Genomic DNA, 110,910 nt, shown 5'->3' on the forward strand with positions numbered 1-110,910 from the left:
CGAAGACCGACTGATGCCCGGCAGTGGGATATCATCATTGGCGCTAACAACCGCTCTGCCGTTGGTACGCTGGTAGAGCGCACGACGCGTTTAGTGATCCTGGCGAAAGTGGATGGCACTCCGGCCACAGCGACGGCTGTCGGTTTCAGCGACAAGCTTAATGAGGTGCCGCGCCCCCTACGCCTTTCCATGACCTATCACCAGGGCTAAGAAATGGTGAAGCATGCCTAGATCACTCAAAAGACGGGGACAGTGAACTACTTTGCCAACCATCATAGCCCATGGCAGCGGGGTTCCAATGAGAATACCAACGGGCTGTTGAGACAGCACCTGCCGAAGGGCACGGGTCTATCGGTTTACAGCCAAGAGGAACTCGACGAGACCGCTGACTCACTCAATACACGCCCGCGCAAGAAACTGGACTGGCGCACGCTGCTGGAAGTCTACTCCGAGGTGCTCAAGCAAGACATCGCCGATCCGAGGACTCACCTACAGTTTTGCACTTAGAACTTGAGATCACCCTGCCTATTGATCCAATAATTTGGGAAAAAAGGCTTGAGTGAGTGGCTTTTTTTCTGCGTAGCGCTTGAACCAGTCCTGAAGAGCAGGGGGGATTGGTAAGTTAAACAGCTCGCTTTTCGTCCAAGCATAACCAACTGCAACTGCAACAGCTACTTCCCCACTTGTTGATCCCAAGTTACTACTGATTTTAATTCTAGGGGTTTGTAATGTCAGCCACTCTAGGCCCCTTGTAACTTTAATTTTCTGGTGATTGCACCAATCGGAATTGGGTCGATTACTATCGTGGCGGAACTTTTCTTCATAGACAAGAAGAAGTATGGCATCGATTATGCCTTCACTTACAGACTCTAAACAAGAGTCGCGCATTAAATTCTCTGGAGTTTCAGGGATGAGTGCCGAACCTGACGTACTCAAGTGTAGGTACCTTACGATATGTGTGCTACCTGCAAGGCTTTCTTTGGTTTCTGGATTATAAAGTACAGGAATCTTACCAAGTGGGTTGTACTCAAAAACACTGTTAGAGTTTGGTTCTGTTGAGTAAACATCTAGAGAAACCTCGATCTCATTAGCACAGAGAAGAACCCTTTTTCCATAAGGAGAGCGATTATTAGTTAGTAATTGGAGCATGATCTTGACTCAGGTTTTGAAGAGAGAAGTAGCTTGAACGTGATGAGCGCCATGAGGCAGTTTTGAAGGGAGACCGTGTCCCGGGATGATGGTTTCGCCTTCTGATTCTAGCAGCCGTAGGGTATTGATTGATTCCACCCCCTTCCTGATGTCAAAACTTTTAGGGAAGGGCCTTCTTGTTTCGAGATTTTTTAGTAGATGAGCTGCATCACTAGCCAGTACTGCCGTGCTGTGTGGTAAGTTTATCCTTACTCCTTGTAATCCCGGCGAGTGCCCGGACAATAGGATTACTGACACGTCATCACTGAGCTGAGCGGATCCATTGAGTAAATTTAAGCGTTTAGTATCGGCCAGTTGGTTTAGGTTACGTCGAGTAGACTCAACGTAAAATTCATCACCGTTGTAAGCGCCAAGAGTGGGAGAGTTGAGGTATGACCACTCAACTTCTTGAACATAGAAATGTGCGCGTTTGAACGGATTGATATTACCAGCATGATCATAATGTAAATGGGTCAGTATAACATGGTCAATTTCTGCTGCATGAAGGTCAAAATTAATTGCGAGCAGTTCTGGGATCGCTGTATCTACTACTTTGCCGAAAGCACGGGCAATTGAAGCAGTGCATCCTGTGTCGATGAGCCAGGATTGTCCATAACGGTCAAAGTAGAGCCAAGCAAAGAAATGAAATGGTAGTGAGGAAATCTTTCGTGCACAAAGACGCGTCTGATATTTAACTACGCATTCATTTTCCGAGCGCCGAATTGGTATTCCATATTCAATAAGGTAAAGTGTCTGATACATAATGCCTACCCCGCTTGTGCTCTGTCCTGTGGTACTGGTATTCCAAGAATTTGTTGGGCCATGGCTTCACAATTAAGGTATTGACTAGATTTGATTCCGAATCTTGGAAGCGCATGCATGTAAAAGCGAGGCCCCTCGCATGGTAGGCCGACCAACCAAAGTCCCCGAACCGGTTCACCCTTGGCGCCTATAGCCTGCCCAGTTCGGGTTACGTCAAAACCTCCCGCCAAAAAATCACCATTCCGATAATAACGGATCAGACCTTGTTCTCGAAGCGACCTGATAAGGGGTTGTTCATAATGGTCTTCATGATATGAGAGAAGTCTTGCCTGAAAGTGATAATCTCCATAAGTTATATGAGTCCCGTTATCGAAAACGCTCTCAAATGCGAATCGCTCTTTATGATTAACCAGCCTCCCCCCAGGGCCACCTGCAAGATCCACAATGTCGGCTTGCAGCAGTGCCAAAAGCTGTTGATTCCGAAACAGGGGGGGGCCAAAAGAAATTCGGTTCATCAATGGGACAAAAGTTTTTAAAAACCAACGGTGCGAATGGGGTGTTAAGCCGGAAAATTCAACAGCTTCTTGGATTGCGCCACGGCAGTCACGAATGACATCAGTTGCAGCTTTGATACCGGAAGTTAAGTTGCCTCTTAGGGCCTCTGATAGATCTCTTTGAATAAATTTGACGAATTCATTTTTTAATTGTTTAGGTGATTGTCTGGCTTCAACTCCAAAGCGAGGGTTGAGAGCCATTACGATTACGGTATTTCGAATTTCTTCCCAAAGACTATGAGGTATATTGCTGGTTCCGAACTCGGCAATACAGTAAGCCCGTGTCATTTCATTCTTAAGAATTGGTAATACGTCTTCGACGAAATCTAACTGTTTACTTCCATATTTATGTTCGTGCTGAGTCCTTAAAGCCTGAATATTTTCACGTGTCATCCAGCAAGGAGCATACGAACCGGTCAATCCTTTCTGATTCAACGCCCTTGCATGGGCCGGTATGCAGCTACGGGAAAATAAGTGTAGACGGGGTTCTTGGCCTGATGGGCAATAGATGAGCTCGTTTGAATTATCTCCTTGGCGGTACTCACCACCTCTGCCTTCTGTAAGTTGGGCAATAACATCCCATGCTGTTAGACCAATCCCCTCTACAAGTACATCTTCTCCTGGCTTTATTTGGTTCATCGTACGGCTTGTTGGGTAAACATCAAGCTGGAGAGGGGTATTGGTTTCGGGGGTGGGCTGGTCTTGAAATGGTCGTAGGTCGTATATAGATTCGATATGACCGGTCGAAATTATTATATCGTCAAAATAAGATGGCGTCTCTGACGACTCTGTCCAGATAATAAAGCCGTCATTATAGGTTTTGATTGTCTTAGCTATATCCGGAATATGTTCAAGCGTAGCGTATTTTCGAATCTTATCTAGGATTATTTCAGAGGATGCGTTTAGGTACTCACCGAGCATTGACCGTGGAAGGTAATCCCAACTCTGTCTCAGGAAGTAGTTATCCTCCAAAGAAGATTTTGTTTTTTTGGGTGGCTGTTGCCGAGCCCAGTCTCGGAAGCTTAGTTCGCCATTTTTTTGGTCCTTTCCATCGAAGATGTCAAATATTGAAACTTGACCAGCAAGTGTATTTGTGAATAAAAAATCTCCTTGGTCTAAGTTGTGAATACCAGTGCCAATTAAATGGGGTTCAAAAATACTGATGGCAATCTTTGGAGCTGTAAGGTGTTGAGCCGCAATGTTTGAAAGCGCATTCAAAGTAATTAATCCCCAAGGCCCACAACCAACAAGTGCTATTTTTTTCGTGTCCATGATAGTCCTCATTTAAAGGGAAATTCAGTACCTTGGAATGGCTCAAGATCGTCTAGCCAGGTTGCAGTTGTGCTGTGCTTTGCCAGGAAGGGAGTGTGGACCCAGTTAGAATTTCGTCCCTGCAGCATTGTCAAAGCTATTGCCATTTCATGTCCGATTTTTACTTGACCCAAGATTTGTACCTTCCCAGGCGAAGCACTCATTACAGGTCCACGTGCAGTACGCGCCAGACCAGATACACTTTTTATAGCCTCTTTATAAATGTGATGGGTGTGTAGTAATGGCAGTGAAAAATAGTGTTGTGCTCCGGTATCACGTTCGACGAACATATAGTAAGGTACAATGCCAAGGGAGACTTGATCTTCCCATAGCCGCTTCCATATTTTAGGGTCATCATTAACATGCCTGAGTACAGGAGCTTGTGAACGGATAGTTGCTCCAGTGTTAAGAATGAGTCTAACTGCTTCTTTAAAGGGCTTGGGTTGCATCTCACGCCAGTGGTTTACGTGAGACATGATTGCCACATGTTTTCCCTGAATGGAGAGATCTTCAAAAAGAGTTAGTAGATCTCTAGAGTCCTCTTCTGAAATGAAGCGATATGGCCAGTATGTAAGAGATTTTGTGCCGAGACGGATATTACGGATATGGCCCAGGGATGGACTGAGGAAGGTGGTGAGGATATTTCTCAAGCGACGAGTATTCATAACTAGTGGATCGCCACCAGTGATGAGAATATCAGAAATCTGAGGATTAGCCTCTAGATATCGTCCGAGCATATTTGTCTCGCGAGCTTCGAAACGATGGGCACTGGTCTCGACAAATTGGGGCCAGCGAAAACAGAACGTACAATACGAATGGCACGTCTGCCCTTGTTTTGGGAAAAATAGTACTGTCTCAGAATATTTGTGCTGGATACCATCAAGAAGGTCTTGGGCATGGTTGGGCCGATTCATTTGTTGGCCATCTGGATGCGGATTCATACCGTCACGAATAGCGATAATCTCATCGCGATAAGTTTGTGTATCTTTTATAGAGTCAAGCGATTTGACTCGCTGCATAGCATCTTCAGTCAACATTTCGGGATGGGGGAAAAGTAGTCGATATATTTCGTCATCAGGCGCAGTCGACCAGTCAATCAAGTTTTCTAAAACATAGTTGTTAACCTTGAACGGGAAAACTTTGGCTGCCTGAAGTAGGCCGTTAACAGTACTTCTGTTTAGGTGCTTTAATTGCGGGATGCGCTCTATAGACTTGTTTGTGTAGGTTACTATTTTGGTTTTTTTAGTAGAGGTCTTAAATATGAGGTTCTCCATTGTTGAAGCTCCTTTAAGTAAATTTCTGGGTCTTGCATCGCTATACCTAGTTTTAAAAGATTTTCAATGGCTAACTTTTTAGACTTAATTTTTAATTCGATTACGTCACTTGCTAGTGAGCATAGCAGGGCCTTTCTCAACCTCAATCGTCAAAATTCCATAATATTGAAAGGTTCTTTTTTTGTATTTTTATTTAGAATCAGAATGTTGCGTAACTTAGTTGGTTTTGATGGTTCTGGCGTGTGCGTTATGTAGTAGTGTTTAATGTTAGCTGCTGTTTCTGAAAAGCTAGTCGTAGCGTGGTTTTACACTACCTGAGGAAAATCAGAGGATATCAAACGTACTTTTCTAAAATTTGGATAAATTATTATTGCTAGAAGTAGTGGCTTTGCTAGGGTTTGATTTGTAGTATGCCTATCTACAAAGGAGTGAATATAATGAGCCATGAAATGATGAAAGCTGAGGAAAGTGCCTCTATCAATGCATCTGTAGGTACGACTTATATTCAAGGTGGTATCAAACGTACTGTATTGCAGAAGACAGAGTATCCTGAAGGGTATGTTGTTAATTGCAATATTATTGAGGTTCCAAATGGCGAGAGTGCTTCTCCACACTTCCATCCTGGATTAGAAATGACCTATGTCCTTGAAGGGGAGTTCGATTTAGTAACGAGAGGAAAGCCGGATAAACGGTTTGAGCCAGGTATGTCGTATATGGTTAAAGACTGTGATGTCCACTTTGCTAGGGTTGTTGGCAATAAACCCATTAAACTTATTTGCATATTTATTAATAGAGAAATAGATCCGGTCGCCAAAGTTGTCGGGCAGCCAGAGGCGAGATAGTGCCATATATGCCGGTACGATTTAATTTTAACTCGTGCCGGTTTTTTCTGATTTCTCCTTTGGTTTAAAGATTGCTTTATCTCAGAACAAAAATAATTATGTAAAAGCTAAGGCCGTTATAATGTTTTCCGTTTTATTGTGTAAGGCTGTATGTGGACGGTAAAATATCCGAATTTTACTGCATTTAGCGTATAGCAATGTCGAGCCCACCTACTTGAAACATTCTAAAAATTGTATTGCTGTCCCCTGTGATGACTTGAAATACAACATTTTCTTTTCTCTCTTCGAAGGCATTCTGAATGACAGTGAGGCACATTCGGCTTAAAAGATGATCTGAAATGCCGACAGTTACTAGATCTGGTTCAGAGGCGGGTTGATCTCTTGAGAAAAATGAGTCATTAGAGGCAAGAAGTGCCTTTGCAAAATCCGCAAATTCTTTTCCTTTTTCAGTTAGTTCTAGGTCGCGCCCATTTTTCTTAACCAAATCAATGTTTAAATTTTTCTCTAATTTTTTGAGCTTGTAGCTAGCTGTGGAGACTGCTATATTTAGCTTAAATGACGCATAACTAAGGTTGCCTCCTTCAAGCAAAAATACAATAAGTCTTAATGATACTAAGTCAAGGTGATGGTATTTTTCCATGATGCTTAAGTCTATCTTAATTTATGTGTGAGGCAAGAATGTTTTTGTTATGGTTCTATTCCGTAAAAATTTTATTGATCTGATTTCCGATAGATGAAAAGCGCCTCAAGTAGGTTCTTTTAATTAGCTAGGATTTAAATCTGATTGTAGCAATCCTAACAAAGAAGCGGCAATTAAAAGAAAAACCGAAGCCAACAACCCTGCTGATAAATTTCCGGTTAGATCACTCAGCCAACCTGTGAAGGTGGGGCCAAAGGTCTGGCCAATACTGAACGCCAATGTCATTGCGCCGATACCCGATGCCCAAGAGGATGGAGGACAGTTACGTCGCACGTAAGCAGTTGTCGACGCGACAACTGCAAAAAAGGAACTCCCAAAAACTGCTGCTGAAATAAGCAAGATAGGCCAAGTGCTAAAGGCTAGAGGCAGAGCAGCTCCCGCCATCGTTAGTCCATTTAAAATAGCGAAGGCTCGGCCACGGTGTTGGGACTTTAATACTCCGGACCATAGCCAAGGAAATATTGCTACACCAAGGCCAAGAATGATCCAAAATAGAGCCTGAAAAATTGGACCTTCATCATGTGATTGGATCCACGCAATCATGAAAGTCATGTAAGTAATATAACCTGCACCGAATAGACAGTAGCCTGCAATAATCCACTTCATAGCTAGTATTGGAGACTTAGTGTGTTGGAATGTCCGATTTTCTGGCAGATTTCGAGCGCCATAGAACATCCCCAACATCAATACGCTCGATATGGTTGCCAAAACTATCCAAGCGCCCGGCCAAGCCGACTCACCCCATTGGGATAAAATCCAGGGTACAGAGATACCGGAAAGAGCAATGCCTAGCCCTGAACCTGCATAGAACAGTCCTAGCAGGAATGCTGAGTGTTTAGGGTGACGCTGAGAAACATGGGTCGCAAGAACCCCGCCAGCTACGAATGCGAAAGCACCGCCTATCCCAGCCAGTAGCCACGCACAGTTTAGTAATACCGAATCATTTATGACGCCAAGTAAAATCAAAGCGGTAACGCATGCAATGACACCACCAGCCATGACGCGATAAGCGCCTGCATAAGCGATGACACGTGCGGCTAATAAGGCTGCGACCATGTAGCCAGCCGCATTAACTGAGGTCATCCAACCGGCATCAGCATAGCTCCAGCCCAAACTAGACTGCATTGCAGGAAGCAGTAGCGCGTAGGCGAATCGTGCAATGCCCAGACCAATCGCCGGGACCAGAGCCAATGCGATCACTGTCCGAAGGTCCGACAGAAAGCGAGGGTGGTTATTTGCGGTAGGAAGATCAATTTGTGACATCTGATGTACCCCCTGAGTTTCTTTATGAAACTCAGTATATGCCACCCTGGGTTTTTTTTGCAAACCCTGCTATCATGATGGTATGAGAGATAAACAAGAGGTTCCGGTTTCACACACACCTGTTCCAGTGTCCGAGTGCGCTCTTGCCAAAGCGATCGGGAAAATCGGTGATACCTGGTCGCTACTAATCTTGCGAGAGGTTGTCTGTGGAGTAGGACGCTTCGATCATATTAGAGAAGACTTAGGTATAACGCGTTCGGTTCTATCCGTTAGATTGGCGAGGCTGGTTGAAGAAGGTCTCCTGGAACATTATTACTACCGCGAACCAGGACAGCGTTCACGAAAAGGATATGCGCTTACCGAGAAAGGGCGCGCCTTGCTACCGGTTTTGATTGCGCTGCGTGAGTGGGGGGGCAATTATCTTGAGCAAGGTTCATCCCGTTTACGCCTGCAGCTGCAAACTAAAGATGGGAAGCGGGTCAGAACGCAGTTAGTCCGAGAGGATGGAACGGTAGTGGATGATGTGTCGAGTTTGGTGGCAACAGTGCAGGCTGATTAAGGCTGTACCCACAAATACATCCACCGTTCCCTGAGATGGCTCTTATCCCGCATGGTACGGAGCCAAGCTGAATCACTGACGTTCTCTTGCGCATTGCCTTTGAGGCGGGTGCGGTTCGAAAGCTTTATTCAGCAAGGTGTCACTCACATATCCGCACTATGCCGGTTCGGCTGATGCACTACGCCGCTTGCTTCTACAGTGAGTTGCTCAAGCAGAAGGTCATCACACCCGGCCAGGGTTTACCGCCGGTGTTTCCGGTAGTGCTTTATAACGGCTCAGAGCGCTGGTCGGCATCGTTAGACCTCTATGACATGATCATGCCGGAACCACCGGGTCTGCTACAGGTCTACCAGCCACGGATGCGTTATTACCTGGTCGATGAAGGGCGCTATACTGATGAGCAGTTAGGCTTGGTGCAGTCGCCGTTAAGCGGGGTGTTCAGTATCGAGAAGGCCTCCACGAATCGCCAGGGGCTTCAGCAAGCCGTGGATCGAATTGTGGCGATTATTCAGGCCGATCCTCACAAAGAACGTATCGACAAGATTATTACCCGCTGGCTTAAACGCCACTTGCAGCGGCTCGGGGCTGAGGTCGACCTCAATCAGCTCAACAGTTTGGTGGAGGATAAAGACATGTTGGCAGAAAATTTGGAAAACTGGGCACAGCAAGAACGCCAAGTAGGTCTTCAGGAAGGCGAAAAGCTGGGCATCGAGAAAGGTGAAAAGCTAGGCATAGAGAAAACCGCCCGTAATCTGCTCAAGCTGGGAGTGCTGAGTGATGAGCAGATTGCTGAAGCGACAGGCTTGGCGTTAGATGAAGTGGCAAAGCTGCGCACTGAAGATGAGCGCTAACCCTGCATTCATTTCCGTATTCCCGCTTCACACATAAAACGAAAGGGCAGTCCAAGTGACTGCCCTTTCTGTATTTGGCTTCTGAGGATGACAGGTATCCCCATGCCATGAAAGAACATGATGCAATGGTTCATATTCAGTAGTGAATGGCTGTTTAACGTGAATCAGCAGTGCGCGCTTAGCAAAACAAGCTAGTGGCAACCTAATTTCCTTTTGGTCTAAACAGCAGCCGCTTAACCCCGTGGGTAAGCAACGCTTGAGGGCGAGTTCAGGATAGATCCAGAAGGCTCACCCATAGTGATTAAAAAACCTTTTCGGTAAACCTCGCATTCACTGGACAGAGTTTTTCTAAGCCGTATTATGTTCACTATGAGTGAACAAAAATCGTCAAAATTAAACCAGTTGCTAGCCAGCCTCGGAGACACGGATTTAGTCTCCAGCCGTTGGCTGCAGGCACATGGCTACTCGAGAAGCCTTGTGGCGCGCTATGTCGCCAGCGGTTGGCTGGTGTCTCCGGCACGTGGTGTCTATCTGAGAAAGGGAGGGCGGCTGCAGTGGCAGGGCGTATTGCAAAGCCTGCAAGAGCGCGAGGGCCTGGCATTATACGCCGGTGGGCGTTTTGCGTTGGCAATGCAAGGGTATGAGCACTACCTGCGCCTGGGCGAAGCAGCCACGGTAACGCTTTATGGGGATTCCCGTCCGCCCGGCTGGCTCACTCAATTGGCACTGCCTGAACGATTTGAGTTCTGCGGCAAGCCTCCCTTTGACTGGCCGTTGTCTGATTTCACTGCGGATACGCAGAAGGATCAGCTACCTGAGCAGGGCCTTAAGCGGCAAGAGGTGCTTTCTGGTGCGGGAACCATCGTTTGTTCTACACCAGAGCGCGCGATACTGGAGCTTTGCGATGGCCCCGCTGGGGCGGCGCTGGTCTACGAAGCTGATACGCTTATGCAGAGTTTGACAACACTGAGCCCAAGGCGAGTGACGGAGTTGCTGCGCCATTGCAGCAGCATCAAGGCAGCACGACTGTTTCTCGCCTTGGCGGATCGGTACCAGCATGCATGGCTAAAACGAATCTCATTAGAGGGGGTGGATCTCGGCAGCGGTAAACGCGTTCTGGTGCCCGGTGGTCGTTTACACCCGACTTATCAGATTACGTTACCGAGGGACTTGAATGAGCACTTGGGATAAACGCACACCGACCGCGTACAGCTACTTGTAGATATTCTCCATCAGCTTTCATTTCCGTATTCCCGCTTCACACATAAAGCGAAAGGGCAGTCCAAGTGACTGCCCTTGCTGTATTTGGTGGCTGAGGATGTCAGATATTCCCCATGCTGTGAAAGAGCCTAATGCATTGGTTCATACTCAGTAATGAATAGCCGTTTGGCGTAGATCAGGTTTTGCTACAGCTTAAGATAGGCGCCTAAACCAATCTCATCGCGAAGAATGGTAAAGTTGTTCAGCACGGTCTTTGCAGCATGCACGCACATAGTTAAGAAACTCGGTCACGGTTTGAGAGGTTCTTAAATCGGTATGCATCAGTCCCCACATGGTCGTGCTCAATTCAGGGATGATCGGGCTGATTCGTTTGATGCCTGCGCCTTCTTTTTCCAGATAAGTTGGTAACACCGCTGCATAGTCGTAATTGGCGACCATGAAGTAATCCATAAGAATGGAGTTGCTTTTTAATAGTCTGTTGTTAAGCAGGTTGTTTTTTGAGAACCACTCGCTGAGCTGTGGGTATTGCATTTCCGTATTGGGCGCAATCCACGAAATATCGCTTTCCAGCCAGTCAGTATGTTTGCTCTTATGTGAAACATAGACAGCCTGGTAAATAGGCAGGATTTTCTTGCCGATAAGCGTTTCGTTCGGATTGACCACAGGGCGAAACGCGATATCTGCGTCACGCGCCTCCAGGCTCATGAGTTTGTTGCTGACGATGACGCTTATGTTCAGTTCTTTGTATTGGCAATTGAAGTCGTGAATGATATTGCCCAAAAGGCCATACATTAATGTATCTGTGGTAGTGATCGTCAGGTTGCCGGATAATGTTTCTTTGGCAGAGTAAAGTTTTCGCTGGGCATAGAGCACTTGTTTTTCGATTTCCTTTGCACTTCTCACCAGCTCTAATCCGGCAAGTGTTGGCACATATGCATTGTCTTCACGATTAAAGAGCTTTACGCCACATTTTCCTTCAATGTCAGCCAGTCGCCTGTAGATGGTGGCTTGGCTGACATGGAGCTTGCTCGCGGCTTGTTTAAGTGCTTTCTCCTCAGCGATCGCGAGCACAACGTTAAAGTCATCCCACTTTAGATTCTCAATCATGAAAAACTCGTTCTCATTAATGATGGTTTACATGCTGGTAAAGGGTGGATAGCGTTTCAATAAAAGCTTTAATAGAAGTTAATATTGCCATGAGTGAAACGCAACAAGCTTTTCCACTGATTTCTTCACAGCAGAAATTCAATGCCATTCTGGTTGCCGCTCTGTGTGTTGTGACGGCCGGTAGTTATGTCACCTTGTCGGGGTTGTTGACGTCACAGCTAATTGAGGAGCTTGGCTGGTCGTCCCTGAATACAACCTTTGGCATCACCGTCAATATGATCCTTTATGGTGCGACGGCACCCTTCGCCATTCATTTGATGGAAAAGCATGGGATCAAGAAAATTGTCATCGCAAGCCTTGTGATACTGTTGGCTGGCGCTTTGGTCTGTACGCTGAACTCAAAGATAATATTCAACCTTGCATGGGGTGTTTTGGTTGGGCTGGGTTGTGGCGCGTTAACGATGTCGTTTGGCGCTCTCTTTGCTCGTTCCTGGTTTGAGAAAACGGGCTTGCCGACAGGTATATTGACGGCTTCCTCGGTGACGGGGCAATTTGTGTTGCTCCCCATTTGGGCCAAGCTGGCTGATGAATTTGGCTGGCGAGCGCCATTAATAGGCTGTTTTGTCTTGACCCTGATCACATTGTTAATCGTGGGTTTGCTGCTGAATGAGAAGTTCTCGGCGGCGAGGACGGTGACGGCTCATCATATTAAGCCGAATAGTACATTTAGCGATGTGTTTATCAGCCTGAAAGGATTTGTGAAGTGCAAGAAGTTTTGGGTAATCGCATTAGCTTTTGGCATGTGTGGCGCTACCACGAATGGCCTGATGTGGAGCAGCTTTACCCCCGCGGCATCGTTAGAGGGGATATCGGTAGCGGAATCGTCTTATCTGCTCCTGATAATCGGTCTTTTGAATATACCGGGCACCATTGGAGCAGGGTGGCTTTCAGATAAAATCAATAAGCAGGCGCTGCTATCCGTTATCTTCTTTTTGCGGGGCGCGAGTTTGATTTGTCTGCCTTTTATTTTGTCGCAACCGGTTGGATGGGAGCTGATAGCCTTTGCCGTCGTGTTTGGTGTTTTTGATGTTGCAACGGTGCCTCCGGTGATTACTTTGTGCAATCACATCTTTGGTGATCAAGGGCCTTCGGCCTTTAGCTGGATTAACGTGGCTCATCAGTTAGGCGCCGGGTTGGTTGCTTTCTTAGGCGGGTTAATTGCCTTTATGACGGGATCTTATTTCGTATTGTGGTTTATCGCAGGCGGGATTTGTTTCATTGCCGCTGCGATTGTGCTCAGCCCTCATCATGGCGAGAATTAATGCCCTTTTACGAATCTCGCGCGCGTGGCCAATAGCATTACGAAGGCTGATAACGCCGCTGTTGGTGCCCTTTCTGCATGTCGCCTACTCTCGGCGAGGATTGATGTCGGCTAGATAGAGCTGACTTTGATCTCGCGTCGCCCCTCCTGACTCTATTTCTGGCACCTATCCGCGACGGCAGCGAGGCGCTTCTGGGCTGCTATGCTAAGTAGGCATTGCCGCATTCCTGAACTGTTGCGTGGCATTTTGTTAGCGTAGCGCTTGGGTCAGTGGCCGATATCCTATGCGTTGAGCAGAGAGGTTATCGTTGCTGTTTTTTTACCTCTACGTGGTTACCCGAAATACTGCAGTTTTCTATGAATTCAGGAAAGCCATATCAACATGGAGCCAAGATGATGAGAAAACGCTATCCCCTAAAACCGATGATGCTGGCCGTGCCGCTACTCGCGCTTAGCCCAGTAGCCTCGGCAAGCTATGCCTACTATGTAGGCAAAAACCTGACCGACGAGGGCGCCGTCATGATCGGTGGCACCGGTGAGGAAGTCTCCAGCCACTGGTTGGAGATCATGCCTGCCGAAGATCACTCAGCTGACGATACAGTGAGTGTTGGTGTCACCGCTGATGCTGGCATCCCCGGTGAGCTAATCGATATTCCGCAAGCCGAACACACCTTCCGCTATCTCTCGATGTCGTATTCCGACTATGAGGGGTTCCCTGCACCGCTCACCAACGGCGGTATCAATGAGCACGGTGTGGCTGTTCGTGACGTCTGGGCGACCAATCGTCAGGAACTGATCGACATGACGGAAACGCCGCAGCAGGGCCCACAATACAGCGACTTGGCCAGGCTGGTGCTCGAGCGCGCCGAGACAGCCCGGGAAGGCGTCGAGTTGATCGGAGAGCTAATTGATCAATACGGCTACTCCACCTATGGCGGCAATACGCACCTCATCGCCGACGAAAATGAAGGCTGGGTTGTTTGGGAATTTGCTGGCAGTCAGGGGCTGTGGGCCGCCGAACGGCTTGGCGATGATGACGTGCGTGTGCTCTATCCCGGCTATATTGAAGATTTCCCCGTCGACTTCGAGAACGACCCCGATTACATGGGCGCCGACAACCTGATTTCCTTCGCCGAGGAACAGGGCTGGTACGCAGGCGAGGGTGACTTCAATGTGTTTGACGTCTATGGCCGCCAGGATACCCAGGCGCGTACCGGTGGCTACAAATACATGTCCCAAGCGGACATAGAAGAGGCCCTGCGCGACTTGGCGCCGATCACTGAGCGCGAAATGATGGCGCAGGTTCGTGATCATCGTATCGCTGACGATGAGGCGGGTTATGGGCAGGTCGCCACCTTGAAGGCCGATACGGACGCCGATATGCAGCAAATCTGGGTGGCGCCCACCGGCTCGTTAGCGGCTCCCTTTATTCCCTGGTGGCTCGGTGTCCAGGAGGTCCCCATGGAATATGGGCAGCACCGTTATCTTTCCAAGGGCGCCGCGTCTACCTTCCTCAACCCCGATTTCCAGGTGCAGGAAGCCAGTGATTTTGCGGGCCGTCGCTTCAAGCAGGTCATGTACCTGATGTGCGAACAGCCAGATCGTTTTCACGGCTCTGTTACCGAACTCCTGGAAGGCTTTGAGCAAGATAGCTTCGATGATCTGAGCTGGGTGGAAACATCCGCCAAGACATTGATTGATCAGGGTAAGCGTGACGAAGCCAGGCAGTTGCTCACCTTCTACAGCCAGCAGCGTGCCGATGAGGCCCTCGATCTGGGGGATACGCTAGTCAATTGGCTGAACGCTTCGCTTGAGCTTCGCGATCAGCGCCGCCGTCCAGAGGGCGTTTTGCCTAATGACCAGGGCGGCGAGACCGTCAATTGCCTGGTTGACGCCGACCCGGATAAACCCAGCGATGCTCAGTAACTAAAGCCCGCTTACATCCGTGAAGAGAAAGCCTCCTCGGCTTGGCGCCGGGGAGGCGTCTATAGGGTTTGTACTCAGAAATTCGGTTAGTGACCATTCATTTATTAAGACAACGCTCGACATTAGCTGAGCTGTCAACGATGAAAAGGGAGAATGCGAATGCCTGGACATGACGAAATTGAACTTGGCGGTAAGCGTTTCAAGCATGCCATGGTAGATGCAGGAGATGTCCGTTTGCATACGGTATCAGGTGGCAAAGGCTTTCCCGTGTTGCTAATGGCGGGTTTCCCGCAGAGCTGGTATGCGTGGCGTCGTATCATGCCCATACTTGCCGACCATTTTTATGTCGTCGCCATAGACTTACCTGGACAAGGTGATTCCGACAAACCGGTAGGTGGCTACGATACACAAACGGCTGGCGATCGTGTCCATGCGCTAGTTAAGGAGCTTGGTTTCGAGCGCTATCAAATTGGTGCGCATGATATTGGTTCGTGGGTCGCTTACCCCTTTGTGGCTAGATTCTCCGATGAAGTAGGTCGACTGGTCTTGCTAGACGCTAATATCCCGGGCGTGACGCTAAAGCCAACGGTTGAGGTGGGGCCAAACATCTGGAAGTCATGGCACTTCTTTTTTCACCAAGTACCGGATGTCCCTGAGTTTTTAATCACTGGTCGGGAGAGAAGTTATATCGAGTGGTTCTTCCAGCGGAAAACTTTTAATCCCGCCGGTACTTTCTCAACTGCTGATATAGATGAATATGAGCGCGTCTATAAGCAACCCGGAAACCTACGTGGGGCGCTGGCTTATTATCGTGCAGTGCTTGATGACGCCGAGCAGAACGCGTCATTGGCGGCCAAAAAAATTGAGACGCCAATCTTGGCTTTGGGCGGTGATTTCGGCATGTCGCCTGATATTTATGACGCTATAAAACCATTAGCGACCCATGTGGAAGGTGGTGTCATTCAGAATTGCGGTCATTACATGCCCGAAGAACAGCCGGACGAAATCGCCGCTAAAATGATCAAGTTTTTTAGGGGCTGAATAGTTTGTCTACTGGGCTCCTATCGAGCTCTGTGTGGATGCAATGGCCGATTGACGATGCAATTCTTTGTGCAGCTTTAAATACGCTGTTGCCGTAACACCATCACCCCCGCGATTAAAATCATGCCCATACCGAACCAGGTCGTGGCATCGGGCACTTCGCTGAATAGCAGATAGCCCCAAAGGCTGGCAAAGATGAGGTAGGCGTAATCAAAGGTGCCGATCAACGCCGAAGGGGCGATTTGATAAGCCCTTGCCACCCCTGTATACACAATGATCATTCAGCACTAGGGCGTAGACGCCTACGATCAACAACGCTTTGGCATCTAGCGGTTGCCAACCGGTGAACAGGAATGGCGCGCGTTAGGCGGACGTTGCTTAAGAGCCAACTTTTCGTACAAACACCTAGGGAGATCGATGATGCATAATCTCGGGGCATTCGCAGTCATTTTTGACGATGCATCAAGGGTTTTGCTTTGTCATCGAACAGATTTTGATGCATGGAATTTGCCTGGCGGAAAGGTTGAGCGCCTGGAAGCGCCGTGGAAAGCCGCACAGCGTGAAGTTCTGGAAGAAGTTGGCCTTGTCGTGAGAGTTGACCACCTTGTCGGTGTATATTCTGTGCCCGAGCAGGAAACCGTAGCGTTTGCTTTTCTATGCACTCGAATGGGTGGCGCTATTTGTCTTAGCGATGAAGCCGACGATATTCAGTATTTCCACAGAGGCGATCTGCCCCCAAACACATTGCCTCGTCATGTTGAGCGCATCGAAGACGCGTTCAACGTAAGTGGCGGTGCTTCGTTGCGTGTACAAGTCCAATAAGCGCTTGCTGCGGATGGCCCGTGCGCTACGCGCTCGCGCCACCGCTGAAGCCAATCGACATCTAGACTTCCTAGGTTAATAGCTTGGCTATCCGCTACTTCTCCCGTTGCGGTTGTTTAGCCACTGCCCGCCACAATCAGTACCGTAGCCACGATAGAAAGTGCTATACCCACCATGCCGGTGTCACTTAGGGAGTGCAAGGCGTAACAGGCTCTTCATTATATCTTGTGAATGTATTACGGGGAGATGGACATGGTAATCTGTCTCGTAACGATTGGCAGAGGTCTCCATGGTCAATAATCACCACGATACCGGCTACAAAGAGCTGTTCAGCTATCCGGAGTTTGTTCAGCAACTTATCGAAGGCTTTGCGCCCGCCGAGATTGCCCAATTAATGGACTTTTCTACTCTGAAAAGCCATAGCGGCAACTACATTACGCCTCTGTTCGAAGAAAAAATTGAGGACGTGGTGTGGTCAGTCAACGTTAACTGGCAGGGGATGGCCCAAGAGGTCTACCTGTACATCTTGTTGGAGTTTCAGTCCTCGGTGGATCGCACTATGCCGGTTCGGCTGATGCACTACGCCGCTTGCTTCTACAGTGAGTTGCTCAAGCAGAAGGTCATCACGCCAGGCCAAGGCTTGCCGCCAGTGTTTCCGGTGGTGCTCTATAACGGCTCAGAGCGCTGGTCGGCATCGTTAGACCTGTATGAAATGATCAGCCCGGAACCGCCGGGTCTGCTACAGGTCTACCAGCCACGGATGCGTTATTACCTAGTCGATGAAGGGCGCTATACTGATGAACAGTTAGGTTTGGTACAGTCGCCGCTAAGCGGGGTGTTCGGTATCGAGAAGGCCTCTACAAATCGCCAGGGGCTTCAGCAAGCCGTGGATCGAATTGTGGCGATTATTCAGGCTGATCCTCACAAAGAACGTATCGACAAGATTATTACCCGCTGGCTTAAACGCCACTTGCAGCGGCTCGGGGCTGAGGTCGACCTCAATCAGCTCAACAGTTTGGTGGAGGATAAAGACATGTTGGCAGAAAATTTGGAAAACTGGGCTCAGCAAGAGCGTCAGGAAGGCGAAAAGCTGGGCATCGAGAAGGGCGAAAAGCTGGGTATTGAGAAAACGGCCCGTAATCTGCTCAAGCTGGGAGTGCTCAGCGATGAGCAGATCGCTGAAGCGACTGGTCTGGCGCTAGATGAAGTGGTTGAACTGCGCATCGAAGGTAAGCGCTGACCTGCTCCCATTTTCGTATTTCCGTTTCACGCATAAAACGAAAGGGCAGTTCACGTGACTGCCCTTTATGTATTTGGGGCTGAGGATGGTAGACAGTCGAGCTACGGGCATGATGACGATCAGAAGTATTCCTGAGGAAGCGAGTGCGATTCTGAAAGAAGCCACACGTCCATCAAACCGCCTCAAAATGGGCGATGCCCTGGCGAATTTGACCTGTAACGTCGGGTTGACCAATGAAGATGTTGCAGCCATTGAACAGGTTCGCGACAAGACGCCTGCTGAGCTGATTAGGTTTGAATGATCGTTCTCGATACCAATGTCATTTCCGAGGCGATGAAACCCGAACCTGACCCGGCCGTCAGAGCTTGGCTTAATGAGCAGTCAGCCGAAACACTGTATCTGACGACTGTCACACTGGCTGAGTTGATGTTTGGCATTGCAGCGATTGCCGTATCGCAGGGCTACCAGGTTGCATCTCGCGACATGGCGACATTTGAGGCGGCTAATGTGGGCGTGGTTAACCCTTGGGAGGGCTAGCGGTTCTTGAGGGAGTATTGATGATCAATCGGGCAGAAAATAAGAGACGATATCCGTTTCTTTGTGAGGAAGGCCGATGATCTCAATGCCCCCTTGGCCAATCAGGTAAAAGATAACATGCTGGCCTTGGGGGTAGCTGTAATAGCCCTCGCTGATGTCTGCGCGATGTTTTCCTGATAGTGGATTTTCTGCGAGCCAGTGAAATCGTTTTTCAAAATCTTTTAGATAGATATTACGTTGGCTCCTGCCCCATTGCCGCTCCGTATAGCGGCCAATATTCTTTAAATCGTCTCTCGCTCTCGGTGTGATATGAAACGAGGGCATTACGTTTCTCTATCCAATTCGTTGATTAGTGAATCCATCGAGAAATCATCCACGAATTCACCAGACCTTGCTTGCTCGGCACCTTGGGCTAGATGAGTACGTAGCGCTTCCATTTTGCTTTTACGCTCCTCCATGGCACGCAACGCGTCACGCACAACCTCACTTGCGGAGCCGTAGCGACCGCTGGAGACCTCGTTTCTGATAAAGACTTCCCAGTGCTCTCCGAGGCTAAGGCTTGTCGTCGCCATGAGTGCTTCCTGTATTCAAAAGTAACAAATTTGAATATAGGTGAGGCTGGCAAGAAAGGCAAGAGAGCCCGCTAGCGAGGGCCGATGCGTATGTATACGGCTGAAACTAATCCTAATCATGAGCCGAATATTAACCATAATTGGCTCACGATATGATCTGAATAATTGACGCAGCATTGGGGCATTTGAACAGGGCATCAATGCGCGTAAATACCAATCGCTGGCCAAGGTAAGTAAAGCCACCGCAACACGTGATTTGGCTGAACGGGTAGAGAAGGGCTGCCTCTACGAGCTACCCGGCGGGGGGCCGCAGCACGCGTTATTGGGTGATGCTTGGTTAAGCAACTACCGAGGATGTCTCGGAAGTTCATCATGAAAATAGGCGTCAGCCCCGCTGTTGCCGTAATACCATCACCCCCGCCATTAAGATCATGCCCATTCCCAGCCAAGTCATGCCATCGGGCACTTCGCTGAATAGCAGATAGCCCCAAAGGCTGGCAAAGACGAGGTAGGCGTAATCAAAGGTGCCGATCAACGCCGAAGGGGCGATTTGATAAGCCCTTGCCACCCCGGTATTCACAATGACCAGCAATAGGGCGTAGGCGCCCACGATCAATAACGTAGTGGCGTCTAGCGGTTGCCAACCGGCAAACAGAAAGGGGGCGCGTTCAGCAAGCGATGCGGTGATGTTGATTGCGACCAGCACGCTGAAGAGAGTGCCTGCTACCAGGAAGGCTAGATTTAATCCCAGGGTGAGAAGTAAGGGATGCTCTCTTTGGCAGTGGTGGCGAGTGACCAGCATGGCTAGCGCATAAAAGAGGGCGGCAAGTACGGGTAGCAGTGTCGCAGGTGTGAAGGTGTCGCCGCCAGGGCGCAATACCACCACCACGCCAAGGAAGCCGCAGAGGATGCCCAGCCAAGCCTGGCGTGAAAGATGCTCGCCCGCCCCAAAAGCAGCCAGCACGGCAATAAACAGCGGTGTGGTGTAAATAGCGACCGCCGCCACCGAAAGCGGAATCAGCGGTAGTGCTGCGTAGTAGGCTATCCACATCAGTAACAGAAGCAGGCTTCTTATCGCCACCCAGCGGCATGATTTTACCTTGGGACGGGGGCCTGAATGGCCAATGATCAATCCAAAGAGTAACGACAGCGATAGTGCTGAGGCGATGACATAGAGCTGCCATAGCGACATACTGGCACTTAGATACTTAACCAGGGCGTCGGTCAATGCCAGCAGAAAGACAGCCCCCACGATAAGGCTTATGCCCTGTAGGATATTATCTTGTGGTTCAGCGGTGACCTTCATTGCAGCGTTCCAGGTATGAATTTCGCTCTAGAATGCCGCTGCCTCTAGCAGTGCTTCAAACGACTTCTGCGTCACAATGCATGAGCTCAGATTATGGATAACGTCATCAAGTCTCTTCCGCCGCTGGCGACGCTGCGTCCCTTTGAGGCTGCCGCCAGGCTTGAAAGCTTTTCGCGCGCGGCCGATGAGCTACACCTTACTCAGGCGGCTATCAGCCGACAGATCCGTGCGCTGGAGGAAGACCTTGGCGTGATGCTTTTCGAGCGCCGTCATCGCCGTGTGGTTCTTACCCGGGAGGGGCGTGAGTTTGGCCGTACGGTCTCCCAGGCGCTGGAAAGTATTGCCAAGGGGGCTCAGGCGCTGCGTGGCGACCCGGATGATAAGCGCGTCGTATTGTTCTGCCAGTTATGCGAAGCGTTCTATTGGCTGATGCCACAGCTCGCGGACTTCAATCGACGCTATCCTGACATTGAGATACAGCTGGCGACGTCGACACGGCCGATTACCGAATTTAGTGGTCGCTTCGACATTGCGCTGCAAACCAACGGACGACCCAGCGGGAGCCATCGTGTGGTGTTTACCGCCGAGGACGAGATATTTCCGGTCTGCAGCCCTGCTTACCTTAAAGGTGCCACCACGCCGTTGAGTCTCAATGCGTTGCTGAACCAGCGGCTACTGCACCACCACGCTGAACCGCCGGATTGGCTGGAATGGGATGATTGGTTTCGTGCCATGGGGCACTTTGAGTTTTCATCAGCTGAGAGCGCTGTGTTCGATAGCTATCCACTGTTACTGCAAGCGGCTGTCGCGGGGCACGGTATCGCCCTAGGGTGGCGGCGTACCACCCAGCGCTTGATTGAGAGTGGAGAATTGATCCGCCCGGTGGCAGAGAGCTTGCCCCAGCACGATGCCATCGCCTTATACACACGCCAGGGCGCGCCTCAACGCCCAGGAAACGAAGCATTACTTGGTTGGCTGCGAGAGGTGTTGAGTCATGAGTGATAGTAGGGCTTGTTCGACGCAATAGCTGTTCAAAAACTGCCGTCCGGCAAAGAGCCTCCGTCTCGATCCCGGCTGATCTCAGAATCAGCTTCGCCGTTTTCGATATTGCGGAGGATGCTGCGAGTGATGCCTGCACGTTTCGATAGTTCGATAGCCGTCAATTTGAGTAATTTAAGGCCCATGAGAGTTTTTGTGGGCCTTTAAATGCTCACTGTGGGTCAGGCTGGGCAAGATCGTGAGTATTTAATACCTGAGACAACGGCTTTTTACTCTTCATTCGGGCGACTAGCCGCCCGAATGAAGGTCGTTGGAGACTGACCAAGCACCTTGCGAAACATGCTGGAGAAAGCGGCTGGGCTGTCGTAGCCGAGCTCCAGTGCGGTTCGTGTAACGGAGCTGCCGGAGAGCAGTCTGGGAATTGCCGCCATCAGGCAGGCCTGTTGGCGCCATACGCCAAAGGAGAGTCCAGTCTGCTGACGGAACAGGCGATTGAAGGTGCGCTGACTGCAATGTAAATGCCGCGCCCACTCCTCCGGAAGGGTGTGAATGCTCGGCTGGCCGAGAAACTCTCTGCACAGACTGGCGAGTGGAAGGTCATGGGGCAGGGGCGCAAACAGTGGCAGGGCCTGAGCCTGTTCCAGTTCGTATAGGAGTAGTTGCGCCAGGGCACCGTCGCGGCCGTTTTCCTTATAGAGCGCGGGGATTTGGGCGGAAGCCAGCAGCAGGTGATGCAGTAGAGGTGTCACAACTAGCACCTCGCAGTTGGGCGACGTACGTGGTGCGACGTGAGGCTCGATGTACAAGCTTCGGGTGCTCACCTCGTTCATGCGCACTTGGTGCCGCTTGCCCGCTGGCAGTCAGACGCCGCTGAACGGTGGCACCATCCAGGTGCCGTCATCCGTGTTGACTTCCATCACGCCGGTCATGCCATAGAGAAACTGGGCACGGCGATGGGTATGAAAGTCGAGGAGGGTGCCGGGGCGGTAGTCAGTACCGATGGCCACCACCGGCCGTGCTACATGATCCACATCTGAAAGAGGCGTATTGAGCATTAGCGTTAACCTGGCTGAAACGCGTTGATGATTGTCCGAATCACGAATGTCGGCCAACTTCCTCCAGCAAATAGTGCCTGTTGTTTCGTTTCATCAGGAGAGTGCCGGTGTATAGCATATTGCTAATTTGTGGCGGGTTGGCTGGAGTCACGACCGTGTTGTTCGGTTTCGGTGGTGGGTTTGTGGTAGTTCCTTTGCTGTATACCTTACTGATTTCTGTTCATGGGCCGGATAGTGGTATCGGTCAGGCGGCCATGCATATCGCGGTGGCCACTTCGACCGCGCTGATGGTGTTTGCTGCCTCATTAGCGACATGGCGTCACCATCGGCGAGGGACTGTGCAATGGTATCTGGTGCGTTCACTGGTCGGCTATATCGCCATGGGGGCCGTGCTCGGCGCAGCAGCCGCCGTGTCGTTAAGTGGGGATTGGGTGCGCTGGGCCTTTATCGGCTATCTGGGCATCACGATTATGGATGCTGTGCTTCGGCCCGGTTTTCTGCATCAGGCGGAGAGTGATGTGCGTCCTATGGGGCGTGGAGTAACGGCGATGACGGGGACATTGATTGGTGCGGTGGCCGCCTTGCTGGGCGTGGGTGGAAGCGTAATGACAGTACCGCTCATGCGCCGTAGAGGCGCAAGTATGACGGCAGCTACTGCCATGGCCAATCCATTATCGTTGCCCATGGCGGTAAGTGGCACCGCGACGTATGTGCTGCTGTCGGCAAATCACCCAGCGTTGGGGGACTGGTATGCCGGTTATGTGGATCTGCGCGCGTTGCTGGTGCTCGCGATAGGCTCATGGGTCGGTATTCGACTGGCGTCGATATGGATCGGGCGCATTCCTGATCATATCCATGCCGGGGTGTACCTGCTATTGCTAACGATGGTGCTGGCAGTGATGGTTTTTGTGCGTTGAAGTGTCCACTTTTATTTGGCAGGATCATGATAATATTAAGCTGTATAAATAATCAGTAATTTGGTAAGGTTTAATTAATCTCTGATAACAGGCGTGCTTGGGTAGGCAAAGGTGAATATTGCTGCATTAAGTGATGCTTGCTTTGAAGATGCATGGAGCTTGATGTAACCCCGGGAGGCAACACTGATGACTGACCAGCAAATACAGATATTCACCAGCGAAGACGGGCAAGCACACCTAGAGGTGACCCTGGAGCACGAGACCGTTTGGTTGAGCCAGGCGCAGATGGGGAGCTTGTTCGCTACTACATCCGAAAACGTTCTCATGCACTTGCAAAATATTTTTAAAGATAAGGAGCTGAGTGAGCAGGCAACTACTAAGGATTTCTTAGTAGTTCGCCAAGAGGGCAAGCGACAGGTTCGGCGCCGTATCAAGCATTACAATCTGGATGCGATTATTTCGGTGGGGTATCGGGTCAGCTCCAAGCGTGCCACCCAGTTCCGCAAGTGGGCCACGCAAGTATTAAAAGACCATTTAGTTCAAGGCTATACCTTGAATCAGCGTCGCCTGACCGAACGTGGTATCGAGTTTGAGCAGGCGGTGAATTTGCTCAGCCGTACCTTGACCAATCAAGGTTTGGTTTCAACAGAAGGCGAGGCCGTAGCGCGTGTGATTAGCGATTACGCGCGTTCCTGGAGCTTGCTACAAGGTTATGATGAACAGCAATTAACTGAGCTAAACATCAAGCAGCCCGGTATGCACTCGCTGGAGTTGGACGAAGCCTTGAGAGCCATTGGGGAGTTGAAGCAAACCTTGATCGCCAAAGGCGAGGCAACCGAACTGTTTGGGCAGGTGCGGGGTGATGGTTTGACGTCGGCTTTGGCCACCATCGAGCAAGGTTTTGGCGACGAACTGTTTTACCCCAACGTGGCCATCCGAGCGGCGCATCTGCTTTACTTTGTGGTTAAAAATCATCCATTGGCCGATGGAAATAAGCGCTGTGGCTCGTTTCTGTTTCTATGGTACCTGCGCCGCAATGCATCGTTACTGGCTCGACCCGTTGAGCAACTGATCAACGACAACACCTTGGTGGCGCTAGCGTTGTTAGTGGCTGAAAGCCTGCCCGATCAGAAAACGCTGATGATACGGTTGATAGAGCATTTTATACTGCTGAAAGAAAGCTGATCACCGAGCTATTACGGCTGAGGGGAGTTCTTTACCGGTCCTGGCTCTGATTCTGGCTCCGGCTCGATCACGATTTCATGCGCAAGCCGCTCTTCTTCCAGCGCTGCCAGGGCAATCTGATAGCAGTCTTCGATATGCCGGTTGCCCATCACCTTCATGGCGGTGAAGCTGATGCTGCCTGCCACGGCGCTACCGATTAGCGGGACGAACTTCGTCACGCCTTTTGCGGCGACCTTGATGCCCATCTTGTTGAGCACCGTCACGATGAGTTTTTTGGTGATGTATTTCCCGGCCAGCTTGCTGCCGGTATTGGAAATGGCGGTCATCACAAAGAGCTTGGATTCGGTATCCAGGCTTTCGATTTGTTCAGGCGATAAGCCAAATTTTTCATTAATTTGGGGGATCAACCGCATCAAGATGGCCACGTCTGAGCCAAGATCCACCCCGGGGATGGGAATGATCGCCGCCCCGGCAGAAAGGCCTGAACTCCTTGTGACCATCGACTGGCACGACTGCTTGATGGCGTCGAGGTCTTCACGTGACTCGATCATGATGCGGTCCTCTCTTGATAGACGATGGTGTGCTTCTCAGGTGCCTTCAATCCCATCCACGATAAACACTCGATAGTCGGCCCCCTGAAAACGGTGCTGGCGGGCTTCCTGGTAGGCGGGGCTTTCATACCAGGCGCGGGCGGCAGCCATATCGGGGAAGCGTAAAATCACCGCCCCTTCCATGGCGCTACCTTCGAGCACTTTGAAATCACCATAGAACGCCAGCGGTTCAGGGTCGTGGCCTTCGCGGGCGGCTTTGGCCTTTTCGCTGTAGCGCTCCATTTCGTCACTGTCGTGGGTGTGTTCTTTGATCATTACCACATAAGCGGTCATAGGGAGCTCCTCGTCGGTGTGAAATGTGGGTCTGTGCATCATACCTGCCATGGGCAGACTTCTGCTGGATCTAAGTGTCTTGCGTCCAGAGCGATGTGAGTGAACCGCCGACCGGGTCGCTCTCGGGCATCTCCACGTTAGCCACGCGCGCCTTTGCCGCTTCCAACTGTGCCGGGTCGCCGCGTTCTATCTCCGGCCTTTGGCCTGGCGGGTAGGCGCCTACCATGCAGAAATCATCATCCGCCTCCAGGCTGGCATGCCCGACACCCGCGGGCAGCACCAGCACATCGCCCGTACAAAGCATCAGTTCGCGGCCGTTGGGGCCGCCCAGCCGGGCACGGGCCTGCCCGCGAAAAATGCCCAGGACCTCGTGAGCGGTCGAGTGGAAGTGATCAAAGTCATACAGGTGGTAGCGCCACGACGGCGGCCAGCCGTGGCGCTTGAACATGGCTTCGAACGTGGCGGCGCATGCCTCTGGATCAGGTGTGTCGATAACGTCTCGGTAGATCAGTACCGGCAGCGGTGAATTGGGGTAGCCGGTGGTTTTATCGCTGTCGAGATACAACGTTTCGGGTTGTGGGGTATTCATCAAGGCCTCCTGATGCTGCGTTGAACGTCGATGTTTAGCAAAGGCTAGCGCATAGGTCGGCATTGCTCTAATATAGAAATACGATAAAATTAATGATTATGATTGGCATTACCACTATTGATGCGTGGTAGTACCTCTGATACTCCCAGCGCCTTTCAAAAGAAACCATAAGGCGAGCAGGGCAGTTTTATTCATTTCAAGGGATCTTTAACATGACTGACAGCAGTAGCCGCGTCCGGTGCCATGCAAATCGCTTACGGTGGCAGCAGACCCACTACCGCCTTTTTGTGCGGCGTCACTATTCCCATGATCGGGGTCGCGCAGGAGGCAAGCGACGGCAATGGTAATGACGAAAAGGAGGCTTATCGCCTCGCCCCCGTTATTGTTAACGCCCAGGCCTACGCGGATGATGATGCCAACTCGATAGTGGCCCAAGAGCTGTGGGTGGGTGGCAAGGTTGCGACCAGTATTCTCGATACACCTGCTTCTGTGTCAGTCATTACGGAAAAGGAGATCGAGCAGCGGGACGCCTCTACCACTGAAGAGGTCCTGCAATATACTCCTGGCATCATTACCGATTATTACGGCACCGATGACCGCAATGACTATTTCCAAATCCGCGGCTTCCAGGCGACCACCTACCGTGATGGGCTGACGCTAGGCTCCATGCGCGGTGTTCGTGAGGAACCTTACGCCTACGAGCGTGTGGAAGTGTTGCGAGGTGCCAACTCTACGCTGTTTGGTCCGGCGGACCCGGGTGGTTCGGTGAACTTTGTGAGCAAACGACCACGGTTTGAGCGCTTTGGTGAAGGCTACCTCTCATACGGATCATTTGATGAGAAAGAGGCCGGTATTGATGTTGGCGACACGCTAAACGCTGACGAGACAGTAGCCTATCGTTTAACCGGTACTATTCGGGACAGTGATCGCGAATACGATCACTCTAAAGACAATAGTGGCTTTTTGATGGGCGGTCTTGCCTGGGAGCCAACGGATTACACATCAGCAAGTGTTATCTTCGATTACTTGAAGCGTGATGACACCCCCAATAGCGGTGGTTATCCGCTTGACCGTGAGTACGACCGCAGCGAGTTCTTTGGTGAGCCTGATTTTAATTATCATGACGTTGAGCGCACCAGCCTTACTGGGCAACTGACCCATGATTTCAACAACGGGCTCACTTTACGCGGTAACCTGCGTTACAGCGACCTGACCGACGACTTCGGTTATATTTATATTACAGACTCTCCAGGGCGAGTGGGCAGCGTGGTGGATCGCGATTATTTTGGCACCGACAACGAAGCCGAGGAATTAATTGGTAACGCTATCCTGCAATATGATGCCCGCTTTGATCAGATTGATAGCAGCACGCTTGTGGGTGTCGAGTACCGCGATGCCAGCACGGAAGCCAGCTCCATCTACGGAGATGCAGAGCCAATCGATCTGGCGAATCCTTCCTTTAGCGGAGCTCCAAGCAGCCTGAATATTTTTAGCAGCAACGAGCAGGACTTCACCACCGAGTCGGCTTTCCTGACCCAGAATTTGTCCTTCTATGATCGATTTATTGTGACCGCGGGCGTGCGCAACGACGCTCTGGATGTTTCCAGCACCAACATGGCTGGGGTTACCGAGTCTGATGACTTCTCCGAGACGTCAGTTCGTGGCGCGTTGACCTATCGCGTCACTGACGAAATTTCTACCTACATCAGCATGGTGGAGTCGGTTGCACCGCCCACGGTTGGCGTCGACCCTGAAAGGGGCGAACAGTATGAAATTGGCGCGAAATACGCGCCATTCGGTACGAATGCGCTGTTTTCGGCGTCTATCTATGACCTGACGAAGAATGACGTTACTATCTCGGTGGTACAGGAAAATGGCGTTATCGAGCAGGAAACCGTGGGGGAGTCCCGCGTAAAGGGTCTTGACTTGGAAGCCAAGGCTGAGTTGACCGATAACCTGAGCATCGTCGGTGGTTACTCCTACATGGAGTCGGAAGTGGTGCGCGACAGCAACACCGCTAGAGAAGGTAACGAGTTTACCGCCACACCCAACCATATGGCGTCGCTGTGGGGATACTATACCTTGCCGAGCCAGGATATGAGTGTTGGTCTCGGTGCCCGCTACGTTGGCTCCTACTATTTTGATGTCGCCAATACTTCAAAGAGCAGTGCAGCAACGCTGTTCGATGCAGCCTTTAGTTACCAGTTAACTAAAGACGCCGATCTGGCCGTCAACGTTAGCAACCTGCTCGACGAACAGCATGTGGTCGGTTCAAGCACCGCAGACTACTACAATCCAGGCCGCGAAATCAGCGCGAAGGTCAGCTATCGCTGGTAAAGCGCCAAGTCAGGCCCATGGCAACATCGCATAGCCCCCGCTTTTACAGGCGGGGGCTTTGCTTTGGCTTTCATGGCGACCTAAGCGGGCATTCGGGTCCTTTCAAGTCTGTGGTATGAGCATAACTGAGCGGCCTGCTTAGTCACCTGTCATCTCGCGGATAGTATCGAGAAGGCCGTCAAAATAAGGATTCCAGGTCAGCCGGGCGTGGTATTTTTCCGCGTTGCTATGCCCCCAGGCGCTAAACCACAATGCGTCAGCGTCGTCGGGCGGGTCTAAATCTTCCTGGCCGTTTTCCAGCATGGTGTAGCTGCCCGCTTCGCCGTAGTAGGGGTTGTCGGGCGCAAACAGCACATTCATGTGGGAAAAGTTGCTGATCCGCCGGTCGGGCAGGTAGCTGGTCAGCGGCGTGACGCGTGGATCATCAAGGTGTTGAGGCGTGTCGCCGTACCATACGAAGCGCGATGACGGGTGGGTAAAACGGGTTTGAAAGGCGTTGAGCGTCGCGTCTGGGTCCAGCACGCTGTCGTGCTGGCTCATGGTCATCAGTACGGGTTTATCAAAGCGCTCGGCGTCGAGGTTTTTTTGCACGGCATTGACCGAGCGATAATACAGCGAGGCGCCGCGCGATGGCAGCGACTGGTAGGTGACGATATTGTCTTCGTCATCGATATCGAGCCAGTCCCAGAAATAAGAAATGGCCGGGGCAAGAAAGAGGTATTGGCTGTCCGAATAAAAGCCGGGGGAGAACAGCAGCAACCCGTCGACGCGATCGTCCTTGAACGCTTGGGAAGTGACCAGGTTGCCTCCGGTCGAGAACCCGCCCAGCCAGAGCTCATCGACTTCATCCGCAAGCAACTGGGTGTGATGGGCGACGGCATCTTCCCAATCCTCATGGCCCGGCAGCATCAGGTCGGCGGGACGGGTGCCATGGCCGGGCAACAGAATTGAACGAACCAGCCAGCCGTCTTCCGCCATGGCGTTGGCCATATCCGTGAAATACCAAGGGCTTGAGCCCAGTCCGTGCACGAACAGAATGCCACGCTTTGCCGGTGTGTCCGGGCGACGTTCAAACGGGGCGTTGAGCGCTATCTCTCGCTGGCGGTCGTCGCCGATGAAGGCGCGATTGTCGGCAATCCACGCGCGGGTGACGCGTATGTATTCATCGAAGCTTGGCTGATCATAACGCGGCAGGTCGCCCGAGGGCTGAAAGCGCGGGGAGTCCGGCGGCATGGCGCAAGAGGGCAGCAACACCAGGGCGGCAAGCAGAACGCTAAGGCGGCGAAACATGAAACTCTCCATCGGTGGGTGCTGGCCTCTGGCAGGTCTTGGGGTGGCCCCCGTGCGGCCTTACGCGTTGCTGGGCGAACGCTTGAAACAGGCCGTTGAGAGCGTCATGACGCTGAAAGCCTAATCATCGTGGCTTAGCGTTTTTGCCGGGTCCTCGGCAATAACGACCAGTTCCCGGTCATTTTCCAGCGTTGCCAGGGCAATCTGATAGCAATCTTCAATATGCCGATTGCCCATCATCTTCATGGCGGTGTAGCTGATGCCGCCTGCCACGGCGCTACCGACGAAGGGGACGAACTTGGAGACGCCTTTGGTGGCGACTCTGACGCCCATCTTCTGTAGCAGCATCACGATCAGCTTTTTGGTGATGTATTTCCCCGCCATCTTACTGCCCGTGTTGGAAATGGCCGTCATCACGAACAGCTTGGCCTCGGTATCCAGGCCGTCGATTTGCTCAGGCGTTAGGCCAAACTGGTGATTAATCCTGGGGATCAGTCGCATCAGGATGGCGACGTCTGACCCTACATCCACCCCCGGCAGGGGAATAATCGCCGCGCCTGCTGAAAGGCGTGAGCTATTCGTGACCATGGCCTGGCACGACTCCTTGATGGCATCGAGGTCTTCCCGTGACGTGATCATCATGCGTTTCTCCTTTTCGCGAATGATAGGCGCTTGGCTAACGGCGAGCAGATGCGAGAGAACCGCTATGTTAACCACCCAAAACGTTTAGTTGCTATCGTTTAGGTGACTTATCTCTTGTGCTGACGAGGTGGCTTTTGGAGCGGGCTTGAGTATGGCGCTGTTAGCCCTCGCCAAGCCCGCGGTAAAGGCAAGGCATGCGAAGACCAGCACGGCGTAGTCGGGGGTCAGCCGATCCATCAAAAAGCCGAACAGTGGCGCACCTGCCGTCTGGCCGATTGCGATGGTTAGAAAGCCGATCATCAGGCCTGTGGCAGGCCGGTTGGGCAGTGCGGTGACGCCCCATACCAGATAGACGCCGGTCAGCATGATGTAAGCCGCGCCGAAGAGCATGCCGCCACCGAGTGTTAATAAGGGCGTAGTGGCACTGGTGCCAACCAATAGAATGCCTGTCGCCAACGCCCCAAGAAAAAGCCAATGCACTCGGTCGATCCCGAAACGCGCCACTAGCGTACCTGCGCTTGCTCCCACGATACCGGCTGCGCCAATGGCGATCCAAAGCAGCCCTGCACCGGTATTGCCCCAGCCAAGCTGCAGCGCGGCGAGTTTGCCACCGAAAGACCAAATAGCGGTGCTGGACGCGCCCATCAGAAATGCAGCGGCGATCAAGCGCATAATAACGCGGTTAAAAGGGGGTAAACCGCCCGGGGTCTGGGTCGCCCTGGTACCGCCTGGTACGCTGAGCGCGGCGGCTACCGCCATCACAAAAGCGGCCACGGCAAAACACGCGAAGGCTAACCGCCATTGACCTCCCATCAGTAACGCGACAGGCCCTGAAAGCACCACACCGGCACCCGTTCCGGCATTAATGATCGTGTTGGTGACACTTTGCCGATCAGGTCTTACGGCGGCGGCCACCGCTGCCGCCATGGGCGGTGAGGCGAGCCCAGTACTTGAGCCTGCCAGCATGACCGCGCTGGCGAGCAGCTGCGGCGAAGGCGCCATGGCGATGCCGGCCATGCCGACTGCTGCGACCAGCGCCGCCCCAATAGCCACGGCGCGGGCGCCGATCTGCTCGGTCAGGTACGCCGATAGAATGATAGCGAAGCAGTAGCCCAGAAAAGACCCACCCGATATGAAGCCACTCAAGGTGGGCGATAGGGCAAGGTCAGTGTCAATTTGTGGCAGGAAGAGCCCGAAGGCGAAGCGCGCAAAACCATAGCACACCGCGATCATGCCAAACCCCGCCGCACCGAGGTACACGCCAGGGCTCATGATCGTGCCTGCTTGAGCAGTGCCAAGGCGGCTTTATGTGCCGAGGCTATCGCCTCCGGGCCACGGTAAATCGCGGCCGCGGTGGCGCCTTCGTACAGTATAAGGATCTGCTCGGCGAGTTCCGGTGTTTCTTTTTCAGCGGTTTCTATCGCGACAATATCCTTGATCTTGTCGTAAAGCCTCGCCTTGTAAGCTAGCACGGCGTCGGTGATTGCCGGTGTATCACCGCCGGTTTCACCGTAAGCGCGCAGAAAAAGGCACCCTCTTGCGCTCTCGGTCCGTATCCATTCTTCCAGCGCGTTAAAGAGAGCATCAACGCTGTCCACTTCAATGAGCGGCTGGAAGCGTCGGTGGCGTTCTTGGAGCACCTCCGTTATCAGCGCCGTTTTACTACCCGCATGCTTGTAGAGCGTTCGGCTCGACATGCCGGCTGCCTTGGTTAGCTTGTCCATCCCGGTGGCGGTAAAGCCGTGCCGGTCGAAAAGCTGCTCTGCTGCTGAAATAAGCTTTGTTTTGGTATCCATGCAAGCAGTGTAAAACGATCACTTTACACCGTCAATTATTACCTGCTCGTGATGAAATACGAAGTACTCACATCCTGCTGAGCATCTCCACCACTTCATCAAAGTGTCCGTCCCGCTCCGCCCAACGCAGGAATTTTACGTTCTCCACCAGGATTTCCTTGGGCGTGGGTTGCTTTTGAAACAGTGTCATGACCTCTTCCATATAGTCATTAAGCGGCATATAGCCTTCGCGGGTCGACTGACCAGGTGTCAGCTCCGTCTGTACCGCAGGTGGTGCCAGCTCGATGAGTTCAACCTTGCCCTTGAGCTGCTCGCGAAGCGAGATCGTATAGGAATGGATGGCTGCCTTGGTGGCGTTGTAGGTAGGCGTGCCGCTTAACGGCACAAACGCCAGCCCTGAGGAGACATTCACGATGGCGGCGTCCGGTTGGTTGACCAGGTGGTCGGTCAGGGCATTGGTCAGCCGGATCGGGCCGAGCAGATTGGTGACGATCGTCTGTTCGGCATCAATGAGGTCATGGGTGCTGGTCAAGTCCTCGCGGCGCATGATGCCTGCATTGTTGATCAACACATTGAGCCTGGGATGCTCGGCGACGACGCGCTCCGCAAAGGTAGTAATGGCCGTCGGGTCTTCGACATCGAGGGCCATTGCGTGCATGTCACGCTGGCCTGCAATGGTTTCCTCCAGCGCCTCCATGCGCCGCCCGGCGACGATCACAGTGTTGCCCAGCGCGTTGAAGCGTAGGGCCAGTTCGCGGCCAATCCCGGAGCCACCGCCGGTAATGAGCATGGTATTGCCTGATGTGTTCATGGTTAACGCCTCCATTTCTGAATAACTCGGTATGTCGAATGCCTTCGGCGTGGGTGTTATCGCCGAGCTGCCCCAGTGTTGATCATTCAGTGGCGGCGGGGCTTGCCAGCCCATGCGCAAAACTTGCCTAATCCTGTAAGCGCAGCGAGTTTCCTGTCGATGAATGCTAACGTTGATCAACAGGCGGCGAGAGGAAAGCAGATGAATTCACTCAAACAGGCGGTTCAAATCTATGCCAAGCACCACGCTAATCACGATGGCTTGGTGTTCACCTCAGTGCCCGGGCTTACCATGATGTGCGTCGAAACCCCCGCCGGTGATTTGCAATCGGTCTACAAGCCGCTGGTTTGCCTGGTGTTACAGGGGGCAAAGCGGATGACGGTCGGGCACCAGAGCAGAGTGGTAGCGGCCGGGGAATCGGCGATCGTGAGCGCGGATATGCCGGTCGTCGGGCGGATTGTCCAAGCCAGCCAGGACGAGCCCTATCTGGCCGTTGCGATTGACCTGGATAGAAGAATCTTGCGCGAGCTTACCGCGCATATGGGCAGCACCCGCGCCCAGCGCCCATCCGAGATGCAGACGCTATTCGCCGAAGACACGGAAGCCGAGTTGATTGACTGCGCATCCCGGCTGATGAAACTTCTGGATCGCCCCGATTCCGCGCCACTTCTGCGTCCCGGCATCCTGCAGGAGCTGCATTATTGGCTGCTTTCTGGGCCCCACGGCAATGCCCTGCGTGAGATTGCCGATCCGGATAGCTACGCAAGCCGCCTCGCGGCCGCTATCTAGATTCTCAGAGCTAACTACACGTCACGTGTGCCGGTGGAACAGTTGGCGACTGAGGCAGGCATGAGTCTTAGCTCGTTTCACAAGCATTTCAAACACATGACGTCGCTAACGCCGGGCCAATACCAGCAGCGGCTGCGCTTGATCGGAGCGCGCCGCCTGATGCTTGACGAAGGTGTGACCGCGAGCAATGCCGCCTTTGAAGTAGGGTACGAGAGTGTCTCTCAGTTCACTCGCGAATACGGCCGCCTTTTCAAATCACCGCCGAAGCGTGACGCACTGCGTTTGCAGAAAAACATCACGGCCGACAGTAGAAGTGTCGCTCCGCCGAGACGGATAGGCGCTTGAGGTACATGGCTGCTTACTCGGGGAGTTTGGCGATCACCTTGATTTCAAAGTCGAACCCCGCCAGCCAGGTGACGCCAACCGCTGTCCAGTTCGGGTAGGGTTTTTCCGGAAACGCGCGTGCCTTGGCGTCCAGCCAGATAGGAAATTGGGCTTCGGGGTCGGTATGAAAGCTCGTCACATCGACGATGTCATCGAAGCTTGCCCCCGCCGCAGCCAGGACGCTCTGCAGGTTGTCGAAGGCCAGCTGTACCTGGGCGGCGAAGTCTGGTTCGGGAGAGCCGTCCTCACGGCTGCCGACCTGGCCCGACACAAACAGAAAGTCGCCCGAGCGGACGGCGGCGGAATAAGTGTTCTGGTCATAGAGCGCCTGGCGGCCCTGGGGAAAAACGACGTCACGCTTAGCCATGTGAATCTCCATCAGTGGTCGGAGTCGACCGGTGAGTTACGGTGATGTCACTTTAGGCCTGTATTCGGGGTGGATAAACGGTGGATTCTGTTCAACATTGTTTGTAGTTTGCAAACAATCACAAGGTATTTGGCGCAGCCATGGATCGTTTTAACGCAATGCAGGCCTTTGCCCGGGTGGTGGAGACGGGCAGCTTTACCAAGGCTGCTGAAACACTTCACATGAGCAAGACCAGTGTGACGCAACTCGTGCAACAGCTGGAGGCCCGGCTGCGTGTCAAACTGCTCAACCGCACCACCCGCAAGGTGAACGTCACGGCGGACGGGGCGGCCTACTACGAGCGCGTCATCAAGCTGCTGGCCGATATGGACGATGCTGAAACCAGCCTGTCCAACGCCTCGGTGTTGCCTCGCGGCCGACTAAGAGTAGATGTGCCCAGCCCTTTCGCTCGCATGATCCTGATTCCTGCCTTACCTGCTTTTCATGCTCAATATCCCGATATTCAAATCGACATGGGCGTCAGTGATCGCATGGTGGATTTGATTGGTGAAAGCGTGGACTGCGTAGTGCGGGGCGGAGAGCTTACCGATTTATCTTTGATGGCACGTCGCGTGGGTGATCTGACGCTGGGTGTTTACGCTGCACCAAGCTATCTAAAACGGGCAGGTGCTCCTTCGCACCCACAAGAACTGTCGCTCCCGCCTCACTACATTGTCGGTTTCAGATGGGCACGCACAGGCTCTGCCTTTCCCTATGCCCTGCACCGCAACTCAGAGCGTGTCACCGTGCAGGGACGTTATGTGATCTCGGTCGACGATGGGAACGCCGGGCTGGCAGCGGGCTTGGCGGGGCTCGGCGTCATGTGGTTGCCTGATTACATGGCCAACGAGCACGTATCGCGCGGCGAGCTGGTCCGCCTGTTTGATGATTGGCACCTGGAGCCGATGCCGATGTACATCGCCTTTCCACCGAATCGGCACGTCAGCGCCAAGCTGCGTGTGTTCATTGATTGGGTGGTAGATTTGATGGCGCAGCATGCGCCCGTCATGGATCGGTAGAGGTAGAAGCGCTGACATAGAAGTCTATCCGGTATGATGATTTATAAGTTGTTGCGATGGAACACCTTGGTCAGTCACGTATGTTTGGTTTTAATCTCGCCGTAAATGGTGATTACTGCTTCTAGACAGGGATGTATGTAAGCAGCTTCTTTGTATATTGTTTCAGATGATTACCTCTGAGTGGATTTGTGCTCTGGCGGGATTTTCTGCACACCGAGCACTGCTTTAAGTAAAAGACGGGGCTGCATAACCACCAAGCGGCAGGCTACGAGCCCCTTGGCGTGCTCGAATAGCGCTAGCGCTTTATACGCAGGACGATGATCAGCTGTACTGCCGCACCCATGGCGGCGATAGCCCCCGCGCCAACCGCTAATGTCGAAACAGGAAGGTGGAGAGCAAGCAACATGCCGCCACTTGCTGCGCCTAATGCACTGCCTAAATAGAGCGCCGATTCATTGAGCGCGACGGCCAAGTTGCCATCACCATGGGCTTGGCGTGTACGCACGAGCTCGTTGTTTTGCGGTACTTGCAGTGCCCAACCTACGGCACCCCAAAGCGCAATCGGCAGTAACGTCAGCAGTGGATGAACAGATGCCGAAAAGGGGAGGGCGATCAGCGCTATAAAGAGCAGCAGCATAATCCCCAAGGTGATTACCGGGCCGTTAAACTTGTCGACCAATGGGCCAATCAGAAAGCTGCCTACGACACCCCCAATTCCCCATACCCATAAATAACCAGTGATCGACTGAACAGCGCCTGATTCGGTGGCCGCCATAAACGGGGCGATAAAGGTATACATCCCTAGGCTGGCAATGGCCGCCAACAGTGACACTCCCAGAATGGCCATCGCATGAGGGTTTTTCAAAATGGCCAGTTTACGAACAAGTGAGAGCATCGGTGCGGGCGGAACCGCAGGCAGTTTAACGTGTAGGCCCGCATAGGCAATGAAGCCAAGCACTGCGATAAGCCACATCGCTGACGCCCAACCTAAACGCTCGGCCAATAACAGGCTGATCGGCACACCCAGCACCGTGCCACTGGCCATGCCGCCCATAATGATGGCAATCGCTTTACCACGCTGCGCTTCGGCTGTAATGGCGGCTGCGGCGGCAATGCCCATGGCAAGGTAAACCCCCGCCCCCACGCCCGCGACCGCCCGCCATACAACGAGAGATACAAAGCTGGTGGCCAGCGCGCTGGCAATATTAGCCACAACAAAGATGACTAACGCCACCAGTAAGCCCAAGCGCTGCTGACGCCCGGGCAGCAGTGCCACAACGATGGGTGAACCCAAGCCATAGGCTAAGGTGAATGCCGTGACTAGCTGGGCTGCTTTGGCTGCAGAGACACTAAAAGCGTCGCCGATAAGTGGAATAAGCCCAGCGGTTACATAAGAGGCCATCCCCAGCGCAAATGCACCCAAGGCGATTAAATACACCGATAAACGAGGTTGGTTAGCCATCACGCTCTCCATGTCAGGTAAGGATCGAAAAATCATCGCTAGTTCTGCCAGCGAGAGGCTATTCTGGAGAGGCTTTTAAGGGGGTACAATTTAACCATTTATGCTATTACTAAAAGTGGTAAGTTCTTTAAAGGTAATAAGATGACCGCTTCCAGAACCCTGACTCGAACGCGGGAAGACCTGGCTGCATTTCTACGCAAGCATCGCGAGAAAATAGCGCCGGAAGAGGCGGGGCTACCTCGTGGCCGCCGAAGGCGCACGCCTGGGTTAAGGCGCGAAGAAGTCGCCGCTTTAGCGGGCGTGGGGCTGACTTGGTATACCTGGTTAGAGCAGGGGCGGGATATAAGCGTATCGGCGACGTTTCTGGACAACTTATCCAAGACGCTCAAGCTGGATGCGGCGGAACGCCGCCATCTGTTCTTGCTTGCCCATCAGCGCTTACCCTCTGAACTGGCTAAAACCTGGTGCAGCGTGCCGCCGCTGGTGCAAACGTTGATCGACGATCTGCCCACCCGGCCCGCCTATATCCTGAACCTACGCTGGGACGTGCTGGCCTGGAATACTGCCGCTGATAAGCTTTTCAACTTCTCTGCTCACTCGCCGGAACGCCGCAATATGCTGTGGTTGTTGTTTACCGACCCTGCCATGCGTCAGCGCTTGTCACCCTGGGAAGCGCAGGTCAGCCAAATGTTATCCAGCTTTCGGCGCGACTTCGCCCGCGCCACGCAAGACCCCGCTATGGATGAGCTGGTCGAAGAGTTAACCAAGGTATCGCCTGAATTTAAGCCGTTATGGAAAAACCAGGAGGTCAACGCCCCTTGCCAGGGAGTGCGTCATCTTTATATTGAAGCGCTTGGTGATGTGGCGCTTGAACACACGACGCTCACCGTTGATGAAGAGCGACACCTACGGCTGGTCTACTATGCGTACAAAAGGGGTAAGGACGAAGCACGTATCTTCAATGAGTGGATTATGGCTTGAAGTCAGGAAGGCGGAGCTCGCAAGAACGACCTCAGGGTCGCTTACCGCACGCATCTGCGATGCGTCTTTGGGTAAAAGCGGCTTGGTCGATCGTGCACTCTCTGCGTTATGCTAGCCAGTTTCGCCATCTGGTGTGAAACGACTCAAACGGAGTTTGTACGCTTATGATCAACCCCCGGGGGCTAACCCGCATTCCTCTCCGACATGCCACCTTTATTGCCTGTTTGTTGCTGTTGGCGATCTCGCTGATTGGGCTGATGTTTTCAATGATGTGGCTGTGGGGCGTGGTGGTCTTCGGCCTGCTGTCGGCGCTGGGGGTTCACGATGTGCGTCAGCGTCGGCGTACCGTCAGCCGTAACTATCCCATACTGGCGCACTTGCGCTATGTTCTGGAGTCGATTGGCCCGGAGATTCGGCAGTATTTTATCCAGTCGGACCTGGACGCACGCCCTTTCTCCCGGGAACAGCGGGCGGTGGTCTATCAGCGCGCCAAGAATGAAAGCGACAAGAAGCCGTTTGGCTCGTTGCTGGATATGTATCAGCCGGGCCATGAATGGATCAATCACTCCCTTCAGCCCAGCACCATCGACAATTACGATTTTCGTGTTCAGGTGGGCGGCAGCCGCTGCCGCAAGCCCTATTCCACCAGTGTGTTCAATATTTCGGCGATGAGCTTTGGTTCGCTGTCGGCCAATGCGATTGAGGCGCTCAATGCCGGGGCGTGTAAGGGCGGTTTTTATCACGATACCGGTGAGGGATCGATCTCCCGTTACCATCGCAAGCACGGTGGTGATCTGGTGTGGGAGATAGGCTCGGGCTACTTTGGCTGCCGTAACGACGATGGTACCTTCAACGAGGCGCGCTTTGCGGCGAATGCCTGCGACGATCAGGTGAAGATGATCGAGATCAAGCTTTCCCAGGGGGCAAAGCCCGGTCATGGAGGCATTCTGCCAGGCGCCAAGGTGACCGCTGAAATCGCCGAGGCGCGGGGTGTGCCGATGGGCGAGGATGTCGTCTCGCCCGCCGCTCATACGGCGTTTTCCACGCCGCTGGAGTTGATGCACTTTATCGCCCGCCTGCGCGAGCTTTCCGAGGGTAAGCCGGTGGGCTTCAAGCTGGCGGTCGGCCACCCTTGGGAATGGTTTGCCATTGTCAAAGCCATGCTTGAAACCGGCGAGCGGCCGGATTTTATTGTGGTTGACGGAGGCGAGGGCGGCACAGGGGCCGCGCCGCTGGAATTTATCAATCGGCTAGGGGTCCCGCTAACCGAGGCGTTGACCCTGGTTCACAATACCCTGGTGGGGGCTGGGCTGCGTGACGAAATTCGCATTGGGGCGGCGGGCAAGATCATGTCCGGTTTTCATATTGCCCGCACCATCGCGCTGGGAGCCGATTGGTGCAACGCGGGTCGTGGCTTCATGTTTTCACTGGGGTGTATTCAGGCGCTCAGCTGTCACACCGATAAATGCCCCAGTGGGGTGGCGACCCAGGACCCGAAGCGGGGGCAGCATTTGGATGTCGCCGATAAGTCTGAACGGGTCTATCACTACCACCGTAATACGCTAAGGGCGTTGGCAGAGATGCTGGCCGCCGCCGGGCTAGGTCATACCAGTGAGCTGGGCCCAGAGCACATTATCCGGCGGGTGTCGGAAAATGAGATTCAATCCTACGATCAGCTTTTCACGTTCTTGAAGCCTAACGAGCTGCTGACCGGGAACTGCCATCACACAGTCTTTGAGCACTACTGGGAAAACGCCCGGTCAGATTCGTTCTTACCGCCTTCGCGGATTGCTCAACTACGTTTCACTAAGCTGGAGTGAACGGCATAACGGCTAGATGCCAATCATCAGATGCATTGCGTTGTGCTACTTACGCTCGACTCAACCGTTGGCGTAGTTTGGGCAGCGTGCGCGAGACAGGGGGCAGACGGGTGGCCATGACGAGCGCGCCGATGACCGCATACATTGCCCATTCGCCCATGTCGGCGCGTACCACCCAGAAGAAGTGCAGCAGCACCAAGCCCAGAATGGCGTAGGAAAATTTGTGTAGCGACTTCCAGCGCTTGCCCAGGCGGCGCATCGACCATTTGTTGGACGTCGCGCCCAGCACGGCCAGGCCGATCAATGCGATCATGCCGACGATAATGTAGGGCCGTTTGACGATTTCGCTGCCCAGCAGTGCCCAGTTCAGCCCCAGGATAAACAGCGCGTAACTGAGCATATGCAGGATGGCGTAGGTGAGCGTCCACAGGCCCAACTGACGCCGGATCAGCGCGAAGCCTTTCCAGCGGGTTAGCTTTGTCAGCGGCGTCAGGCTGAGGGTAAGCAGCAGCATCCACAGCCCGCCAATGCCAATGTTGAGCAGCAGGTAGCGCCCCGGCTCAGGGCCAGCGGCGTTGTTCGCCACCTGCCAACTCCAGAATATCAGCGGCGCGAGTGCAGCGAGAAACACTGCCACCCGCCAGGCCAACCATTTGCGCTGCGTTGCCATCAGTAGTGCTTCCTCAAGTCCATGCCCGCATAGAGCTCGGCGACTTCATCTTCGTAGCCGTTGAACATCCGGGTGTCGATGGTATTGGAATTGAACAGGGTGTTGGGTAGGCGGCGTTCGGTGGCCTGGCTCCAGCGGGGGTGGTCCACATTGGGATTGACGTTGGCATAAAAGCCGTACTCATCCGAGGCAATCTTTTGCCAGGAATTGACCGGCTGCTCTTCGACCAGCGAGATGCGCACTATTGACTTGATACTCTTGAAGCCATACTTCCAGGGAACCACCAGCCGCAAGGGGGCGCCGTTCTGGTTGGGCAGCTCGCGGCCGTACATGCCCATGGCCATTATCGTCAGTGGGTGCATGGCTTCGTCCAGACGCAGGCCTTCCACGTAGGGCCAGTCGATGATCGAGAAGGATGAGCGCTGACCGCGCATCTGATCCGGGTCGACCAGGGTTTCAAAGCGCACGTACTTGGCTTTGCTGGTAGGGTCGGCGCGCTTGATGATCTCGGCAAGCGGGATGCCCAGCCAGGGAATCACCATTGACCAGGCCTCAACGCAACGCAGGCGGTAAATGCGCTCCTCAAACTGTGACGGTTTGACCAGGTCTTCGAGCGCAAAACGCCCGCCGTTGTTCACCTCACCATCGACCACCACGCTCCACGGCTGGGTTTCCAGGCTGCCTGCATGGCGGGCAGGATCGCCCTTGTCGGTGCCGAACTCGAAGAAGTTATTGTATTGGCTGGCGTCATCAAAGGGCGCGAGCTTGTCTTTTTCAGGATCGCTTGGGGTGATGGCATCCCACTTGGCGTCGCTGATTTTTTCTTTCAGCCAACCGGGCGCGTCGCCTTCGGGAACGTCCGAATAGTCGTCGGCGGCTGCCTGGGCGTGGCCTGAGAGCGCGAGCCCTGCCCCCAGGCCTGCCACGCCGCCCATAAAGCGACGTCGGGAGAGGTAGATGGATTCGGGCGTGACATCGGATTCGTGCAAGTCACTCGGTTTGGCAATCTTGATGAGCATTGGATGCCTCCTGTGTGGGTAAGTCGTCGACAGAGGGTGGCTGGGTTCGCTATAACATCAGCATTGTTTTAAAGCATACGCATTCGACGCTGAATTGGATGAAGGGTTCTACACAACTTGTATGTAAAAGCTTATAAAAACAAGTTGCAGGTGATCTTTTTCTTGCCGAGCGGGTGTAACGATGAACGCTGGCTCGGTCATCCTATTTAGTAGACAGTTTCAAAACCTTATTGCTCTGACCGACTGACAAGGAAAACCATGGCTTCAAAACGCCGTGAACTGGTGTCGTTAATTGAACAGGGAACACTACCGCCCGAGCAGGTGGCGCTGGTCATCGAGTCTGGTTCATCGTAGCTATTCTGCCTTTGCCTGGATGATGGCACCTCTTTAGCCGACGACGAACAGCAACTGCGCTATCGGATTCGCAATGGCCAAGTGCGCTTTGCCACTGATGCCTTCTTTTTCCAGGAAGGTCATGTTGAACGCTACGAGCCTGCCCGTTACGGCCGTTTTCGTATCAATGAAGATGGCGAACCCTTACTGGTTTCTCTCCATGATAGTGAGCTTAATCTGCTGGGAGCTCGGTAATCTCCCATGTCAGTATTCAGAACCAAGCGCGGCATAGCGTTCGGCAAGAAAATCCAGCAGCGCTCTGACCGAAGGCAGTAAGCCGCGTCTCGATGGGTAAACCGCATGAATGACTTCCCGCCGTGGTTCCCACTCGGGCACTACTTGCACCAAGGTTTTTGACGTGAGCGAATCTCCCAGCATCAAGCTAGGCAGTTGCACCACGCCGACGCCAGCTAAAGCCGCTTTATAGAGCGCGGTCATGTCGGTGGTAATAAAGCGTGGTGAATGTTCCACCACACGCTCGTCACCGTCACGCTTCAAGCGCCAAACATGCGGTTCTTCCGGCCGTGCCCGGCTTAAGCTGGGCAGGTTGGCGAGCATCTCGGGGGTAGAGGGGACACCATACTCCTCAAGCAGTGCCGGACTTGCCACCAGGCACTGACCGCGATCCGACAGCACTTTAAGAATCAGGTCACTGTCTTCCAGGGGGAGGGGGCGGGCACGCAGAGCGATATCCACGCCTTCCACGAGCGGGTCAATGCGCCGATTGGTGCCTTCGAGATGAACCTCTACCTCGGGGTAAAGGGTCATGAAGTCCGCCAGCATGGCACTCACGTGAAAGCTCAACAGCCCGGTGGGGCAGCTTATGCGGATAACGCCGCAAGGGGCCTGCTTGCTCTCTTCAATGAACTGCTGGGCGGCTTCCGCTTCCACCAGCATCGCCTTGCAGTGCTGGTAATAACGTTGGCCAATATCGGTAAGCGTCAGGTGGCGGGTCGAGCGGTGCATCAGGCGAACATGCAACTGATTTTCTAGTTCGCCCACGCGCCTGCTCAGCTTGGATTTTGCGATGCCTAAGGCACGCCCCGCTGGCGAAAAACCACCGTGGTCGACGACCTTCACAAAGTAATACAGATCGTTAAGGTTGGGGGCCGTCATGTGTGTTCTCCCTATGCAACGCTGTGTCCTAATTTCTTTATCTAATCCTCGAATAAGCGGAATACTACACTCTATAAAGCATGTGGAAACGCATGTTGGCACTTCATTAGCCACTGCTCACTCAGCCTTGTAGATAAAAAGGAGTACATCATGGCCAAGCCCTATGTTCGTCTTGATAAAGATAATGCCGCTGTTCTGTTGGTAGATCACCAAACCGGGTTGCTGTCGCTAGTACGTGACATTGATCCGGATCGTTTTAAAAATAACGTATTAGCGCTGGCGGATCTGGCTAAATATTTTGGACTGCCCACCATTCTCACCACGAGTTTTGAAGACGGTCCCAATGGCCCTCTGGTGCCCGAACTGAAAGCGATGTTTCCAGACGCTCCCTACATCGCACGTCCTGGGCAGATCAATGCCTGGGATAACGAGGATTTCGTTAGCGCCATAAAAGCAACGGGCAAAAAGCAGTTGATCATCGCCGGTGTGGTAACCGAAGTGTGTGTGGCTTTCCCGGCGCTCTCTGCTCTTGAAGAGGAATTTGACGTCTTCGTGATTACCGATGCTTCGGGCACCTTTAATGAGCTCACTCGTGATGCCGCCTGGGACCGTATGTCCACCGCAGGCGCACAATTGATGACATGGTTTGGCGCCGCCTGCGAGCTGCATCGCGATTGGCGCAATGATGTAGAAGGTCTCGGCACGCTGTTTGCCAACCACCTGCCTGACTACCGTAATTTAATGAATAGTTACAGCACGCTGACCAGCAAGTAAATCGTGCCCATGACGGGGGCAGTGCGCCTCCGGTCACGGTTTTCCAGAATGGCGCCCCAATGACTATGAAATCGCGCTCAGGTTTGCCTCCCATGCCGATGCAGCCAGATGGCTCGTGACCACCTCGGTTATCTGGCCGCTTACCCTTCTGGTTCCTTTTCTTTTGACGCCGCTCTTTGCATTGCTTCCCTGGCTGGGTATGTGGGGAATCCGGCACGGTATCGTCGCGGCCTGTGTGGTCGGGCTGGTGGTCTATGTGGTGATGCCCCGCGTCGTCCGTTTGGTCGCCCCATGGATGTTTCGCTGATATCGATTAACTTAAAAGAAACGGGTACTGGTGGTTGGCTGCGTCATACCACCTGGCACACGCCATTGTTGCCTGCCTCTCAAGACTGGAGAAAACCTTATGAGCTGGTTGCCTGATTTAGAGCCCAAATGCCCATCCGCCGGTAGCGTGAATGATATAGAGACACTGATTGTTCCCCGTGCTCGGGACCTGGGTGGTTTCGAGGTGCGCCGTGCGCTTCCTGCTCCTAAACGCCAGATGGTGGGACCTTTCATCTTTTTTGATCAGATGGGGCCCGTTGAATTTCTGAAGGGTGAAGGCATTGATGTTCGCCCCCATCCGCATATTGGGCTTGCCACGGTGACATACCTGTATCAGGGGGCGTTCCAGCATCGCGATAGCCTGGGTACTGACCAAATGATCCGTCCTGGCGCGGTTAATTGGATGGTGGCGGGCAATGGGGTCACCCACTCTGAGCGCACCAGTGCGATCACTCGCCAGCACAAACATCCGCTATTAGGTGTTCAGACCTGGGTAGCGCTCCCTGAGACGCATGAAGACAAGCCAGCCAGCTTTGAGCATCACAGCGAGGAAGCGCTGCCGATACTTAAAGGCGAGGGCAAGGAAGTGCGCCTGATTTTGGGCACGGCGTGGGGAGAACGGGCGCCGGTAGAGACTTTCTCCGAAATGTTTTATGCGGATGCGATATTGCAGCCAGGCGCAAGGCTACCGTTACCGGATAATCATGAAGATCGAGGTATTTATGTTATGTCCGGCAGTGTCCTTATCGCAGGCGAGACCTTCGAGGCTGGCCGCATGATGGTCTTCCGACCGGGCGACCCGATAACGGTGGTGGCGGGGGAAGCGGGTTCTCGGTTGATGATATTGGGAGGCGAAACCCTGAATGGGCCACGGTATATCTCTTGGAATTTCGTCGCCTCTTCCCGTGAAAAACTGGAGGCTGCCAAGCAGGCTTGGGTAGAAGCGGATTTTGAGCACGGTCGCTTTCGCCTTCCCCAAGGCGATGATGCGGAATTTATTCCTTTCCCAGGGCAGCCTGGAACATAAAACCAAAAGCTAGCTGCCCAAGGCAGCTAGCGGGTTAGCTCAAAAGTGAGCTTCAGGCGGGCATCTTTCCAAAACGTCCAGAGTTGAAATCATCGATTGCCGCAATGATTTCATGCTCGCTGTTCATGACAAAAGGTCCGTGACCTACGACTGGCTCATCCAGCGGCTCACCACTGAGCAGCAGAAAAGAGGTGTCGTTATTGGCTTCGATGCTCATTGCTTCCCCTTCCCTTGATAGTTCGACAACCTGTGCTTCCCGAACTACCTGTTCGCCATTGATCTGTACGGTGCCATGCAGTACTACCAGCAGCGTCGTCCAACCGGCGGATTGGTTCAGCGTGGCGACTTTGCCGCCTTTTAACTGAATATCCCAGACGTTCATGGGGGAGTAAGTGCGCGCAGGCCCTGCATGGTCAAGGTGCTCACCAGCAATAACGCGTACTTGGCCCGCTTGATCCGGCAATTCGATCACAGGGATCTGAGCATTAAAAATAGCCTGGTAGCCAGGGGCTGCCATTTTGTCTTTTGCTGGCAGGTTGACCCACAGCTGGACCATTTCCAGCGAGCCGCCTGACTGCGTAAATGCCGGAGAATGAAACTCTTCGTGCAGAATTCCAGCGCCTGCGGTCATCCACTGCACATCCCCGGGGCCGATGACACCACCTTTACCGGTGGAGTCTTGGTGCGCCACTTCACCCTGGTAAACAATCGTTACCGTTTCGAACCCACGGTGCGGGTGCTGCCCCACTCCGCGAGGCCGTTTTGCAGGCGTAAAGTTTGCAGGACCTGCGTAATCCAGTAACAGAAAAGGGCTCAGCTGTTCTGAACGCTCACCATAGGAAAAAAGCGAACGAACAGGAAATCCATCGCCTACCCAATGAGCCCGTGGCGCATTCGTCACACGCAACAGTTTTTTCATCATGTACTCCTGTTGGCAGAGATATGTTGTCACGCAGAAATCATACTGCTAGAACAAAAGGCGCAGTAGATGGGGTTTTGGGGAATCATTGTTGCGATATTGGAACGGAAGGCGAGCGGTGAGTGGACGCAGTTAACGACTTCCTTGTCCAAGTCGCCTGCATCGCCGCAGGTTATTGATGCACTCCACCTTGCTTCATAAAGCCAGGTAGGCTGTACTCTTGACTTCACTGACCAGGAAGGCCTGGAATGGCGCATTCTCGGCCTGTCGTCGGCAGACAAGTGGCCCATCTCAATCAATAAGGTAAGTATGAAAGCAACCGTCTCGTGGCCCGCGTGGCTAGTGCTGGTTCTGACCTTCACTTTTTCCAGCCTGTGCGCGGCGCAAACTCAAGGAGAAGAGAGCGAGAACCGTCGGTGGTTTAGCGTTGATTCGCTCAACACGGGGCTTGGCGAAGTACCTGAAGAAGCCAACCGCGTCACACCAAGGGAAGCCATGCGAAGCTTTCTTGATCTCACCGAACAGGGGGAGTACGAAAAAGCGGCGCACATACTCAATCTGTCGGAATTGAGCGCAGCTGAGCAGCGCGAACGGGGTCAGGAACTGGCTCGGCAACTGGCGGAAGTGTTCAAGCGTGGCGAACGGATCAGCGTCGATAACCTGTCGGGGCGAGAAGACGCCGTGATAGAAGACCCCGCCGGTCAAGATCCACGTGTTGGCGAAACGCGGCGTAATCTTGAGTTGGCGTCGTTGCGGGCCGACGGGCAAACCTATGATATTCGGCTGGCTCGCTACCGCGTGGATGATGATGAACCGGTGTGGCTGATCATGCCCATCAGCGTCTCGTATATTCCAGTGCTGTATGAAGAGTACGGGCCGTCGATGCTGGAGCAATACATTCCCGAAAGGCTGCAGTCGTCGTTTGGCATATTGCGGCTTTGGGAATGGCTCGCTATTCCGGTCTTTTTGCTGTTCGTGGGCATGGTGGGCTGGGGGATCCACCGCTTGATCGGTTTGATGTCGAACTGGTTGCCCGTCGGCGCTTTCCGCATGTTTGCCGAGCAGATTGGTATGCCGACGGCACTGATCGTGATGTCGCTGTTTACCCAAATGCTGCTGGACTATGTGGTGTCATTTTCAGCGGTCGCGACCACCACTTTCCGTGTGTTGCTTATCGGTATTCTTGCCTGGGCAGCCGGCACCATTGCGCTGCGCTTTGTGGATACCCTGATGCTGCGTATGACACGGCGGCTGGTGGGGGAAATTGATGACTCCAAACCCAAGGACGAGCGCAAGCTCCTGACATCGCTGTACGCACTGCGGCGCATTATTATCCTGGTCGCTGTGACCGGTGTATCGGTTTACATCCTGGGGCAGATCCAGCTTTTTGAGTCGATGGGGTTATCCATTCTGGCGTCTGCCAGCGTGCTGGCAGTCCTGGTAGGTGTCGCTGGTCAGGCAGTGTTGGGGAATATCTTAGCGTCTTTTCAATTGTCGTTTGCCAAGCCGATTCGTATTGGTGACCTGGTGATCTTTGAAGATCAGTGGTGCTATGTAGAAGGCATTTTTTATACCTTTATCCGCTTAAGGACCTGGGACGAGCGGCGGTTGATCGTGCCCGTGACCTACTTTACGTCCAAGCCTTTCCAGAATCTCTCGGTCAAGAGTATCAAGATGTACCGCTATGTGGAGCTGACGCTGCACCTGAGCGCGGATATTGGCCTGATAAGAGACAAGTTTTTTGAGTTTGCCAAGGAAGAAGACAACGTCATCGAGCATCATAAGCTGCTTTGTTACGTGACAGCACAAACGGCAACCGCACAAACCGTGACCTGTTATCTAATGACCTCCGATCCCATGGCCGGGTGGACCGCGGAAATGCACGTACGCGAAAAGCTCATGGCGTTCATCCGCGATAATCATCCCGAGTGGTGGCCGAGAGACGTCGTGGTTATCAGTCATCAGGATGTGGCGCGTGGAGCGAAAGTTAAAGGCTCCTCGGTGGCGGACAACGCTGAGGGGGAGCCTTCGGGATAGAGTGAATCAGTGGCAATAGCGTTTGATGGGTGAATAAGCAACTTTTCTGCTATTATTGATGAAAATTCATCTCGTTGAGGCGTGTTATGCCAGCCCTTGCTCAAACAAAGCCCACTCCTGAAAGGGTATTAGCGAAAGCAGTACTACGAGCTGCCGATCAGTTAGGGTTATCGCAGTCTGATTTGGCACAAGTGCTTGGTGTGCACCGTACGACCATCACGCAGCTTAAAAAAAGCCTGAAGCTAGACCCAAACTCCAAGCAGGGCGAGCTAGCCTTGTTGCTCATTCGCCTGGCTAGATCATTGTTCGCCCTTACCGGTGGCGATCAAACATGGATTCAGCATTTTATGCGCACATCCAACCGTGCCACGGGCGGTATACCGGCTGAGCAAGTGACGCGCCTGGAGGGGTTGTTTGCAGTCCTGAGATTCGTGGATGGCATGCGGGGTAAGGTGTGAGTGTATGGGAGGCCTGCGGCGGCGCGCAAAATATCGAACCTGTTTCCGGCACTTTGTATAGGTTGGTGGAGAGCCAGGAGCAAGTGGCAACGCTCAGCTATGTGGACACCCTTGAAGAACAGGATCTTCTTGAAGCACTGCTCGAAACCGCCAAGCCGCCTTACCCCCAGCAAGAGCGAGATCTCCATTACCTGCTGAAGACACCTTTTCGCTATCCGCCACTCAAGTGGGGCTCACGCTTTAGCCGAACATTTGAGCCGAGCATCTTTTATGGCGGCAAAAGTATTGCGACAACATTAGCTGAATCTGCTTTCTACCGACTGGTCTTTTGGTACTCCATGGAAGGGAAGCCAGTGGCTGAATCTCTGCGCACAGAGCATACGCTTTTTTCTGTGGATTACGCCGCTAAACTGGGCGTGAGACTTCACGCAGGCCGTTTTGTCGAACATCTTGTCGAGTTAAAACACCCGGTTGATTACACCCTGTGTCAGCAACTGGGTAGCGCAATGCGTAGGGCGAGCGTTGAAGCGTTTGAGTTCGCCTCCGCGCGAGATGCCCAGGGCGGTGTATGCGTAGGCTTATTCACGCCTGATGCGCTCGTTCAGCAAGAGCCAGCCGATATGCGCCCATGGCTTTGTGTAACAAGTGCCGATCAAGTGTCATTTAAGCGCAAAGACGCATCAGGGGTTTATACCTACCACCTGGATGATTTTCTTTACCATGGTGTGTTGCCTTTTCCTGCTGAGTGAACGGCTTTCTGAGCAGAGTTTGACAAAAATTTAGCTTAGGTGAATCAGAAAACAAGGAAGGAGAGGCTGTCTAAATGCCGTTAACTATCGTACAGCGTTTGCTACCCGGCTGGGGCGTTACCTATGGCCCATCGGGTGATGGCCCCTTTCCAGCCATCATGCTGCTGCATGGCTCTGAAGGCGCGTGGGCAGGGTGGAGCCACCGGGACGCGATGCTATTCGCCGCGCATGGTTTCTTGGCATTTCCCTATGGCTACTCCAGCGGCGGCAATGCCTGGAATGCCGGGCATATTATCGATTACCCGCTCGATCGCAGTGTGGAGGCACTTGGAGCACTCCGGGATTTTCAATACGTGGGTGAGCGGGTGGGGCTTTATGGTCTTTCACGCGGTGCCGAGCACGCATTATTACTCGGCTCACTGATGACCAAAGATACCGTGGTAGGCGTTCCTGATGCTATCGCCGCCCATAGCCCGCCCGATGTGGTGTGCGGTGCCTTTGATGCCCGTGGTTTTCGCGATGCTGGCGACCCCGGCTGGCAAGCCTGGGATGTCAGTAAGCGCGCCTGGACATGGCAGGGAAGTCATGAAGGCTTATTGCCCACCACGCCGATAGAAATTGAGCGCTACCCTGGACCGTTGTTGCTTTCCCATGGCACGCAAGACCGCATGTGGTCGGTTGAAATGACCAAGCGCCTGGAAAAACGCCTCCTTAAGAATGGCCGCAGCCCTGAAGTGCACTACTATGAAGGCGAAGATCATATACCCAGTAGCGCTGGGCAGAATAAGCATTACGAGTTGATTCTAAAATTCTTTTCAAAACACCTTTAAAGCCTGAGTTTTTGGAGTAAAGGTTCTGCATTTTCCCCTTCATATAGAAGCCCCTCTTGGCAGCCAAGAGGGGCATGTTGGTATAGCATTCCTGTTCTTTAGCGCCTATCGAGTATCTTCCAGCTGCGCTTGAGCCAAACGTTTCGCGCCTGCGAAATCAGCCTTGCCAGAGCCGAGATGAGGAATGGTCTCCACCGTCAACCAGTGGCTAGGGACCATCATGGATGATGTACCGTTGGCGAGCATGGCGGTTTTAACGGTGTTGGCGTCTAGTGCTGTTTCTGAAAGCAGCACGATACGCTCACCTTTGCGGCTGTCGGGGATATTCACCGCCATTAACGCGTTGTCTGGTTCTTCGAGAGCCGCTTTGACGGCCCCTTCAACCGCACTGAGGCTGATCATTTCACCGCCGATTTTGGCGAAGCGGGCGTAACGGTCAATCAGGGTCAAAAAGCCATCTTCGTCCATATAGCCTTTATCCCCTGTGATGTACCAGCGGTGGCCATCGACCTCGTGGAGCGCCTTGGCCGTGCGCTTGGCATCATTCAGATAGCCCTGCATGATCTGCGGGCCGCTGATCAATATCATGCCCGCTTCGCCGGTGGCCAACTCTTCATAACTTTCCGGGTCGACGACCTTGAAGCTGGTGCCGGGTAACGGCATACCCACGGTGCCTGGCTTGCTGCCCCGCTGGATCTGTTGGTAATGGATGCCCATCGCATCGGGAAGGTTGACGGAAGCAACGGGGGCGATTTCGGTGGCACCGTAGCCTTCATAAATGGGCTTGTGGAACTTCAGCGCAAAGTCGTTACGCACGTTGTCATCGAGCTTCTCTGCCCCGGCGACCACGATTCTCAGGCTCTCCAGCATCAGCGGATGCACCTTTGTGCTGCGTACAAACAGCCTTAAAAAGCTGGAGGTGCCGAACATGATAGTGGCTTTGTGCTTGGCAATAGCGCCTGCGATGCCAGGAGCATCGGTGGGGTCGGGGTGGCACACCAGCGGCAGCCCTTCAATCAGCGGTAACAACTGAGTCACTGTGAGGCCGAAGGCGTGGAACAGCGGCAGTGAGCCCATCACCACGTCGTTGCTCTGGGTGTTGAGTACATCCGAGGTCTGTTTGATATTGGCCATCAGGTTGCGATGGCTCAGCATCACGCCCTTGGGTTCGCCTTCACTTCCGCTGGAGAACAGGATGGCGGCGGTGGCGTCGGCATCGTGGCCATGGCAGAAGCAACGCTGGAGTAGCCAAGTCGGCAGTATTCTTACCGCAAGCCAGGTGCTCAAGCGCTCGGCGCGGCCAATCTTGGTCTGCAGGTCTTCTAAAAAGACTACCTGCTGCTCACTGAGCAATTGGCTAACGTCGAGCCCGCGCTGCTCAAGCTTCTTCACAAAGCGCTGTGAGGTGAACACGGTGGTGATTTCCGCCTGGGAAAGGGCGGACGTCAACGCTTCTTGGTCGGCGGTGTAATTGAGATTTACTAGCGTTTTACCGGCCAGCAGCGTGGCCATATTGGCAAGGACCCCGGCACTGCTGGTGGGTAGCAGCAGGCCAACGTTCTGTCCTGGGTTGAGTTTGCGAATCCGTTTTGCCATGAGCAGGCTGGCGGTGAGCGCTTGGCTTGCGTTGAGTGGGCGGCCCAGCGTGTCGGCCAGGGCAAGGTCGCTAGGGCGGCGCTTAACGCTTTGAATCCAGGCATTAGGCAGGGTGGGTAGGTCGTCCATGGCCTGCTGCCAGGACCGAGTGGCCTGCTCAAAGATGCGTCGTTTCAGCACATCAGCGGGGGTATCCTTGGGCAGCGGCTTGCCAAAGGCGACCACCACCGAGCGGTGCAGCGGTGCATTGCGCAGCTCCTTTAACTTGCTGGACGAGCGGGAGAACTGGCTGCCCCACAGGCCGCGCAGGTAGAAAGGCACAATCTTGACGTCAGGGTTGGCCATGTTGCAGGCGCGCTCGTAGCCGCGGCGAAATTCTCCCAGTTGGCCAGTGCGGCTAATCGCCCCTTCAGGAAACAGGCACACTACCTCGCCTGCGTTGAGTTGTTCAGAAACATCGGCCAGGGCCTTGTCGGCACCGCTGCCACGCTCAATGGGAATACAGCCGAGTGCTTTGAAGAACCAGTTGAGGTACCAGCGCTGGTAAACCGATCTGAGCATCACAAAGCGTACCGGGCGGGGGCTGGCGATCTGCACCATGGCCCAATCCACCCAGCTGATATGGTTGCCTAGCAGCAGCACGCCGCCCTGGGCGGGCAGGTTCTGCAAGCCCTGCACGTCGACCCGGTAGCGGCGGGTCAGCAGGAAGCTCAACAGAAAGCGCACCAAACTCTGCGGCAGCTTGATAATGGTGTAGCCACCGCCGACCATCGCCACCGTGGCAATAAGCAGCAGCAGGTAGTGGCTATCCACACCCGCGAGGGCGAACAGCGCCGTGAGCAGCAAAAAGCCCAGCATGGCGATGTTCTGGATCCAGTTATTGGCGGCCAGCACGGTGCCCAGTTCGCTGTCGGCGGCGTGAAACTGGATCAGGGCGTTAAGCGGCACGATAAACAGCCCGCCCATCATGCCGATAAACACGAAGTTCAGCGCCTGGCTGCCGGGCGTGGTTAACAGCGGCAGGCACCATAACCCCACGGCAACCCCAACAGCGCCTACTGGAATCAAGCCGGTCTCGATACGGTTGTGAGAGAGCTTGCTGGCCAGCATGGAGCCCAGTGCAATCCCGATACCACTAGCCGCCAGAATGCCTTGCAGCACCAGAGTGTTATCGATACTGAGGGCGTCTTTGGCGTAGGCGGGGAAGGCAGCCAGAAGTACTTGGCCCACCGACCAGAACGTGGCAAGGCCGATAATGGAGAGCCTGATCACGGGCTGGCGGGCGATAATGCGCAGGTTGTCTTTTAGTGCTGTGCCCTTGATGTAGCGCTGCCAGGTCAAGGGAGTATCGGGTTGCGAAGTGCTATCAAGCGGCAGACGGTAAAGCGTTGCCACTTGAATAGCGCTATTGAGCACCAGGAGCCAGCCGAGCGGCGCTATTTGGCGCAACAGCTGCGCTGGGGTGTGATCATCTGGCGATACCCAGGTCTCAAACAGGGCGGTAAATGCCACGGTGCCCGCCAGAATGGCCCCAATGGTGACGGCCTGGATCAACCCGTTGGCTTCTGCCAGGCGCGGCTTGCCGAACAGCCCTTTGACCAAGCCGTACTTGGCCGGTGAGTAGAAGGCTGACTGAATCGCCAGCAGCAGTGTCATCGCAAAGGCCAGCCAGAACCAGCCCTGATAGTAAGCAGCCGTAATGCCCAGAGAAACCGCCACGGCGGCCCAGGCCGATGCGCGCAGAACGCGTACCTTGGGGTAGCTGTCCGCCACGTGGCCGGCCGGGCTAAACAGCAGGATAAACGGCAGTAAAATTAACCCATTGACCAGTGCGGTGAGGACGACCTGTGTTTCGCCATCGTAGCTTTTAAAGATCGTGTTCTGAATAACAATCTTGTGCCCCAAATCCACAAAGGCATTGAGAAAGATGGCGATCAGGTAGGGCAAAGCGCCCTTGATATGTAGCAGTCGTTGCATGGTTGTGTAGCCTTATAAGTCCCTGTAAGTAGTCGCACTTTCTAAGCAAGGCTTACTGGTTGCAACTCATTTGCACAAAGTTGTGATATGCGTGTCGGTTGGTAGCGTTATGCGATACTTTGATGTGTAATACCTTCCATGCCGTCCAAGGAAGTTTCTATGTCTCAAGCCGAGTCACTGATTGAAACGCTTAAAAGCCAGTTGCGCGCTCAGGGGAAAACCTATGCCGATGTTGCCCGGTGGTTAGCGCTCAGCGAGGCCTCGGTGAAGCGCCTATTCGCTGAAAAGCACTTCACTTTGGCGCGGCTAGAGTGCATCTGTGATCAGCTTAACCTTGAGTTCGCTGAGCTGGTGCAGGCCATGCAGGCAGGGGAGCAACGCCTTCAGGAACTGACTCAGGTCCAGGAGCAAAGTATCGTCGATGACCGTGAGCTGTTTCTGGTAGCGGTCTGCGTTATCAATGGCTATAGCTTCGATGAAATTCATCACCAGTACCAGCTAAGTGAGGCAGAGTGTATACGGCAGTTACTCAAGCTTGAGCGGCTCAAACTTATTGAGCTGCTTCCTGGTAATCGGATCAGGCGGCGGGTAGCCGCCAATTTTCGCTGGCAGGCGGATGGGCCGATCCAGCGCTTCTTTCAGCAGCATATCGCCAACGAGTTTTTCCGCTCTCGCTTTGATAGCGACAGCGAAAAGCTGATCGTACTCAATGGCCTGCTATCTCCCGCGGGTAATGCCGAATGGCAGCAGACCATGCAGCGACTGGCGAAAGAGTTTCATGCGCTATGCGAACGAGAGAGCGGGCTGCCTATCCACCAGCGGTTTGGCACCACTTCCGTGCTGGCGGTAAGGCAGTGGCAGTATGGGTTGTTTCAGGATTACAAACGTGAAGCCGAGGCAAAATCCTAAAGTGCTGTACCACGAAAATGAGCGGCTTCTTGCTCTAGCCATTCGATGAAGCGTGCTACAGCCGGTGGCGTAACGCCTTCAGATGGCAGAACCAGTTCATAGGCGAACGGAGAAGCGAGCGGATACTGTTTCCCAAATGGGCGCACCAACACGCCGCTGGCAAGCCGATCAGCCACGAGAGGGTAACTGGCCAGTACCACGCCTTGCCCGGCCATAGCCTGATCGAGCGCCAAGCTGTAGAGCGAGTATTGGCGCTGGTGGGGGAGCTTCCTGATGGCCACTCCGGCGTTTTTAAACCAGTCTTGCCAGCTTGGGATCGGGTGGCCCGCATGGCTGCACCAATCGACGGTGAGCAGTGTCTGGGCCAGCAAGTCGGCGGGCTCGTGTATATGTTGCTGGGCTAACAGGGTGGGCGAGCAGACAGGAAAGAGGGTGTCTTCAAACAGCCGCAGGCTGGTAACGCCGGGCCAGGGCCCCTGGCCGTAACGCAGCGATAAACGTGCCCTGTTGGGCATCCATAACGGTGGCGTTAAGCGCGCCTCGGCATCCAGGGAGATCTCTATTTGCCGCTCTTGGGCTTCAAAACCGGGCAAGCGGGGGAGTAGCCAAAGTTGTAGGAAAGAAGGTGGTGCACTCAGTAGCAATCGAAAAGCGTCTTCTGAGCGCTCGGTGACGTTCTGCACGCCGCTGGCGATGCGCAAAAGCCCCGCTTGAACATCTTCGGCAAGCCCCCGGCCAGCTTCGGTGGCGCACACGCCATTGGCATGCCGTTCAAATAGCACCACGCCCAATCGATCTTCCAGCTGTTTCACCTGTCGGCTAACGGCGCCGGGGGTCACTCCCAAACGAGACGCGGCGGCTTTAAAGCTATTTTCCCGCACCGCTTCGGCAAATGCGCGCAGTGCATTCAGCGGTAGCCTCTCCATTCTCATAGCGTGAGTTTTCCTGAGCCTAGACCTGATAAGTAATCGCTTGTAGGCAATTTTGCTTACTGCTGCAATGAGCGCCTTGATGCTAGAGGAGCTCACGATGAATAATCAAAGGATAGTCTCAAATGCCGATGCTGCCAGCATACTTGGGCATTCGGAGCGCAAGTCTGTGGATGCTACAGTCGCATCACTAATGCTCCTGTTTTGCCTGGTGCTGGGGTTTCAGCAGGTGGCGATTAAAGGCGTGGCTGAGGATATCTCACCCGTCGTGCAGATTGCCCTGCGCTCCGCTATCGCCGGTTGTCTGGTGGGAGTGCTGGCCTATTGGCGCGGCATTCGCTGGGCGGATATGAGTCGCCATCGGGGCGCTGGGTTACTGGTTGGGCTCGGGTTTGCGGCCGAGTTTGCTTTTGTTGCCTGGGGGCTGACCTACACACTGGCATCGCATATGTCGGTCTTTCTCTATACAGCGCCCATCTTCGCCGCGCTGGGACTACACCTGTGGGTGCCGGGCGAGCAGCTCTCCCTTCGCCAATGGTGGGGTGTTGGTCTGGCGTTTATGGGCATGGTGATTGCCATGGCGCCTAGCGGTGCCTATAGCATCGATATTCTGATCGGCGATGCGCTGGGTTTGCTGGCCGGGCTCTCATGGGCGGCGACGACGGTGGTGATCCGCAAGACCTCGCTTTCCGAGGCACCCGCGGAGCTCACCTTGAGCTATCAACTGAGTGTGACGGCGTTGCTGCTATTGCCAGTGGCGGCGCTATCAGGCCAGTTAATGAGCGCGCAATTTACCTCCATGGCGGTTGCCAGCCTGGGTTTTCAGGCGCTGATCATTTCATTTGCCGCGCTGATGCTGTGGTTCACGCTGCTACGCCGCTATCGCGCGTCCCAGTTGGGTGTGTTCTCGTTTCTGGGCCCGCTGTTCGGCATCCTTTTTGGCACTCTGTTGCTTAACGAGCCGCTAAGTATCAATTTTCTGATGGGCGGCGGCGTTATCCTGGTTGGCATCGTACTGGTGACGCGATAAGGCCGTTGATCCCGGCGTGATAGGCGGTGGCTTGAAGAGGGCTTACCCCACTAACGTCGCCACGATTTCCACCAGGCCAAACATGCTGACGCCAGCGGCCACTGGCCAACCCAGCGAGCGTAACCGCCACCACACCAACAGCGTGACGCCAAGCCCGATAACGGTCGCTATCCAGGAAATCAGACCAGGGCTCACTGGCACAACGGATACGCCTAGCACGGCCGCAATCATCAGCGGGCCGAGAATGCCAAGCCACTGGGGCATGGCATTCATGCCGGTGTCGCTATCCAGGCGGCGCTGCATCCACATGAATGGCACCACCCGCATCAGTAGGGTGCCCAAGGCCGATACCACAACGGCGAGCCAAAGCGCGGTGCTCATGAATCACGCCTCCTGTTGTCGAATTTTACCGTGTAGAAGCATAGCGCGCCGCAGGCAGCTGCCAGCGGAATCGCCACATTGCTCCAGCCGATCAGCGTCAAACCCAGCGCAGCCAGAATGGTGAGCCCCATGGCCATTGCCCAGCGTTTATCGGTGAAGCGAGGCGCCACCATGGTAAGAAACAGCGCGGGGAGCGCGAAGGGCATAATCTCGCCCAATAGCGGCCAGCGGGCGGTAAACGCTTCCCCGGCGGTGGCGCCCACGGCAGTGCCGATGATCCAGGCGCCCCAGGCCAGCAGCGAGGCGCCGACAAACCAGCTAAACCGTTTGGCGTCAGGCAGTTGGGGTAAGCGCGTCAGGGCAAGCGCAAACACCTGGTCGGTCAGGCCGTGCATCAGCCAGGGCCAGTGGCGGCTGCGCGGTAATAACGCCGCCAGGTTAGGGCCATACACCACATGGCGTACGTTAATCAGCATTGTCATTGCCACGACAAGCCATAGTGGAGACCCCGCGGCCACCATGCCCACGAACAGGAACTGAGAGGCGCCGGCGTAAATAAGCGTCGAGATCACGACCGCTTCCCAGGTGCTGAAGCCTGCCTGGGTGGCAATCAACCCAAACGAGAGGGACACCGGGATATAGCCACCCAGTAGTGGAATCGCTTCACGAACGCCCTGCAACGCGCTTCGGGCGGGAGAATGTTGGGCAAGCTGGCTCATGGTGTTTCGCCTTCTTTGCCGTAGGTAATGGTCATTAGCAGGGTGGCTGCCGTCGCTTGGGTGCGGTAGAGGTGAGGCCGGTCAGCGCAAAAGGTGACATGGCACCCAGGGGTCAGCGTTGTCGTGTCTCCCTCAGGCCCTGCTTCCAGCCAGCCGCTGATCAGCGTGAGGGATTCTCGCGTGCCCGGTGTATGGGCTTCGGCACGGCGCAATGTATGGGGTGCGCAGCGCATCCAGTAGGCATCCACCTGGGGTGAATCCTTGCCCTGATCGATAAGACGCACCTGAACGCCGTCTTCGCCGAGCGGCACGGAAATAGGCGCGACCAAGGTGCCGAAGGGCACGTTCAACTGCACGGCCAGGCGCCAGATCGTGTCCAGGGTAGGGTTGCCGTTGCCTTGCTCAAGGCGGCACAGGTTGGATTTGGCGATGCCCGCCTCGCTGGCCAGCTGCGAAAGCGACCAGCCGCGTTCTAGGCGGAGCCTTTGTAAATGGTGGCCAAGGGTGTTGAGTGAAAGTGGATCCATGGGAGCGCCGCCTGTTGGCTATATAGATGTTCCTTTTATAGAACGTTCTATATAAAGAACAGGCGGCTGTCAAACAACCTGCCAACCGACGCAGTTTGCTCCCGCCTTCCGTGGGCGCGGGAAGGTACTTCGCTAGACTGAGGCGGTACTTTTGAAGGCGGTTTCAATGGGTACGCTCATGGCGTCGATAGTTGCGTAGCCCTTTTCAACCAGTGCGACCACATCCGGGGATGAGCCCCAGCGCAGCAGCATGGTGTCGATCAGCTGTTCGGCTTCGTTAAAGCGGCCGCAGTGGCTAAGTAGCTTGGCGACGGTGTAGTCGCAGGCGGGGGTATCAAACATGTCGTCCTTGATTTCCTGAATGGCGAGTTGCAGCCCGGCCTGTGAAATCTCAATACGCTGTTCGCGTTGCATAGCACCTCTCCTTGTGAATGCGGGGTAGTCGGTATCGAGCGTTGCCGATACTTATAATCTTGTACTTAAATTGTACGTTGGGAAGCCTATTATAATGCCCACCTCGGTGCCATAACCTGGGATATGCAAATCAAAAGTCTTTTGATATGAGCGTCTTTTTACCTAAAGCGCTCGTGTTCTTAAAATTAGTAGTTATATAACATAGGTTTATCTTTTGATTAGGTGCATGGCTGTTCAAGGTGAATACTGAAATTGATTGTTAGCGTCCAAATAAATAAATTTGTGCAAATGTTTGCAAGACTGCCGGGTAGCATCTAGGGTTAACGATGTGCAGGACAGGGAATCGTCTGACTCGCCAGGAAGGCAGGCTTATGGATAAGCCGGTAAGCTCGATAGGAAACCAGAAGACAGGACGTCAAACGACAGGAAGTCGAATGATAGGAAGCCGAACGACAGGACGTCATTCAGCACAAGCCAAGGAAAGGTATCCAGGATGGATACAAACGACAGGATGTCGGTGAGATGCATGAAGGCCCCCGAAAGGGGGTTTTTTTGCGTCGGCATCCCGCCTCTTTACCCGCCGCCGATGTATCCTCGCTCACCTGGCCATCAAGGCGTTTAATGGCACTCTTTATGCATCACTATTGAGGTACTGCCACGAGGAAGCGCAATGCGTTCATTGGCGATGCTCAAACCGGTCAGATCGATTCTTTGGAGCGTAGCGCTGTTGCTGCTGGGCAATGGCCTGCTCAATACGCTGTTAACCTTGCGCGGCACGGGAGAAGGTTTCTCCAGCGCGGTACTGGGGATGATCATGTCCGGCTATTTCGTCGGTTTCATCTGCGGCACATGGGTGAGCGGACGGTTGATTCGGCGAATGGGGCATATCCGCACCTTTGGGTTCTGTGCGTCGATTTGTGCGACGGTGGCGCTTTTGCACCTGGTGTTTATCACGCCCTGGGTATGGCTGCCGCTGCGGGTTATCTACGGCCTTTCGTTTATTACCCTGATTACCGTGATCGAAAGCTGGCTGAACAGCCAGGCCGCCAGCCATGAGCGCGGGCGTATTTTTGCCGTCTACATGGTCGTCAACCTGGGAGCGCTGGTCACGGCTCAGCAGCTTCTGCGGCTCTCGTCGCCCCAGGGCTTTTTGCTGTTTGTGGTGATTGCCATACTGATCAGTTGGGCGCTGTTGCCGATCACCATGACCCGTCGCGTCCAGCCCAAGATTTCCGAGCGACCCAAAAGCAGCCTGCGGGCGCTGCTGGGCTTCGCCCCGCTGGCGGTAGCGTGCGCCGCGCTCTCGGGGCTTGCCATGGGGGCGTTCTGGTCGATGACGCCGGTCTATGCCACGCAGTTGGGGTTTGATATCGCTGGCGTCGGGCTGGTGATGAGCGTGGCGATCATCGGTGGCGCGCTACTGCAGATTCCCATTGGTCGCTTCTCGGATAAGCATGATCGCCCCAAAGTGATGACCTGGGTGGTACTGCTGGCGGCGCTGGTCGCCGCGGCCATGCCCTTTGCGCCCAGCCATGAAATGCTGCTTGGGCTGTATTTTATCTGGGGCGGTTTGGCGTTCTCGCTCTACCCGCTGGCGGTGGCGCAGCTGATCGATCAACTCCATCCCGATGAAATCGTCGCCGGCTCGGCGGACATGTTGGTGATGCACGGCGCAGGCTGCGCGTTGGCACCGATTGCCGCGGGTTCACTGATGACGGTCGTCGGCGGTCACGGTCTGCCTATCTATATTGCCTGTGTGTTTGCCCTGCTGGGTGCGTATGCCATCTACCGGCGTCGTCGGGTAACAGCCCTGGTGACCCACACGGCGCACTTTGAGCCCATGGTGCAAAGTAGTGCAGAGGCACTGGAAATGATCTTTGATGATGCCCAGCGTGATCTTTTTGACGACCCAAGCTTCTACGAACCACATGAGCGCGAGCGGCTTAGAGATGCTTTAACGTCAAAAGCATGACGCTGAGGTCGGGTGCTGCCCATGTCATTGTGCTGGCGCAAAGCAATGCCTGTGCTTTGCCAGCCCGGCTAGAGGTGGCTTATCCCCTGCCACCTCCGTTGGCTTTATTGGCGCGCAGCGTCCAGTAGCCGCCCCATAGCCGCGTCGCCGTGGTGATCAGGCAGGCAGCCGCAAACACCACCGCCAGGATGGCGAAGTGCGAAGGGAACAGACAAAACAGCACCAGAGCCACTACGGTCTCGGTGCCTTCGGTCAGGCCTTCCAGATAGTAGAACGCCTTGTTGGGAAAGTGGGGACGCTCGATGGCCTGCTGTTTAGCGGCAATGGCAAAGGCCAGGAACGAGGTGCCGGTGCCGATAAAGGCAAACAGCAGCAGCGCCGCCGCCAGGGCGTTTTCCGCCGGATTGGCCAGGGCAAAGCCAAGTACCACCGCGGCGTAAAACACAAAATCGAGGCCGATATCCAGAAAGCCGCCTGCCTCACTCGACCGGCCGCTTACCCGTGCCAGCGCGCCGTCCAGGCCGTCACCCAGGCGGTTGAGCACCACGGCCACCAGCGCAAGGCCGTAGTATTCCCAGGCCAGCAGCGGCAGGGCGCTGATGCCGATCAGGAAAGCGACGAAGGTCACCTGGTCGGGCGTGGCGCGCCCCTTCAGCCGTTGAGCAAGCCGCTCAAGCGGGCGGTGGGTCAGCGGCATGGTCCAGCGATCGAGCATATGGGGCTCCTTGGAAGAAAAACAGCAAGTTAACATATCGACTAATCAGTGGTGCGGTGTCGTGGACTGCCGTATTTGCTAATACTAAAGTCGTTATACTTTGGTATTAGTAAGCCATAAAGTACTGGACTAAAGGCGTAGGGAAGTGGAAAACGGGGCCCCGAGAATCCGCGTGTATTGATAGGCTCACTGGTCAATGGTGGGTCGTGCGCATTGTTCAATACCTTACACCCTACTCCGTGAGCGAAATTGTCGTATGCGAAGCAATGGAATGATGACGGTGTGGGACCAGCTCTGGGTCTCTCACCAACAGGCAAAAATACTCTTGATGTGCGCGCTGCCCACCTCGGGTGGTGTGGGAGATGGTGCCTCTTCAGGCAATGGTTCGGGCGGGGAGCCGCGTCCGCCAGCATATACAAAGCCGCAAAAAGTCGGGCTGGTTTTGGGGCCGCTGCTGTTTGCCTTTGTGTTGCTGTTTTTCCATCCTGCCGACCTCAGCGTTGAAGGCCGCATGGTGCTGGCCACCACATTGTGGGTGGCCGTGTGGTGGATTACCGAGGCGATCCCGATTCCGGTGACGTCGCTGTTACCTATCGTGCTGCTCCCCATCACCGGGGCGCTTGAGGGCAGCCGGGTAACGGCGGCCTACGGTAACCCGATTATCTTTTTATTCCTGGGCGGCTTCATGATCGCCCTGGCAATGGAGAAATGGGGGCTGCACAAGCGTATTGCGCTGGTGATTATTGGCCTGCTGGGGACCAGTATCAACCGCATCGTGCTTGGCTTTATGGCGGCCACCGGGTTTTTGTCGATGTGGGTGTCCAACACTGCCTCGGTGATGATGATGCTGCCGATTGGCACGGCGATTGTGTACCAGGTTACCCAGGAGCTGAGCAAAACAGATGGCGACCACAGCGACGATATCGATAAATTCAGCAAGGCGCTGATATTTGGTATCGGCTACGGCGGCACCATTGGTGGCCTGGGCACCTTGATTGGCACGCCGCCTAATATCATTCTGGCAGCCACCGTGTCAGAGCTGTTTGGGGTGCAGATATCTTTCGCCGAATGGATGTTCTTTGCCTTTCCCGTGGTAGTGATTCTGCTCTTCGCCGCCTGGCTGCTGCTGACCAAGGTGGTTTATCGCGTCAGGTTTGCCGATTTGCCAGGGGGCAAAGCGGTGATCGACAAGGAAAAACAGGCGCTGGGCACGACCAGTTTTGAAGAAAAAGCCGTGCTGGCCGTGTTCCTGTTTGCGGCCTTCATGTGGATCACGCGCTCTTTTTTATGGGAAGGGCAGTTGCTCAATATTCCCGGCATCAACGACACCATGATTGCCATGGTGGCGGCCATTGCGCTGTTTTTGATTCCATCCAAAAGCCGTGGCGGCTGCCTGCTGGACTGGGAAGTGGCCAAGGATGTGCCCTGGGGGATCCTGCTGCTGTTCGGCGGCGGCCTGGCGATTGCGGCGGGCTTCAGCTCCTCGGGGCTGGCCGAGTGGATTGGCGAGCAGATGAGCGTGCTGGAAGGTGTCAACTTCCTGCTGGTGATTCTGCTCGCCAGTGCCATGGTGCTTTTCCTGACCGAAATCACCTCGAATACCGCCACGGCAACGATGATTCTGCCAGTTCTGGCGTCGCTGGCGCTGGCGCTAAACGTGCACCCCTTCGTGCTGATGGTGCCCGCGGCCATGGCTGCCAACTGCGCCTTCATGCTGCCGGTGGGCACGCCGCCCAACGCGATCATTTTCGCCACGGGCAAAATCAAGATTATCGAGATGGTGCGCAACGGTTTCGGGCTCAATATCCTGGCGCTGGTGCTGATCGTCGCGGCGGTCTATATCCTGCTGCCGATGATGTGGGGCGTTGATTTGACCAGCTACCCCGACGCCTTTCGCCGCTGATTCATCGACGGCTGAGCTTGCCCAGTAACGCCCCGCCACGAGCGGGGCGTTTTGCTAGTATGATGCCGTTATTCTTCTTGCTGCTGAGTTTGCCATGCGCCTACTGCACACCGCCGACTGGCATCTGGGTCGGCTGTTTCACAACCTGTCGCTGCTGGATGACCAGCGTTACGTCCTTGATCAACTGATCGATATCATCGACCGGGAGGCCGTCGATGCGGTGCTGATCGCCGGGGATATCTATGACCGCTCGGTGCCGCCTGCCTCGGCGGTCGCCCTGCTGGACGACGTCCTGAGGGCACTGTGCAGCGAGCGCAACCTGCCGGTGGTGATGATTTCCGGCAACCACGACAGCGCCCAGCGGCTGGGCTTTGGCGCACGCCATTTACGCCAGGCGGGGCTGCACATTCTGTCTGACCTGACGGACATCGAACGGCCGGTGACGCTGTCTGCCAACGGCGTGGAGGTGGATGTTTTCGGCATTCCCTACGCCGATCCGGAATACGTTCGCAGCCAGTTAGGGGTAGACGTGCGCGACTTCGATAGCGCCCACCGTCACCTGGTCGAATACATCAACACAAAGCGCCACCCAACGCGCCCCACGGTATTGATGAGCCACTGCTTTGTGGATGGCGGCAGTGCCTCGGACTCCGAGCGGCCCTTGACGCTCGGCGGTGCTGAAAGCGTCGCCTGGGAGCCCATGCAATCGTTCGACTACGTGGCGCTGGGGCATTTGCATGGCCCCCAATACCGTGGCGGAGAGCATATCCGCTACAGTGGCTCACTGCTCAAGTACAGCTTTTCCGAAGCAAGCCAGCGCAAGGGCGTTACCCTGGTGGATATCGACGAACAGGGCGTCCGCCACATCGAGCACCGCCCTTTGACGCCGCGCCTGGACGTGCGGATCCTGGAAGGCGAGCTGGATTCGCTCATTGCCCAGGGGCTTGGCGACCCCCATGCAGACGACTACCTGCTGGTTCGCCTGACCGATCGCCACGCCATCCTCGACCCCATGGGCAAGCTGCGCGAGGTCTACCCCAACGTACTGCACCTGGAAAAGCCCGGCATGCTGGAATCCCGCGGCCGCCAACAGCTGGATCGCGAGCGGTTGCGGTTCAGTGCGCTGGACATGTTCAGCGATTTCTTCGCCCAGACCAGCGGCGAGGCGATGACCGACGAGCAGGCCGAGGCCATGAACGAGCTGATCAGTCAGCTCAACCGTGACGAGGAAACCCAATGACGCCGCTAAGCTTGACCATGCAGGCCTTTGGCCCCTTCGCCGGTCGGGAAACCCTCGACTTCACCGCGCTGGGGCAAAGCCCGCTGTTTCTGATCAACGGGCCCACCGGCGCGGGCAAAAGCTCGATTCTGGACGCCCTATGCTTTGCGCTTTATGGCCAGACCACGGGTGCCGAACGTGACGCCAGCCAGATGCGTTGCGACCAGGCCGCGGCGGATGCGCTTACCGAAGTAACGCTGGACTTTCGCCTGCGCGGCAACGCCTACCGGATACGCCGCGTACCCCAGCAGGAGCGCCCTAAGGCACGTGGCGAAGGGACCACCACGCAAAATGCGGAAGCCCAGCTTTGGCAACTGACCGCTGAAGGCGAGAAAGGCGACTGCCTGGTCGCCAAAAGCGTCAACGACGCCACGACTCAGGTCCAGGGCCTGATAGGGCTCGACGCCAGCCAGTTCCGACAGGTGATGGTGTTGCCCCAGGGCAAGTTTCGCGAGATGTTGCTGGCGGACTCGAAAGATCGCGAAAAAATCTTTTCTCAGCTGTTTCAAACGCAGATCTTCCAGCGTATCGAAGAGCGTCTGCGGACCCAGGCCAACCAGATCGAGCGCGACGTCAATAACCACCGTCAGCGGGTGGAGGGTATCTTGCAGGCCAGCGACGTGGAAAGCGATGCTGCCCTTGACGAAGAACGCCGCGCCCTGGCGCCTCGGCACCAGGCCGCCCAGCATGACCTTGCCGAGGCCAGGGCGCGCCGCGAAGCCGCTGAACACGCCGAGCGCCAGGGCAAGGAGTTGCAGGCCCAGTTTGATCAACAGGCAAAGCTACAGGCGGACAGGAAAGCGCTGCTAGATCAGAAAGACGACATCGACGATGCCCAGGCACGGCTGGCCGCTCATGCCCAGACACAGGCGTTGGCAACGGTGTACCAGCGCCTGCAAGCCGCCCAGCAAACGGCCCGGTCGACCCGCGAAGAGCATGCCCAGGCAGAGCGCGCCATGGCTCAGCAGCAAGCGGCGCAGGCCGATGCCCAGCGAGCGCTGGCGGATGCCAGGCCGCCGTTTGAGCAGCTACCCGCCATGCGCGAGCAGGCGTTTCGCTTGCACCGTGCCGTTGAGCAATGCCAGGAACTGGCGGCGCTTGAGGCCCAGCGTGGGCAGCTTGCCGAGCAGGTCGAAGGCGCTGCCACCGAGGTCGCGCGACTGCGGCCGGGGGTTGAAGCCGCAGAGCAGCATGCCACCGAGCAGGAAATGCGCTGGCATCAAGGGCAGGCGGCGCTTCTGGCAGCGCGACTGGAAGCCCAGGCGCCTTGCCCGGTCTGTGGCAGTCGCGAGCACCCGGCCCCGGCGAGCGCCGAGCAGGCGCCGGTGACCCAGGCCGAGGTCAAGCAGGCGCGTGCGGCGTTCGAGAAAGCCCGTCAGGCGCTGTCGAAAGCCGAGCAGCACCACGCGCAGTTAAGCCAGCAACTCGCCGACAAAGAGGCACATTGCCAGCGGCTGCGCGGCGAACTGGGTGAACAGTCCTCGCTTGAGGCCCTGGAAGCCGCACAGGCCAAGCTCAAGGCCGATATTCAAGCCACCGAAACCGCCTGGCAGACCGCTCAGGAAAAAGCCCAGCAGGCCCAGACGGCGCTGGCTCGCGCCGAGACCACCCTGGACGACGTCAACCAGCGCCAGGCCCGCGCCGACAGTGTCCTGGATGAGGCGCAGGGAGCGTGGCAACACGCCCTGGCCGATAGTGTCTTCGACGACGAGGAGGCGTTTAACCGGGCGCGGTTAAGCGACGAAGAGGCGCGACGACTCAGCGACGCGGTGGCCCAGTTTCAGCGCGAACTGGCCAAGCTGGAAGGGCAGTTGGAGGCAATTCACACTCGCCTTGAGGGGCAGGAATTGCCGGATCTCGCCACCCTGGCAGAACAGGTCGCTGCGGCAAAGGCTCAGGAGCAGACCTTTGAAAAAACCTATCAGCAGCTGGCCGCACGGATGGCGCAGTTGGACGCCACGCGCGAAAAGCTCGACGCCGCCCATGCCGCCCAGGCATCCCTGGAAGCCCAGTATCGGGTATGGGGAACGTTAAGCGAGGTTGCCAACGGCCGCACAGGGCAACGCATTAGCCTGCAGAGGTTTGTGCTCGGCGTGCTGTTGGACGACGTCTTGATTCAAGCTTCCGAACGCCTGGTGCACATGAGCCGGGGTCGCTATCAGCTGGTGCGCCGGGAAGACCCGTCCAAAGGCAACCGCGCCTCGGGGCTGGAGCTGGACGTGGCCGATACCTACACCGGCAAGAACCGCCCGGTGGCGACGTTATCGGGTGGTGAATCCTTTATGGCCGCGCTCTCGCTGGCGCTGGGGCTTTCCGACGTGGTACAGGCCTACGCTGGCGGCATTCAGCTGGATACGCTATTTATCGATGAAGGCTTTGGCAGCCTCGACCAGGATGCGCTGGACCAGGCGATTGCCATGCTCAGCGAACTGCAAATGGGCGGTCGCATGATCGGGATTATTTCCCACGTCAGCGAACTCAAGGAGCAAATACCGGTCCGTGTTGACGTGCGGGCGAGTCGTCAGGGAAGCTCGGTGGACATAAAGGGGGCACTGCTTTAATGCCAGGGTAGCATTGGTTTTCGTAGGCCCAGGGGCGCATTGGTTTTTGTAGGCATAGTTCATGCTGCGTTCATATGGCATGTTCTATAACGTGAATTGTCGTCAGCGAGTCCTGAAAAGACTCTCTACTTAGGAGTACAAGGATGAACGCAAGCAAGATTTTACAGCAACTGATGCAACAGGCAGGCGGCAGCCAGAAGGGCGGCAGCAGTGGTGGCGTCGATGTCAAAGGCATGCTGAATGGCCTCTCCAAACAACTGGGCGGAAGTGACCAGGGCGGCAAGTCCGGCGGTGGTTCATCCAGCGGGTTCGATATGAAAAGCCTGCTGGGTGGGGGCGCCATGGGCATGCTGGTCGGCTCCAAGCGCGGCCGCAAGCTGGGTGGCAAAGCCCTCAAGTACGGTGCCATTGCGGGCGTCGGCGTATTGGCCTGGAAGGCCTGGCAAAGCTCGCAGGCCGGTAAAAACGGGTCCGGCGAATCCCAGGGCAGCGCCGAAGGAGAACGCGTCGAGGTGCTGAGCGGCGAGTATCAGGAGCGCCGCAGCCTGGAGTTGCTGCAAGCGATGATCATGGCCGCTCGGGCCGATGGCCATATCGACGAGCAGGAGCAGGCGCTGATCACCGAGCAGATCGATGAACTGGGCGCCGACGCTGAAATGCATAGCTGGGTCGAGCGGCAGCTTAAGGCACCGCTGGACGCCCAGGCACTAGCTCGTGAAGCGGATTCACCCCAGGCGGCGCGGGAAATGTACCTGATCAGCGTTGCCGTGACCGACGAACAAAACCCCATGGAACGCGCCTGGCTCGATCAGTTGGCAAGCGCCCTTGAATTATCGCCTGACATGGCCCGCGAGCTTGAACAACAAGCCCAACAGGCTGGTTGATGCTCGATACGCTCAATTTCTGGGTCGCCACCGGTTTTGGTCTGGGGTTGGCCCCCATGGCCCCGGGTTCCTTCGGCTCGCTGATTGGTATCCCGCTGGCGTGGTGGCTGCTGGGCAGGCCCGTTGGCTATCAGGCAGCGGGGATCGCGATGCTGTTGGTGGTGGCGGTGCCGGTATGTCACGTCGCTGCATGGCATTACGCGGGGCTTGATCATGGCAGTATCGTTGCCGATGAATATGTCGCCTTTCCATTGGCCGTCATCGGGTTAACGGCCGCACGCCAGCCGCTGGTCATGCTGCTGGCGTTTGTGGTTTACCGGTTGTTCGATGGCTTGAAGCCGCCACCGATTCACCTGGCCGAGTATGTTCATGGCGGCTTGGGGATTGTGCTGGACGACGTGATTGCCGCCCTTGTGACCTGGGTCGTGCTGGCGCTGCTGTTGAAGCTTTGGCAACGCCGAACGCTAAAAAGCACCTGACAATGCGCCTTAACTAAAAAGCGCCGCAGTTCATAGATCTGCGGCGCTTTTCGTCATTGCATCAAGTCGTACTTATCGACACCTATTCCTTGACGACGATGACCGACTTGGCGTTGACGAATTCGTGCATGCCGAAGCCGCCGTGTTCACGGCCGTAGCCTGAATCCTTCACGCCGCCAAACGGCATTTCCGGGGTGGCCACGCCAAAGCCGTTGATAAATACCATGCCGGTATCGAAGTACTGGCTGGCAAGCTCGGTGGCACGCTTCACATCCTTGGAAATGATCCCACCGCCGAGGCCATAACGGCTGTCATTGGCAATGCGCATGGCATCGTCGTCATCCTTGGCGCGAATCAATGCCGCCACCGGGCCAAACAGCTCGTCATCGTAGGCGGGCTGGCCGGGGGTGACGTTATCCAGCACGGTGACCGGATAGAAGGCGCCTTGGCCGTCGGGCTTCTGGCCGCCGCATAAAATCTTCGCGCCCTTGCTTACGCTTTCTTCCACCTGCTCGTGCAGATCGTCGCGTAAATCGACGCGCGCCATGGGGCCAACGTCGGTGCCACTTTGCGTCGGGTCGCCCACCTGCAGGGCGTTCATTTTCTCGACGAAGCGCTCCTTGAAGGCCTCGTAGTTGGCCTCGGTGACGATAAACCGTTTGGCCGCCACGCAGGTTTGCCCGGTGTTGTAGACGCGGCCCATGACACAGGTATCAACGGCGACATCGAGGTCGGCGTCGTCCAGCACCAGATAGGCATCGTTGGAGCCCAGCTCAAGTACAGTCTTTTTCAGATGCTCCGCCGCCTTGGCCGCCACTTTGCGCCCGGCCCCGTCGCTGCCGGTGAGCGTGACGCCGCGCACTGCCTTGTGGGCGATGACCTGGTCGGAGACGTCGTGGGAAATCACCAGCGTGCGGAAGACGTTTTCGGGCAGGCCCGCCTCGCGGTAGATTTTCTCAAGCAGCAGGCCGCTGCCAGTGACGCATTCGGCATGCTTCAGCAGCACGGCGTTACCCGCCATGATGTTGGCGATGGAGTAACGCACGACCTGATAGGCGGGGAAGTTCCACGGCTGAATGCCGTAGATAACGCCCATGGGCGAGTAGGTCACGATGCCGCGTTCACCGTTGCTCGGGCTGCGTACTTCATCGGCGAGCGATGCCGGGCCGTGCTCGGCGGTGTAATCGCAGATACCCACGCAAAGATCCACTTCCTGATAGGCCTGCTCGGGCAGCTTGCCCATTTCCTTGACCATGTAGTCGGCAAGTTCTTCCTTGTGCGCCTTGAGCGCCTCGCCGATGGCCTTGACGACCTTGGCACGGTGTTCGAGGGGTTTGAGCCGCCAATCGAGAAATGCCTGATGGCTGGCCTCAACGATTTGCATCGCCTGGCTTTCATCCATCAGTGCATAGGTCTGGAGTGTTTCGCCAGTAGTCGGGTTAACGGTGGTGATGCTGTTGCTCATAAGATCTCCTATCTATAGATCAACATGGTGAAATCAACGCTGTTTTAAAAACCGCGTCCTGGCGCGTTGTCAGCGTTGACCGACTGGTCTACTTTGAATGCCTCACCAAGGTAGTAGAAGATGGCAGGCGTTGCCTAATAGCTTCTCACTATGGGGATATAAACCGTCTCGGTCATTCAAACGTAGGCCCGCCAGCCTCGTCGCCCCAAACCTCTTCCAGACGGCCATCACGACCGCAGCTGAAGCGGTAGAACTTGTAGCGGACCGGGTTCTTCTCGTAGTAGTTCTGGTGATATTCCTCGGCCGCCCAGAAAGTGTCAGCGGGCAGTATCTCGGTGGTTATTGTCTCGTCGAAGCGTTCTTCCATCGCTTCCTTTGAGGCTTCGGCCAGTTCGCGCTGTTCGTCATTCTGATAAAAAATCGCTGAACGGTACTGGTCGCCAACATCGCAGAACTGGCGGCCGACGGCGAAGGGGTCGATATTGCGCCAGTAAATGTCCAGCAACTGCTCGTAGCTGATCTGGTCCGCGTCGTATTCGATCTTGACCACTTCTATATGGTCGGTGTCGCCACTGCTGACATCGTCGTAGGTGGGGTTTTCCAGCTCGCCGCCGGTATAGCCGGAGATGGTCGCCGTCACGCCAGGCTGGCGGTCGTAAGGGGGCTCCATGCACCAGAAGCAGCCGCCGGCAAATACCGCTTCCGCGGGCGTTTCGGCCTGCAGTGAGGTGCTGGCGATGCCAAGGATGGCCGTAGCGATACCCAGTGCTAACGGGCGACGTGGTAGCTGTTGCATCATGAGGTTGACTCCCGGGAGGTGAACCGTACTGTCATCACCTTCGATTTGTTAGGTTGCGGGTGGTTCACTTTCCTTGCAGGCGACAGGTATTCCTTCGTTAAAGCTGGCCGTGGCGTGGGGGCCATACGTCGTCCAGGGTTTTTAGCGCGGCGGCGATGGGGGGCTCGGTGGCACGATCATGTCGCCAGATAAGGCCCAGCGAACAGGGCAGGCGAACCTGGTCGGCCACGGCCAGGCCGCTCTCCTGACGCTCAGCCATGGCCAGGGCATCACGCGCCAGGCTAAGGCCCACGCCAGCGCGTACAAGGTCGAGCATGCAGGCTTCCTGGTCGACCTGGGCGACGCGGTTTGGCGTGATGCCGCCGTCGGCCAGGCGATGCTGAAGAAGCCGGTAGTGGACGGAATCGGGGGGCGTGACAATCCAGGGTAGGCGGGCCAGCGACGCCCAACGCGTATCCGCAAGTCGCGCCTCCCAGCCGGCGGGGGCAATCACGTGATAGTCAAACTGGGTCAGCTCTCGCCAGGCCAGCGCCGAGTGGCCGGTGCCTTCACCCGGGGGCGCCAGGTAAAAGCCCACGTCCAGCTCGCCCTTCTCAATGCGCGTCAGTACGCGGCCGCTCATGCCGTGGTGCAGCTCGGTTTCAAGCTGTGGCGCCCTGAGCATCAGGCGGCTCAGAAAGGCCCCCAGGCGAATAAACTCCGGGTCGACGATGGTGCCAATGGTCAATTTGCCACGCAGTGTGCTGTGCAGGGCGCTGGCGGTCTGTTCAAAGGCGCTGGCACTGGCCAGCGCCTTTTCGGCGGCCGACAGAAGGGCAAGCCCGTCGGCGGTCAGGCTCAGGCCTTGAGGGCGTCGGCTGAACAGGGTGAGCCCCAGGCTGGCTTGAAGCTGCTTCAACTTTAGGCTTACAGCGGGCTGGGTGAGGTGCAGTTGTTCGGCGGCGCGTGACACGCTACCAGCGCGGGCAACCGCCACGAACGCCCGTAGTGAGGCGTATTCCTGCATGGGCAACCTTCCTTAAGCGTGTTGTTATTAGCAAAGCTTATATCGTGGTTAAGAATTACTCAATTGATCGCCTCTGTTAGGCGGTTAATCTGGTGTTATCGCCATTTTAACTATCACGACACTTATAAAGGTTACTTCAATGACCACCGCGACAACGACGACCACTATCCAGCATTTTATTAACGGCCAGGTAAGCCAGGGCACGGGTGATGCCCAGGACGTATTCAACCCCGCGACGGGCCAGGTGAGCGGGCGGGTGTCGTTGGCCGGTGAGCACGATGTAAACGCCGCCGTGGAGGCCGCCCAGGCCGCGTTTCCTGCCTGGGCCGATACGCCGCCGATACGCCGGGCGCGGGTGATGTTCAAGTTCCTGGAGTTGCTCAACGCCAATAAGGACGCCTTGGCCGAGGCGATCACCAAAGAGCACGGCAAGGTGTTTACCGATGCCCAGGGTGAAGTGGCCCGGGGTATCGATATCGTCGAGTTTGCCTGCGGTATTCCCCAACTGATGAAGGGCGACTACACCGAACAGGTGAGCACCGGCATCGATAACTGGACGGTACGCCAGCCGCTTGGTGTGGTGGCGGGGATTACGCCGTTCAACTTCCCGGTCATGGTGCCCATGTGGATGTTTCCTGTGGCCATTGCGACGGGGAATACCTTTATCCTCAAGCCGAGCCCGCTGGACCCCAGCGCTTCGTTGATGATTGCCGACCTGCTCAAGCAGGCCGGTTTGCCCGACGGCGTGTTCAACGTGGTGCAGGGCGGTAAGGACGCGGTCGAGCAACTGCTGGATCACCCCGAGGTCAAGGCACTGTCGTTTGTCGGCTCGACGCCCATTGCCAACCTGATTTACGAGCGTGGCGCTCGACACGGGAAACGCGTCCAGGCGCTCGGTGGGGCGAAAAACCATATGGTCGTGATGCCCGATGCACATCTGGATAAAGCCGTTGATGCCCTGGTCGGCGCCGCCTATGGCTCCGCAGGGGAGCGCTGCATGGCGATCAGCGTGGCCGTCTTGGTGGGCGATGTGGCCGACAAGATCATGCCAGCGCTTGCGGAACGCGCCAAGTCGCTCAAAGTGAAAAACGGTATGCAACTGGACGCCGAAATGGGCCCGATTGTGACCCGCGAAGCGCACCAACGCATTACCGGCTACATCGACAAGGGCGTGGCCGAAGGGGCTGAGCTGCTGGTTGACGGGCGTGAGTTTGACGCTTCCCAGACCGGCGACGGCTGCGCAGACGGTTTCTGGATGGGCGGTACGCTGTTTGACCATGTCACCCCGGACATGACGATCTACAAAGAAGAAATTTTCGGCCCGGTACTGGTCTGCGTGCGGGTTCCCGATGCGGCGACTGCCATTCAATTGATCAACGACCATGAGTTCGGCAACGGCGTCAGCTGCTTTACCGAAAGCGGCAGCGTGGCGCGGGAGTTTGGTCGCCGCATACAGGTGGGCATGGTGGGTATCAACGTGCCCATCCCGGTGCCCATGGCCTGGCACGGCTTCGGCGGCTGGAAACGTTCGTTGTTTGGCGATACCCATGCCTACGGCGAGGAAGGCGTGCGCTTCTACACCAAGCAGAAGTCGATCATGCAGCGCTGGTCCGACTCGATCGATGGTGGCGCAGACTTTGTCATGCCCACCGCCAAGTAAACGCCGACGCGTTGCGGGAGCCAGCTCATGACCGATACAACGAACAACACCTTTGACTTCATTGTCGTGGGGGCAGGCACCGCCGGGTGCCTGCTGGCCAATCGATTGAGCGCCAACCCCGATCATCGGGTGCTACTGATCGAGGCGGGCGGGCGCGATAACTATCACTGGATTCATATTCCGGTGGGTTACCTTTACTGCATCAATAATCCGCGCACTGACTGGATGTTCCGCACCGAGCCGGATAAAGGGCTCAACGGTCGCTCGCTGATTTACCCTCGGGGCAAGACCCTGGGCGGCTGTTCGAGCATCAACGGCATGCTGTATGTGCGCGGCCAGGCGCGGGATTATAACCACTGGGCCGAGGTGACCGGCGACGATGCCTGGCGCTGGGAAAACTGTCTGCCTGATTTTATCAAGCACGAACACCATCATCGCCTGGATGAAGGCGGCGATGCCGATGCCGAGCACCGCGACTTCCATGGCCACGGCGGTGAATGGCGAGTGGAAAAGCAGCGGCTAAGCTGGCAAGTGCTGGATGATTTTGCTGAAGCAGCGGCACAGTCGGGTGTTCCCCGGACACGCGACTTTAATCGCGGCGACAACGAAGGGGTGGACTACTTCGAGGTCAACCAGCGCGCCGGCTGGCGTTGGAATACGTCAAAAGCGTTTTTGAAGCCGGTGCGACAGCGTCATAACTTGACCGTTTGGCACTCGACCCATGTCAATCAACTCTTATTTGCTAACGATGGCACAACGCCACGCTGTGTGGGGGCCGAAGTGGTGCGCAACGGTGAAACGCTGCGCGTGAAGGCTCAGCAGGAAGTGATCCTCTCTGCCGGGTCGATTGGTTCGCCTCAGTTGTTACAGCTCTCCGGCATAGGTCCCGCCGACCTGCTGGCCGAGCATGGTATCGAGGTGGTGAGTCCCTTGCCTGGCGTGGGTGAAAATCTGCAGGATCACCTGCAAATCCGCTCGGTGTATAAGGTGCAGGGCGGTAAAACACTCAACACCTTAGCCAGCTCACTGGTAGGCAAGGCGAAAATTGCCCTGGAGTATGCCCTTAAACGGACCGGGCCCATGAGTATGGCGCCCTCCCAGCTGTGCATCTTTACGCGCAGCTCCGAGGAGTACGACTACGCCAATATCCAGTACCACGTTCAGCCATTAAGCCTGGAAGCATTTGGTCAGCCGCTACACCCGTACTCTGCGATCACTGCGAGCGTGTGTAACCTGAATCCCAGCAGCCGCGGGTCGGTCAGGATTAAAAGCCGCGACCCGCGCCAGGCACCGGCGATAGCACCGAATTACCTGAGTACACCAGAAGATCGCAAGGTGGCGGCCGATTCGCTGCGGGTGACGCGCAGAATTGCCGAGCAGCCGGCCTTTGCCAAGTATCAGCCTGAAGAAGTAAAACCGGGCCTCGAGTACCAGAGCGACGACGAGCTGGCGCGGCTGGCAGGCGATATTGGCACGACGATTTTTCATCCGGTGGGCACCGCGCGGATGGGGCGGGACGACGACCCCATGGCGGTTGTCGATAGCCAGTTGCGCGTCCGTGGTGTCACTGGCCTGCGCGTGGCGGACGCCAGCGTGATGCCGACGATCACCAGCGGCAACACGAATTCACCGACGCTGATGATCGCTGAAAAAGCCGCAGGGTGGATATTAGCGGCGCCGTCATCTTACTGACACTTTTTTACGCGATAGTATTGACGTGTGCTGAAACAAGGCGCATTCTTCTGGGCAGTAGGTTAGCAAGTCGAACGTTGTCAGCAGTATCGAAGCGCCGCAAGCGTTGAGTCTGGTGAAAGTTTCTTGTTCTACCCACTGCAACTCGGGTATTACCCGGCTTTAAATACGCTTTATCGAGGATTTCGATCATGGCAACTGGTACCGTTAAGTGGTTTAACGACACTAAAGGCTTCGGCTTCATTTCTCCGGACGACAACGGCGACGACCTGTTCGCGCATTTCTCCGAAATTCAGGCTGACGGCTTCAAAACTCTGCAAGACGGTCAGAAGGTTTCCTTCGACGTTACCCAGGGTAAAAAAGGCCTTCAGGCTTCCAACATCAAAGTTCTGTAATTCAGAACGATGATGTGTGCCATCAGCCGATAGCTGATGTGCTGAAAAACCCCGCTCATGCGGGGTTTTTTGTATGCGTATGAAAAATCGCCACATTACTCGCCCCAGACGTTGCTTTGCGCTAGGGTGAGGTTTTTTTAAGTAAGGGATGAATCATCATGACAGCGCCTGGCGAACTCATTATCGAGCCGAAAAGCGGTAAACCCGCCGATGCGTGTGTGTTCATATTGCATGGTTTAGGTGCCGACGGGCATGATTTTGAACCTTTAGTTCCCGCGCTGGGCTTGCCGACCAGCGCCAGTGTGCGCTTTATCATGCCTCACGCGCCCCGCTTGCCGGTGACCATCAACGGTGGAATGGTGATGCCTGCCTGGTACGATATCCTGGCGATGGATTTGGGCCGCCGAGTCGATGAAGCACAGCTGAAGGTCTCGGCCAAGCGTATTCAAACGCTGATTCATGAGCAGATTGACCAGGGTATCGATAGCCAGCGGATTATTGTAGCGGGATTTTCCCAGGGCGGCGCCGTTGCTTATCATGCCGCGCTGTCATTCCCCGAGCCGCTTGGCGGGCTCCTGGCAATGTCGACCTACTTCGCCACCGCCGACAGCATTGAACTGGCCGAAGCCAATCGCCAGATTCCCATAGAGGTTCAGCACGGCAGCTTCGACCCCATCGTGCCGGAAAGCTTGGGCAAAAGCGGCGCTGACCGCTTAACGAGCCTGGGCTATGCCGTCAATTACCGGCAGTACTCCATGGCCCACTCGCTCTGTCCCCAGCAGGTAAGCGATATCGGGCGCTGGCTTTTACAGCGCCTGAGCAGCTAATTAAAACATTGACGCTGTGCTGGTAAGCGTTATTTCAGGAGTAGGCGCATGTTTCGACCCTCGCGTGGCCGCCAAGCCGAACTCCCCAACGAAATTCCCAAGCCAGGCTGGCAAGACATCGTCTGGCGTGTTTTGCGCTCGGCACGTCGTGACCGCATCATGCTTCTGGCTGCGGGGGTTGCCTTCTACGCGCTGCTTGCGTTGTTTCCGACCATTGCGGCGGTGATCTCCCTCTGGGGGCTGTTTTTCGATCCGAATGAAGCAAGCCAGCAACTTTACAACCTCATCCGATTGATGCCCCCCGAGGCGGCCGAGCTGATCGACAACCAGGCCCAGGACGTGGTGGATAGCGTTGGGTCGAGTAATGAAATGGCGGCGCTGGTGAGCCTGTTGATTGCCATGTATATCGCCTCCAAAGGGGTCAGTGGCCTGATCGTGGGGTTGAACGTGGTGTATGGCGAACAGGAGCAACGCAGCGTTTGGCGCTTGGCAGTGCTGGTGACCACCATGACGTTCGGCATGATTGGCATGACGCTTCTGACGCTGGGGTTCATAGGCCTGGTGCCGATGCTGGTCGATGCATTGGCGGTTGTTACCCCCCTGGACCGGATCATCGATTTCATGCGCTGGCCGGCCTTGCTGGTGATGATGAGTGCTGTCATCGCGCTGCTTTATCGTTTTGCGCCCTATCGGCGTGCCGCCAAATGGGAGTGGCTGAGCGTCGGTACCATGGTGGCAACCCTGCTTTGGCTGTTGGGGTCGGGCGGGCTATCGCTTTACGTGCGCTACTTCTCCAACTTCAGCGAGCTGTACGGCTCCCTGGGGGCCGTGGTGGTGTTGATGCTGTGGTTTTTGCTCTCGGCGTTTGTGGTGTTGCTGGGAGCCGAAATCAACTGCGAGCTGGAACGCCAGACACGCCAGGACACGACCATTGGCAAGGACCGCCCACTGGGAGAGCGCGAGGCCTACGCTGCCGACACCCTGGGCCGTCAGCATCCGTGGCACGAAGAGGACGACACCCAGACGCCGCGGGACAATCCACGCGACAACTGATTTGATGCACGCCGCCTCCTGCCGTGGGGCAGGAGGCGGGCTTGGGTTGAAAGGTTTACAGGAGTTCTTCGGCGGCCAGGGCCAGGCGTGAACGTTCGACGCTTTTCAGCGTGATATGCCCGGCATGGGGCCAGTCGCGGAATCGCTCTACCACGGCGGCCATGCCGCAGGTATTGGCGGTCAGGTAAGGGGTGTCGATCTGCCCGACGTTACCCAGACAGACGATCTTGGTATTGCGCCCGGCCCGGGTGACCAGGGATTTCAGCTGCTTGGGGGTAAAGTTTTGCGCCTCGTCGATGATCAGGAAGGTATCGTTGAGGGTACGTCCGCGCATGAAGCTCGGTGCGCGGATCTGCACTCGTGAGCCGATCAGCTGTCGGGTGGCGCCGTTATCCCAGGTGGACTCGCCTTCATCATTACGCAACAGGTTGTCCATGTTGTCGTGGAAGGCGCCCATCCACGGCGACATTTTTTCCTCCTCGGTGCCGGGTAGAAAGCCGATATCCTCACCCATGGGAATCGGCGCTCGGGTAAACACAATGCGTTCGAACTGTTTCTGGTCCAGGGTTTGCTGAAACGCGGCGGCCAGGGTCATGAAGGTTTTGCCGGTGCCCGCGTTACCGGCGATGGTAACCAGGTCAATCTCCGGGTCCATCAGCAGGTTAAGGGTGAAGTTCTGTCGGCTATCGTGGGCGTGAACCCCCCAGACGCCCGCATGGTGGCGGTAGTTGGTAAGCAGCTGAAGCCGTGCCGAGGAAGGTCCCAGCTCGCGGACGATCGCTTCGAATTCAGCACCGTTTTCGCTATCCGACACCAGCATCCCCACATGCCAGTGACGCGGCATGTCGCCACTTAGTTGATAGAAGGTGTGATGGTCGATGCGTTCGACGGTCACGTCCACGTTCAGCGCTTCCCAAAGCGAGGCGCCGTGCGGGCCTGCAGAGGTGTATACCTGGGCACCTTCGATCATCGCGTCGCTGTCGTCAAACGCGCGATCATTCAGGTAGTCCTCAACAGGGACTTTCAACGCCGCCGCCTTGACCCGCAGGTTGATATCCTTGGTGATCAGGATCACCGAGGCATCGGGGCGTTCTTCGCGTAGCCGACAGGTTTCGGCGAGAATACGGTTATCGGGGCTGTCGTCCAGGGAATCAAAGGGTTTGAGGTCACGGTAGCAAAGAAAGTGCAGCTTGCCGGATTCGCCGGTGATGCGTGGAATCGGGATGCCGCTTTGAATTTCGTCGAAGGTGACTTGGCTGGTGAGGTCTGAAAGCGTACGGCTTATCTGGCGCGCTGTACGGGCGATTTCGCGGATACCGTTTTTGTGCTTATCCAACTCCTCAAGGACGGTCATGGGAATAACAACATCGTGCTCGTCAAAGTTGTAGAGCGCGGCGGGGTCATGGATCAGGACATTGGTGTCCAAAACGTAAAGCCTGGTTGCTTTCTTATCGAGTCGTACCATCGTGGCATTCACTCCGTGGTTGACGGCAACGTCGACACTGGCAGGTGCGTCTTACGTCCTAATGACACTTGCCTGTGTCGTTAAGATGGCGTGTCCTGGTACCTCCTTATTTAGCGCTTTTTAATAGCTTGGAAGGCATTGGCGTTTTTTGCCAATAAATCTATTTCAACGAACGATGTCGACGCGGAACGAGTGCCTTCAGGCATGATACGTCGATGACGCCGCCGCTAGGTGTTCTGCTTGTGTAACATTGTCGAGTTGGCGTTCCTTAGTCGTCGTTTTTCTTCTGGGGTTTGCCTTTTCGCTTGGTGCTAGCCATTTCTTCAAGCTCATCCTCGTCCATTGTTTCGTACATCTCCTTGGAGGCGCCTACCAGCTCGCTGGCATTGGTTTCTCCTCGTTTTGCAGAAAGTGCTGCCCCCGCGGCTTTTTGCTGTGCTTTCGATGTCGCTGGCATCATGGACTCCTGTCGGTTGACTTCCTTTGGTGTGTCACGCTATTAAGCGTAGCAGCAAGCAACCCTGTTTCCAGATGGCAAGTCGTTGACCAAGAGATTTCCATGACACCGGCGATAAACAGTGCAAAACACGCAGGCATTGACTTTCAAGTCCATGAATACCACCACGACCCAGCAGCCGAGTCCTACGGTTTGGAAGCGGCCGAGAAGCTGGGCGTTGCCGCTGAACAGGTATTCAAGACCCTGGTCGTCAAGCTGGATGGCAAGCAGCTGGCGGTGGGCATTGTGCCCGTCACCGGGCAGTTGAACCTGAAACAGATCGCCAAAGCCGCCGGCGCCAAAAAAGCCGCCATGGCGCAACCCGATGAAGTGCAACGCACAACGGGGTATGTGCTGGGCGGTGTCAGCCCGCTGGGGCAGAAAAAGCGCTTGGCCACCTTTATCGATTGCTCTGCCGACGCGTTCGCCACGATTTATGTCAGCGCTGGAAGGCGGGGGCTTGAAATCGAGCTGGCGCCCAAGGATCTGCAAGCACTCAGCCAAGCGCAACTGGCTCCTATCCTGGCATGACAACAGGGCGCGAAGGGGCGCTTTCTGGTATGGTGCGAGGCATTAAGGCCGCTCATGCTTAGCGGGGTATTTTCGCCCCTTCAGGAATTTTCCGTGTCCGACACTTCTTTTGCTTCTCTGGCGCTGCCAAGCGCACTCGCCAGTAATCTCGACTCCCTGGGTTATCACCACATGACGCCGGTTCAGGCACAAAGCCTGCCGCCCATGCTGGCTGGTCGCGATGTCATGGCCCAGGCCAAAACTGGCTCGGGTAAAACCGCCGCCTTTGGGCTGGCATTGCTGGCCGAGCTGCGCGTCGAGGCGTTTGCCGTTCAGGGGCTGGTGCTGTGCCCCACCCGGGAGCTTGCTGATCAGGTGGCTGAGGAACTACGCCGCCTGGCCCGAGCAATGCCCAACGTGAAAATCCTCACACTGTGCGGGGGAGCGCCGCTGGGGCCACAGCTTTCATCGTTGGACCACGGCGCGCATATCGTGGTGGGCACGCCGGGGCGCATTGACGAGCACTTGCGCAAAGGCTCTCTGACGCTTGGCTCGCTAACGACCCTGGTGCTGGATGAAGCCGACCGCATGCTGGATATGGGCTTTCAGGAAACGATCGACGCCATCATTGCCGACACCCCGGCCGACCGCCAGACGCTGCTGTTTAGCGCCACCTTCCCGGACGAGCAGGTATCCGGCGGGCTGGCGGCGATGACGCGCGGCGTGATGCAGGACCCGGTGACGGTCAAGGTGGCAGAGGTTCATGATGCCACCACCATCGACCAGCATTTCTACCAGGTCGCGAGCGAAGACGCCCGCTTTGCGGCACTCAAACAGCTTCTGTTGGTTAACCGGCCGACCACCAGCGTGGTGTTCTGCAATACCAAGCGCGAGACTCAGGCGGTGGCCGACCAGTTGGTAGATGCCGGTTTTAGCGCGGTCGCGCTGCACGGCGACCTGGAGCAGAAAGACCGCGACCGGCTGCTTGTCTTGTTTGCCAATCAAAGCGCGTCTATCTTGGTCGCCACCGACGTGGCGGCCCGTGGCTTGGATATCGCCCAACTGGATGCGGTGTTCAACTACCAGATCGCCCGTGAGCTGGACGTCCACGTCCACCGCGTGGGTCGCACCGGGCGGGCTGGGGCGAGCGGCATTGCCTGCACCCTGGTAACCCCCAAGGAAACCTACCGGCTGGAAAAGCTGGCCGACGTGTTGGGTGAAACCCTGACCACCGAACCGCTGCCCAAGGCAACAAACGCTTTGCCGTTCGAGCCGCCCATGGCCACCCTGCAACTGGCCGGCGGCAAGAAAGACAAGTTGCGTCCCGGCGATATTTTGGGTGCACTGACCAGTGAAGGCGGCTTGCGCGGTGACCAGGTAGGCAAGATAAAAGTGCTTGCTCGCAGCGCCTACGTGGCGGTTGAGCGGGACAGAGTTCAGCAGGCCCAGGCAAAGCTTGAGCGTGATAAGTTGAAAGGGCGAGCCTTTCGCGTCCGTCGCATTCGCCATTAAGTGTCTATTTGAGCGTGAACTGAAAAGGAGCCAACGCAGCGACCCATGAAAATTCCTAAACGATTACAGCCCTTGGTCGATGACGGCATGATCGACGAAGTACTGATGCAATTGATGAGCGGTAAGGAAGCCCAGGTCTATGTGGTGCGCTGCGGCGAAGAGGAGCGCTGCGCGAAGGTCTTCAAAGAAGCCAAGCAGCGTAGCTTCAAGCAGGCGGCCCAGTACCAGGAAGGACGTAAAGAGCGTAACACCCGCCGCGCCAGAGCAATGTCCAAGAAAACCCGTTACGGCCAGAAAGAGCAGGAGCAGGCCTGGCTCAACGCGGAAGTCGATGCGCTTTACCGGCTGGCCGGTGCAGGCGTAAGGGTACCCGAGCCCCACGGCTTTGTGGATGGCGTCCTGCTGATGGAAATGATCACCGACGCCGACGGCAACGTGGCCCCACGCCTGGATGAAGTCACCTTGACGCCGGAGCAGGCAGAGGCCTACTTCGCGAAGGTGATTCAGGACGTGGTGCGCATGCTGTGCGCCGGTTTGATCCACGGCGATCTGTCGGAGTTCAATGTGCTGGTGGATGCCCATGGCCCGGTGATTATCGACCTGCCCCAGGCCGTTGACGCCGCCGGTAATAACAGCGCCGCGGCGATGCTGTATCGCGATGTGGATAACATGCGCAACTACTTCGGCCAGTATGCACCCGCGCTTCTCGACACCCATTACGGCAAAGAAATGTGGGCACTGTACGAATCCGGCGAGCTGCACCCCGACAGCAAGCTCACCGGTCATTTCGACTTTGATACCCATATCGCCGACGTGGATGAACTGATGGAAGTCATTGATGACGCCAAAGAGGAAGAAGCCGAACGCCAGGCGCGCATGCGCGATGACGACGATGATGATGGCGAGATTCCGCAGCCTTACTGATCCCGCAATGAAAGGCTCCTCTGGCTTTGAATCAGCTTGAGGAGCCGTTGCAATGCGATCAAGGCCTAGCCGAGTAGCTCATTGGCCTGTTTGACGACATTCTCGACAGTAAAGCCAAAGTGCTTGAACAGGTCGCCTGCGGGGGCTGACTCGCCGTAGGTGGTCATGCCGATCACACGGCCATCCAGGCCCACGTACTTGTACCAGTAGTCCGCATGCCCGGCTTCGATGGCGATACGCTTGGTCACCGCCTTGGGCAGTACGCTTTCACGGTACTCGGCATCCTGGCCGTTAAAGCGGTAGGCCGAGGGCATGGACACCACGCGGACGGCCTTGCCCTGCTGTTCGAGCTCGGCGGCGGCGTCCATCGCCAACGACACCTCTGAGCCGGTGGCAATCAGAATCAGCTCGGGCGTTACGGGCGTGCCTTCACTGTCCTTGAGAACAGGGTCTTTAAGCACGTACGCCCCGTTTTGAATCGATGCCAGCTGTGCCTTGGTGCGCGGCTGATGGGGCAGGCCCTGGCGCGAGAGAACCAGCGCGGTGGGGCCTGAGTGGCGTTTGAGGGCGGCGTCCCAGGCGGCCACGGTTTCCACCGCATCGCAGGGGCGCCAGGTGTTCAGGTTGGGCGTGGTGCGCAGACTGGTCAGTTGCTCGATCGGCTGGTGGGTCGGGCCATCTTCGCCCAGGCCGATGGAGTCATGGGTGAAGACATAAATCGCCTGCTGCCCCATCAACGACGCCATGCGCACTGAGTTACGCATGTACTCCATGAAGATCAGGAAGGTCGCTCCGAACGGTACAAAACCGCCGTGCAGGCCAATCCCGTTCATGACCGCGCCCATGCCAAACTCGCGCACGCCATAGTGCAGGTAGTTTCCACTGGCGTCTTCCGGCGTGATCGCTTTGGCGCCGTTCCAGAACGTCAGGTTCGACGGGGCCAGGTCGGCACTGCCGCCCAATAGCTCCGGCATCTGCGGGCCGATCACGTTCAACGTTTCAAAGGAGGCCTTGCGTGAGGCAATGCTGTCGCCCTTTTCCTGGGCTTGCTCAAGCAGCGCTTCGGTGGGCAGTTCCGCAGGCAGCTGCGCCTTCATACGGCGCTGGAATTCGCGTGCTTCGGCGGGGAACGCCTCCGCGTAGCGCTCAAACCGGGCATTCCACGCCTGCTGGCGTGCGCGACCGGCCTCGCGGGCATCCCAGGCCGAATAAATCGGCTCCGGGATGTGGAAGGGCGCATGGGGCCAGCCCAGCTGCTCGCGCGCAGCCGCCACTTCGTCATCCCCCAGTGCCGCCCCATGGGCTTCTTCCTTGCCCTGCTTGTTAGGGGCACCGAAGCCGATGATGGTTTTGCAGATGATCAGGCTGGGTTGGTCATCGTGGCTTTTGGCCAGTTCAATGGCCGCGTTGACCTCTTCCGGCTTGTGGCCATCCACATTGGGCACCACGTGCCAACCGTACGCCTCAAAGCGCTTGGCGGTATCGTCGGTAAACCAGCCTTTTACTTCGCCGTCGATGGAGATGCCGTTATCGTCATACACCGCAATCAGCTTGCCGAGCTGCTGAGTGCCCGCCAGCGACGCCGCTTCGTGGGAAATGCCCTCCATCAAGCAACCGTCACCCAGGAAGCACCAGGTGTGGTGGTCGACGATGGTGTGACCAGGCCGGTTGAATTGTGCCGCCAGGGTTTTTTCCGCGATGGCAAAGCCCACGGCGTTGGCAAAGCCCTGCCCCAACGGGCCGGTGGTGGTTTCAATGCCCGGCGCGTAGCCATATTCCGGGTGCCCGGCGGTCGGTGAATGCAGCTGGCGGAAGTTCTGCAGCTGTTCCAGGCTGAGCTCGTAACCGGTCAGGTGGAGGAGCGAATAGAGCAGCATGGAACCGTGCCCGTTGGACAGCACGAACCGGTCACGATCGGTCCATTTGGGGTCTTCGGGGTTGTGCTTGAGGTGGTCATTCCACAGCACTTCGGCAATATCCGCCATCCCCATGGGCGCGCCCGGATGGCCGGACTTGGCCTTCTGGACGGCATCCATGGAAAGGGCGCGAATGGCGTTGGCCAGCTCAAAACGGTTATTCATATCAGTGGTACCTTGGTTGTTATGTTGGGTAGGTTGTTATATTGGGTAGCTTGCTATATTAAACAGCTTGTCGTCAGGCGCGAGCAGCCAGGCGTTGCGTGATCAGCGACTCCAATGTTTGTTGGTCGTCGGCGAAGCGGCGGATCCCGTCAGCCAGCATCTCGTTGGCCATGGCATCTTGGTTGTGCTGCCAACGAAACGCGGCTTCTGATAGTGGAGTGGTTGGTTCGTGGGTGACAGATTGTGGTTGGATGTTGGAGGCCACTTCTCCCTCCACGCTATCAAGCTGCTCTAGCAGTGCGGGAGAAATGGTCAGGCGATGGCAGCCCGCCAACGCCAGGACCTGATCGATGGTACGGAAACTTGCCCCCATAACGACTGTGTCGTAACGACCAGCGGCAGCCCTCTCGCAAATCCCTTTTACGAATAGCACGCCAGGGTCTTCTTCTGGCGTGAACTGCTTACCTGTCGCCTTTTGGTACCAATCGCTAACGCGTCCAACGAAGGGCGAGATCAGATATACCCCTGCATCAAAGCAGGCCTGCGCTTGGGCATCGCTGAACAAGAGTGTCAAGTTGCAATTGATCCCCTCGCGCTCGAGTTGCTCAGCCGCACGGATTCCTTCCCATGTAGACGCAAGCTTGATCAGCACGCGGTTGCGGCTAATCCCCAGTTTCTCGTAGCGCTCAATCAGTTCGTGGGCCTTGTGGATACTGGCTTGGGTATCAAAAGAGAGGTGTGCGGACACCTCTGTTGATATTCGTCCAGGTATCACGTTGGCAATTTGCCCGCCGATCGCCACTGAAAGCTGGTCAACTATTCGGCTTGGGTCGTTCTCATCACGACATGATTCAGCGAGCACTCTATCGATCATCTCTTGATAACGAGGCAGCTCGAAGGCCTTGAGTATCAAAGAGGGGTTAGTGGTGGCGTCCTGTGGTTGATAGCGCTTTATGGCATCCAGGTCGCCCGTGTCGGCCACGACCAGTGAGTGTTCGCGTAATCCATCCAGAAGCGACATAGTCGACTCTCCTTAAAAAATGAACGGTATTCGATCAAATGATTGATCATTTTTGGCGATTTAGTCAAATCCAGTCGCTAGGAGTACCCGTGTTACGGCTATCAAACAAAAGTATAACTCTTTGTTTTGTCAGCGTTGTTTGTTTTATTTTCATTTAAAAACAGTTGTTTGCGTATTTTTTGCCATTTAACAGCCCTTCCTTCCGTACTTAGAAAGCCATGATCTTATGATCAATGTGTTTACAAATGATAGGTAGGTGATAAATTGAATAGCGTCAGTAGACGATTGGTAGCTGTGAAGTGGTGCTTATCACTGTCAGTCGTTCACGTTTCTATTTTCTGGAAGGGAGAGCATGAATGCCCAATGTGACACATTCTCTTAAAGTCGCGATTGGCGGTGATGAGGCGGCTTACGAGCTGAAAGAAATTCTCATTGGCCATGTCCGTGAGCTAGGCTATGAAGTCGAGGATTTTGGTACTTTTAATGCAGAACCGGTGCTGTATCCCGATGTTGCCTTTGAGGTGGCCACGGCGATTAAGGAAGGTCGCTTCGATCGGGCCGTGCTGGTATGTGGGACGGGAATCGGGGTGGCTATTTCTGCCAATAAGGTACCCGGCATCCGCGCTGCACAGGCGCATGATACTTATTCGGCAGCTAAGGCTAGGACCAGTAATGATGCGCAGATCGTCACACTGGGGGGGAGAGTAGTCGGGCACGAACTCGCCAAGTCGATTGTATCGACCTTTTTGGGCAGTACGTTTTCAGGTGGGCCATCTGAATTAAAAATAGCAAGGATTGCAGAGTATGAATCTCGGCTGCATGCCCGGTAAGCCTAAGTCGCGGCATTCGTCGGTACTGATTTATAACCACATAGTAACAACAACGCCAAGCAAGCTGTGATAACGCAGTTTGTCCTCGCTTCGGAGGATATAACAATGACACGCCTATTTAATGACCCGAATGATTTCCCTGAAGAAGCCCGGTTAGGCTTGGTAGCTGCCAATCGTGACAAGCTGATGGCGGTGCCGGGAGGTGTTGTGCGCAGCACGCGTAGTCAGCCGGATACTGTCGCGGTTGTCATCGGGGGTGGCAGTGGCCACTACCCAACCTTCGCGGGATTGGTCGGGCAAGGATTAGCACACGGCGCCGTCATGGGTAACCTGTTTTGCTCGCCTTCTGCACAACAAGTTTATTCTGTCGCCAAAGCCGCTAACAACGGCGGTGGTGTACTGCTTTCCTTTGGTAATTATGCGGGGGATGTACTGCATTTTGGTGAGGCGCGTGAGCGTTTAATCGCTGAAGGTATTCCCTGTGAAATTGTATTAGTGACGGATGATGTGGCGAGCGCACCCTTGGACGAATTCGATAAGCGCCGGGGCATCGCAGGGGATTTAACCGTCTTTAAAGCTGCCTCCGCTGCCGCAGAAAATGGATCATCATTGGAAGAAGTGGTTCGAGTGGCGAAGGAGGCAAATCGCTGCACACGCTCTTTTGGTGTGGCATTTGAGGGGTGCACGTTACCTGGGGCAACTGATTCGCTCTTTCATGTCCCCAAAGGAAGAATGGCCATCGGGCTGGGAATTCACGGTGAGCCGGGCATTAGTGAGACCGATATCCCTTCTGCGGACGGGTTGGCCAAGATTCTTGTCGACCGGTTGTTGGAAGAAGTTCCAGAAGGTATCAGCGTCAAAGGGGCGCGGGTGGCGCCAATACTCAATGGCTTGGGTACCGTCAAGTATGAAGAGCTGTTCGTTATTTATCGCAAAGTTGACGAGTTGCTGCAGGAAGCTGGCGTTATCATCGTAGAGCCGGATGTGGGCGAGCTGGTGACCAGTCTTGATATGGCCGGGGTTTCGCTGACGTTGTTTTGGCTTGATAAGAACATGGAGCCGTTGTGGACCGCTGCGGCGGATGCGCCGGGCTATCGAAAAGGCAGTGTGACCCCAGCACAGGCGCTGGATCCGGCAGAAGTTGAAGTGGTTACTCAAGATGAGATTCCAGAGGCTAGTGATGCCTCGCGACAATTGGCCTGCGGCGTTGTGGAAGCACTCGAAGTGCTCGCCAGTACTGTCGATGAAAATTGCGAAATGCTGGGCCAGATTGATGCGGTGGCTGGCGATGGCGATCACGGTATTGGTATGCAGCGCGGCAGTCAGGCTGCGCTTGAAGCTGCCAGAGAGGCTCTGAATGGCGGAGCAGGTGCGGAGACAGTGCTTCATTGGGCGGGTCAGCGCTGGTCGGATAAAGCGGGTGGCACCTCTGGTGCTATCTGGCGGGTTATCTTAAAAGCGATGGGGGAGTCGCTTGGCAATGAGCAGTCGCTTTCCAGTCAGCGTCTCGCTGCTGGCGTTTTGGGGGGCCGTCAGCAGGTAATGGCATTCGGCAAGGCGACGGTGGGCGATAAAACCTTGGTCGATGTGTTGGTGCCGTTTGCCGATGCGCTATCGCAGGAGGCTGAGAGCGGTCGGGGAGCAGTAGCTTGCTGGGAATACGCGGCACGCGTGGCAAGTGAAGCGGCCAAGGCCACAGCGGAGCTTACTCCCCGGGTTGGGCGCGCGCGTCCACTGGCTGAAAAAAGCTTGGGTACGCCTGATGCCGGTTCGGTTTCATTGGCGCTGATTATTCAGGCGCTGATTCCTGTGTTGAAAAAGTGTCAGGCAAACTGACATGATACATGCCTTTCAACAACCCCTGGATGCCGAGGATGAATGGTCAAGACGCCGCAGATATAGACTTAATGACGGAGATTTCAACGCTCTACTATGTGCAGGGGGAAACGCAGGAAGCGATCGCTAATAGGCTTGGGCATTCGCGCGTGCGAATAGGGCGGTTGCTCAAGCGTGCGCAGGCAGAAGGGATAGTGGATGTTCGCGTACGCCTGCATCCTGCCGTTAGTCTTGAAATCGAGCAGGAGCTCAAACGGCGCTTTGGCCTGAAGCGAGCATTGATTGCACTGGATAATGCTGACCCTGACATACAGCGCTCAGGCGTCGCGAGTCTGGTGGCAGACCATCTGTCGCGTAGCTTGACAGATGGCCAGATCGTGGCCGTTGGCATGGGGCGCAACGTCGCCGCCGTGGCGGATAATGTTTTTCTATCGGAGTCATTAAAGGTTTCCTTTGTATGTGCGATCGGGGGGTCGTTACGTGCGGGGGAGCATATGAACCCCGATCATATTTGTCGGCGTTTGGCGAGTCGATTTGGCGGTGATAGTGAGACCCTTTATGCCCCAGCGTTAGTGCAGAGCGGTGAGGTGAGGGATGCGCTGTATGAAAACTCCACCGTGCGCCAGACACTGGATCGTGCCCGGCGCGCAGATACGGCGTTGATTGGCGTCGGCGACGTGAGTGAAGACAGTAATATGGTGCGTATGGGGTGGTTTTCCGCCCAGGAAATTGCTGAAGCACGGCTCTCCGGGACCGTGGGCGATATGATGGGCTATGACTTTATCGATATCCACGGGCAGCCTTCGGCGACGCAGATGCAGGGGCGTGTGGTCGGGCTCAATATTCAGGACCTCACGCGTATTCCAGATGTTATCGCTATCGCCAGCGAGAATACCAAAGCAGTGGGCATACTGGGGGCGCTGCGTACCGGGGTTATCGATACATTGGCCACTAGTGTCACAAACGCCCACACCATTCTGCGTCTCGATGAGGCGACGCAGAGCGAAGTGCGCGCGTGATGTATGGCCATTGCCCGACAGCTCGGAGATCTTTGCTGTCTAAATGCGACAGGCCGAGCGAGACAGCCTGCTTGTCGCCCCTCTCATTTCTTTTTCCACGTCCGTTTGTTCATCGGGCATTCCGGCGATAGTGACGCTCGATGAACATTTGAACAATTGATGAGCATATAGATACCCGCCTCACTGCTTTTTCTACTCCTTCTTTGTGGCAAGTAATTCCAAAAATAGAAATTAAATATTATTATCAATAAGTTATTAATTAATCCTAAAGTATAATAATAAAAGACATCATTATGAATTGACTCAGCTATCCTTAAGGTAGTTAATTCATATGTACACAACAGGAACTTTTGTAACGCCGGTGCAGAAAGACAACACGAGAAGCATTAGGAGTGAGCAATGCATAACGCTGATAACAACAATCACGCTGAACTACCACTGACCATGCAAGCGGTCGTCGCCTACGCGCCTGGTGATTATCGCCTTGAAGAGGTTGACTTGCCTAAGGTGGGAGAAGGTGAAGTACTGATTAAGGTCGAAGCATGCGGCATCTGCGCAGGCGATCTCAAAGCCTACGAAGGCGCCCCCAGCTTCTGGGGCGATGAGACTCAGCCCGCCTATATCAAGGCGCCGATGATTCCAGGCCATGAGTTTATTGGCCACGTGATGGCTTTGGGTGAGGGCGTTAAGAACCTGGAGATCGGTGATCGCGTTATTTCTGAGCAAATTGTGCCTTGTTGGGAGTGCCGATTCTGTCATCGTGGGCAGTACTGGATGTGCGAAAAGCACGATGTCTATGGGTTTCAGCATAACGTGAATGGCGGTATGGCCGACTATATGGTCTTCCCCAAAGAGGCGATTAATCACAAGCTGCCCGATGAGATTCCGATGGAAAAAGCGGTTCTTATTGAACCCTATGCGTGTTCGTTACATGCGGTTAAGCGTGCGCAGGTTGAACTGGGTGACGTGGTTGTCCTCTCCGGTGCGGGAACTCTGGGACTAGGAATGATCGGCGCGATCAAAAAATCCGGACCTTCCAAACTGGTCGTTCTGGATCTCAATAATAAGCGCTTAGAACTTGCCAAAAAATTTGGAGCCGACATTGTCCTGAATCCTGCTGAAGTCGATGTTGTTGACTACGTGAAAAGCATAACAGAAGGCTATGGCTGCGATATCTATATTGAGGCCACCGGTGCCGTTAAGTCGGTAGAGCAAGGCCTTTATATGATTCGTAAACTTGGCCGTTTCGTCGAGTTTAGCGTATTCAAAGAGCCTGTTACTGTCGATTGGAGCATTATCAGTGATCGTAAAGAACTGGATATATTAGGTGCGCATCTAGGCCCTTATTGCTATCCGCTTGTGATCGAAGGTATCGGTAATGGTGATTTTCCGACTGATCATGTTGTTACGCATAAACTTCCGTTGGATAAATTCCATCAAGGGTTGGATCTGATGCGCAATGATCCTGACGCGTTAAAGGTTGTGCTTATACCTGGCGAGCAGTAGGTTACGAAAGTTTTTATTTATAAATACAATGATAACCGGAGTGATTATGTCGGCGACATTAAATTCGGTGCCCGGTGGTAAGCGTATAAGCGTCTATGTGACAGCTACTTTAGCTTTCGTACTGTTCGCACTCATGGCGTTTGATACCAAAGTCATTAGTCTTGCGGAGCTTGAGGGCGAGGTGGGGTTTTCACCGCAGCAATTTGCTCAGGAAACCTTTCCTGAGATCCAGGCGTATGTCGAGAAAAACGCCGTAGATGCATCGGTATTGGCACCAGAGGTGCTCCAGGATGCTGGTGCGGCAGGTGAGAAATACGGCGTAGCCGCCAGCATCGGTCATATTGTGCCGGTCTCATTATCAGGTGTTGCTGTAGAGAGTCAGGGGGGCACTTACACCCTTGATGTTGCTGATGTGCCTTCAGATATTGCCATTCGTGTACAAACCGGCCCAGCCATTAATGGCACGACGCTGAGAGATACAACCGGCAACATTCAATTTGGTGACTTCACCAATCAAATCGAATACCAGGATGTCGGCGCAGCACTCAATGATGAAATGAAACGTCAAGTGCTTGCGGATATTTCCGGACAAGATTTAACTGGAAAAACGTTAGAGGTCGTCGGTTCCTTTACCATGATAAATCCCAAAAACTGGCTAATTACTCCCGTGAGTATAGCGATCATTGAGTGAGGGGCGGCTATGAGTATCGATACATCAACAGTGGAAGTAGCTCCTATAATTCTTTCTGCACGTAATATTGAAAAGCGGTTCGGTGCTGTGCAAGCCCTCAAGGACGTGAACTTCGATGTATATCGCGGGCAGGTAACAACGCTTTTTGGCGAAAATGGAGCGGGTAAATCGACGCTGATGAAAATCTTGTCTGGCGTCATTACTCAGACGGAGGGCGAAATTGTTTTGGAAGAAGAAAGTGTCAGCTTTTCTTCGCCTTCGGATGCCGAAGCCTTGGGGATTACCATTATTCATCAGGAACTGAGCCTGGCCCCTAACCTGAATGTGCGTGACAACATTTTTATGGGGCGTGAGCTGACTAAAGGAAGAGGCAGCGTCGACTATAAAGAAGAGGCACGCCAGGCTGAGCTGTTAATGGAGGAGCTGGATGAACCGATCCACCCGCTCACCCTGGTTGAAGATCTGCGAGTAGGGCAGCAACAAATCGTTGAAATCGCGAGAGCGCTGTCCAAGAACTCCCGCATTTTGATTATGGATGAGCCGACATCTGCCTTGAGTGCGACGGAAGTCGAGACGCTCTTCAAAGTCGTCAAGGATCTCAAGAGCAAGGGCGTGTCGATTGTTTATATTTCTCACCATTTGGAAGAAGCACTACAGATTACCGATCACGCCGTTGTGCTGCGGGATGGTGTCATGACGGCTTACGGTCCGCGCTGCGACATCGACCTGCAGTGGATTGTCAGGCATATGGTGGGAGAGAGTTTTGATCTTGGCTCACCGCCGACAGGATACGAGCTGGGTGCCAGCGCGCTCTCTATTCAGAATCTGTATGTAGGCGACGATAAAGTTGCAGATCGTTATGTTGTCGATGACTTTTCGCTGGATGTAAAGGCAGGCGAAATTGTCTGCATTTATGGGCTGATGGGGGCTGGAAGAACGGAGTTACTGGAGTGTGTGGCAGGGCGAACCCGGCAGTCCCAGGGAGATATTTTGCTCAACTCACATGAGGTCTCGCACTACACCATTGCACAGCGGATAGAGAGAGGACTGGTGCTGGTACCTGAGGATCGTCAGCGTGATGGATTGGTTCCCACCCTGTCAGTCGGTAGAAATCTGTCGCTAGCCAGTATCCGCGCATTTACTCACAAAGGGCTGACGTCATCCAGTCTGGAGGCAGAAATGATCGGCTCAGCGATCGATAAGGTACACATCAAGACAGACGGTGGCGAAGCTGGCATTGGTTCGTTGTCCGGCGGCAATCAGCAAAAGGTGGTGATCGGCAAGATGTTGGCGACTGACCCGGATGTCATCATGCTCGATGAACCAAGCCGTGGCATTGACGTGGGTGCCAAGGCCGAAGTGTTCAAGTTATTGAGCCAAGGAGCGCGACAGGGTTTGGCGGTAGTTTTCACAACGTCTGAAGTCAGCGAGTGCTTGAGTATACCGCATAGGGTGCTGGTGATGAGCAAAGGGCGAATCACTGCTGAATTCGGTCCTGGCGTATCGAAAGATGAAATTATGGCGGCTTCGGGTGAATCAGTTGCCGCGTGATTATTAAAAAATAGGTGTTTAACATGTCTCATCACAATAACAATGGCGTACAAGCAGGAAAAAAGAACATTGACTTCGTTAAGATATTGCTCGAAGGAAGAGCCTTTTTTGCGTTACTTGCGATCATCATCGTCTTCTCCATTCTTTCGCCGGTTTATTTCTCGACGGGTAACTTTTTAACCATGTCCTCGCACGTGGCTGTTTTTGGGTTACTAGGTGTCGGCATGTTATTTGTCATTCTGACCGGCGGTATCGATTTGTCGGTTGGCTCTACATTGGCTCTTAGCGGCGTGTTTGCGGGAATGTTGCTTGAAGGGGTGGAAATTGAGGCACTTGACTTGGCTTTCTTCCCTTCAGTGTGGGTCGTTGTGGTACTTACTTGCCTACTAGGCGGAGTAGTGGGGGCTATAAATGGTGTGCTCGTTGCCTATTTCAAGGTGCCTGCTTTTGTGGCCACGCTGGGTATGTTGTACGTTGCGCGCGGGGCTGCCCTATTGCTAACGGATGGTTTAACGTTCAATAGTTTAAGTGGTGATCCTGCGCTGGGTAACACAGGGTTTGAGTGGCTTGGTTTTAATAAACTGCTCGGTATTCCCGTGGGCATCTTGATCCTTTTCAGCGTCGCCGCGATTTGCATGTTGGCGCTTAGCCGCACTCCTTTTGGCCGGTGGGTCTACTCTACGGGCGGTAATGCACGCGCTGCTGAGCTATCCGGGGTGCCGGTCAATAAAGTGAAGCTATCTGTCTATATTATTTCCGGGGTATGCGCCGCCATAGCTGGGATTGTACTTGCCTCGCAGTTGACCTCTGCTGGGCCAACGGCAGGTACAACGTACGAGCTGACCGCGATTGCGGCCGTCGTGATTGGCGGTGCCTCGCTTATGGGGGGGCGTGGCACGATTCGTAATACTTTATTGGGTGCCTTTGTCATTGGTTTCCTCGCCGATGGGCTGGTCATCATCGGCGTGTCTGCTTATTGGCAGATGGTATTCACGGGCAGCGTTATCGTCTTCGCTGTCATGCTGAATAATGTGCAATACAGTGGTAACAAAAAGCCCTCGAAAAAAGCCGATAAAGAAAAGATAGAAACTAACAATGAAGGTTCTAGTGCAAGCGCTGCTTGACGACGTAGCCTTGTTTAGAAGTGTGGCCTGATTGGGCCTGTATAACCAAGAGCTAACAATCATAATGATGAGGTGATAAACATGCTTCCCAAAAGCAAGAAAGTAATTTTTACAGCACTGGCCAGTGTTTCGATGCTCTTTAGCGGCGCCGTCACGGCTCAGGAAAAGGGGCTTATATCTATCATTGTCAATGATATGTCAAATCCTTATTGGCAAACGGAAGGCACTATTGCTGAGCAAACGGCAGAAGAGTTGGGCTATGAAGCAAATGTCAGTTCTCATGTCGGCGATACCAACACTGAAAGTAACCAGGTCGATACGGCGATTACCAATGGCGCTAAAGCGATCATTCTAGATCCTGCTAATGCGGATGGCTCTATTGGCGCTGTGCGAAGAGCCGTTGATGCAGGAATCCCGGTGTTTATTATTAATGCCGAGATTAATCAGCAAGGGTTGGCCAAGGCACAACTTGTATCCAATAATGCACAAGGGGCTGCGTTGGGGGCGCAACAGTGGGCAATGCAACTGGGTGGTGAAGGCGCTTATATCGAGTTACAGGGCCCGCCTTCTGATAATAATGCCGCGACAAGATCCAATGGCTACGAGACAGTGCTAAGCCAGTATCCAGACCTTGAACTTGTAGCCTCTGATATCGCTAATTGGGATCGTACGGAAGGTCGCAATAAAATGCAGAGCATGCTTCGCTCCCATCCTGATATTAAGGGCGTGATCAGCGGTAACGACGAAATGGCTTTAGGTGCTATTGTCGCCCTGAAGCAGGAGGGGCTGCTTGATGATGTATTGGTCGGTGGATTTGACGGTTCACCCGATGCGGTTGATGCGGTTCGTTCGGGTGAATTGGCCTATACCGTCCTGCAGCCGGTAGCCGTTTTTGCTGAAGAGTCAGTAAGAATTGCCGATCGCTATATCAATACCGGAGAAACCGGCCTGGATAGTGAAAAGCAACTGTATGACTGTGTCCTTATCACGCCGGATAGCGTTGATAATTACACAGCTCCCTTTGTACTAGAGGGATAAATCGAGAGATAGTCTTTCTTCGAGGCCAGTCAGCGTTGATGCTGGCTGGCTTTTTTGTTGAGGGGAAGAGTCAATGATATTTAACTTTGGTTCCATAAATATCGATCATACGTATCGTGTTGCCTATTTTGTTCGCCCTGGTGAAACCTTGGAAAGCAATGAATACAGTGTTGGTCTGGGGGGGAAGGGGGTTAATCAATCATTGGCGATAGCGCGTGCCAAGGGAGCGGTAAGTCACTGGGGACGCGTTTCATCAGTGGACGCCTGGGTGATGCCTGAGTTGGAGTCCGCAGGTGTCGGTGTGCAGGATATTGAGTTGGCCGTTGAGCCGAGCGGGCATGCGATTATTCAAATTGATGAGCGTGGTGAAAACGCTATTCTGCTATTTTCAGGCGCGAATCATGGTTTTACACAGGATAGAATGGCGGCGCTTATTGCGCAAACCGCGCCTGGCGACACAATACTTATTCAGAACGAATGTAACGGGCTTGATCAGCTAATTCCGCTGGCAGTAAGCCATGGCTGCAAAGTGATATTTAACCCTGCACCAATGACTGCGAAGGTAGCATCACTCCCTTTAGAGCAGTGTGAACTACTTTTCTTTAACCGCACAGAGGCCGCCGCTTTATTAGAGATGCCAGTAGAATCGAACGCCGCAGATTTGCTCAGTCGTTGTAAAGAGGTGCTAGGCGATGTCGAGGTAGTGCTTACCCTAGGTAGCGAGGGGGCTTGGTATCAGCGCAACAGCGAGACTCTTTTCCAACCGGCTTTAAAGGTAAAAGCCATTGATACGACGGCCGCAGGGGATACCTTTGTGGGTTACTTCCTTGCCGCTAGGCAAGCTGGTCTGAAGCCTTCACAGTGCTTGCAACGGGCAACAGCGGCGGCTGCCCTGGCGGTTCAAAAACGCGGCGCTGCCAGTAGCATTCCGATGGCGGAAGAGGTTGATGGGTTGATGTGTCAAACGGCCGAGGAGCAGTTCTAGTGAGTAAGCGCAATATTCATCGTTGGTCTTGAATACCGAGCGATCATGAGACCGCTCGATATCTTAAACATGCCCCATTGAAGCTAGTTTAGCGCTTGAATTCTTCGCAGATTGCTCAGCGTCATCGCTACAGCTTCTGCCGCTTCCTTGCCTTTAGCGCGGAAATGGCCATGGAAAAAATCATGGTGCGTGCTGTGTTCATGAAAATGATGGGGCGTCAGCACAACCGAAAGAATGGGAATTTCGGTTTCCAGTTGCGCTTGCATCATGCCTTCAATCACCGCTTGAGCAACGAATTCGTGCCGATAGATGCCGCCATCAATGACAAAACCTGCCCCCACAATGGCGCTGTAACGGCCAGTTTTGGCGAGTAGTTTAGCCTGAAGCGGGATTTCGTAAGCCCCTGCAACTCGGAATATCTCTACTTGGTCAGCAGAAAAGCCATGCTCGCTGGCAAGTTGAGCAATGAATGCCTCTCTGGCTTGAGTGACGATATCGTGATGCCAAGACGCTTCGATAAAGGCAACGCGAACTGATGAGGAGGGTTGGGTCTGATTCATGGTCATCCTATGGGGATTGTTTACCAGAACCAGGGCATGAGGCATCCAATAGCACAGTACCCGTATGCGTTGAAACGCAACGGGTAATATCACTAGGAAACCTTCTCTTTTATCCGGACTATGACCGTCGGCTCCGGAATCTCACCGAATCTGCTGTCCTCAGCCGTTAGGTTACCCCCTATGGCGGAGCGCTCGTGGGCTTGTCCGCATCAAGATATGATACGGCATCACCACCGGTGGGGACTTGCACCCCGCCCTGAGAAAGTTCGCCATTAATGGCGGCAAGCATTATACGCTGACTACCTAGAGTCTGTAGAGGCTGCCTTAAAAATTAATTTAAGGCTGAGGGCAGACCCATTGGGCGTGTATGGAGATCGACAGGCCCTGGACGCTTCCTGACATCCCAAGCCGATGACATCAGTGGTAAGCTGGCGGACGCTTAGCAGGTTAATGGTTGAGACGGTGGCAACTTTTTTTAGCTAAGCGGCTTAAAATGTGCCAGAAGGCTTGGCCCCATGATGGCCAATCTGCTGGCCTCCTCCAGAGGGACTGATGTGGCAGTACCTGAAGCTCGGCGTAATTTTTTAAGCGGTTATTTTGGTGCTGGCCGTTCTGGCAATTTTTGCCGAACTAATTCATCGACTGATAAGTAACATAAGGACTCTTCATGCTCTCGCCATTGTTTCGTTACTTTGAAACGCGCGTTGACCCTTATCCTGAAGGTAAAGTAACAACGCCTCCCAAGGGACTGGCGGCGTTCATATGGCATTTTTCCCGCCCGGTTTGGCCGCTGTTGCTGCTGATGTCGCTGTTCACCGGCCTGGTCTCTGCTGCCGAGGTGGTGTTCTTCAGCTACATGGGCGAGCTGGTGGATTGGCTCGGCAACGTGGAGCGGGAGAACTTCTGGGCCGAGCATGGCCTGTGGCTTTCCGGACTAGGGATTCTTGTGCTGATTGGCCTGCCGCTGTTGGTCTTGGCGCAGTCATTGGTGACGCATCAGAGTATCTTCGGCAACTACCCGATGATCGGCCGCTGGCTATCGCATCGGCATATGCTCAGCCAGAGCCTGGCGTTTTATCAGGACGAGTTTGCCGGGCGGGTGTCGCAGAAAGTCATGCAGACGGCGCTGGCGATTCGCGAAACCGTCACCAAGGTAATGGACCTGCTGGTCTATGCCATTGTGTACTTCACCGGTGCGGCGATTTTACTGGGCCGTGCTGATCCTTGGCTGCTGCTGCCGCTGGGGCTCTGGTTGGCAGGCTATCTGGCAATCATGTGGTTTTTCGTGCCGCGCCTGAGGGATGTTTCCATGGCCCAGGCGGATGCCCGTGCCCAGATGACCGGGCGCGTGGTGGATAGCTATAGCAATATTCAGACCATCAAGCTGTTTGCCGACACCCAGCGTGAACAGGACTACGCCAAGGATGCCATGGAAGGTTTCATGGGCACCGTGCACCGTCAAATGCGCCTCGTCACCATCATGAGCGTGTGCCTGACACTGCTGAATACGGCACTGCTGGTGGGCACAGCGGGGATGGCGATCAGTGCCTGGTACCTGGACGCGATCTCATTGGGCGTGCTCGCCATTGCCATCGCGCTGGTCATGCGTATTCGTTTCATGTCGGACTGGATTTTATGGGAGGTCGCCGGTCTATTTGAAAATATCGGTACGGTGCAGGACGGCATGAACACCATCGCCCAGGAGCCTACCGTTCGTGATACACCCAACGCCCAGGCGCTAAGCGTTCCCCATGGAGCGATTGCTTTCGAGGCGCTGCGCTTCGGCTATGAACAAGCCAAGGGCGAGAACAGAACCGTGTTCGACGGCTTGAGTCTGAATATTGCCCCGGGTGAGAAGATTGGCCTGATCGGCCGCTCCGGGGCGGGTAAGTCGACCCTCGCCAACCTGCTGCTGCGTTTTTACGACCTTCAGGATGGGCGCATTGTTATCGATGGGCAAGACATCGCCGGGGTTACGCAGACTTCGCTGCGCCACCAGATCGGTATGGTGACCCAGGACACCTCGCTACTGCACCGTTCGCTGCGCGATAACATCCGCTACGGCAGCCCCCACGCCAATGATGACGACGTCTGGGAGGCGGTATGCCGTGCCCATGCGGATACCTTTATCAATGATCTGGTCGACCCGAAAGGGCGGCGTGGGCTGGACGCCCATGTGGGCGAGCGCGGCGTCAAGCTGTCCGGCGGCCAGCGACAGCGCATCGCGATTGCCCGGGTGCTGCTCAAGAATGCCCCGATTCTGGTGCTTGATGAGGCCACCTCGGCGCTGGACTCCGAGGTGGAAGCCGCCATCCAGGAGCAGCTCGATACCCTGATGGAAGGTAAAACGGTGATTGCGATTGCCCATCGGCTGTCCACCATTGCGATGCTCGACCGGCTTATCGTGGTCGATGAGGGGCGGATTGTCGAAAGTGGCACTCATGCCCAGTTACTGGAAAAGAATGGCATTTATGCGCGTCTCTGGCGTCGCCAATCGGGTGGGTTCATCGGCCTTGATGTCGATGCTGTTAGCCCCAATGATTAATGTACCGACCATTCTGTCCAAGGAGGTGTTCATGCAAGCGATTCAACTCAATCAGCCCGGCGGTCTCGACAAGCTAACGGTAGTGGATCAAGCCGCGCCCGGCGAGCCGGGGAAGGGTGAAATCCGTGTGCGCTTGCACGCCAGTTCGCTGAACTTTCACGACTACGCCGTGGTAGCCGGAATGATCCCCACCGAGGAGGGGCGTATCCCCATGTCGGATGGCGCAGGCGTTGTCGACGCCGTCGGTGAAGGCGTGAGCGAGTTTTCCGTGGGCGACCCGGTGGTGTCGACGTTCTTCCCCGGCTGGTTGGAGGGCCCGGCGCGGGTCGGCGACTTCCGTACCACTCCCGGCGATGGCATCGATGGCTATGCGCGCGAGCAGGTTATCGCGCCTGCCACCTCGTTCACCTATCAGCCGGCTGAATACAGTCACGCCGAATCAGCTACCCTGACCACCGCTGGCCTCACCGCCTGGCGCGCATTAGTCGTCGACGGTGGCCTGAAAGCTGGCGATACGGTGCTGGTGCTGGGTACCGGCGGCGTGTCCATCTTTGCGCTGCAATTTGCCAAGATGATGGGCGCACGGGTCATCGCCACGTCGTCTTCCAACGAAAAGCTTGCGCGCCTGCGTGAATTGGGAGCGGAGCACACCATCAACTACAAAGAGACGCCCGAGTGGGGCAAGGCCGTCAAGGCGCTGACCGAAGGCGAGGGCGTTGATCATGTGGTGGAAGTGGGTGGCTCAGGCACGCTGCCGCAGTCGATCGATGCGGTCAAGATTGGCGGTCATATCGCACTGATCGGCATATTGACCGGCCGTGAGGGTGAGATTCCCACTGCCAAGCTGATGGCCAAGCAGGCCGCCCTGAAAGGGTTGATCGTGGGCAGCCGTCGCGACCAGATTGAAATGATTCGTGCCATCGAGGCCAATGGCATGCGGCCGATTATCGACCGTGAATTCCCGCTGACCGACATCGCCGATGCCTTCCGTCACCAAGAGGCCGGGGAACACTTTGGCAAAATCTGCCTGACCTTCTAGTGATGGATAAGCCCCAAAGCGTTACTCTCAGGCCTTAGCGCCTGGTCTTACCCTGCACCAGCGCCGCCATCATGGGCGGCGCTGGTGTATTAAGCATTTATTCGTCGTCTGAGGGCAGCTCAGCGCTATGGTAGACGTTTTGTACGTCGTCCAGATCGTTCAGCATGCCGAGCAGTTTTTCGAACATGGCCACATCGTCGCCTTCTACCGGCGTGGTGGTTTGCGGCAGAAACTGAATTTCATCGGCCTCGAACTCGATGTCGCCGAAGGTGTCCAGCAGCGCCTGCTTGGCCTTGGCGTAGTCGGTATGCGGCGCAAATACGGTGATGCGGCCGTCTTCCTGCTCGATATCGGTGACGTCGACATCGGCTTCCATCAGCGCTTCCAGCACGGCTTCCTCGTCGCTACCGGCAAACGCGAAAATCGCGCAGTGGTCGAACATATGGCTGACGCTGCCGGGGGTGCCGATTTTGCTCTTGGTCTTGGTAAAGCAACCGCGAACGTCGCCGAAGGTGCGGTTGGGGTTGTCGGTCAAGCACTCGACAATCACCATGGCATTACCTGGGCCGAAGCCCTCGTAGCGCGCCGCTGAAAAGTCTTCGCCGCCCGCCCCGCTGGCTTTATCCAGAGCCTTGTCGATCACGTGAGAGGGTACCTGGTCCTTCTTGGCACGCTCCATCAGGCCGCGTAGCGCCAGGTTGCTATGGGGGTCGGTGCCGCCCGACTTGGCGCAAACGTAAATCTCGCGACCGTACTTACTGTAGACCTTCGTCTTGGCATCGGCCGTTTTGGCCATGGATTCTTTACGGTTCTGAAAAGCCCTACCCATGTTGACGTCCTGTAATTAGTGATTCTCCCTGCTGATCAGGGGTGTCATCAAAAAAGCCAAAGTTTACCCAACAGAATATCATGCTAACAGCCTTATTTGCTCAAGCGCAGACGTCGTCTCGATGGTTTTGACGTACACTGTGCGGGTCGCCATTGGCTGGCGGCAAAAGGAATAATCAACGATCAAGGAGAATCACATGCCATTCTCGCTATGGTTGTCGCTGGCAGCGGTATGCGCCATGGGCGCCATGTCACCGGGACCCAGTCTGGCGCTGGTGCTGCGCCATACCCTGGGTGGGGGAAGACTGGTGGGTGTGACAGCGGCGTTATGCCATGCCGGTGGCGTTGGGCTTTATGCACTGCTTACCGTGCTGGGTCTGGGCGCGCTGATTGTGCAGTGGCCGACCCTCTTCCAGTTGATTACCTGGGTAGGGGCTGCGTATCTTGCCTGGCTGGGCATTAAAGCGCTGCGTGCCGGTAGTGCCGGGGCGATGCAGCAACAGGCAATGGTCACGTCCGGCGCTAGGGCCGCCAGGGAGGGCGTCTTGGTGGCGCTTGGCAATCCCAAGCTGATTCTTTTCTTCGTTGCGTTGCTCAGCCAGTTTGTCACGCCCGATATGAGCCTGGTCGCCAAAGCGCTCATCGTGGTGACGGCGATGGTCATTGACGGAGGATGGTACGTGCTGGTGGCCGTTGCCCTGTCGCATTCAAGCGTGCTGCCCTGGCTTCAGCGCCGTGCCCACTGGATCAACCGGGTGACCGGGGTATTGCTGCTGGCATTGGCGCTTCGCGTGGTGGCCGGTCCGCTGGTCTAGGTCGACAGAGGCTGGCTCGAGGAACTGGTGCGTTGGGCATAGACATGGCATGGTAAGTGGCGAGGCGTTCCAGGGGGGAGGCGGCAGATGACACTTTACGATCAGGATTGTTATAACCACATGGGGCAGCCGTTTAATCTGCGGGCGTTGCAGGGGCAGGTGTTGCTGATCGTCAACGTTGCCAGCCGCTGTGGCTATACCCCGCAGCTCAAAGAACTGGAAATGCTTTACCAACGCTATCGGGATCGCGGCTTCACGGTACTGGGATTTCCCTGCGACCAGTTTGGCAAACAGTCCCCGGAAAGCGCTGAGGCCTTTTGTACCCTTGGCGAGCAGCAATACGGCGTCACGTTCCCGCTCATGGAAAAAGTGCGGGTCAATGGCAGTGACGCCCACCCGTTGTTCGTACTGTTAAAGCGTGAGGCGCCCGGCATGTTGGGCACAACAATGATCAAATGGAATTTTACAAAATTCCTGGTCGGGCGTGATGGCAAGGTCATTGCGCGCTTTGGTCCCCGGGATCATGGCCGCTTGTTACGGCTACGCCTGGAACGCGCGCTCGACGAGGTTTAGGTCTCGCCGCGGGCGGCCATCACCCGGCTCATCAGCTCGTTCCAACGGTGGCGAACCATCATGGTCGTCAGACCCGAAAACAGTGCCCAGCTCTTGCGCCGCCAGCCTGTCAAACGCAGGTTGTGGCTGACCAGTTGCTGCATCAGTTTGCGGTTATTGAACTCACGCCATTCGCTGGCAATGGACAGTTGATGGCGGGCCATCACCGGCGCCATCTCCAGGCGGAACATCCATTCAAGCTCTTTGAAGGTCATCTCAAAGCGCTGAACGACCTCGACCATCTGGGCGTAATCGCGTTCACTTGGCTCGCGGTCCAGCCATAAAGGTGCCAGTGCCAACCATAAATCGCCACGTTCATCGACTAGCTGCTGTGCATTCATTAACAAAGCCTCACGGGCGGTCAGGGATAAAACAATATCCTGACGTGAAAGGTCCACAAGCTCAATAGCGGACAGCGCCGCTCTAGACCGCTAGAATAGTGCCACTGATGAGCTAAACACGTTATTTTGAAAGCGAGGTTCCCCTTGATTATTAAACCCAAAGTACGCGGCTTTATTTGCACGACCACCCACCCGGTTGGCTGCGAGCAAAACGTTCGCGAGCAGATCGAGGCCACTCGCGCCCGCAACCTGGATAAAAGCGCCGGGCCCAAAAAGGTGCTGGTGATCGGGGCTTCCAGCGGCTACGGCCTGGCGGCGCGCATTACCGCGGCGTTTGGCTACGGGGCGGATACCCTGGGGGTGTTCTTTGAAAAACCGGCGACCGAGAATAAGCCTGGCACAGCGGGTTGGTACAACAGCGCAGCGTTTGACAAGTTCGCCAAGCAGGAAGGCCTTTACAGCAAGTCGATCAACGGCGATGCGTTCTCCCACGAGGCGCGCCAGAAAGCCATCGAGCTGATCAAGCAGGACATGGGCGAAGTCGACCTGGTGGTCTACTCGCTGGCATCGCCGGTGCGCAAGCTGCCGGATAGCGGCGAGCTCAAGCGCTCAAGCCTCAAGCCGATTGGCGAAACCTACCGGGCGACCGCGATCGACACCAACAAGGACGCCATCATCGAAGCCGAGGTGGAGCCCGCGACCCAGCAGGAGATCGACGATACCATCACCGTGATGGGCGGCGAAGATTGGGAACTGTGGATGGAGGCGCTGGACCAGGCCGGTGTGCTGGCCAAGGGCGCACGCAGCGTGGCGTTCAGCTATATCGGCACTGAGATCACCTGGCCGATCTACTGGCACGGCGCGCTGGGCAAGGCCAAGGAGGACCTGGACCGTGCCGCAGCGGCGATTGATGCCAAGCTGAAAGAGACCGGTGGCGGCGCTAACGTGGCGGTACTCAAGTCGGTGGTCACCCAGGCCAGCGCGGCCATTCCGGTCATGCCGCTGTATATCGCCATGGTCTACCGCATCATGAAAGAGCAGGGCGTCCACGAGGGCACGATCGATCAACTTAACCGCTTGTTCGGCGAGCGGCTCTATGCCCCGCAGGGTGGTGAGATGGCCACTGACGAAGTGGGCCGTCTGCGTCTGGATGACTGGGAGTTGCGCGACGATATCCAGAAGGCCTGTCAGGATCTGTGGTCGGAAGTCACTACCGATAACCTGTTCGAGATCACCGACTACGCAAGCTATAAACACGACTTCCTGAAGCTGTTTGGCTTCGGGCGTGACGATGTTGATTACGACGCCGATGTTGACCCGATGGTCGACTTTGATGTGGTCAACCTGTAGACCAGTTGCCGCTAAATGGCGGTACTAGCGTTATGAAAACGTCGGGCCTGGGAGCTCGGCGTTTTTGCATTTATACGTCATGTTTTGTTTACCGCGACGCGGCCACTGCCTTTACCCAGGCAATTGGTTAAGATGTCGGTTTGTTTTCGTCACGGCGGTTTTCCATGCAGCATAACCCAGTCAACTCCCCCAATGCCGCGTCGCGACGGCGGGTAGCGTTTGTGCTGCTGCCGGGGTTTTCGATGCTGGCGCATGCTGGCGCGCTGGAACCTTTGCAAATGGCCAACCAGCTCAGCGGGCAGATGCTTTATCACACCGTCACGCTGAGTATGGACGACGAAGCCGTCCGCAGCGGCGCGCAGCTTTCCGTGCTGGCGCAGCATACCTTGGCAAGCACGCCTGGGCCGCTTGATTTATTGCTGGTCTGCGCCCCGACGCCGCTGCCCTATGCGCTGCCCGCCAAGCTCAATGAATGGCTGCGGGGATACGTGGGGCGCGGCGTGATGTTGGGAGGGCTGGCGGGTGGCACCGAGGTGCTGGCGCGCTGCGGGCTGCTGGAAGGTTACCGCGCCACGCTGCCCTGGCAGCGGTTCGACGCCTTTTCCCAGGCCTATCCGCAAGTCACGCTTTCCCAGCAGCTGTTCGAAATTGACCGCGACCGGCTTTCCTGTGCAGGCGGCACCGCGGCGATGGACATGATGCTGACGCTTATCGGTCAGCACCACGGCGCTCGCCTGGCCGAGCAGGTTTCGGAACAGTTCGTTTGTGACCGGATTCGCCTGGCGGACGAGCGCCAGCATGTGCCGCTGCGCAGCCGCTTGGGCCATGCACCGCAAAGCCTGGTGGATGCCGTGACGCTGATGGAAGCCAATATCGAGGAACCGCTCTCCACCCTGGAACTTGCCGAGCATCTGGGAATATCCCGGCGCCAGTTGGAGCGGTTGTTCAAGAAGTATCTGCAGGCGGTGCCCAGCCGCTACTACCTGGACCTGCGTCTTCAGGAAGCCCGCAAACAGCTACGGGAAAGCGACTTGGCGGTAGGCGATATTGCCTTTGCCACCGGCTTTTCTTCCGGGGCGCATTTTTCTACCGCCTACCGCCACCACTTCGGCATGACGCCGAGGGAGGAGCGTCTGAATTAAAGGGATTAGGTTAGATGGATCAGGTTAATGTATCCACGATACCGCCTTCCACGCGCAGGGCGGCGCCGGTGGTGGCGCTGGCCTGGGGCGAGGCCGCATAGACGCTCATGCTGGCCACTTCCTCGGGGGTTGCCAGCCGCTGGATGATCGACGAGGGGCGATTCTCCTGTACGAAGCGCGCTTCCACTTCGGCCTGGGAAGTGCCTTCTTTTTCCGCCATTTCACGAATCATGTTGAGCACCCCTTCTGAGCGGGTTGGCCCCGGCAGAATGGCATTGACGGTCACCTGGGTGCCGCTCAATACCTTGGCCAGCCCCCGCGATACCGACAGCAGCGCCGATTTGGTCATGCCGTAATGGACCATTTCGCTGGGGATGTTGATGCCCGATTCACTGGACAGGAACTGGATGCGGCCCCAATTGCGCTCACGCATGCCTTGGGCGTAATGGCGTGAAAGGCGCACGGCGCTCATGATATTGACGTCGAAGAACTGCTGCCAGGTGGCGTCGTCGACCTCAAAAAAGTCCTGCGGGCCGAAGATGCCGACGTTGTTGATCAGGATATCGGTGCTGGGCTGTTGCTCGATCAGCGTCTGGCAGCCTTCAGCGGTGCCCAGGTCGGCGGCCACGCCCGTCGCTTTGGCGTTGGGAACGTCTTTCTTGATGGCCGCGATGGCCTCGTCAATGCGTGCCTGGGTGCGCCCGGTGATAACCACCTCGGCACCTGCATTGGCCAGGCCCTGGGCAATCGCAAAGCCGATACCTGCGGTCGAGCCGGTAATAATGGCGTGCTTGCCGTTGAGATCAATCTGCATGGAGTGCTCCTCTCGTCCTGAGTATCAGTACCTCACTAAACAACGAATAACCTTATAGCTTGCTAAGGAATATGGGGCTCTTATGGCGCTCTTCAAGGGCAGCGTTCTTCCATACCAGGCTCATTCATGCCAAATGTGATCGCTAGCCCAACACCCGCTTATGACTCGGCATTCGGCGGCATCACCACCCACTCCGGTTCTTCGAATTCGCCGATCAGGCGGATCTCGCAGCAGGGGGCCGCACGGCGGATGATCTCCTTTATCTCCGGGTTGGGCTGGGCTTCCATGGCGTCACGGCTGGCCTTGCTGTCCCAGTGGGCAATGGCGATCAGGGTGTTGGGGTCGCCAATCTTGCGATGCAGCTCGGTGCCGCGTGCCCCTGGCGCCTGCTGGATGAGCTGGCTGGCGCGGACCCAGGCATCGGCGTAGTCCTCGGCGCGGTAGCCGTCGCGGATATGCACTTCGAAGATATATTTCATGGCGATTCTCCCTGTTGCTGCTGAAGCTTTCGATCCTGGGCCAGTGTATCCCGCCCAACATCCTGATACAGCTGCCTCTGTTCTCGCGCTGCTAGTCGAGCGCGATGCTCAGCGTCTGCCGGGCCTTGCAGGGGTAGCCGTGGCGCAGGTGCAGGGTGCGCTCGTCAAGGTTCATCACCACCGCGAACAGGGTCTCCATGCGCTCGGCCTCGGGCAGGTCGATGTCAGTGTGCTTGCAGATCGACATGGGCGCATTGTGGTGGTCGCTCAGTACGTCGAACAGCGCCCTGACGCTCGCCTCGGGCGGTGGGTCGAGCAGCTCATCGAGGCGGCGCAGGCGCACATGGGAGTCGGGCTTGGGGAAGTCGGCGACACAGGCGGTGGCGGCCGCGGCGTAGAGGTGGTTGGTGTGGGTCACGCGCCCGTCGCGGGCCTCGAGTACCCCCGGCGGCCCGGGCTGGACCTCGAAACCGGCGGCCTGGCCTGCAGCACTGGCGACCAGAAAGTGTGCCGGTGAGGCGACGCGGTCTTCCGCGACGATGCGCTGGGCGCTGGCGAAACCGTCGCTTTCGAGAAGCTTGCGCAGGGCGATGTGGATCGGCAGGCCGTCGCCGCAGGTCTGCGAGCGGATGGCGTTGAGACACACGCCGAGGCCGTGGGCGTTTAGGCCGATTTTGGCCAGCATCCCGGCCTCGCCGACGCTGACCAGCGGCGGGGCGTCGTCGCCCTCTATGCGCAGCACCACCACGTTATCGAGCTGGTCGAGGCGCCAGTCCCAGTTCTGGGCCAGCCATTGGCGACCCTGCTGGTAGAGCGAGAAGGCGGAACAGCCGCCGCTGGCTTGGGTTAGCGAGATCTCGCTGCGGCAGTTGAGGGTGAGGATGTCGTCGCGCTGCAGGTCGGCGCCCTCGGCAATGCCCTCGAGCTCATCCAGGACCGCCGGAAAGCCGCGTTCGATCGCCGGTATAAAGCGCCGCGCCACCTGCCGGGCGGCGGCCCAGTCGAGGCCTACAAAGTCTTGAAACAGCCGGTCATAGACCTCAATGCTGCGCTGAATCTGTGCGGCATGGCGCTGGCCATGGGCCACGCCAATGGCATGGCGGCTACCACGCAGGTGGGTTACGTCAAGCATGCGGCGTGCTCCTCGGGGGATTTCCTCAAGCCTACCGCGAATAGCGTTGAAGTGCAGGTGGGGGCTTGGATATGCAGGGTCACTGATACCGTGAGGTGAACAAGGGTGGATAAAGGATGGATAATAGAGTGTTACAAAAGGGGGCAGTTAAATGCTGCTTTTCATAATTTGCCGTCCCATTGCTGAAAGCAGTTACCCTATTCGTCCCCTTATACTGTTTTCATTCCCTTACCCACTGGAGGTAGCGTCCCATGAGCCACACCCCAAGCCGTCAGGATTTCGATCACTATATGGCACCCAATTACGCCCCGCAGCAGGTCATCCCGGTGCGAGGTGAGGGTAGCCGCTTGTGGGACCAACAGGGGCGCGAATATATCGATTTTGCCGGGGGCATCGCGGTCAACTCCCTGGGGCACTGCCATCCCGTACTGGTCGAGGCGCTAAAGGACCAGGGTGAAAAGCTGTGGCACCTTTCCAATGTGTTTACCAACGAGCCAGCGCTGAACCTGGCCAAGGCGCTGGTCGATCGCACCTTCGCCGATAAGGTCTTCCTGTGCTCCTCCGGCGGTGAAGCCAATGAGGCTGCATTGAAGCTGGCTCGCCGCTGGGCAGTGGATCACCACGGTGAACATAAAGATAAAATCATCTCGTTTTATCAGTCGTTCCATGGCCGCACCTTTTTCACCGTGAGCGTGGGGGGGCAGCCCAAGTATTCACAGGGCTTTGGCCCGGTGCCCGGTGGTATCCTGCATGCCGACTACAATGACCTGGAAAGCGTGCGCAAGCTGGTCGGCGATGACACCTGCGCGATCATGGTCGAACCGATGCAGGGCGAGGGCGGTATCGTGCCTGGCAAGCAGGACTTCCTCCAGGGGCTGCGCGATCTGTGCGACGAGCACAATGCGCTGCTGATTTTTGACGAAGTGCAGACCGGTGTTGGCCGTAGCGGCGAACTCTACGCCTACAAGAATTATGGCATTACGCCGGATATCCTCACCAGCGCCAAATCGCTGGGCGGCGGTTTCCCTGTGGGGGCAATGCTGGCGACTGATGCAGTGGCAAAATCATTGGTCATTGGTACCCACGGTTCCACCTACGGCGGCAACGCGCTGGCATCTGCTGTTGCCCTGGCGGCGGTCGAGTTTATCGATACCCCCGAGGTGCTTGAAGGCGTCAAAAAGCGTCACGACCTGTTTCGCGAGCACCTTGAAACCATCAATCGCAAGCACGGCGTGTTTAAAGAGATTCGCGGCATGGGCCTGCTGATGGGCGCCCAAATGTCCGATGCCTATGAAGGGCGTGCCAAAGATATCCTCCCGCTGGCGATTGAAGAGGGATTGATGGCGTTGATTGCCGGGCCCAATGTGCTGCGCATGGCGCCTTCCCTGGTCATTCCGGAAGCGGACATTGCCGAAGGCATGGCCCGTCTTGAACGTGCGATTGAACGGTTAGTTGCCGCCGCATGAGTGAAGCCGCAGCAACAACCGTCTCAAATGCTGAGGGAGCGTTGAGGATGCTGGTAATTCGACCGGTGAAAATGGCCGACCTGGCGGCGCTGGAACAGCTAGCCGAGCACGCCGTGCCCAAGCTCACCAATCTACCCGCCAACCGCGAGCGTCTTGAAGAGCGCATTGTGCGCTCCGAGGCTGCCTTCAGCGGTGAGGTGGAGTTCCCCGGCAACGAGCACTATACGTTCGTGCTGGCGGACGACGCCAGTGGCGAGGTGCTGGGAACGGCGACCATTCGCGCTCAGGCAGGCGCTAATGAGGCCTATTACACCTATCGCCAGGAAACGCTGATTCACGCCTCCCAGCAGCTCAACGTGCGTCGGGAAGTGCAGACCCTGGCGCTTTCCCATGAAGTCTCGGATGCCACCCTGCTGTGTGCCTTTTCGCTCAATCCGCGCTACAAGGGCACCAGTGCCGAAAGCTTGCTACGCCGTGCACGGCTGATGTTTATCGCCCAGTATCCTGAGCGCTTTTCGCGCATTCTGGCGGTGGCATTCCCTGGCTATCTGGATACGCGCAGCGAGTCGCCGTTCTGGGAGAGCGTGGGGCGGCACTTTTTTGCCCGCAGCTTCCAGGAGATGAATCATATTGCCGGGGTGCGCTCGAAAAGCTTTATCGCCGAAGTCATGCCTCAGTTTCCTCTCTATTTACCTCTGTTAACGCCCCAGGCGCGGGCAGCGATTGGCCGTGAACACCCGGCCCACGAAGAGGCCCTGGAAGAAATGCTGGCGGAAGGCTTCGTGCGCTCGCGGCATGTGGATATTTTCGACGCCGGGCCGATTGTCAAAACCGAACGCGAGCGGCTGGAAACCTTCCGCTCGGCAGCGTGGCACCCTGTCCGGGTTCGTCCGGAACACGCGCTGCCTGATGCGGAACCGGCGATGATTGCCAACCAGAAGCTGGGGGGCTTCCGCTGCGTTGTGGCGCGCTATGCGCTGTCGCCCACCGGTCAGTTGATGCTGTCGCCCGAGCACGCCGAACGCCTGGGCGTGGAAGAGGGCCGCGCGGTGCTCGCCGCGCCGTTAACCCTGCCCAGAGCGGTAGACGCCCTCGATGAAGGAGAAATGTAATGCGCATTCGACCCATTGCCCGGGATGATCTGGATGGTCTCCAGGCGCTTGCGCAGCAGGCCGGTGTGGGCTTTACCTCGTTGCCGGATAACCGCGAGTTCCTGGCTGGCAAGATTGAAGCAGCCGCCCGTGCCTTTGAAGAGCGCACCCCGGTGGATGACCGGCTTTATTTCTTCGTTCTGGAAGACGAAGACAACGGCGAGCTCGCTGGCTGCTGCGCGATTGAGGGCCAGGTCGGTCGCGAAGTGCCGTTCTACAATTACCGGCTGGGCACGCTGGCGCATTCCTCCATACAGCTGGACTTGCACCGCACCATCGACACGCTGTTTTTAAGCTCCGACCATACCGGCGATGCCGAAGTGTGCTCGCTGTTTCTGCGCCCGGAATACCGCGGCGAAGCCAACAAGCATTTGCGCAACGGTGCGCTGCTCTCCAAGGCGCGCTGGCTGTTTATCGCCCAGTTCCGCGACCGTTTCCCCGATAAAGTACTGGCGGAAATGCGCGGCGTTTTTGACGAGCACAACACCAGTCCCTTCTGGGAAAGCCTGGGCAAGCACTTTTTTCCCATGGATTTCAACGAGGCCGATCGCCTGACCGGCCTGGGGCAGAAGAGTTTTATCGGCGAGCTGATGCCCAAGTTTCCGATCTATACCACCTTTATGTCGGAAGAGGCGCGGGCCTGCATCGGCCAGGTGCATCGGCATACTCGTCCGGCCATGGAAATGCTCAGAAAAGAGGGGCTGCGTTGGGAAGGTTATATCGATATTTTCGACGGTGGCCCCACTGTGGAAGCCTACATTGACGATGTGCGCGCCATCCGCAACTCACGGCT

At 55.6% G+C, this 110,910-nt stretch carries 112 protein-coding genes, 2 pseudogenes and 1 riboswitch (2 of these 115 only partly in view); of the genes and pseudogenes, 65 read left to right on the forward strand and 49 right to left on the reverse strand.

The features are described from left to right. A pseudogene (locus ADS46_RS14985) lies at nt 1–507 on the forward strand (IS30 family transposase) (it extends 484 nt beyond the left edge of the window). A gap of 18 nt (nt 508–525) precedes the next feature. Here the strand turns inward: ADS46_RS14985 and ADS46_RS18585 are convergent. Genes ADS46_RS18585 through ADS46_RS14995 form a run of 4 tightly spaced genes read right to left on the reverse strand, consistent with a single transcriptional unit; the run spans nt 526 to nt 5,089 of the window. Beyond that, nucleotides 526–1,149, reverse strand: coding sequence for a glutathione S-transferase N-terminal domain-containing protein (locus ADS46_RS18585; protein WP_082926101.1), 624 nt, complete (start codon nt 1,147–1,149; stop codon nt 526–528). Between the two features lie 9 nt (nt 1,150–1,158). After that, nucleotides 1,159–1,950: an N-acyl homoserine lactonase family protein gene (locus ADS46_RS18590; RefSeq protein WP_082926102.1), complete on the reverse strand. Its 792-nt coding sequence runs from the start codon at nt 1,948–1,950 to the stop codon at nt 1,159–1,161. Nucleotides 1,951–1,955: 5 nt separating this feature from the next. Then, nucleotides 1,956–3,776 (reverse strand): FAD/NAD(P)-binding protein, encoded by a 1,821-nt coding sequence (locus tag ADS46_RS14990; RefSeq protein WP_066321385.1) that lies wholly within the window; start codon nt 3,774–3,776, stop codon nt 1,956–1,958. A gap of 8 nt (nt 3,777–3,784) precedes the next feature. Next, nucleotides 3,785–5,089: a KamA family radical SAM protein gene (locus ADS46_RS14995; RefSeq protein ID WP_066321387.1), complete on the reverse strand. Its 1,305-nt coding sequence runs from the start codon at nt 5,087–5,089 to the stop codon at nt 3,785–3,787. Between the two features lie 437 nt (nt 5,090–5,526). Between ADS46_RS14995 and ADS46_RS15000 the strand changes: the two genes are divergently transcribed. Next, nucleotides 5,527–5,931, forward strand: coding sequence for a cupin domain-containing protein (locus ADS46_RS15000; protein ID WP_082926104.1), 405 nt, complete (start codon nt 5,527–5,529; stop codon nt 5,929–5,931). A 184-nt stretch (nt 5,932–6,115) separates the two neighbouring features. On the opposite strand, the gene ADS46_RS15005 is transcribed toward ADS46_RS15000, so the two are convergent. Both ADS46_RS15005 and ADS46_RS18595 read right to left on the reverse strand, forming a co-directional pair. Next, complete coding sequence (locus ADS46_RS15005) at nt 6,116–6,571, reverse strand: LysR family transcriptional regulator (protein ID WP_066321389.1); 456 nt, start codon at nt 6,569–6,571, stop codon at nt 6,116–6,118. Nucleotides 6,572–6,694: 123 nt separating this feature from the next. Beyond that, nucleotides 6,695–7,894 carry a YbfB/YjiJ family MFS transporter gene (locus ADS46_RS18595; RefSeq protein WP_199825248.1) on the reverse strand — a complete coding sequence of 400 codons (1,200 nt, stop codon included), beginning with the start codon at nt 7,892–7,894 and terminating at the stop codon, nt 6,695–6,697. A gap of 82 nt (nt 7,895–7,976) precedes the next feature. Between ADS46_RS18595 and ADS46_RS19195 the strand changes: the two genes are divergently transcribed. The 3 genes from ADS46_RS19195 to ADS46_RS15015 all read left to right on the forward strand — a co-directional run bounded on the left by ADS46_RS19195 (nt 7,977) and on the right by ADS46_RS15015 (nt 10,495). Then, nucleotides 7,977–8,453, forward strand: coding sequence for a winged helix-turn-helix transcriptional regulator (locus tag ADS46_RS19195; RefSeq protein WP_082926105.1), 477 nt, complete (start codon nt 7,977–7,979; stop codon nt 8,451–8,453). 158 nt (nt 8,454–8,611) lie between these two features. Then, nucleotides 8,612–9,304, forward strand: a complete 693-nt coding sequence (locus tag ADS46_RS15010) for an Rpn family recombination-promoting nuclease/putative transposase (protein ID WP_082926106.1) — start codon at nt 8,612–8,614, stop codon at nt 9,302–9,304. 369 nt (nt 9,305–9,673) lie between these two features. Beyond that, entirely contained in the window at nt 9,674–10,495 is an 822-nt protein-coding gene (locus ADS46_RS15015; RefSeq protein WP_066321780.1) for a type IV toxin-antitoxin system AbiEi family antitoxin domain-containing protein, read from the forward strand. 246 nt (nt 10,496–10,741) lie between these two features. On the opposite strand, the gene ADS46_RS15020 is transcribed toward ADS46_RS15015, so the two are convergent. Next, the gene (locus tag ADS46_RS15020; RefSeq protein ID WP_066321391.1) at nt 10,742–11,632 is read right to left on the reverse strand and encodes a LysR family transcriptional regulator; all 891 of its coding nucleotides are present in this window, start codon (nt 11,630–11,632) and stop codon (nt 10,742–10,744) included. Nucleotides 11,633–11,676: 44 nt separating this feature from the next. Here ADS46_RS15020 and ADS46_RS15025 point away from each other — a divergent pair, with 44 nt between their 5' ends. The 3 genes from ADS46_RS15025 (at nt 11,677) to ADS46_RS15035 (ending at nt 15,920) form a co-directional block, all read left to right on the forward strand. Beyond that, nucleotides 11,677–12,954, forward strand: a complete 1,278-nt coding sequence (locus ADS46_RS15025; RefSeq protein ID WP_156524529.1) for an MFS transporter — start codon at nt 11,677–11,679, stop codon at nt 12,952–12,954. A 392-nt stretch (nt 12,955–13,346) separates the two neighbouring features. Further along, on the forward strand, nt 13,347–14,879 hold the full coding sequence (locus ADS46_RS15030; protein WP_234346845.1) for a C69 family dipeptidase: 1,533 nt from the start codon (nt 13,347–13,349) through the stop codon (nt 14,877–14,879). 159 nt (nt 14,880–15,038) lie between these two features. Further along, nucleotides 15,039–15,920, forward strand: coding sequence for an alpha/beta fold hydrolase (locus ADS46_RS15035; RefSeq protein WP_066321397.1), 882 nt, complete (start codon nt 15,039–15,041; stop codon nt 15,918–15,920). Between the two features lie 77 nt (nt 15,921–15,997). Here ADS46_RS15035 and ADS46_RS15040 read toward each other — a convergent pair whose 3' ends face one another. After that, entirely contained in the window at nt 15,998–16,201 is a 204-nt protein-coding gene (locus ADS46_RS15040; protein WP_066321399.1) for a hypothetical protein, read from the reverse strand. Between the two features lie 136 nt (nt 16,202–16,337). On the opposite strand from ADS46_RS15040, the gene ADS46_RS15045 reads away from it, so the two are divergent. From ADS46_RS15045 to ADS46_RS15060, 4 genes are all read left to right on the forward strand, one after another. Next, nucleotides 16,338–16,742: an NUDIX hydrolase gene (locus tag ADS46_RS15045; protein ID WP_066321400.1), complete on the forward strand. Its 405-nt coding sequence runs from the start codon at nt 16,338–16,340 to the stop codon at nt 16,740–16,742. A 289-nt stretch (nt 16,743–17,031) separates the two neighbouring features. Next, the gene (locus ADS46_RS15050; RefSeq protein ID WP_066321401.1) at nt 17,032–17,982 is read left to right on the forward strand and encodes an Rpn family recombination-promoting nuclease/putative transposase; all 951 of its coding nucleotides are present in this window, start codon (nt 17,032–17,034) and stop codon (nt 17,980–17,982) included. Nucleotides 17,983–18,091: 109 nt separating this feature from the next. After that, nucleotides 18,092–18,283, forward strand: coding sequence for a hypothetical protein (locus ADS46_RS19035; protein ID WP_234346846.1), 192 nt, complete (start codon nt 18,092–18,094; stop codon nt 18,281–18,283). Further along, a complete protein-coding gene (locus ADS46_RS15060; RefSeq protein ID WP_066321403.1) occupies nt 18,280–18,519 on the forward strand; it encodes a PIN domain-containing protein in 240 nt (79 codons plus the stop codon). Before ADS46_RS19035 ends, ADS46_RS15060 begins: the two co-directional genes overlap by 4 nt. A gap of 24 nt (nt 18,520–18,543) precedes the next feature. On the opposite strand, the gene ADS46_RS15065 is transcribed toward ADS46_RS15060, so the two are convergent. Then, complete coding sequence (locus ADS46_RS15065) at nt 18,544–18,843, reverse strand: type II toxin-antitoxin system RelE/ParE family toxin (protein ID WP_066321405.1); 300 nt, start codon at nt 18,841–18,843, stop codon at nt 18,544–18,546. After that, entirely contained in the window at nt 18,843–19,091 is a 249-nt protein-coding gene (locus ADS46_RS15070) for a type II toxin-antitoxin system ParD family antitoxin (RefSeq protein ID WP_066321408.1), read from the reverse strand. The genes ADS46_RS15065 and ADS46_RS15070 overlap by 1 nt, the downstream gene beginning before the upstream one ends. 184 nt (nt 19,092–19,275) lie before the next feature. Here ADS46_RS15070 and ADS46_RS19200 point away from each other — a divergent pair. Next, a pseudogene (locus ADS46_RS19200) lies at nt 19,276–19,432 on the forward strand (DUF4172 domain-containing protein); the annotation flags it as partial. A 44-nt stretch (nt 19,433–19,476) separates the two neighbouring features. Here the strand turns inward: ADS46_RS19200 and ADS46_RS15075 are convergent. Further along, entirely contained in the window at nt 19,477–20,397 is a 921-nt protein-coding gene (locus tag ADS46_RS15075) for a DMT family transporter (protein ID WP_066321410.1), read from the reverse strand. A 93-nt stretch (nt 20,398–20,490) separates the two neighbouring features. Between ADS46_RS15075 and ADS46_RS15080 the strand changes: the two genes are divergently transcribed. Then, nucleotides 20,491–21,399, forward strand: coding sequence for a LysR substrate-binding domain-containing protein (locus ADS46_RS15080; RefSeq protein WP_066321412.1), 909 nt, complete (start codon nt 20,491–20,493; stop codon nt 21,397–21,399). Nucleotides 21,400–21,428: 29 nt separating this feature from the next. Here the strand turns inward: ADS46_RS15080 and ADS46_RS18610 are convergent, their stop codons facing one another. From ADS46_RS18610 to ADS46_RS19045, 3 genes are all read right to left on the reverse strand, one after another. Then, a complete protein-coding gene (locus ADS46_RS18610) occupies nt 21,429–21,581 on the reverse strand; it encodes a helix-turn-helix domain-containing protein (protein ID WP_082926107.1) in 153 nt (50 codons plus the stop codon). A gap of 84 nt (nt 21,582–21,665) precedes the next feature. Further along, the gene (locus tag ADS46_RS19040; protein WP_234346847.1) at nt 21,666–22,145 is read right to left on the reverse strand and encodes a helix-turn-helix domain-containing protein; all 480 of its coding nucleotides are present in this window, start codon (nt 22,143–22,145) and stop codon (nt 21,666–21,668) included. A 111-nt stretch (nt 22,146–22,256) separates the two neighbouring features. Further along, nucleotides 22,257–22,451, reverse strand: coding sequence for a hypothetical protein (locus tag ADS46_RS19045; protein ID WP_234346848.1), 195 nt, complete (start codon nt 22,449–22,451; stop codon nt 22,257–22,259). Between the two features lie 107 nt (nt 22,452–22,558). Between ADS46_RS19045 and ADS46_RS15090 the strand changes: the two genes are divergently transcribed. Together ADS46_RS15090 and rhuM are read left to right on the forward strand one after the other, a co-directional pair. Then, nucleotides 22,559–23,368 (forward strand): sulfite exporter TauE/SafE family protein, encoded by an 810-nt coding sequence (locus ADS46_RS15090; RefSeq protein WP_066321413.1) that lies wholly within the window; start codon nt 22,559–22,561, stop codon nt 23,366–23,368. A gap of 186 nt (nt 23,369–23,554) precedes the next feature. Next, nucleotides 23,555–24,553, forward strand: a complete 999-nt coding sequence (rhuM, locus tag ADS46_RS15095) for a virulence protein RhuM/Fic/DOC family protein (protein ID WP_066321414.1) — start codon at nt 23,555–23,557, stop codon at nt 24,551–24,553. 11 nt (nt 24,554–24,564) lie between these two features. Here rhuM and ADS46_RS15100 read toward each other — a convergent pair whose 3' ends face one another. From ADS46_RS15100 to ADS46_RS15110, 3 genes are all read right to left on the reverse strand, one after another. Continuing rightward, complete coding sequence (locus tag ADS46_RS15100; protein WP_082926108.1) at nt 24,565–25,104, reverse strand: hypothetical protein; 540 nt, start codon at nt 25,102–25,104, stop codon at nt 24,565–24,567. A 36-nt stretch (nt 25,105–25,140) separates the two neighbouring features. Further along, a complete protein-coding gene (locus ADS46_RS15105; RefSeq protein ID WP_066321417.1) occupies nt 25,141–25,437 on the reverse strand; it encodes a DUF1330 domain-containing protein in 297 nt (98 codons plus the stop codon). Nucleotides 25,438–25,507: 70 nt separating this feature from the next. Beyond that, entirely contained in the window at nt 25,508–26,026 is a 519-nt protein-coding gene (locus tag ADS46_RS15110; protein ID WP_066321418.1) for a cupin domain-containing protein, read from the reverse strand. A gap of 243 nt (nt 26,027–26,269) precedes the next feature. Between ADS46_RS15110 and ADS46_RS15115 the strand changes: the two genes are divergently transcribed. Further along, entirely contained in the window at nt 26,270–28,363 is a 2,094-nt protein-coding gene (locus ADS46_RS15115) for a TonB-dependent siderophore receptor (RefSeq protein WP_234346849.1), read from the forward strand. Nucleotides 28,364–28,501: 138 nt separating this feature from the next. Here ADS46_RS15115 and ADS46_RS15120 read toward each other — a convergent pair whose 3' ends face one another. Beyond that, nucleotides 28,502–29,653, reverse strand: a complete 1,152-nt coding sequence (locus ADS46_RS15120) for an alpha/beta hydrolase (protein WP_066321421.1) — start codon at nt 29,651–29,653, stop codon at nt 28,502–28,504. Here ADS46_RS15120 and ADS46_RS19100 point away from each other — a divergent pair. After that, complete coding sequence (locus ADS46_RS19100) at nt 29,652–29,777, forward strand: hypothetical protein (protein WP_267886958.1); 126 nt, start codon at nt 29,652–29,654, stop codon at nt 29,775–29,777. The two genes, ADS46_RS15120 and ADS46_RS19100, sit on opposite strands and share 2 nt — an antisense overlap. On the opposite strand, the gene ADS46_RS15125 is transcribed toward ADS46_RS19100, so the two are convergent. The 4 genes from ADS46_RS15125 to ADS46_RS15140 all read right to left on the reverse strand — a co-directional run bounded on the left by ADS46_RS15125 (nt 29,774) and on the right by ADS46_RS15140 (nt 32,902). Next, nucleotides 29,774–30,295 (reverse strand): hypothetical protein, encoded by a 522-nt coding sequence (locus ADS46_RS15125; protein WP_066321423.1) that lies wholly within the window; start codon nt 30,293–30,295, stop codon nt 29,774–29,776. The genes ADS46_RS19100 and ADS46_RS15125 overlap by 4 nt on opposite strands. Nucleotides 30,296–30,379: 84 nt before the next feature. Further along, nucleotides 30,380–31,567, reverse strand: a complete 1,188-nt coding sequence (locus tag ADS46_RS15130; RefSeq protein WP_066321424.1) for an MFS transporter — start codon at nt 31,565–31,567, stop codon at nt 30,380–30,382. After that, entirely contained in the window at nt 31,564–32,091 is a 528-nt protein-coding gene (locus tag ADS46_RS15135; protein WP_066321426.1) for a TetR/AcrR family transcriptional regulator, read from the reverse strand. The genes ADS46_RS15130 and ADS46_RS15135 overlap by 4 nt, the downstream gene beginning before the upstream one ends. A 67-nt stretch (nt 32,092–32,158) precedes the next feature. After that, nucleotides 32,159–32,902: an SDR family oxidoreductase gene (locus ADS46_RS15140; RefSeq protein WP_066321427.1), complete on the reverse strand. Its 744-nt coding sequence runs from the start codon at nt 32,900–32,902 to the stop codon at nt 32,159–32,161. 201 nt (nt 32,903–33,103) lie between these two features. Between ADS46_RS15140 and ADS46_RS19050 the strand changes: the two genes are divergently transcribed. Together ADS46_RS19050 and ADS46_RS19055 are read left to right on the forward strand one after the other, a co-directional pair. Next, nucleotides 33,104–33,691 (forward strand): AraC family transcriptional regulator, encoded by a 588-nt coding sequence (locus ADS46_RS19050; RefSeq protein ID WP_234346850.1) that lies wholly within the window; start codon nt 33,104–33,106, stop codon nt 33,689–33,691. Then, complete coding sequence (locus tag ADS46_RS19055; RefSeq protein ID WP_267886963.1) at nt 33,692–34,036, forward strand: helix-turn-helix domain-containing protein; 345 nt, start codon at nt 33,692–33,694, stop codon at nt 34,034–34,036. It begins immediately after the preceding gene. Between the two features lie 13 nt (nt 34,037–34,049). On the opposite strand, the gene ADS46_RS15150 is transcribed toward ADS46_RS19055, so the two are convergent. Beyond that, nucleotides 34,050–34,442, reverse strand: a complete 393-nt coding sequence (locus tag ADS46_RS15150; protein WP_066321428.1) for a RidA family protein — start codon at nt 34,440–34,442, stop codon at nt 34,050–34,052. A gap of 140 nt (nt 34,443–34,582) precedes the next feature. Between ADS46_RS15150 and ADS46_RS15155 the strand changes: the two genes are divergently transcribed. After that, the gene (locus ADS46_RS15155) at nt 34,583–35,500 is read left to right on the forward strand and encodes a LysR family transcriptional regulator (RefSeq protein WP_066321429.1); all 918 of its coding nucleotides are present in this window, start codon (nt 34,583–34,585) and stop codon (nt 35,498–35,500) included. A gap of 295 nt (nt 35,501–35,795) precedes the next feature. On the opposite strand, the gene ADS46_RS15160 is transcribed toward ADS46_RS15155, so the two are convergent. Then, nucleotides 35,796–36,962 carry an MFS transporter gene (locus tag ADS46_RS15160; protein WP_066321430.1) on the reverse strand — a complete coding sequence of 389 codons (1,167 nt, stop codon included), beginning with the start codon at nt 36,960–36,962 and terminating at the stop codon, nt 35,796–35,798. A 141-nt stretch (nt 36,963–37,103) separates the two neighbouring features. On the opposite strand from ADS46_RS15160, the gene ADS46_RS15165 reads away from it, so the two are divergent. Continuing rightward, nucleotides 37,104–37,943 (forward strand): helix-turn-helix transcriptional regulator, encoded by an 840-nt coding sequence (locus tag ADS46_RS15165; protein WP_066321431.1) that lies wholly within the window; start codon nt 37,104–37,106, stop codon nt 37,941–37,943. A gap of 164 nt (nt 37,944–38,107) precedes the next feature. Beyond that, nucleotides 38,108–39,763, forward strand: coding sequence for an FMN-binding glutamate synthase family protein (locus ADS46_RS15170; RefSeq protein WP_066321435.1), 1,656 nt, complete (start codon nt 38,108–38,110; stop codon nt 39,761–39,763). Nucleotides 39,764–39,812: 49 nt separating this feature from the next. Here ADS46_RS15170 and msrQ read toward each other — a convergent pair whose 3' ends face one another. Then, the gene (gene msrQ, locus ADS46_RS15175; RefSeq protein ID WP_066321439.1) at nt 39,813–40,433 is read right to left on the reverse strand and encodes a protein-methionine-sulfoxide reductase heme-binding subunit MsrQ; all 621 of its coding nucleotides are present in this window, start codon (nt 40,431–40,433) and stop codon (nt 39,813–39,815) included. Then, entirely contained in the window at nt 40,433–41,452 is a 1,020-nt protein-coding gene (msrP, locus tag ADS46_RS15180; protein WP_066321441.1) for a protein-methionine-sulfoxide reductase catalytic subunit MsrP, read from the reverse strand. Before msrP ends, msrQ begins: the two co-directional genes overlap by 1 nt. Before the next feature lie 435 nt (nt 41,453–41,887). Between msrP and ADS46_RS18615 the strand changes: the two genes are divergently transcribed. Beyond that, nucleotides 41,888–42,040 carry a GDYXXLXY domain-containing protein gene (locus tag ADS46_RS18615; protein WP_234346852.1) on the forward strand — a complete coding sequence of 51 codons (153 nt, stop codon included), beginning with the start codon at nt 41,888–41,890 and terminating at the stop codon, nt 42,038–42,040. A 9-nt stretch (nt 42,041–42,049) separates the two neighbouring features. On the opposite strand, the gene ADS46_RS15185 is transcribed toward ADS46_RS18615, so the two are convergent. Beyond that, the gene (locus tag ADS46_RS15185) at nt 42,050–42,961 is read right to left on the reverse strand and encodes a LysR family transcriptional regulator (RefSeq protein ID WP_066321442.1); all 912 of its coding nucleotides are present in this window, start codon (nt 42,959–42,961) and stop codon (nt 42,050–42,052) included. A 150-nt stretch (nt 42,962–43,111) separates the two neighbouring features. On the opposite strand from ADS46_RS15185, the gene ycaC reads away from it, so the two are divergent. From ycaC to ADS46_RS15200, 3 genes are all read left to right on the forward strand, one after another. Beyond that, entirely contained in the window at nt 43,112–43,735 is a 624-nt protein-coding gene (gene ycaC, locus ADS46_RS15190) for an isochorismate family cysteine hydrolase YcaC (protein ID WP_066321444.1), read from the forward strand. A gap of 115 nt (nt 43,736–43,850) precedes the next feature. Beyond that, a complete protein-coding gene (locus ADS46_RS15195; protein ID WP_066321446.1) occupies nt 43,851–44,042 on the forward strand; it encodes a hypothetical protein in 192 nt (63 codons plus the stop codon). 99 nt (nt 44,043–44,141) lie between these two features. Then, nucleotides 44,142–45,089, forward strand: a complete 948-nt coding sequence (locus ADS46_RS15200; RefSeq protein ID WP_066321447.1) for a pirin family protein — start codon at nt 44,142–44,144, stop codon at nt 45,087–45,089. A 52-nt stretch (nt 45,090–45,141) separates the two neighbouring features. On the opposite strand, the gene ADS46_RS15205 is transcribed toward ADS46_RS15200, so the two are convergent. Next, nucleotides 45,142–46,008: a pirin family protein gene (locus tag ADS46_RS15205; protein WP_066321449.1), complete on the reverse strand. Its 867-nt coding sequence runs from the start codon at nt 46,006–46,008 to the stop codon at nt 45,142–45,144. Nucleotides 46,009–46,317: 309 nt separating this feature from the next. Here ADS46_RS15205 and ADS46_RS15210 point away from each other — a divergent pair, with 309 nt between their 5' ends. The 4 genes from ADS46_RS15210 (at nt 46,318) to ADS46_RS15225 (ending at nt 50,082) form a co-directional block, all read left to right on the forward strand. Continuing rightward, complete coding sequence (locus tag ADS46_RS15210; protein WP_066321451.1) at nt 46,318–48,045, forward strand: mechanosensitive ion channel family protein; 1,728 nt, start codon at nt 46,318–46,320, stop codon at nt 48,043–48,045. Nucleotides 48,046–48,131: 86 nt separating this feature from the next. Next, the gene (locus ADS46_RS15215) at nt 48,132–48,503 is read left to right on the forward strand and encodes an MbcA/ParS/Xre antitoxin family protein (protein ID WP_066321452.1); all 372 of its coding nucleotides are present in this window, start codon (nt 48,132–48,134) and stop codon (nt 48,501–48,503) included. After that, nucleotides 48,500–49,252 (forward strand): RES family NAD+ phosphorylase, encoded by a 753-nt coding sequence (locus tag ADS46_RS15220; protein ID WP_066321454.1) that lies wholly within the window; start codon nt 48,500–48,502, stop codon nt 49,250–49,252. Before ADS46_RS15215 ends, ADS46_RS15220 begins: the two co-directional genes overlap by 4 nt. Nucleotides 49,253–49,326: 74 nt before the next feature. Then, nucleotides 49,327–50,082 (forward strand): alpha/beta hydrolase family protein, encoded by a 756-nt coding sequence (locus tag ADS46_RS15225; protein WP_066321456.1) that lies wholly within the window; start codon nt 49,327–49,329, stop codon nt 50,080–50,082. Nucleotides 50,083–50,187: 105 nt separating this feature from the next. Here ADS46_RS15225 and ADS46_RS15230 read toward each other — a convergent pair whose 3' ends face one another. Then, nucleotides 50,188–53,655: an acyl-[ACP]--phospholipid O-acyltransferase gene (locus tag ADS46_RS15230; protein ID WP_066321458.1), complete on the reverse strand. Its 3,468-nt coding sequence runs from the start codon at nt 53,653–53,655 to the stop codon at nt 50,188–50,190. A gap of 159 nt (nt 53,656–53,814) precedes the next feature. On the opposite strand from ADS46_RS15230, the gene ADS46_RS15235 reads away from it, so the two are divergent. Next, nucleotides 53,815–54,564 carry a helix-turn-helix domain-containing protein gene (locus ADS46_RS15235; protein ID WP_066321459.1) on the forward strand — a complete coding sequence of 250 codons (750 nt, stop codon included), beginning with the start codon at nt 53,815–53,817 and terminating at the stop codon, nt 54,562–54,564. Here ADS46_RS15235 and ADS46_RS15240 read toward each other — a convergent pair. After that, entirely contained in the window at nt 54,561–55,496 is a 936-nt protein-coding gene (locus tag ADS46_RS15240; protein WP_066321460.1) for a LysR family transcriptional regulator, read from the reverse strand. The two genes, ADS46_RS15235 and ADS46_RS15240, sit on opposite strands and share 4 nt — an antisense overlap. Before the next feature lie 97 nt (nt 55,497–55,593). Between ADS46_RS15240 and ADS46_RS15245 the strand changes: the two genes are divergently transcribed. Then, nucleotides 55,594–56,523 carry a DMT family transporter gene (locus tag ADS46_RS15245; protein WP_066321465.1) on the forward strand — a complete coding sequence of 310 codons (930 nt, stop codon included), beginning with the start codon at nt 55,594–55,596 and terminating at the stop codon, nt 56,521–56,523. Between the two features lie 42 nt (nt 56,524–56,565). Here ADS46_RS15245 and ADS46_RS15250 read toward each other — a convergent pair whose 3' ends face one another. The 5 genes from ADS46_RS15250 to ADS46_RS15270 form a co-directional block, all read right to left on the reverse strand. Further along, the gene (locus tag ADS46_RS15250) at nt 56,566–56,904 is read right to left on the reverse strand and encodes an AzlD domain-containing protein (protein WP_066321466.1); all 339 of its coding nucleotides are present in this window, start codon (nt 56,902–56,904) and stop codon (nt 56,566–56,568) included. Next, complete coding sequence (locus ADS46_RS15255) at nt 56,901–57,623, reverse strand: AzlC family ABC transporter permease (protein ID WP_066321467.1); 723 nt, start codon at nt 57,621–57,623, stop codon at nt 56,901–56,903. Before ADS46_RS15255 ends, ADS46_RS15250 begins: the two co-directional genes overlap by 4 nt. Next, entirely contained in the window at nt 57,620–58,150 is a 531-nt protein-coding gene (locus ADS46_RS15260) for a helix-turn-helix domain-containing protein (RefSeq protein WP_066321468.1), read from the reverse strand. Before ADS46_RS15260 ends, ADS46_RS15255 begins: the two co-directional genes overlap by 4 nt. 132 nt (nt 58,151–58,282) lie before the next feature. After that, entirely contained in the window at nt 58,283–58,564 is a 282-nt protein-coding gene (locus ADS46_RS15265) for a hypothetical protein (RefSeq protein ID WP_066321469.1), read from the reverse strand. A gap of 369 nt (nt 58,565–58,933) precedes the next feature. Then, nucleotides 58,934–59,128, reverse strand: coding sequence for a hypothetical protein (locus tag ADS46_RS15270; RefSeq protein WP_066321470.1), 195 nt, complete (start codon nt 59,126–59,128; stop codon nt 58,934–58,936). Between the two features lie 106 nt (nt 59,129–59,234). On the opposite strand from ADS46_RS15270, the gene ADS46_RS15275 reads away from it, so the two are divergent. After that, nucleotides 59,235–60,536 carry an MFS transporter gene (locus tag ADS46_RS15275; RefSeq protein WP_066321472.1) on the forward strand — a complete coding sequence of 434 codons (1,302 nt, stop codon included), beginning with the start codon at nt 59,235–59,237 and terminating at the stop codon, nt 60,534–60,536. A 79-nt stretch (nt 60,537–60,615) separates the two neighbouring features. On the opposite strand, the gene ADS46_RS15280 is transcribed toward ADS46_RS15275, so the two are convergent. Further along, the gene (locus ADS46_RS15280; RefSeq protein WP_066321473.1) at nt 60,616–61,251 is read right to left on the reverse strand and encodes a CDP-alcohol phosphatidyltransferase family protein; all 636 of its coding nucleotides are present in this window, start codon (nt 61,249–61,251) and stop codon (nt 60,616–60,618) included. A 274-nt stretch (nt 61,252–61,525) separates the two neighbouring features. Here ADS46_RS15280 and ADS46_RS15285 point away from each other — a divergent pair, with 274 nt between their 5' ends. The 5 genes from ADS46_RS15285 to ADS46_RS15305 all read left to right on the forward strand — a co-directional run bounded on the left by ADS46_RS15285 (nt 61,526) and on the right by ADS46_RS15305 (nt 68,357). After that, nucleotides 61,526–63,154, forward strand: a complete 1,629-nt coding sequence (locus ADS46_RS15285; RefSeq protein WP_066321475.1) for an SLC13 family permease — start codon at nt 61,526–61,528, stop codon at nt 63,152–63,154. Nucleotides 63,155–63,248: 94 nt separating this feature from the next. After that, nucleotides 63,249–64,394 (forward strand): exonuclease SbcCD subunit D, encoded by a 1,146-nt coding sequence (locus ADS46_RS15290; RefSeq protein WP_066321477.1) that lies wholly within the window; start codon nt 63,249–63,251, stop codon nt 64,392–64,394. After that, on the forward strand, nt 64,391–66,994 hold the full coding sequence (locus tag ADS46_RS15295; protein ID WP_066321479.1) for an AAA family ATPase: 2,604 nt from the start codon (nt 64,391–64,393) through the stop codon (nt 66,992–66,994). The genes ADS46_RS15290 and ADS46_RS15295 overlap by 4 nt, the downstream gene beginning before the upstream one ends. A gap of 143 nt (nt 66,995–67,137) precedes the next feature. Beyond that, nucleotides 67,138–67,878, forward strand: a complete 741-nt coding sequence (locus tag ADS46_RS15300) for a tellurite resistance TerB family protein (protein ID WP_066321480.1) — start codon at nt 67,138–67,140, stop codon at nt 67,876–67,878. Next, nucleotides 67,878–68,357 (forward strand): phosphatidylglycerophosphatase A, encoded by a 480-nt coding sequence (locus tag ADS46_RS15305; protein ID WP_066321481.1) that lies wholly within the window; start codon nt 67,878–67,880, stop codon nt 68,355–68,357. The genes ADS46_RS15300 and ADS46_RS15305 overlap by 1 nt, the downstream gene beginning before the upstream one ends. 82 nt (nt 68,358–68,439) lie before the next feature. Here the strand turns inward: ADS46_RS15305 and ADS46_RS15310 are convergent, their stop codons facing one another. From ADS46_RS15310 to ADS46_RS15320, 3 genes are all read right to left on the reverse strand, one after another. Next, nucleotides 68,440–69,822 carry an NAD-dependent succinate-semialdehyde dehydrogenase gene (locus tag ADS46_RS15310; protein ID WP_066321482.1) on the reverse strand — a complete coding sequence of 461 codons (1,383 nt, stop codon included), beginning with the start codon at nt 69,820–69,822 and terminating at the stop codon, nt 68,440–68,442. Between the two features lie 172 nt (nt 69,823–69,994). Further along, on the reverse strand, nt 69,995–70,618 hold the full coding sequence (gene msrA, locus ADS46_RS15315) for a peptide-methionine (S)-S-oxide reductase MsrA (RefSeq protein ID WP_066321783.1): 624 nt from the start codon (nt 70,616–70,618) through the stop codon (nt 69,995–69,997). Between the two features lie 100 nt (nt 70,619–70,718). Beyond that, nucleotides 70,719–71,627, reverse strand: a complete 909-nt coding sequence (locus tag ADS46_RS15320) for a LysR family transcriptional regulator (RefSeq protein WP_066321484.1) — start codon at nt 71,625–71,627, stop codon at nt 70,719–70,721. Between the two features lie 139 nt (nt 71,628–71,766). Between ADS46_RS15320 and ADS46_RS15325 the strand changes: the two genes are divergently transcribed. The 5 genes from ADS46_RS15325 to ADS46_RS15345 all read left to right on the forward strand — a co-directional run bounded on the left by ADS46_RS15325 (nt 71,767) and on the right by ADS46_RS15345 (nt 77,254). Then, a complete protein-coding gene (locus ADS46_RS15325) occupies nt 71,767–73,287 on the forward strand; it encodes a CoA-acylating methylmalonate-semialdehyde dehydrogenase (protein ID WP_066321486.1) in 1,521 nt (506 codons plus the stop codon). Nucleotides 73,288–73,314: 27 nt separating this feature from the next. Continuing rightward, on the forward strand, nt 73,315–74,979 hold the full coding sequence (locus ADS46_RS15330; protein ID WP_066321489.1) for a GMC family oxidoreductase: 1,665 nt from the start codon (nt 73,315–73,317) through the stop codon (nt 74,977–74,979). Nucleotides 74,980–75,170: 191 nt separating this feature from the next. Further along, nucleotides 75,171–75,374 carry a cold-shock protein gene (locus ADS46_RS15335; RefSeq protein WP_009101184.1) on the forward strand — a complete coding sequence of 68 codons (204 nt, stop codon included), beginning with the start codon at nt 75,171–75,173 and terminating at the stop codon, nt 75,372–75,374. A gap of 158 nt (nt 75,375–75,532) precedes the next feature. Further along, nucleotides 75,533–76,201 (forward strand): alpha/beta hydrolase, encoded by a 669-nt coding sequence (locus ADS46_RS15340; protein ID WP_066321491.1) that lies wholly within the window; start codon nt 75,533–75,535, stop codon nt 76,199–76,201. 48 nt (nt 76,202–76,249) lie between these two features. After that, nucleotides 76,250–77,254: a YihY/virulence factor BrkB family protein gene (locus ADS46_RS15345; protein WP_066321493.1), complete on the forward strand. Its 1,005-nt coding sequence runs from the start codon at nt 76,250–76,252 to the stop codon at nt 77,252–77,254. Between the two features lie 55 nt (nt 77,255–77,309). On the opposite strand, the gene ADS46_RS15350 is transcribed toward ADS46_RS15345, so the two are convergent. Both ADS46_RS15350 and ADS46_RS15355 read right to left on the reverse strand, forming a co-directional pair. Continuing rightward, on the reverse strand, nt 77,310–78,719 hold the full coding sequence (locus ADS46_RS15350; protein WP_066321494.1) for a PhoH family protein: 1,410 nt from the start codon (nt 78,717–78,719) through the stop codon (nt 77,310–77,312). Between the two features lie 268 nt (nt 78,720–78,987). After that, on the reverse strand, nt 78,988–79,176 hold the full coding sequence (locus ADS46_RS15355; RefSeq protein WP_066321495.1) for a DUF3008 family protein: 189 nt from the start codon (nt 79,174–79,176) through the stop codon (nt 78,988–78,990). Between the two features lie 102 nt (nt 79,177–79,278). Here ADS46_RS15355 and ybaK point away from each other — a divergent pair, with 102 nt between their 5' ends. From ybaK to ADS46_RS15370, 3 genes are all read left to right on the forward strand, one after another. Next, on the forward strand, nt 79,279–79,746 hold the full coding sequence (gene ybaK, locus ADS46_RS15360) for a Cys-tRNA(Pro) deacylase (RefSeq protein ID WP_066321496.1): 468 nt from the start codon (nt 79,279–79,281) through the stop codon (nt 79,744–79,746). A gap of 93 nt (nt 79,747–79,839) precedes the next feature. Further along, nucleotides 79,840–81,237 carry an ATP-dependent RNA helicase DbpA gene (gene dbpA / locus ADS46_RS15365; RefSeq protein ID WP_066321785.1) on the forward strand — a complete coding sequence of 466 codons (1,398 nt, stop codon included), beginning with the start codon at nt 79,840–79,842 and terminating at the stop codon, nt 81,235–81,237. A 45-nt stretch (nt 81,238–81,282) separates the two neighbouring features. Continuing rightward, a complete protein-coding gene (locus tag ADS46_RS15370) occupies nt 81,283–82,161 on the forward strand; it encodes a PA4780 family RIO1-like protein kinase (protein WP_066321497.1) in 879 nt (292 codons plus the stop codon). Nucleotides 82,162–82,226: 65 nt separating this feature from the next. On the opposite strand, the gene tkt is transcribed toward ADS46_RS15370, so the two are convergent. Then, complete coding sequence (gene tkt, locus ADS46_RS15375; protein WP_066321499.1) at nt 82,227–84,242, reverse strand: transketolase; 2,016 nt, start codon at nt 84,240–84,242, stop codon at nt 82,227–82,229. 73 nt (nt 84,243–84,315) lie between these two features. Further along, nucleotides 84,316–85,263: a transaldolase gene (gene tal, locus ADS46_RS15380; protein WP_066321501.1), complete on the reverse strand. Its 948-nt coding sequence runs from the start codon at nt 85,261–85,263 to the stop codon at nt 84,316–84,318. A 356-nt stretch (nt 85,264–85,619) separates the two neighbouring features. Here tal and ADS46_RS15385 point away from each other — a divergent pair, with 356 nt between their 5' ends. The 9 genes from ADS46_RS15385 to ADS46_RS15425 all read left to right on the forward strand — a co-directional run bounded on the left by ADS46_RS15385 (nt 85,620) and on the right by ADS46_RS15425 (nt 95,843). Beyond that, on the forward strand, nt 85,620–86,093 hold the full coding sequence (locus tag ADS46_RS15385) for an RpiB/LacA/LacB family sugar-phosphate isomerase (protein WP_066321502.1): 474 nt from the start codon (nt 85,620–85,622) through the stop codon (nt 86,091–86,093). A 105-nt stretch (nt 86,094–86,198) separates the two neighbouring features. Beyond that, entirely contained in the window at nt 86,199–87,929 is a 1,731-nt protein-coding gene (locus ADS46_RS15390; RefSeq protein ID WP_066321504.1) for a dihydroxyacetone kinase family protein, read from the forward strand. 71 nt (nt 87,930–88,000) lie between these two features. Further along, the gene (locus tag ADS46_RS15395; RefSeq protein WP_234346854.1) at nt 88,001–88,948 is read left to right on the forward strand and encodes a sugar-binding transcriptional regulator; all 948 of its coding nucleotides are present in this window, start codon (nt 88,001–88,003) and stop codon (nt 88,946–88,948) included. A 399-nt stretch (nt 88,949–89,347) separates the two neighbouring features. Continuing rightward, nucleotides 89,348–90,454: an MDR/zinc-dependent alcohol dehydrogenase-like family protein gene (locus tag ADS46_RS15400; RefSeq protein WP_066321505.1), complete on the forward strand. Its 1,107-nt coding sequence runs from the start codon at nt 89,348–89,350 to the stop codon at nt 90,452–90,454. Between the two features lie 46 nt (nt 90,455–90,500). Beyond that, nucleotides 90,501–91,145 (forward strand): DUF2291 family protein, encoded by a 645-nt coding sequence (locus tag ADS46_RS15405; protein WP_066321507.1) that lies wholly within the window; start codon nt 90,501–90,503, stop codon nt 91,143–91,145. Between the two features lie 9 nt (nt 91,146–91,154). Beyond that, entirely contained in the window at nt 91,155–92,696 is a 1,542-nt protein-coding gene (locus tag ADS46_RS15410) for a sugar ABC transporter ATP-binding protein (protein WP_066321509.1), read from the forward strand. A 23-nt stretch (nt 92,697–92,719) separates the two neighbouring features. Further along, entirely contained in the window at nt 92,720–93,820 is a 1,101-nt protein-coding gene (locus tag ADS46_RS15415; protein WP_066321511.1) for an ABC transporter permease, read from the forward strand. 81 nt (nt 93,821–93,901) lie between these two features. Next, a complete protein-coding gene (locus ADS46_RS15420; RefSeq protein ID WP_066321513.1) occupies nt 93,902–94,858 on the forward strand; it encodes a D-ribose ABC transporter substrate-binding protein in 957 nt (318 codons plus the stop codon). A 73-nt stretch (nt 94,859–94,931) separates the two neighbouring features. Further along, a complete protein-coding gene (locus ADS46_RS15425; RefSeq protein ID WP_066321514.1) occupies nt 94,932–95,843 on the forward strand; it encodes a ribokinase in 912 nt (303 codons plus the stop codon). An 83-nt stretch (nt 95,844–95,926) separates the two neighbouring features. Here the strand turns inward: ADS46_RS15425 and ADS46_RS15430 are convergent, their stop codons facing one another. Further along, on the reverse strand, nt 95,927–96,403 hold the full coding sequence (locus tag ADS46_RS15430; RefSeq protein WP_066321516.1) for a 6,7-dimethyl-8-ribityllumazine synthase: 477 nt from the start codon (nt 96,401–96,403) through the stop codon (nt 95,927–95,929). Between the two features lie 97 nt (nt 96,404–96,500). Next, nucleotides 96,501–96,671, reverse strand: a riboswitch (FMN riboswitch). 399 nt (nt 96,672–97,070) lie between these two features. On the opposite strand from ADS46_RS15430, the gene ADS46_RS15435 reads away from it, so the two are divergent. Then, nucleotides 97,071–98,948 (forward strand): ABC transporter ATP-binding protein, encoded by a 1,878-nt coding sequence (locus ADS46_RS15435; RefSeq protein WP_066321518.1) that lies wholly within the window; start codon nt 97,071–97,073, stop codon nt 98,946–98,948. A gap of 31 nt (nt 98,949–98,979) precedes the next feature. Continuing rightward, nucleotides 98,980–99,987 (forward strand): zinc-dependent alcohol dehydrogenase family protein, encoded by a 1,008-nt coding sequence (locus ADS46_RS15440; RefSeq protein ID WP_066321520.1) that lies wholly within the window; start codon nt 98,980–98,982, stop codon nt 99,985–99,987. Nucleotides 99,988–100,084: 97 nt separating this feature from the next. On the opposite strand, the gene ADS46_RS15445 is transcribed toward ADS46_RS15440, so the two are convergent. Beyond that, nucleotides 100,085–100,816 carry a YebC/PmpR family DNA-binding transcriptional regulator gene (locus ADS46_RS15445; protein WP_066321522.1) on the reverse strand — a complete coding sequence of 244 codons (732 nt, stop codon included), beginning with the start codon at nt 100,814–100,816 and terminating at the stop codon, nt 100,085–100,087. A gap of 196 nt (nt 100,817–101,012) precedes the next feature. Here ADS46_RS15445 and ADS46_RS15450 point away from each other — a divergent pair, with 196 nt between their 5' ends. Further along, a complete protein-coding gene (locus tag ADS46_RS15450) occupies nt 101,013–101,630 on the forward strand; it encodes a LysE family translocator (protein WP_082926111.1) in 618 nt (205 codons plus the stop codon). Between the two features lie 87 nt (nt 101,631–101,717). Next, nucleotides 101,718–102,203, forward strand: coding sequence for a glutathione peroxidase (locus ADS46_RS15455; RefSeq protein ID WP_066321527.1), 486 nt, complete (start codon nt 101,718–101,720; stop codon nt 102,201–102,203). On the opposite strand, the gene ADS46_RS15460 is transcribed toward ADS46_RS15455, so the two are convergent. Continuing rightward, complete coding sequence (locus tag ADS46_RS15460) at nt 102,200–102,583, reverse strand: DUF7079 family protein (RefSeq protein ID WP_066321795.1); 384 nt, start codon at nt 102,581–102,583, stop codon at nt 102,200–102,202. The genes ADS46_RS15455 and ADS46_RS15460 overlap by 4 nt on opposite strands. 144 nt (nt 102,584–102,727) lie before the next feature. Here ADS46_RS15460 and fabV point away from each other — a divergent pair, with 144 nt between their 5' ends. After that, nucleotides 102,728–103,933 carry an enoyl-ACP reductase FabV gene (gene fabV, locus ADS46_RS15465; RefSeq protein ID WP_066321528.1) on the forward strand — a complete coding sequence of 402 codons (1,206 nt, stop codon included), beginning with the start codon at nt 102,728–102,730 and terminating at the stop codon, nt 103,931–103,933. 164 nt (nt 103,934–104,097) lie between these two features. After that, nucleotides 104,098–105,075 carry a GlxA family transcriptional regulator gene (locus ADS46_RS15470; protein ID WP_199825251.1) on the forward strand — a complete coding sequence of 326 codons (978 nt, stop codon included), beginning with the start codon at nt 104,098–104,100 and terminating at the stop codon, nt 105,073–105,075. 19 nt (nt 105,076–105,094) lie between these two features. On the opposite strand, the gene ADS46_RS15475 is transcribed toward ADS46_RS15470, so the two are convergent. The 3 genes from ADS46_RS15475 to ADS46_RS15485 form a co-directional block, all read right to left on the reverse strand. Further along, complete coding sequence (locus tag ADS46_RS15475) at nt 105,095–105,889, reverse strand: SDR family NAD(P)-dependent oxidoreductase (protein WP_066321530.1); 795 nt, start codon at nt 105,887–105,889, stop codon at nt 105,095–105,097. Nucleotides 105,890–106,047: 158 nt separating this feature from the next. Beyond that, nucleotides 106,048–106,368: an antibiotic biosynthesis monooxygenase family protein gene (locus tag ADS46_RS15480; protein ID WP_066321531.1), complete on the reverse strand. Its 321-nt coding sequence runs from the start codon at nt 106,366–106,368 to the stop codon at nt 106,048–106,050. Nucleotides 106,369–106,459: 91 nt separating this feature from the next. Next, nucleotides 106,460–107,500, reverse strand: a complete 1,041-nt coding sequence (locus ADS46_RS15485; RefSeq protein ID WP_066321533.1) for a C45 family autoproteolytic acyltransferase/hydolase — start codon at nt 107,498–107,500, stop codon at nt 106,460–106,462. Between the two features lie 251 nt (nt 107,501–107,751). On the opposite strand from ADS46_RS15485, the gene ADS46_RS15490 reads away from it, so the two are divergent. The 3 genes in view from ADS46_RS15490 to astA are tightly spaced (at most 47 nt apart) and all read left to right on the forward strand, a layout consistent with a single transcriptional unit that may run on beyond the window. Next, complete coding sequence (locus tag ADS46_RS15490; protein WP_066321535.1) at nt 107,752–108,966, forward strand: aspartate aminotransferase family protein; 1,215 nt, start codon at nt 107,752–107,754, stop codon at nt 108,964–108,966. A gap of 47 nt (nt 108,967–109,013) precedes the next feature. After that, entirely contained in the window at nt 109,014–110,078 is a 1,065-nt protein-coding gene (locus tag ADS46_RS15495) for an arginine N-succinyltransferase (RefSeq protein ID WP_066321539.1), read from the forward strand. Further along, nucleotides 110,078–110,910 carry the 5' portion of an arginine N-succinyltransferase gene (gene astA / locus ADS46_RS15500; RefSeq protein ID WP_066321540.1) on the forward strand. It continues 199 nt past the right edge of the window, so only the first 833 of its 1,032 coding nucleotides appear in the window; the start codon lies at nt 110,078–110,080; its stop codon lies beyond the right edge, outside the window. Before ADS46_RS15495 ends, astA begins: the two co-directional genes overlap by 1 nt.

The sequence above is a fragment of the Halomonas sp. G11 genome (assembly GCF_001663515.1).
Lineage (GTDB): Bacteria > Pseudomonadota > Gammaproteobacteria > Pseudomonadales > Halomonadaceae > Vreelandella.

What these genes read in the sequence shown, in the direction of transcription:
- ADS46_RS15290 (WP_066321477.1), top strand. Translation starts at nt 63,249, where the DNA reads ATGCGCCTACTGCACACCGCCGACTGGCATCTGGGTCGGCTGTTTCAC.
- ADS46_RS15015 (WP_066321780.1), top strand. Translation starts at nt 9,674, where the DNA reads ATGAGTGAACAAAAATCGTCAAAATTAAACCAGTTGCTAGCCAGCCTC.
- ADS46_RS15415 (WP_066321511.1), top strand. Translation starts at nt 92,720, where the DNA reads ATGTCTCATCACAATAACAATGGCGTACAAGCAGGAAAAAAGAACATT.
- ADS46_RS15385 (WP_066321502.1), top strand. Translation starts at nt 85,620, where the DNA reads ATGCCCAATGTGACACATTCTCTTAAAGTCGCGATTGGCGGTGATGAG.
- ADS46_RS15155 (WP_066321429.1), top strand. Translation starts at nt 34,583, where the DNA reads ATGGATCGTTTTAACGCAATGCAGGCCTTTGCCCGGGTGGTGGAGACG.
- ADS46_RS15010 (WP_082926106.1), top strand. Translation starts at nt 8,612, where the DNA reads ATGCCGGTTCGGCTGATGCACTACGCCGCTTGCTTCTACAGTGAGTTG.
- ADS46_RS15130 (WP_066321424.1), bottom strand. Translation starts at nt 31,567, where the DNA reads ATGAGCCCTGGCGTGTACCTCGGTGCGGCGGGGTTTGGCATGATCGCG.
- msrQ (WP_066321439.1), bottom strand. Translation starts at nt 40,433, where the DNA reads ATGGCAACGCAGCGCAAATGGTTGGCCTGGCGGGTGGCAGTGTTTCTC.
- ADS46_RS15170 (WP_066321435.1), top strand. Translation starts at nt 38,108, where the DNA reads ATGATCAACCCCCGGGGGCTAACCCGCATTCCTCTCCGACATGCCACC.
- ADS46_RS15040 (WP_066321399.1), bottom strand. Translation starts at nt 16,201, where the DNA reads ATGATCATTGTGTATACAGGGGTGGCAAGGGCTTATCAAATCGCCCCT.
- msrA (WP_066321783.1), bottom strand. Translation starts at nt 70,618, where the DNA reads ATGCAACAGCTACCACGTCGCCCGTTAGCACTGGGTATCGCTACGGCC.
- ADS46_RS18595 (WP_199825248.1), bottom strand. Translation starts at nt 7,894, where the DNA reads ATGTCACAAATTGATCTTCCTACCGCAAATAACCACCCTCGCTTTCTG.
- ADS46_RS15245 (WP_066321465.1), top strand. Translation starts at nt 55,594, where the DNA reads ATGAATAATCAAAGGATAGTCTCAAATGCCGATGCTGCCAGCATACTT.
- ADS46_RS15270 (WP_066321470.1), bottom strand. Translation starts at nt 59,128, where the DNA reads ATGCCGACGCAAAAAAACCCCCTTTCGGGGGCCTTCATGCATCTCACC.
- ADS46_RS15455 (WP_066321527.1), top strand. Translation starts at nt 101,718, where the DNA reads ATGACACTTTACGATCAGGATTGTTATAACCACATGGGGCAGCCGTTT.
- ADS46_RS15485 (WP_066321533.1), bottom strand. Translation starts at nt 107,500, where the DNA reads ATGCTTGACGTAACCCACCTGCGTGGTAGCCGCCATGCCATTGGCGTG.
- ADS46_RS15005 (WP_066321389.1), bottom strand. Translation starts at nt 6,571, where the DNA reads ATGGAAAAATACCATCACCTTGACTTAGTATCATTAAGACTTATTGTA.
- ADS46_RS15020 (WP_066321391.1), bottom strand. Translation starts at nt 11,632, where the DNA reads ATGATTGAGAATCTAAAGTGGGATGACTTTAACGTTGTGCTCGCGATC.
- ADS46_RS15335 (WP_009101184.1), top strand. Translation starts at nt 75,171, where the DNA reads ATGGCAACTGGTACCGTTAAGTGGTTTAACGACACTAAAGGCTTCGGC.
- ADS46_RS15125 (WP_066321423.1), bottom strand. Translation starts at nt 30,295, where the DNA reads ATGATGATCACGTCACGGGAAGACCTCGATGCCATCAAGGAGTCGTGC.
- ADS46_RS15185 (WP_066321442.1), bottom strand. Translation starts at nt 42,961, where the DNA reads ATGACGGCCCCCAACCTTAACGATCTGTATTACTTTGTGAAGGTCGTC.
- ADS46_RS15305 (WP_066321481.1), top strand. Translation starts at nt 67,878, where the DNA reads ATGCTCGATACGCTCAATTTCTGGGTCGCCACCGGTTTTGGTCTGGGG.
- ADS46_RS15070 (WP_066321408.1), bottom strand. Translation starts at nt 19,091, where the DNA reads ATGGCGACGACAAGCCTTAGCCTCGGAGAGCACTGGGAAGTCTTTATC.
- ADS46_RS15450 (WP_082926111.1), top strand. Translation starts at nt 101,013, where the DNA reads ATGCCATTCTCGCTATGGTTGTCGCTGGCAGCGGTATGCGCCATGGGC.
- ADS46_RS15425 (WP_066321514.1), top strand. Translation starts at nt 94,932, where the DNA reads ATGATATTTAACTTTGGTTCCATAAATATCGATCATACGTATCGTGTT.
- ADS46_RS15460 (WP_066321795.1), bottom strand. Translation starts at nt 102,583, where the DNA reads ATGAATGCACAGCAGCTAGTCGATGAACGTGGCGATTTATGGTTGGCA.
- ADS46_RS15065 (WP_066321405.1), bottom strand. Translation starts at nt 18,843, where the DNA reads ATGCCCTCGTTTCATATCACACCGAGAGCGAGAGACGATTTAAAGAAT.
- ADS46_RS15250 (WP_066321466.1), bottom strand. Translation starts at nt 56,904, where the DNA reads ATGAGCACCGCGCTTTGGCTCGCCGTTGTGGTATCGGCCTTGGGCACC.
- ADS46_RS15490 (WP_066321535.1), top strand. Translation starts at nt 107,752, where the DNA reads ATGAGCCACACCCCAAGCCGTCAGGATTTCGATCACTATATGGCACCC.
- ADS46_RS15475 (WP_066321530.1), bottom strand. Translation starts at nt 105,889, where the DNA reads ATGCAGATTGATCTCAACGGCAAGCACGCCATTATTACCGGCTCGACC.
- ADS46_RS15165 (WP_066321431.1), top strand. Translation starts at nt 37,104, where the DNA reads ATGACCGCTTCCAGAACCCTGACTCGAACGCGGGAAGACCTGGCTGCA.
- ADS46_RS15230 (WP_066321458.1), bottom strand. Translation starts at nt 53,655, where the DNA reads ATGCAACGACTGCTACATATCAAGGGCGCTTTGCCCTACCTGATCGCC.
- ADS46_RS15000 (WP_082926104.1), top strand. Translation starts at nt 5,527, where the DNA reads ATGAGCCATGAAATGATGAAAGCTGAGGAAAGTGCCTCTATCAATGCA.
- ADS46_RS15325 (WP_066321486.1), top strand. Translation starts at nt 71,767, where the DNA reads ATGACCACCGCGACAACGACGACCACTATCCAGCATTTTATTAACGGC.
- ADS46_RS15405 (WP_066321507.1), top strand. Translation starts at nt 90,501, where the DNA reads ATGTCGGCGACATTAAATTCGGTGCCCGGTGGTAAGCGTATAAGCGTC.
- ADS46_RS15285 (WP_066321475.1), top strand. Translation starts at nt 61,526, where the DNA reads ATGACGGTGTGGGACCAGCTCTGGGTCTCTCACCAACAGGCAAAAATA.
- ADS46_RS15260 (WP_066321468.1), bottom strand. Translation starts at nt 58,150, where the DNA reads ATGGATCCACTTTCACTCAACACCCTTGGCCACCATTTACAAAGGCTC.
- ADS46_RS15480 (WP_066321531.1), bottom strand. Translation starts at nt 106,368, where the DNA reads ATGAAATATATCTTCGAAGTGCATATCCGCGACGGCTACCGCGCCGAG.
- ADS46_RS15140 (WP_066321427.1), bottom strand. Translation starts at nt 32,902, where the DNA reads ATGAACACATCAGGCAATACCATGCTCATTACCGGCGGTGGCTCCGGG.
- ADS46_RS15075 (WP_066321410.1), bottom strand. Translation starts at nt 20,397, where the DNA reads ATGAAGGTCACCGCTGAACCACAAGATAATATCCTACAGGGCATAAGC.
- ADS46_RS15100 (WP_082926108.1), bottom strand. Translation starts at nt 25,104, where the DNA reads ATGATCGAGTCACGTGAAGACCTCGACGCCATCAAGCAGTCGTGCCAG.
- ADS46_RS15350 (WP_066321494.1), bottom strand. Translation starts at nt 78,719, where the DNA reads ATGGTACGACTCGATAAGAAAGCAACCAGGCTTTACGTTTTGGACACC.
- ADS46_RS15035 (WP_066321397.1), top strand. Translation starts at nt 15,039, where the DNA reads ATGCCTGGACATGACGAAATTGAACTTGGCGGTAAGCGTTTCAAGCAT.
- ADS46_RS15210 (WP_066321451.1), top strand. Translation starts at nt 46,318, where the DNA reads ATGAAAGCAACCGTCTCGTGGCCCGCGTGGCTAGTGCTGGTTCTGACC.
- ADS46_RS15300 (WP_066321480.1), top strand. Translation starts at nt 67,138, where the DNA reads ATGAACGCAAGCAAGATTTTACAGCAACTGATGCAACAGGCAGGCGGC.
- ADS46_RS14990 (WP_066321385.1), bottom strand. Translation starts at nt 3,776, where the DNA reads ATGGACACGAAAAAAATAGCACTTGTTGGTTGTGGGCCTTGGGGATTA.
- tal (WP_066321501.1), bottom strand. Translation starts at nt 85,263, where the DNA reads ATGTCGCTTCTGGATGGATTACGCGAACACTCACTGGTCGTGGCCGAC.
- ADS46_RS15240 (WP_066321460.1), bottom strand. Translation starts at nt 55,496, where the DNA reads ATGAGAATGGAGAGGCTACCGCTGAATGCACTGCGCGCATTTGCCGAA.
- ADS46_RS19100 (WP_267886958.1), top strand. Translation starts at nt 29,652, where the DNA reads ATGAAACTCTCCATCGGTGGGTGCTGGCCTCTGGCAGGTCTTGGGGTG.
- ADS46_RS15265 (WP_066321469.1), bottom strand. Translation starts at nt 58,564, where the DNA reads ATGCAACGCGAACAGCGTATTGAGATTTCACAGGCCGGGCTGCAACTC.
- ADS46_RS15400 (WP_066321505.1), top strand. Translation starts at nt 89,348, where the DNA reads ATGCATAACGCTGATAACAACAATCACGCTGAACTACCACTGACCATG.
- ADS46_RS15105 (WP_066321417.1), bottom strand. Translation starts at nt 25,437, where the DNA reads ATGACCGCTTATGTGGTAATGATCAAAGAACACACCCACGACAGTGAC.
- ADS46_RS15445 (WP_066321522.1), bottom strand. Translation starts at nt 100,816, where the DNA reads ATGGGTAGGGCTTTTCAGAACCGTAAAGAATCCATGGCCAAAACGGCC.
- ADS46_RS15320 (WP_066321484.1), bottom strand. Translation starts at nt 71,627, where the DNA reads ATGCAGGAATACGCCTCACTACGGGCGTTCGTGGCGGTTGCCCGCGCT.
- ADS46_RS15255 (WP_066321467.1), bottom strand. Translation starts at nt 57,623, where the DNA reads ATGAGCCAGCTTGCCCAACATTCTCCCGCCCGAAGCGCGTTGCAGGGC.
- ADS46_RS15225 (WP_066321456.1), top strand. Translation starts at nt 49,327, where the DNA reads ATGCCGTTAACTATCGTACAGCGTTTGCTACCCGGCTGGGGCGTTACC.
- ycaC (WP_066321444.1), top strand. Translation starts at nt 43,112, where the DNA reads ATGGCCAAGCCCTATGTTCGTCTTGATAAAGATAATGCCGCTGTTCTG.
- rhuM (WP_066321414.1), top strand. Translation starts at nt 23,555, where the DNA reads ATGACTGACCAGCAAATACAGATATTCACCAGCGAAGACGGGCAAGCA.
- ADS46_RS15115 (WP_234346849.1), top strand. Translation starts at nt 26,270, where the DNA reads ATGCAAATCGCTTACGGTGGCAGCAGACCCACTACCGCCTTTTTGTGC.
- ADS46_RS15395 (WP_234346854.1), top strand. Translation starts at nt 88,001, where the DNA reads ATGACGGAGATTTCAACGCTCTACTATGTGCAGGGGGAAACGCAGGAA.
- ADS46_RS15390 (WP_066321504.1), top strand. Translation starts at nt 86,199, where the DNA reads ATGACACGCCTATTTAATGACCCGAATGATTTCCCTGAAGAAGCCCGG.
- ADS46_RS15215 (WP_066321452.1), top strand. Translation starts at nt 48,132, where the DNA reads ATGCCAGCCCTTGCTCAAACAAAGCCCACTCCTGAAAGGGTATTAGCG.
- ADS46_RS15420 (WP_066321513.1), top strand. Translation starts at nt 93,902, where the DNA reads ATGCTTCCCAAAAGCAAGAAAGTAATTTTTACAGCACTGGCCAGTGTT.
- ADS46_RS15410 (WP_066321509.1), top strand. Translation starts at nt 91,155, where the DNA reads ATGAGTATCGATACATCAACAGTGGAAGTAGCTCCTATAATTCTTTCT.
- ADS46_RS15430 (WP_066321516.1), bottom strand. Translation starts at nt 96,403, where the DNA reads ATGAATCAGACCCAACCCTCCTCATCAGTTCGCGTTGCCTTTATCGAA.
- ADS46_RS15470 (WP_199825251.1), top strand. Translation starts at nt 104,098, where the DNA reads ATGCAGCATAACCCAGTCAACTCCCCCAATGCCGCGTCGCGACGGCGG.
- ADS46_RS15355 (WP_066321495.1), bottom strand. Translation starts at nt 79,176, where the DNA reads ATGCCAGCGACATCGAAAGCACAGCAAAAAGCCGCGGGGGCAGCACTT.
- ADS46_RS15050 (WP_066321401.1), top strand. Translation starts at nt 17,032, where the DNA reads ATGGTCAATAATCACCACGATACCGGCTACAAAGAGCTGTTCAGCTAT.
- ADS46_RS19045 (WP_234346848.1), bottom strand. Translation starts at nt 22,451, where the DNA reads ATGCTCAATACGCCTCTTTCAGATGTGGATCATGTAGCACGGCCGGTG.
- ADS46_RS15135 (WP_066321426.1), bottom strand. Translation starts at nt 32,091, where the DNA reads ATGGATACCAAAACAAAGCTTATTTCAGCAGCAGAGCAGCTTTTCGAC.
- ADS46_RS15370 (WP_066321497.1), top strand. Translation starts at nt 81,283, where the DNA reads ATGAAAATTCCTAAACGATTACAGCCCTTGGTCGATGACGGCATGATC.
- ADS46_RS15330 (WP_066321489.1), top strand. Translation starts at nt 73,315, where the DNA reads ATGACCGATACAACGAACAACACCTTTGACTTCATTGTCGTGGGGGCA.
- ADS46_RS18590 (WP_082926102.1), bottom strand. Translation starts at nt 1,950, where the DNA reads ATGTATCAGACACTTTACCTTATTGAATATGGAATACCAATTCGGCGC.
- ADS46_RS15340 (WP_066321491.1), top strand. Translation starts at nt 75,533, where the DNA reads ATGACAGCGCCTGGCGAACTCATTATCGAGCCGAAAAGCGGTAAACCC.
- ADS46_RS15345 (WP_066321493.1), top strand. Translation starts at nt 76,250, where the DNA reads ATGTTTCGACCCTCGCGTGGCCGCCAAGCCGAACTCCCCAACGAAATT.
- ADS46_RS15045 (WP_066321400.1), top strand. Translation starts at nt 16,338, where the DNA reads ATGATGCATAATCTCGGGGCATTCGCAGTCATTTTTGACGATGCATCA.
- ADS46_RS14995 (WP_066321387.1), bottom strand. Translation starts at nt 5,089, where the DNA reads ATGGAGAACCTCATATTTAAGACCTCTACTAAAAAAACCAAAATAGTA.
- ADS46_RS15280 (WP_066321473.1), bottom strand. Translation starts at nt 61,251, where the DNA reads ATGCTCGATCGCTGGACCATGCCGCTGACCCACCGCCCGCTTGAGCGG.
- ADS46_RS18610 (WP_082926107.1), bottom strand. Translation starts at nt 21,581, where the DNA reads ATGGGCCTTAAATTACTCAAATTGACGGCTATCGAACTATCGAAACGT.
- ADS46_RS15060 (WP_066321403.1), top strand. Translation starts at nt 18,280, where the DNA reads ATGATCGTTCTCGATACCAATGTCATTTCCGAGGCGATGAAACCCGAA.
- ADS46_RS15295 (WP_066321479.1), top strand. Translation starts at nt 64,391, where the DNA reads ATGACGCCGCTAAGCTTGACCATGCAGGCCTTTGGCCCCTTCGCCGGT.
- ADS46_RS15160 (WP_066321430.1), bottom strand. Translation starts at nt 36,962, where the DNA reads ATGGCTAACCAACCTCGTTTATCGGTGTATTTAATCGCCTTGGGTGCA.
- ADS46_RS15275 (WP_066321472.1), top strand. Translation starts at nt 59,235, where the DNA reads ATGCGTTCATTGGCGATGCTCAAACCGGTCAGATCGATTCTTTGGAGC.
- ADS46_RS15495 (WP_066321539.1), top strand. Translation starts at nt 109,014, where the DNA reads ATGCTGGTAATTCGACCGGTGAAAATGGCCGACCTGGCGGCGCTGGAA.
- ADS46_RS18585 (WP_082926101.1), bottom strand. Translation starts at nt 1,149, where the DNA reads ATGCTCCAATTACTAACTAATAATCGCTCTCCTTATGGAAAAAGGGTT.
- ADS46_RS15440 (WP_066321520.1), top strand. Translation starts at nt 98,980, where the DNA reads ATGCAAGCGATTCAACTCAATCAGCCCGGCGGTCTCGACAAGCTAACG.
- ADS46_RS15235 (WP_066321459.1), top strand. Translation starts at nt 53,815, where the DNA reads ATGTCTCAAGCCGAGTCACTGATTGAAACGCTTAAAAGCCAGTTGCGC.
- ADS46_RS15200 (WP_066321447.1), top strand. Translation starts at nt 44,142, where the DNA reads ATGAGCTGGTTGCCTGATTTAGAGCCCAAATGCCCATCCGCCGGTAGC.
- ADS46_RS19035 (WP_234346846.1), top strand. Translation starts at nt 18,092, where the DNA reads ATGATGACGATCAGAAGTATTCCTGAGGAAGCGAGTGCGATTCTGAAA.
- ADS46_RS15310 (WP_066321482.1), bottom strand. Translation starts at nt 69,822, where the DNA reads ATGAGCAACAGCATCACCACCGTTAACCCGACTACTGGCGAAACACTC.
- ADS46_RS19050 (WP_234346850.1), top strand. Translation starts at nt 33,104, where the DNA reads ATGAATTCACTCAAACAGGCGGTTCAAATCTATGCCAAGCACCACGCT.
- ADS46_RS15435 (WP_066321518.1), top strand. Translation starts at nt 97,071, where the DNA reads ATGCTCTCGCCATTGTTTCGTTACTTTGAAACGCGCGTTGACCCTTAT.
- msrP (WP_066321441.1), bottom strand. Translation starts at nt 41,452, where the DNA reads ATGCTCATCAAGATTGCCAAACCGAGTGACTTGCACGAATCCGATGTC.
- ADS46_RS15030 (WP_234346845.1), top strand. Translation starts at nt 13,347, where the DNA reads ATGATGAGAAAACGCTATCCCCTAAAACCGATGATGCTGGCCGTGCCG.
- ADS46_RS15080 (WP_066321412.1), top strand. Translation starts at nt 20,491, where the DNA reads ATGGATAACGTCATCAAGTCTCTTCCGCCGCTGGCGACGCTGCGTCCC.
- ADS46_RS19195 (WP_082926105.1), top strand. Translation starts at nt 7,977, where the DNA reads ATGAGAGATAAACAAGAGGTTCCGGTTTCACACACACCTGTTCCAGTG.
- ADS46_RS15150 (WP_066321428.1), bottom strand. Translation starts at nt 34,442, where the DNA reads ATGGCTAAGCGTGACGTCGTTTTTCCCCAGGGCCGCCAGGCGCTCTAT.
- tkt (WP_066321499.1), bottom strand. Translation starts at nt 84,242, where the DNA reads ATGAATAACCGTTTTGAGCTGGCCAACGCCATTCGCGCCCTTTCCATG.
- ybaK (WP_066321496.1), top strand. Translation starts at nt 79,279, where the DNA reads ATGACACCGGCGATAAACAGTGCAAAACACGCAGGCATTGACTTTCAA.
- ADS46_RS15110 (WP_066321418.1), bottom strand. Translation starts at nt 26,026, where the DNA reads ATGAATACCCCACAACCCGAAACGTTGTATCTCGACAGCGATAAAACC.
- ADS46_RS15205 (WP_066321449.1), bottom strand. Translation starts at nt 46,008, where the DNA reads ATGAAAAAACTGTTGCGTGTGACGAATGCGCCACGGGCTCATTGGGTA.
- ADS46_RS15120 (WP_066321421.1), bottom strand. Translation starts at nt 29,653, where the DNA reads ATGTTTCGCCGCCTTAGCGTTCTGCTTGCCGCCCTGGTGTTGCTGCCC.